Raw genomic sequence first — 115,343 nt, forward strand, 5'->3', positions numbered from 1 at the left:
TCGATTTTGAACGCTGCCGTTTTTTGAAACCGCTATGGCTCAGCAACTGAGAAATAGCTGCCTACTTCAGACCATCCTTAAAGATTGGTCATTGCATGGATCGCACTTGAAGACATGGAAATAACATCACCCTCGCTTCCTGCTTTCAAATCGTTTTTTCGCCTGACACCAGACACGATGCCTCTGATCACGGTGTTCAAAGGCGCTCTAAATTTCAGCAAGCGTCTATCAACATGGGCACCGACTCGAACAGATCCGCGACCAGACCATAATCGGCGACCTGGAAGATCGGCGCTTCTTCATCCTTGTTGATCGCCACGATCACTTTGGAATCCTTCATCCCGGCCAAGTGCTGGATCGCGCCGGAGATACCGACGGCGATGTACAGCTGTGGCGCAACGATCTTGCCAGTCTGACCGACCTGCATGTCGTTGGGGACGAAACCTGCGTCGACGGCCGCGCGGGAAGCGCCAACCGCAGCGCCCAGCTTGTCGGCCAGCGCGTACAGGTGCTTGAAGTTGTCGCCGTTCTGCATGCCGCGACCGCCGGAGACGACGATCTTGGCGGCAGTCAGTTCAGGACGATCGGACTTGGCCAATTCTTCGCTGACGAAGGACGATTTGCCTGCGTCGTGAGCAGCCGAGACCGCTTCAACCGCAGCAGAACCACCTTCGGCGGCAACGGCGTCGAAACCGGTGGCACGTACAGTGATGACCTTGATGGCGGCCGACGACTGCACGGTCGCAATGGCGTTACCGGCGTAGATTGGACGCTTGAAGGTGTCAGCGCTTTCGACCGAGATGATCTCGGAGATCTGGTCGACGTCCAGCTGCGCGGCAACGCGCGGCAGGATGTTCTTGCCGTTGGAAGTCGCGGCGGCCAGCACGTGGCTGTAACCGGAAGCCAGCTCAGCGACTAAAGGAGCAACGTTTTCCGGCAGTTGATGCGCGTAGGCAGCGTTGTCAGCGAGCAGGACTTTGGCCACGCCCGCGATTTTCGCGGCGGCTTCGCCAACGGCGCCCACGCTCTGGCCAGCGACCAGCACGTGAATGTCGCCACCGATCTTGGCGGCAGCGGCAACGGTGTTCAGGGTGGCGGGAGCGATCGCGCCGTTTTCGTGCTCAGCGAGTACCAGGATAGTCATGATCAGATTACCTTCGCTTCGTTTTTCAGTTTCTCGACCAGTTCTGCAACCGACTTGACCTTGATGCCTGCGCTGCGTGCGGCAGGCGCTTCGACTTTCAGAGTCTTGTTGGTGGAAGACGTGGAAACACCCAGCGCGTCTGGGGTCAGCACTTCGAGAGGCTTCTTCTTGGCTTTCATGATGTTCGGCAGCGACGCGTAGCGTGGCTCATTCAGACGCAAGTCGGTGGTGACGATGGCCGGCAGCTTCAACGAAACGGTCTGTGCGCCGGCGTCGATTTCGCGGGTGACATTGACGCTGTCGCCAGAGACTTCGACTTTGGATGCGAAGGTACCTTGCGCATAACCGCTCAACGCAGCCAGCATCTGGCCGGTCTGGTTGTTGTCGCTGTCGATCGCCTGCTTGCCGAGGATGACCAGTTGCGGCTGCTCTTTATCGACAACGGCCTTGAGCAGCTTGGCCACGGCCAGGGAGGTCAGCTCGTCAGCGGATTCAACGAGGATGGCGCGATCGGCACCCAGCGCCAGAGCGGTACGCAGTTGCTCCTGAGCGGTGGTTGGGCCAATGGAAACGACGACGATCTCGGTCGCAACGCGCCCCTCTTTAACAGAGAGTTCTTTCAAGCGTACGGCTTCTTCCACGGCGATTTCGCAGAAGGGGTTCATCGACATTTTTACGTTAGCGAGATCGACGCCGGAGTTGTCCGCTTTGACGCGAACTTTCACGTTGTAGTCGACCACTCGCTTTACTGCTACCAGCACCTTCATCCCGGTTCTCCAGACATTCTCAGCCTTGGAGCTAACCATCACAGTGCCATGGCAGACCAATAGTTTTAACCGTTGAACCCATTCGATAAACCACTGGACACGTGTGCATAACCCCATTGAGACAACCATAACCAGCCACACTCAAGTGATCGTTATTTCATATTGGCCTGGCACCCGGCTCGGCACTATGGTTCAAATCACAACAACACCGCTGCACGTCATTGACGTCATGCAGCTTAAGGTCAGAGAGACTCATCATGCTTAAGGTGTGCATTTTTGGAGGGGGCGCCATTGGCAGTCATATCGCCGGTCATCTGGCCCGCGCCGGTCTGTGTGAGATCAGCCTTGTCGCCCGTGGCGCGAATCTGCAAGCGATGCAAAAAAACGGCTTGCGCGTGATTACCCCTGATAGTGATTTCACCGTTGAGGTCAAAGCCACTGAAGACAGCCGCACCCTGGGCGTGCAGGACTATGTGTTCCTGGCCCTCAAGGCCCACCAGCTAGAGGACGCACTGGCGCAGATTTCACCCCTGATAGGCCCACATACCACCATCATCCCGCCGACAACGGCAATTCCTTATTACTTCTTTCATCGCTGGCCTGGCGTGCTGAACGACCGGCAACTGCCCCTCTTGGACCCTAACGGCAAACAATGGCAGGGCTTGCCCCCTTCCCAGGTAGTCGGTTGCGTTTATTGGATTGGTGCCCATCTGGTCGAGCCAGGCGTGGTTTCCCAGGATGGCGCCAAGGCCGGCTGCCCGGTCGGCGAACTGGACGGCAGCCATTCATCACGGATCGTCGAACTCAGTGAGCTGCTCAGCCGCAGCGGTATTGCCTCGCGGGTCAACGGCAACATTCGCGCAGCCATCTGGGTAAAGTTCGTCAACAGCCTGTGCTGGAACCCGGTCGCCGTGTTGACCTTGGCAACCCTTGGGCAGATGCAGGATGCCGGTGACGTGGTGCCAATAGTGACGGCGCTGATGGGCGAAGTGGACGCTATTGCAGAGCAGATTGGGCTGCAGGTCTCTCCCGGGCCAGAAAAGCGTATCGCCCTGACACTCTCCGCCGGCGCGCACAAGATGTCGATGCTCCAAGACCTGGAGGCCGGCCGCCCGCTGGAGCTGGCGGCGCTAGCGCAATCACTGCGTGCCATACGCGAACTCACCGACCTGCAAACGCCACTGCTCGACTCCGTACTGGCGCTAGCCAGCCTGCGCGCGCAAATGGCCAATTAATCAGGAGATTTGTAAGAGCGAGCTTGCCTGCGATTAACGCGAAGATGAAGCGGCCATTCAGAATGCACGCGTCATCGTTAACGACCTTCGCCAGCAACCGCGCTCCGACAGTGGAGTGGCATCAGCCTCAACCATCCCCTTTCCGCACCAGGAGCTGTACCGATGACATCATCCCCCCTGACTAACCAGACCCACGTTTCGCCCCGCCCGCTGGACGGTATCCGCGTGGTCGAGGCGTGCAGTTATATTTCCGGTCCCTTCTGCGCCCAGATGCTCGGAGATCTGGGCGCGGAAGTGATCAAGGTCGAGCCGCGCACGGGCGACCCCTACCGCAACTTCGGCCACGCCCGTGAAGGCGTTGGCGTGGTTTGGACCAATGCCAACCGTGGCAAGCAAAGCGTCGCGCTTGATCTCAAGGACGCAACGGATCTGGAACACCTCAAAACGCTGATCACAGGAGCCGACCTGTATATCGAAAACTGGCGCCCCCACGTGTCCGCATCCCTGGGGCTGACGTTCGAGCAACTGCGTCTGATCAATCCACGTCTGGTGCAACTGTCCATCACCGGCTATGGCCCTGATGGCCCACTTGCCAGCGAACCGGCGTTCGATGCCCTTATCCAGGGCCGTACCGGTTTGCTCAGCTATGAGGCCGACAGCTCGGCACCACGGACCACCAATACGTTTCTGGCCGACAAGGTGGCGGCGGTGTTTGCCGCGCAAATCGCCCTGTCGGGCCTGATTGAGCGCGACAGAAGCCAACAGGCTGTGCACTTGCAGACGTCGATGCTGGACATCATGACGTACTACAACTTCCCCGACATGCTGCATAACCAGACCTACCTTGACGATGACTCCGCGGTCACCCTCGCGCCGCAGCCGGTGCTGGCGACGGCAGATGGCTATCTGGTGCTGTCGCCGGTGTCCGGTAAGCAGCTGAGCCGCACGCTGGAAGCCGTCGGCCATCCCGAATGGAAAGAAGAGCTGCGCAATATTGCTGATCGCAAGCAAATGACCCATACCTTCTTCCAACGCATCGCAGCCCCGCTTAAGCAACGCAACACCGCGACCTGGTTGGAGATTTTCCGCGAACTGGACGTACCGGCCGGCCCGGTCAATCCGCCTAGCGCCCATTTGCAAGACTCACAGGTGGCCCACAACCAACTTTACTGGCCGCTGGAGACGCCCTTGGGCACCGTCCGGGCGGTTCGTTATCCCGCCAGCTTCAATGGCCATTTGCTGCGACCGCGCGGACCCGCCCCCGCGCTGGGTGAAAGCAACGAAAGCTTGCTGAACCGCTGACTCAAGGAGAACACCCGTGCCCATCATGTTGAGAGGGATAGAAGGGATCAAAGCCCATGTCGGCTTCAATCTCGGCAAGAGCTGCTGGCTGGAGGTCAATCAAGAGATGATTGACAGCTTTGCCCGGGAAACCGACGACCGTCAATGGATTCACGTCGACCAACAGAAGGCACGGTTGGGCCCGTTTGGCACCCCCGTTGCCCAAGGCTACCTGACCCTGAATCTGGTGGTAGCCATGCTGCAAGACATCTACGTGCTGGAAGATATTGGTATTGGCCTGCACTACGGCATCGACAACATGCGGTTCCCGCTGCCGGTACCGGTCAACACCAGTATTCGCCTGCAAGCGATGCTCAAATCGGTGACGGCACTGGAGGAAGGCGGCGAAATGGTCCTGGCTTGTACGGTGGAATGCGACGCTACCCAGGCGCCGGTGATGCACGGCGACATCATCTACCGCTTCTGGCCGGAACACGCCGATGCCCTGCGCTCGCTAATGGACACTCCAGGGATTCGATAGCAGAGCACTTCGTCGGGCAAATACCTTGCCTGTGCGTGCGCGACGCGCTCGTTGTATGGTCGGCACTTAAAGAAATATAAGATCGCAGAAGGAATACCCAGACCATGAACATGCGTCAGCTCCAGTATTTTCTGGCCGTCGCCCATGAACTCAACTTCACCCGTGCGTCCGAGCGGGTGAACATTGCGCAACCAGCCTTGAGCCAGCAGATCATTTCCCTCGAAGAAGAATTGGGCACCCCTCTGTTTACCCGGGAAAAACGCAAAGTCCTACTCACCCCTGCCGGGGAAATCCTGGTGGAGCACGCCCAACGCGTACTCAACACCGCTTCGGCGGCCATGGCCGCCGTGCGCGCCGCCGAACGCGGGGCCCAGGCGCATTTGATGGTTGGGGCCATCTATACCGCCATCTATTCGTTTCTGCCCAACACCCTTCGCCTGTTCAAGACCCTGGCGCCAAGCTCGGATGTCAGCCTGCAAGAAATGACCATTTCCCAGCAGATCACCGGGCTCAAGGAAGGCACCATTGAGGTTGGCCTGGTGCGTGGGCATATCTACGACAGCAACATCATCACCGAGCTGCTGTACCGAGAACTGCTGGTAGTCGCGGTACCTCGCGGCAGTGAGTACGACCAACCGGGTGCCGTGGAACTCGGCGAACTGGCCCGCTGGCCGCTGATTGCCGTGGCCCGGGGCACCGCACGGGGTTATGCCGACCGCATCCTGGATATCTTCGAAGACGAGAACTATAAGCCGACCATCGCCAAGGAGGTTTACGACATGCACACCTCCGCGTGCCTGGTCGCGGCGGGTATGGGCGTAGCGGTCGTGCCGGCGATCATGCAGATCATGCAGCCTATGGGCATTGCCTATCGAGCATTGAAAGCGCAGACACCCGGGGTATCGTTTTCGCTCGCATGGCACAAGGATACCGTCCCCCCCCTGCTGGAGCCCTTCCGCGAGGCGGCCCGCCATAATGCGAACCAATTGATGCAAGCGCATCCGCACCTGTTCCTCGACAACACCGCATAGGGCCGCTACCAGCTCGAATGATCAGCCAGCCAGCTACTCACTTGCTCTGTGTGCTCGCCCAATAACGGCGCCGCGCTCACCGGTTCGGCTTGGGCGCCCGAGAAGCGTACAGGTGAGCGCATTTCCAGGTAGCGTCCTTCGCTGGGATGTTCGCGTTCACGGAAGAACGCCGTGGCCGCGAGGTGCGGATCATTGAACAGGTCCTCAAGGTCATTGACCCGGCACGCCGGAATATCATGCCGCGCCAGCAGCTCAAGCCAGTATTCCGAACTGTGTTCAGCCACCATCCGCGCCATTTTTGCCTGCATCAGGTCCAGCCCGCGAAAGCGCTCGCGGGGACTGGTCAAGCCTTCGCGCTGCAAAAAATCGCGGTGCCCGGTAATTTCGAAGAAACGTACCCAGCGCTCATCGGTATAAGGCGCGATGGATAGGTAACCATCCAGACTCTTGATCGGCTGGCGGTGCGGGTCCAATTGCCGGGGATAACCCACCGACTCCTGGGAAGGCACGAAGGCCCGTCCGTAGAGATGGTCTTGCAGCAGGAAGTGGGTAAAGCATTCGAACATCGGCACTTCCACCGCCTGGCCCCGGCCCGTGCGTTGACGGTGCAGCACAGCGCCCAGCACAGCATATACGGCATGCAGTCCCGACACCTTATCCGCCATTGCCATGGGCAGAAAGCGCGGTTGGGGGTTGCCGTCGGTGCGTGAAAGCAGACTGGCCGCCCCGGAGGCAGCCTGAATGATGTCGTCGTAGGCTGCACGCCCGGCGTAAGGCCCGTCGGAGCCAAACCCGGTGCAGTGGACAACCACCATGTCCTCGCGCACCGCCTTTACCGATTCGTAGTCTAGGCCCAGGCGCGCCAAGGCGTCGCTGCGCAGGTTATGAATAAACACATCACAGCGACTCAACAGTCGTCGCAACCTCTCCTGCCCGTCAGCGCTCTTGAGATCCCAGACCACCGAGCGCTTGCCCCGGTTAAGCGTCATGTGCGCCGGGCCCATACCACGGGTAAAGCGCGGCTTGCCTACGCGGCGGATTTCATCGCCCGTGCCGGGTTCGATCTTGATCACCTCAGCCCCCATCTCGGCCAACGTGGCCGTGCAGTAGGGGCCGAAAATTACGCTGGTCATGTCCAGGACACGAATGCCTTGCAGTATCGCCGTGTTAGTCATGACTGACCTCCAGGTCATGGAACGCTAGTTTTTATGCTTGCAGGGCTGCTGCCGAGGCCAACCAGGTGCGCAGATCGAACCCCGGCTGGCGCGCCTCCTCAAGGGCAGGGCTGAGGCCTCGAAGTAACAGCTTGCGCGCCGCCATGTGGTCCGCGGGACGGTTCAAGGACTCAACCCCGACCAGCCGAGCGTCCCGGTAACGCAATACCGAAAACCCTTCGCTGTGAGCATCGCCACACGGCACTTCCAGATCGTCGCCCGCGGCCACGCCGGCCATTTGCAGACGGCAACCGGCCTGCTCACTCCAGAAAATCGGGACTTGGCGGTACGGCTCCTCGCGTCCCATCAGCCGCCCGGCGATGTAGCGGCCTTGATCGACCGCGTTCTGTACCGACTCAAGACGCCAGCGCGCGCCCTCATCAAACCCATGGGTGAAACAGGCACAGTCGCCAATAGCGGAAACCGAGGCGTCCGCAGTTTGCAAAAAGGCGTCGACCACTACCCCGTTATCGGTCGCCAGATCAGCTTGCACCGCCAGCTCGGCATTAGCCTGGACGCCGATGGCCACCAACACCAGGTCGGCGGCCAACTGTTGGCCGTCGTCCAGCTGTACAGCGCTCGCGCGACCTTGGGCATGGGTGATGCCCACCACGCGTCGGTTGAAGTGAAAACAGATGCCTTGGAGCTGATGCCGTGCGTACAACGCCAGACCCATCTGTTCGCCCAAGGCCCGGGACATCACCCGGCCCGTGGCCTCGACCACCTGGACATCGATGCCCGACGCCCGTATGACCGTAGCGACCTCAAGGCCGAGAAAGCCGGCGCCGACGATCACCACCTGACGCGCTCCGGCCAGTTGGGTCTGGAGCGCGGTGGCATCGGCTAGACTGCGCAGGGACAGTACCCCGGCGATGCCTTCGAGGGCCAGGGGCAAAGGGCGATTGCGCGCTCCGGTAGCCAGGATAAGATGGTCATAACCCAGGGTTTCGCCACCGCCCGTGGTCAACCGGCGCGCAGCGCGATCAAGGCCGACTACCCGCTCGCCGCGCCAGTGGTCGATGTGATTGACCGCGAACCAATCCTCGGTTTCCAGGTGCACATCGCCGTCATTCAGCCCGCCCGCCAGCCAGGCCTTGGACAGCGGCGGCCGCTGATACGGCAACTGCGGCTCCTCGCCGACCAACGTGATTCGGCCGACGTAACCCTCGTCACGCAACGAACTGGCCGCCTGATGCCCGGCCTGCCCGCCACCGACGATGACCACATGTTCAGGCACCACGCTCATGGCGCATCACCGTTTACCTGTTCGACCTTGATCGCCTTGGACGGACATTTGCGCGCAGCACCCAGCACTTTTTCGTAGGATGCCTGATCCGGGTATTCCTGCAGCAGCTTGACCACGCCATCCTCGTCGCGCTGATCGAAAACATCACTGCTAGACAGCACGCATAGGCCGGCGCCTACACAGAGATTCTCATCGACGGTGACACGCAGGATGTAATTATTGTTGGACATGCCTGACTCTCCTCATTCATCAAAACCACTTCCGCACAGTGCTCTACCAAGTCACCGGCAGAGTCTCCAGACCTTGGACGAAATGATCGCCCTTCCCCTCGATTTGCTCCTGGGGCACGGCAAACCGCAAGGTCGGGATACGCTCGAACAGCGTGGCAAATACAACCTGTAACTCAACTCGGGCCAGTGGCTGGCCGAGACACTGGTGAATGCCATAGCTGAAGGCGACGTGGTGGTCAGCCTTGCGAGTAATGTCGAATTTCTGCGGCTGCTCGAAGGCCTCGGGGTCATGATTGGCCCCAGCGATCAGCGCAATCACGCCTTCGCCCTTGCGGATCAATTGCCCGGCCACTTCCACATCCTCAAGCGCTACGCGAAAGGCGTTGTAATGGACGATGGTGTGGTAACGCAGCATTTCCTCAACAGCATTGCGCAGCAGCGACGGGTCGTTGCGCAGCAGGGCCAGTTGGTCCTGGTTGCTGAGGAAACTGTGGACCCCTAGTGCCATCTGGTTAGCAGTGGTTTCGTGGCCGGCCATCAGCAGCAGTTCGGCCATGATCACCAACTCGCGATGGGACAGGTGGCCGGGGCGCACTTGCTCTATGATCAAGCGGCTGATCAAGTCTTCCTTGCCTTCAGGGGCTTTGGCGCGCTCCGTCACCAGTGCATCCAGATAGTTGAGGATGCGCTCGGAGGCGGCCTTGGGAATCGACGGATCGACATCGAGCAAGACCTTGAGCCGGCTTTGCTCCTGGAAAAAACCGTGATCCTTGTTTGGCACATCGAGCAAACCTGCGATCACCTCGGAGGTCAGTGGCAGGAACAGGTCCTCCACCAGGTTTGCTGGCGGGCCTTTGTGCAGCATTTCATCGAGCAATCGATTGAAGATCGATTCGATCCGGGGCCGCATGGCGCCGACCCGCTTGATCATGAATTCCTTAGTAAGCATGCGCCGATGCCGGCCATGGTCCGGCGGGTCCATGCGAATGAACGCCGGCTCCAGGTCCAGCACCGCATTGCGCGCGGCGGAAAGGCTCGGAAAGCCTGGAATGCTCGGGTTGCCACTGAAGCGGTTGTCGCCCAGCACTGCGCGTACATCGTCATAGCGGGTAAACAGCCAGGCGCTCGAACCATCCCACATGCGCACTTGCGCCGCGCCGGGTTGCTGTTGAAATTGCTGATATTCCTGCGGCGGTAAAAAGGGGCATTGCCTGGGCATGGGGAACGAGGCTTTGCTGAAAGGGCATGCAGACATGCTTGTTCTCCGATCAGTTTGAATTTCGACGCAGGGGCCCGCGCCGGTCGGGTGGCGGGCCCCTGAACCCGTTATAGGCCGCCGTTGACGTCCAGGGTCGCGCCGGTCACGTAGCGGGCATCGTCGCTCACCAGAAAGCCAACCACCGAAGCGATCTCTTCCGGCTCCGCGGCGCGTTGCAAACCGGTGCTGGCGATCAGTTTGTCGCGAAGCTCCTTGGGCACCTTCTCGCCCATCGCGGTATTAATGGTCCCAGGCGACACCGCCGCCACCCGTATACCGTGGGGCCCGAGGGGCTTGGCCAGGCTTTTGGTCAGATTGATGATCGCGGCTTTCGAACCGCCGTAGTCGGTCACGCCACTGCCGATAGTGCCGACAATGGAGGCCAGGTTGACGATTACGCCACCGCCGCCGGCCTCGATCAGGCGCTTGGCGACTTCCTGGCTGAGGAAGAACGGCGCTCGGGTATTTACCCCATAGGTAAAGTCATAGTCACTGGGGGCGATATCGAAAAACGTCTTGCCGTGCCATACGCCTGCGTTGTTGACCAGTACGCGGATAGTGCCGTACTCGGTATCGATGGCCTGGACGGATGCCTTGATCTGCTCATAGTCGGTCACGTCGCACTTGCGATAGGCGTAACCGCCCTTGCCCGCGTCGGCGATGTCCAGGCCTACCACGGTATAGCCCCGTTGCTGAAGATTCTGGCAAATGGCTTGCCCGGTCAGGCCGTTGGATCCTGTAACAACTGCCACTTTATCGGTCATACCTACCTCGTCTCACCGTTAGTTATTGAAATTGTTTTGAGCGGTCAATGGTGCCCAGCCAGTGGCTTGGGCCTGGTGCCAGATTCGGGGCAAACAGGCGCCAGGTCCAATAGGATTTAGAGAGGCTCTGAGAGTGGTTTCCTCTTGTTGAAGAGACTCAGAGCTTTAGCGCGGGATGATCAGGCCGGCCGCTTCGCGGTCCCAGCAGTCTGGGGTGACGCCCTCGTCGCGCAGCAGGTATTTTTCCACCCGCTCGCTGGGTGTCTTGGGCAACTGCTGGCGCACGGCGATGTAGCGCGGGATGGCGAAGTAGGCAATGCGGGACTCACACCAGCGAATCAGCTCGACCTCGGTAATGCTGTGTTCGTCCTTGAGCACAATGACCGCCTTCACATCGTCCTCGCCCAACTCCGAAGGCACCCCCACCACGCAGGATTCGAGCACCGCCGGATGGGCATTGAGCACTGCCTCGACCTCGAACGAGGAGATGTTTTCGCCGCGCCTGCGCAAGGCTTGTTTCTTGCGATCCACGTAATAGAAATACTCATCGGCATCGCGGGTCGCCAAGTCGCCGGTATGAATCCACAGGTTCTGGAACAGCTCCAGTGTGGCTTCGGGTTTCTTGTAATAACCATTCGTGCCCAAGTACATGCGCTGCGGCCGCACCACCAACTCACCGACCTGTCCCACGGCCACGTCGTTGCCACGCTCGTCCACCAGCTTGACGTCGTAGCCGCTGATGGCCTTGCCACAAGAGCCGGCTCGCCGCTCGTACATCGGGTTGACCAGGCAGCTGTTGCACTCGGTCATTCCATAGAGTTCCAGCAGGCGGGTATTGAAGCGCTGTTCGAAGCCATGCCACAGATGCTTGGGCGCAGCCGCCCCGACCATCAGGCGCAAAGGATTGTCGGCGTCCTCGGGCCGGGGTTCCTGCTTCATCAGAATCGACAGGATGCCACCGATGTACTTTGCCGAGGTGCACTGCCAGGTACGGCAGTCATCCATCATTCGGCTGGCGGAAAATCGCTCCACCAGCACCGCCTTGGCGCCGGTAAGGATGGCCGGGCCGGTGGTGCCATGGGCACTGGTGTGAAAGAACGGCAAGCCGGTGTACAGCACGTCGTCATCGGTGTATTGCGAGTATTTGACCGCCTGGGCCCATATTTCATACCAGTAATGATGACTGATCATCACACCCTTGGACTGCCCGGTGGTGCCGGAGGTGTAGGAAATCGTCGCCAGGTCGCGGAAGTCCACGACAATAGCGGGCGCCGTCTCGGCCTGGTCGGCTAGCGCTTCGAAGTCCAGGCTCTGCACGCCCGGCCAGGTGCTGTGAACGACAGACAGCCCAGTGGCGACCATGACGCAATGACGCAATTTAGGCAGTTGGTCGGCGATGGCGTCCAGGACTGGCAGATAGGCGTCACTGGCCACCAGAGCGACGCAATCGGCCTGGTCGATCTGATAGGCCAGGCCGGCGCCCTTAAGGGCCACGTTAATCGGCACGCTGACCGCGCCGATACGGTTCAGGCCGAACCAGCTTGTCAGGAATTGCGGACAGTTGGGCAACATCAACGCTACCTTGTCGCCCGGCTTGATTCCCAGGGCGAGCAAGCCGTTGGCCACTCGATTAATCTGTTGATTGAGCTGCTCATAGGTAATGGCGTGGTCACGAAACTGGAACACTTCGCGATACGGATGTTCACGCGCCTTGTCTTCGATGATGCGGCCCAGCACTCGGTCGCTCTGGGCGTATTCGGGGAGTCGAAAGCTCGCCCATTGACGAGCCGCGCGCTCGAACTTGTCATCCCATTGACCCATGGTCTGGCTCACTCACTTTGTTTTGATTGTTGGGCGCAAACACTAACCACTCTGGCTCTCGCGCAACAGGCCTTCCTGCATCGCAGTGGCAACCAGCACCCCGTCCTGATACAGCGATCCGCTCCCCAAGCCCCGGTTGTTCACAGCGCCCGGCCCAGCGAGGTCGTAGTAAAACCAGCGGTCCGGTTGCACGGCGGCATGAAACCACATGGCATGATCGAGACTGGCCGCGTGCGCCGAAGGATCAAGGGCTCCTACCCCCCGTGGGCGCATGGCGGTGTTCATCAGGTCCATGTCACAGACGTACGCCAGCAGCGCCTGACACAGCAGCGGATCGTCGCCACAGGGTTCACGCAACCGGCACCAGATACCGTTGACCGGGTCGCGAGGTCCAGGCCTGACCCACGAACGCCAATGCTCGCTGCGCCGTTCGAAAAGGCTCATCAGCAAGGGCGTGTGAGAGTGACAGCCAGCGAGTAAGGGCAGTTCGTCAGCGTAGTACTCGGCCTCTGAGATCATCCCCAAGGGGGGCGTCACACTAGGCATTGGGCTCAGGCGCCGATGCACGCCCTCCGCATGCTGGAACGATGCGGCGCCGCTGAAAATAGGCCGGCCCTCCTGACATGCCAGCAGCAAGCGCGTGCTGAAATTGCGCCCATCACGTATCGGCTGGACGTTGAAACTGATGGTTTTTTGCACATCACCGGGCTGGAGAAAATAGCCTTGCATGGAATGCAGGTGATGGGCCTCGGGCACGGTTTGGCCCATGGCCATGATCGACTGGCCAAGCATTTGTCCGCCGTATACCCGTTGCGCGCCAGAGGTCAGCGAAGAACCGTTGAACAGCCATTGATCCTGGCGTTCAAGCCGCAGCAGGCACAGCAAGTCACTTACCGTAACCGCCATGCCTCTATCAACCCGGCATCGAGACGATTAGGCCATGTAGCTCCGGGGTGATTTCGATCTGGCAACTGAGCCGGCTATTGCTGCGCACGTCGCTGGCGGCGCTGAGCATGTCTTGCTCGAAATCGCAGGCAGGCCCGACGATCTCCATCCACGCTGGGTCTACGTACACCTGGCAGGTAGCGCAGCTGCAAGCACCGCCGCATTCGGCGACGATACCTTCGACCATGTTGTCCATGGCTCCCTGCATCACCGAACTGCCCAAGGGCACCTCGAATTCGACTGCCTGGCCATTGGGTTGGATGTATTTGATGACGGGCATGATGACTACCTTTTGTTTTTAGTTGAGTGGTAACGCTGCGTCGACAGGGACCAGCAACGATTTGAGCTGGATGTCTTCATCGGCCAACTGTTGGGCGTTGACCTCAATGTTCTCGGTAATCAGGCGCTTGCTGAACATGAATTCCTGCGGGCGATTGACACAGTCGGCGGCAATCAACTTGCCCTGCTTGAGGTAGAACGCACAAAAACTGCGCCCAACCTCACGGTCGCCCCGCACCACCACTTGATCGTAACCCTGATTGAGGCCGGCGATCTGCAGTTTCACGTCGTACTGATCGGACCAGAACCAGGGAAGTGCGGCGTAGGGTTTGTCCTTGCCACACAGGGCGGCGGCTGCGCTTTTTGCCTGTTCGGTTGCGTTAGGGACCGATTCGAGGCGGATGAACCCGTAATAGGGCGATGGGTGCAGGGTGCAGTCGCCCACGGCGACGATATCCGGGTCGGCCGTGCGGGCACAGGCATCCACCAGAATGCCGTTGTCAGTGGCCAACCCAGCCTGGGCGGCCAGTTCCACATTGGGAACCACGCCCACGCCGATGATCACCAGGTCAGCGGCGAACAGTCGGCCATCGGCGCACAATACCCGCTCGACCCGGCCGTCACCGGCAAAACCACTGACAGCCACCGCCGTCTGAATGCTTACCCCTTCCTGCTCGTGCACCCGTTGGAAAAATGCCGAGACCTGTGGCGCAGTCACCCGGGCGAGCACGCGGTCGGCCATTTCCAGCACCGTGACCTGCATGCCCAGTTGATTGAGCACCGCGGCGGTCTCCAGGCCGATGTAGCCACCGCCGACAATCACTGCGCGGCCTTGGGGCCGCACCACCTGACGGATACGGTCGATATCTTCGATATTGCGCAGGTAGTGAACCCCCGCCAGTTCAGAGCCGGGCAAGTTGACGGTCCTCACCCGCGTGCCGGTGCAAATCGCCAATTTGGCGTACGCGAGTTCTTCGCCGCTCGCCAGGGTCAGCGTCTTGGCCTGGCGGTCGATGGACTCGACGCGCACTCCCAAGCGAAATTCGATGCCATGCCGCCCATAAGCGTCGGCGGGGCGAATCAATAGCTCATCGACCGTCTTCTCGCCCAGCAGATAAGCCTTGGACAGCGGCGGGCGATGGTAGGGAATGAAAGATTCGTCGCCGACAACCAGGATTGGGCCGTCCCAGCCCTCTTGACGCAAGCTGGGCGCCAGTTGCGCGGCGGCATGGCTGGCGCCGATGATGATGCAGGGAAGTTGCGGCATGGACGATCCTCTTCTTCGCCTTTGCGGCAGATCCTGACACGCGGCGTTTTTTGTTGGTTTGGGCCGATATTTGCGCGGCCCTGGCTGCCAATATCCGAATTGGCGGGACGCAGGTCCAATAGTTTTTGACTCTGTAGTGAGAGCGAAGCGCTCTGGCTCGCACCCTCAGCGGTCAGAACCGTGTCAGGCAGGTTGCCGCAGGCCTCGCCAGGCCAGCGTCCCGCCATCCACCGGAAACACTGCACCGGTCAGAAACGACGCCTCGTCACTGGCCAGAAAGCACACCAGGTTGGCTACTTCCAAAGCGGTGCCCAGGCGCGGGATCAGGTGCGAACCGGACATGCGTGCCATTGCAGTCGCGCGGTCGGCAAAGCTGGACACACTGGCTTCGAACATCGGCGTGGCGATGCCGCCGGGCGCATAGCCGACGCAGCGGATACCATCTTCGGCCAGGTCCTGCGCAATGGCCTTGGTCAACAGTTTCACCCCGCCTTTGCTGGCGCTATAGGCCGGTCGCCCTGGGTAGGCAACGGTGCTCGCGACTGACGCACCGTTGATGATCACCGGCCCATGGCGAGAACGGCGCAAGTGCGGCGTGGCGAACTTGGCGGCCAACCAGATGGCCTTGAGGTTGATGTCCATGATGGCGTCCCAGGTTTCTTCGCCAAGTTCCTCGATGCGCTGGGGTTTGCCGGTCAGGCTGGTTTCGGTGACCCCGGCGTTATTGATCAACACATCGATACCGCCGGCCTGGCGCGCCGTATCGTCGATCATCCGGCGAATGTCCGCACTGCTACGCAGGTCAACCCTTGCCTCGAGGACTTGTGCCCCCAAATTGCGGATCTGGCTGGCCACTTCGGCGCAGCTCTGGATATCGGCCAATGTGACCCAGGCGGCACCACGGCGCGCCGCTTCAAGGGCAATGGTGCGACCCATGCCCTGTGACGCTCCGGTGACGATTAGGGTTTTTCCGTCGAGTCGACTCATGATGGCTCCTTGGAGGTGTTTATTTCGCGGAAGGGTTCATTGCACTGGACTCAAGCCCTGCGCCAACCGCAGGACACGCCCGTAGTGACGATGGAAGCACTAGAGCATCGCTGGAGTGTCGGGGCCAATAGGATTATCCGCTCAACTCAGAGGGCTTAACGATTAGTAAAAATCCACCAGCCCTTTACCCTCAAGCAGCACCCCGCCCCTGACAAAAAACAGAAGACTCGCCAAACTCATGGATCTCCTAACCTCGCGCTACACGATTATTTTCTTCGCGATGATCATGGCCCTGGCGCCCCTGGCCAGTGCCACTTACATTCCCGCCTTCCCGGCCATTGGCCTGGCACTGAACGCCAGCGCCAGCGACGTGCAACTGACCCTCAGCGCCTACATGCTGGGCATGGCCCTGGCGCAACCGATCTACGGGCCGCTAGCCGACCGCTGGGGACGAAAATCGATGATTGTGCTGGGCACCTCGGTGTTTGCTTTCGCCAGCCTGGGCTGCCTGATCAGCCCCAGCATTGAACTGCTGATTGTCTGCCGCTTCCTCCAGGCCTTTGGTGCCGCCGGCGGGTTGGTGTTGTCCCAGGCCATGGTGCGCGACCTGTTCCAGCCGCTCCAGGCGGCGCGGATGCTGGCCTACATCGGCGGGGTCCAGGCCATGGCACCCGCCGTCGGGCCACTACTGGGCGGGGCTATTTTGCTTGGCCTGGGCTGGCGGGCGATCTTCGCGGTGTTCCTGGTATTGGCCGCCGTCGTGCTGTTCACGGTCATTACCCAACTGCCAGAAACCCTCGACCCTGCACGTCGGCAACGAATGTCGCCAGCTACCATCTTGCGCAATTATCGCAGCGTACTGGGCAATCGACTGTTCCTCGGCCACAGCCTGACCCTGGGCTTCATGACCGGCGGTTTCTACAGTTTCATGTCCGGAGCCCCCTTCGTGCTGATCGAGTTGCGCGGTATGCCAGCCGGCCAGTTTGGTGGTTATTACCTGCTGACGATCCTGGGTTTCATCAGTGGCAGCTTTCTCACGGTGCGCTTGAGCCGCAGCCTTTCCAGCCATGGGGTGGTGATACTCGGTGGGTTACTGCTGGCCGGTGGCGGGGCATTGATGATGGTGCTGGAACTGGCGGGGGTTCGCACTGCATGGGCGGTCCTTGGACCACAGGTGGTTTTCACCCTGGGCTCCGGGATCATGATGGCACACCTCATCAGTGGTGCCCTGCTGCCCTTCCCCGGCATGGCCGCAACAGCGGCGGCAGCCATGGGCTTCATTCAGATGTCGGCCGGCGCGCTGACCAGCGCCCTGGTCTCTAGGGCCTACGACGGCACCGCGCTACCGATGACCTTGCTGAGCGCCGCTTGCGGTGTCTTCGCCCTGCTCGGCTACCTGCTGCTGGTCGGCCAGCAGGCGGCACGAACCCTGCGCTGCACACCTTGAGCATCGGGTGGGAAGCGTTCATTGCGCCTTAAAGCGGATCGGCAATGACTTCAGCCCGCTGATGAAATTGGACTGCAGCAACCGCGGCTCCCCAGCAAGCTCCACTGATCTGAGGCGGGGCAACAAGGCGTCGAACAGGATACCCATGTCAAGCTTGGCCAGGTGCTGGCCAATGCACATGTGCGGGCCATTGCCAAAAGCGAGATGGTTATTGGGCGTACGCATGATGCTGAAATCATCTGGCCGCTCGAATACTCGTGGGTCGCGGTTGGCTGATGGAACCTATTGGCTGGACCTTGCCGCGAGCCTTGCTCATACCCTACTTGTTATTTGGCATAAAAAACCATCAAGCCTCCACTAACAAAAACCGCCTTCTGTTAGCGATCACAACCGCCAACTGGGGAAAAGGGAGACAACAATGAGTACACTTATATTGACGACTCGGACAGGTAATGAGCTGACGATCAACGGTGAAATCGGTATTCGGTGATGGAAGTCATTCGTAATGCTGACGTAGAAGAACTCTCGGCATTGTGCGGCGGAAGTTGCTCATGTGCCACGTGCCATGTGTATGTCGCCAGCGCATTTCATGACCGCCTGCCGGCCATGAATGAATATGAAAATGACCTGTTGGAGACCAGCGAATATCGTACGCAAGAGTCGCGACTGTCCTGCCAGTTACTGTTCGATGTCACGCTGGACGGACTGGCGGTGACTATCGCTCCGCAGGAATGAAGTATTGAAGCCGGCGGCTAATAGCCGCCGTCTCTGTCAGAGGGCAACCTGGCCAGACCGTTCGTGCAGGGCGCAGCCACTCGCCGCATTGCTCGGAGCCTGGGCGCAAAGAATCATTCGAGCGCCTTTCTCACCGATAACCATCGTCGCAGCCGCAGTGTTGGCGGAGGTCAGGTTGGGCATGATCGAGGCATCAATCACCCGCAATCCCTCTAGGCCGTGTACCCGCAAGGTATCGTCGACAACACTGTAGGGATCGGTCGCTGGCCCCATCCGTGCGGTCCCGACCGGGTGGAATACCGTCGAGCCAGTCTTGCAGGCAAAATCCAGCCATTGCTCATCACTGGATATCTCGACGCCGGGTATCATTTCAGCTTCGAAGTAAGGGCGCATAGCTTGGCTGGCCAAGATCGCGCGAACCTTTCTGCAAGCCTCCAGCAGAACCCGGCGGTCGTGCTCGTGAGCCAGGTAATTGGGCTGAACCAGCGGCGCGTCATGCATGCTCGCCGAGACTGCTGCGACAAAGCCACGACTTATGGGCCGGTGCTGCCATACCGCGCAGGTCATCCCGGCACACTGATCGAGCTGGCCGTCGCTGCCGGTCATGTGGCTGGCCGGGGTAAAAATGCCTTGGATGTCCGCATCGCCCTGGCTCAGGCCGGACCTCATAAAGTAGTGCACCAGCGCCACCGGCAATCCCAACAGGCTTGGCTTTTTCAAGCTCCAGCGCAGCCCTTGCCACAGCAGTCCAGGGCCCCTGGCCAACTGGTTGATGGACGTGAAGTTCTTGCCCCGCGCCACGATCTGCACCATGTAGTGGTCTTGCAGGTTCTGGCCAACACCTGGCAGATGATGAACGCGCTTTACACCAATGTTCTCCAGCAAGGCCGTGTCGCCGATGCCGGATACCTGGAGCAGACGTGGGGTATTAATCGCCCCGGCGCTGAGGATCACCTCGCGCCTGGCCATCATGGAAAAACTCCGCACGTCTTGCTGCACGCTGACCCCACGGGCTTTTTTGCCTTCCATCAGTACACGGGTCGCCAGGGTATCGGTCATCACCTGCAGGTTTTTGCGATGCAGCACCGGTTGCAAAAAGGCCGAGGAGGAACTGACCCGGCGTCCGTCCTTGATACTGACCTGGGAAAAACTCACACCCTCCTGGCGCTGGCCATTGGTATCGGAATTACGCGGTGTGCCGCACTCGACCACGCCGTCGATAAATGCGCTGCACAACGTGTCCTCCCAACACACATCGGTAATGGCCAACGGGCCTTTGCTGCCGCGCACCAACGGGTCACCGCCCTGGCGGTTTTCCATGTCCATAAACAAGGGCAGCAAATCCTTATAACCCCAGCCCGCATTGCCGGCGGCGGCCCACTCGTCGAAGTCGTGGGCCTGGCCTCTGTTGTAGGCCATGCCATTGACCGAAGTACCGCCGCCCAAGGTGCGGCCCTGGAGCAGGTTGACCGCTCGATCACCGGTCAGCGCCGTGGGTTGGGTCTGGAAATTCCAGGTGTAGCGCGGGTTGCCGACCATCTTGATAAAGCCGGCCGGCATCTTGATAAACAGGTTGTGGTCCGGCGGACCGGCTTCAATCAGGCAGACGCTGACCGCCGGGTCTTCGCTCAACCGATTGGCGACGACACAACCCGCCGCGCCAGCGCCGACAATAATGTAATCAAACACCGCAATATCTTCATTCAAGGCTTGAGTACCAGGCATGACAACTCCGCATAACTGAGTGATGGAAGAACGTTGCGCATCAGCAATCAAAAAACATGGATGTAACGGAACTTGAGTTCGGCATCGGTCTTGAAGCCGTTTTCCACGACAATATCCCGGCTGATTCCCAGCAGAACTTGATCTTGGGCGGTGAAGAAACTACTGACTTCCATAAATACCGCTGTGGACGATGCGCGATCATCCAAGGCCTGGCCGTCGATATGGCTTTCCCCACCCCAGCGATGAGAAACACCGCCACCGACCAAATTGTTAAGTCGCTGGCCGAACATATAAGAAACCGCCGCGTTAACTTGATACATCGGGTCCTGACTCAAGCTGCCGTTATCCGGGCCAGACTTGTCGTTATTGGTAAAAAAATTCGCTTCGCCCATCAACTCAATGTTGTAGTTACCAACTAATTGCCGCTGATAACCCAGTTGCAGAGCAGTGTGCCACCGATTTTCACCGGTGTTCATACTTTGATCATGGTCGTAGCGCCCTACCGGGAAAAATACGAAAGGTGCTGCTACGAAATATTCGCGATGCTCCGCGTCTAGCGTGAAAAAAAAGGGCACTGTAAAAAACGGATCGGATAAACCGGCGGTGTCATTGAGGCCCGATGGACGATTACTATCGATGCTCGCGGCAATCACGCCAAACTGCGGGTTAGCGACCACACCGTCGGCAACCCGAACGGGATAGGTATAGCGCACCAGCGTCGAAGTAATATTCATCCGAGCCTTGTCATTAACGACTTTATTGTCTTGGTAGGTCTTGTGATTATTGGTCTGCACCACATGCCAAGCGAATATAGGGTGTCCCGGCGAGGGAGAAACCCAATCGCCCAGACTGATACCCAGGGCGTGAGCTGGCATAAGCGGTGAAAACCCGCTGATCGTTAGTAACATGCCGGCAGCATGTTTAAGACTAAGGACCTTTCTGTTCATTCCATTCACCTATTTTTATTGTTATGAAGCGCCATCCAACGAACATGAGGGGAACCGCATCCGGGTTATGGATTACCCGTTTCTATTCAGGCATTTGTAACTTATGTGTTCTGATGTTTCGCGCGTCAATCCGACATTGACGTGTTATGGGAGAAGTCAGGCATTACTGGACTCATCACTAAGGGCAGCAGAATCTAATTTATGGCTGTGATCAAATCTTCACAGTCAAACTGGTTCGTATACAACGGCAAACATCTTGGGATCCAAGGCCTCGCTCATCACCATTGCTTCCCCGCCCACCCGAAGCAGGACTTCATCAAGCACCGCTACTGGGTCAGCGGCATCAATTTCGTACAGCGCCAAATAACGCCACAGTGGCGTTGACACCATAGGGTCGTGCACCATGCGAAAACGGCGTGCGCTGATAAAACCGGGCACTGCAAGCACATCAGGCAGGTGCTGTTGATCGTACCAATGGTTATATTCGTGCTCCTGCCCCTGAACAGGATTGGTCAAAACCACAAAGGTGTAATGGGTCATTGCTGTGCTCCTGGTGAAATGTTCCGCAAACGGGCGCTCAACTCCTGGCTGCGCTCGATCACGTACTGATGAATCAGCTCGATTTGCTCTGGTTGCAGCTTGCGGCTGAAATTGGGCATACCCAGCGGCGCCAAAGCTCCTCCAACGATCGCCGTGAAGAAGTCGTGCTTGTCACTCGTTAAATAACGCAGGTCAGGCACGACGCCGCCGCCAATTGCATTCAGACCGTGGCAGGCCGCGCAGTGAGTTTGATACAAGACGTAGCCCTGCTGCAGTGCAGACGGTTCTGCGGTTAAGGCAGGAGTGGGAGGAGGTGGTCCGGACACGGTTGGCACCTTGTCGGGGAGCTTGGCCTGCCCTCCTATTTTGAAAGCCAACAAACGGCCCTGAGTCGACACGTTGTCACCTGCGGTCATCAAGGCTGTCGTCAAGCGCATTCCCCCACCCGCGCCGGCCATCACGGCAATGTACTGCTCACCGTCCACTTCGTAACTTATCGGCGCTGCCATAACAGCGTTGTCCAGTTGCACCGTCCACAGCGGCTCGCCAGTGCGCGCTTGGTACGCGATGAACTGGCCATCACCCGTTCCCTGGAAAACCAGCCCACCGGCCGTGGCAAGCGTGCCGCCATTCCATATTGAACGGTGATCTTGATGCCAGGCTTCCTGCTGAGTCACCGGATCCCAGGCGACCAAACGTCCCTTCCAGCTGTCACGAAGACGCCTGGCATCCTCATCCTTGGAGGGGTCGGGCATGTCAGTCAGCTTTAACGTTCGCGCTGGTGCCGCCGCATCACGGGTTAACGCAAGCCCAACCATGGGACCAAAGTGAAAGGTCCCTAACTCTTTGGGCATCGGTGTGTCGATGCCGCCTTTGAAATACCAGGCCACCTCCATAGCGGGTATATAAACCAAACGGGTTATTGGGCTGTAAGCCATCGATTGCCAGTTATGGCCACCAAAACCCGATGGGGACACAACCTTTAATTCCCCGCTGCTATAGTCGGCTTGTTCAGGGTTGGGGACCGGCCTTCCGGTCTTTGGGTCGATGCCTTTGGTCCAGTTGACGGGCACGTAATTATTGGCAGATATGAACTGGCCAGTGCGTCGGTCTAGTACGTAAAAGAAACCGTTCTTGGGCGCCTGCATCAGCACTTTGCGTGTTTGGCCCTGGATCATCAGGTCTGCCAAGACCATTTGTTGCGTCGCAGTGTGGTCCCACATCTCGCCCGGCGATGTCTGGTAGTGCCAGACATATTTCCCGGTATCGGCGTTAAGCGCGACGATTGAGGCGATGAACAAATTGTCGCCTTTGCCCTCGCTGCGCAATTTGCGGTCCCAGGTCGATCCGTTACCAACGCCGATATAAAGCAAATTCAATTCGGGATCATAAGACATCGAATCCCAAACGGTACCGCCGCCACCTTGTTCGCCGTATCGATTGCCATACCAAGTCCTGCGGGCCATAGCCATGGCAGCATTTTCTGGCGGCTTTGCAGGGTCGCCTGGCACGGTATAAAAGCGCCATGCGAGTGCACCTGACTCAGAATCGTAGGCTGAGACGTAGCCCCGTACGCCGTACTCGGCCCCCCCGTTGCCTATCAGCACCCGGCCGTTGACCACCCGCGGAGCGCCGGTGATCGTATAGTTACGCGAGTGGTCAATGAAGGTGTCAGTGCTCCAGACCGGTTTGCCAGTTGCAGCGTCGATAGCAATCAGCCGTCCATCGAACGCTCCAACAAATACTTTACCCTTCCAGACCGCAACGCCTCGATTGACCGGCCCGCAACAGCCGCGATCCGCGATACTCCGATCAACTTGAGGATCATATTGCCAAATGAGTTTGCCGGAACGCGCATCCAGCGCATAAACAATGCTGAACGGCCCGGTGGCGTACATCACTCCGTCCACAACAATGGGTGTTGCTTCCAGCCCACGGTCCGGCTCTATCTTGTAAGTCCACGCCAGCCCCAGATCGCTGACGCTATGCTCGTTGATACGGGCGAGCGGACTGAAGCGCTCTTCAGCATAGGTACGGCCATGAGAAACCCAATTGGCACCTTCACGGCCAGCCCCCGTGATTCGGACGGCATCGACATCGGCGGCCCCTTGGGCATGCCCAAGGGAAGCAACCAATAGCAATCCATAGCATGATCGACGTAAATGCTGACTTGCCGCCTGTTTGGTTCGAAAGACTCGAATGTGCATTCCCGCATCCATTTTTATAATTATTAAGGTGCCGACTGCCAGGCGCGTCAGAGATCACGAGCTCATGAATGAATCGGTCGTTTTTAAGGCGAGTAATAAGAGGTTGCCGGGGTGTAACCTCTTTAGTGTTTGGCTCTGTTAATGATCTTTAACTGAGTGAGTTCGGCGAGACCTTCCGCTGCATATTCAACTCCCAAGCCGGACATTTTTGCGCCGCCAAACGGGACATTGGGCCCCACGTCACCGTGCTGATTTATCCAGACCGTGCCGGAATCCAGTTGTTGGGCTACCCCATAAGCACGATCAGCATCGTCGGACCAGACCGAATTTCCGAGGCCGAAAGAGGTGTCATTAGCCCAGGCAACGGCTTGTTCGATCGTGCTGTAGCGAATAATCGGCAGCACTGGGCCGAATTGCTCCTCGTCCACCAACGGCGAACCGTTGCCGATATCGCGGATCAGCGTCGGCCGAACGAAATAGCCAGGACGTTCCAGCGCGTTACCGCCGGCAATAATCTTACCCTGTTGGCTGGCCGAATCTATCAGCGACAGCACCCGCTCGTATTGAGCCTGATTCTGTATTGGCCCCAACTGGCTATCAGGTTCAACGCCTGGGCCCACCACCGTGGCCTCCGCGATTTCGACCATTGCTTCACAGACAGCCTCGTACAACGCATCGGGGACGTACAAGCGCTTAAGCGCCACGCAAATCTGCCCGTTGTTGGTGAATGCTGCCTTGAACAGCTTGGCAGCGACGACCTTGGGATCGCAGTCTTCAAGGACGATGCCCGCATCGTTGCCCCCTAGCTCCAAGGTCAGGCGCTTGAGGGTTGGCACCACCGACCCCATGACCTTAAGACCGGTCTGAGTGGAGCCAGTGAAGCCAATCTTACGTATGCCCGGGTGCGCGGTGATCAGTGGCCCCAGGTCATTGAAATCGGCAATCAGGTTGAGCACCCCAGGTGGTACCAGGTCCTTGATGAGCGCGCCTAGATGCAAGGTTGTCAGAGGGGTGCTGGGTGCGGGTTTGAGTATCAAAGTGTTGCCCGCCAGCAGGGTCGGAGCGATTTTCGCGGCAGCCATAAACAGCGGAAAATTCCACGGCAGGATCGCGCCGACCACACCCAATGGCATCTGATGCTGCTCAACCCGGCGTTGCGGCGAATCTTCCAACACCTGCACGGGAATATCCACGCCCGCGTAATAACGGAAGATATACGCGGCGCCATTGACCTCCCATACGGAGTCGGCTAACGGCTTTCCCTGCTCGCGGGTAAGCAGGTTGGCCAGAGGTTGAACATTGTTTTCAATCACCTCGGCAATCGCCGTTAACAAGGCCTGCCGCGCGGCCAGTGGCTCTTGGCTCCAGCTGGCGAAGGCGCGCGAGGCGGCCGCGACGGCTAAGTCCAGATGTTCTGGCAAGGCCCGCGCGCAGTGTTCGAACACCTCGCCGCTCGCCGGGTCTATCACCTCGATCGACCCCCCGCCAGGGTTCAGTTGCCCATCAATCAACAGTTCATAACGCATGACATGTCTCCCAGATACGTACGTTTATCCAGTGCCAGACCGACTGCTTTACTAGCACGGCCACACGATCCCTTCTGCCGTCAGCACCTCGCTGTCGTGCTGTCCCTTCAAAGGTGGGGAGCGATAGATGGAATTGGGCGTCGCAGAAAAATGCAGCGGGTTATTGATGACCTTGAAGCTACCACCCAGAGGATGTTCAAGGGTCTTGAGCAGGTTTTCCACGGTATGCCGGTCGCTGAAGACTTCCGGCCAGGTCTTGACCGGGCCATAAATCGCCCCGGCCGCTGATAACGCTGCGTCCCACTCTGCCAGAGTGCGAGTGGCGAAAATCTCCGACAGGGTACTGTTGACCGCATCACGGTTGGCCAGGCGTGCCGCCTTGTTGACGAACCTCGGATCAGTCTTCAGTTCGCTGGCATCCAGCGCGTCGCAGAGGATGTGCCAGAATTTTTCGTTGATGGTGATGATCATAATGTCGCGACCATCACTGGTGCGGTAGGTGTTGTTCGGCACAATGTCCCAATGCTCGTTGCCCATGCGGCCCGGGGTCTGGCCGGTCACGTCGAAGTACACGTCGCGCGGCACAAGGCTGAAGATTGTCGCGTCGAGCATCGACAAATCGACCCGCTGGCCGAGCCCGGTGGTCTGGCGCGCCTGCAACGCGGTGAGAATTCCGACATTGGCGAGCAAAGCGGTGACCAGGTCAGCGAACGGAAAACCGGTCTTGATCGGTCCGGACTCCTGAGTCCCGGTGATCTGCATGATCCCGGACATGGCCTGGATGATCATGTCGAGCGCTGGCCGATCGCGGTCCGGGCCGCTCTGGCCGAAACCGGTGATGGAGCAATACACCAGGCGCGGATTGATCTTGCTTAGTGCCTCGTAACCCAATCCGGCCTTTTCGGCGAAACCGGGTCGAAAGTTCTCGACGAACACATCGGCTTCGGCAGCCAGGGCCTGGGCGGCCGCCTGGCCCTCGGTGGTCTTGAGGTCAAGCACGATGCCGCGCTTGTTGCGGTTGATCGCCAGGAAAAATACCCCGTCGTCGTTGATGGTGGTCTCGCCGGACTTGCGAAACGGGTCGCCGTCGGGCTGCTCGACCTTGAGCACGTCGGCGCCTGAGTCCGCCAGCATCATGGTTGCGAAGGGGCCGGTCATCATTTGCGTGAAGTCCAGTACCTTGAGGCCTTTCAATGCAGTCATGAGCCTTACTCCTGTTCTTTCTTGTCGTAGAAGGCTTCGCGGTCATGGTTGGACGAGCGCACGCCCTTGTCCCGACGCTGCTTCATGAAATTGTATTCGTCAGCCTCGTAACGCACGTTGGTCGCCAGGGTGTGCAAGATATGGCCGTAGGCGAACTGACTGGAGATGCCCAGAGAATCCATCGCCAGGTTGGTTGCGGCCTTACCCATGACGATACCGTCACGGGGCAGGCGCACGATACGCTCGGCCCATTCCTCTCCCGCCTCTTGCAGGTCAGCGAGCGGCACCACCTTGTTCACCAGGCCGTTGGCCAAGCACGTTTGCGCATCCCATACTTGCGCCAGCAGCAACAATTCTCGGGCCTTGCGCGGACCCAAAGCCATCATTTCCCAGGCCGCGAAGTACGCCGCGCCGCTGAGGCCGAGCTTTTGCTCGGGATGGCCCATCTTCGCGGTATCGGCGGCGATCACCAGGTCCGATGCCTCTGCCAGATACAGACCGCCGCCCAGGCAGTAACCCTTGACCAGAGAAAGCGTGGGCTTGAGAAATTTGAACACCCGCTCGAAGCGCTCGATATAGCGTTTGTCGTGCAGCAAGCGGGCCCGTTGGCTGGGCTTACGCGGACGGCCTTTGGCGTCCAGGGTAGTTTCGCCATATTCGGTGCCGACTTCAGCCAGGTCGTGTCCGGTGGTGAAATCATCACCGGCGCCCTGCAACACCACTACCCGCACGTCATCGTCGGCTTCGGCGCGATCATAGCCGTCCATCAGCTGATCGAGCATGGCGTTGCTCATCGCATTTTTCTTGTCCGGGCGGTTGATGGTGATGTAGGCCCGACCGTCCCGTGCGAGGTAATCAATACTGCCGTTAGCTGCCATGGTTTTTTGTCCTTCTTCTTGCGGCATTCGGTTCAGGCGCGCGGGCGGATTAGCCTCTGCGCCGTTCAGTGATGGGTGGCTCTACGTCAGTTGAGGTTGACGGCCACGGCCTTGACTTCGGTGTACAGCTTGATCGCGTCGAAACCGCGCTCGCGGCCCCAGCCCGACTGTTTGTAGCCACCGTACGGCAGAGTGGCATCGGGAGAAGACAGTGCGTTGACGTTGACGATCCCGGCTTGCAGCCGCCGCGCCATCTTGTGGGCGATGCTCAAATCGCGGGTCCAGACGCTGGCAGCCAGACCGTACGGCGAGGCGTTGGCGGTGGCGCTGATGCGGTCCAGATCATCGTCGTTGAACGACATGGCGCAGAGCACCGGGCCGAAGATTTCTTCATCGTGCACGGCCATACCAGGCTTGACCCCAGTCAGCACCGTAGGCTGAACGAAAAAGCCCTGCTCGCCGATACGCTCTCCGCCCGCCAACAGGGATGCGCCCTGCTCCTGGCCGCTGCGGATGTAGCCAAGCACGCGGTCCAGTTGACGTTGGGAAACCACCGGGCCCATTTCGGTGCTCTCATCCATGCCGTGGCCGACGCGGATTTCCCGCGCCCGGCGAGCCACCGCGTCGAGTACTTCGTCGAACACTCGTTCATGCACATATAAACGCGAGCCGGCGGCACACACCTGGCCTGCGTGGAAGAAGATCGACGAGCAAACCCCGGCTGCCGCCGCTTGTAGATTGGCGTCCGGGAACACGATCACGGGGGACTTGCCGCCCAGTTCCAGGGAAACCTTTTTCAGGTTGCCGGTGGCCGCCTGGGCGATGCGCCGACCAACCTCGGTGGAACCGGTGAAGGCAACCTTATCGATCCCCGGATGCGCCGCGATTGACGCTCCCACCGGGTTACCGAAACCAGTCACGATGTTCAGCACGCCGGGCGGGATTCCCGCTTCCAGTGCCAGTTCGCCGAGGCGCAAGGCGGTCAGCGGGGTCTGTTCGGACGGTTTGAGCACGATGGTGCAACCGGCGGCAATGGCCGGAGCGATTTTCCACATGGTCATGTTCAGCGGGAAATTCCACGGCACGATCTGCCCCACCACGCCCACAGGCTCAAGCAAGGTATAGGCATGCCATTCGCCGGGCAGCGAAACATTGGGTGTTTCCCCGCCCATCTTGGTGGTCCAACCGGACATGTAGCGAAGCATTTCGACGATGCCGACCACGTCGCCATTGCGGCAGAACATCAGCGGCTTACCACTGTTGATACATTCCAGCTCGGCCAACTCCTCGGCATTGGCTTCGATCAGGCTGGCGAAACGCAGCATCATCTGGGTGCGCTGGGTAGGTGTGGTTTTGCGCCACGGGCCTTCGAAGGCACGTCGCGCCGCCTCGACTGCACGGTCGACATCAGCCGCCGTACCTTGAGCGGCAGTGGCGATGACGCCGCCGGTGGCTGGGTCGATCAGCTCGGTGCGGGCTTCGGAGCTGGCCTCGACCCACTGGCCGTCAATCAGCAGTTGGTGTTGGCGATTGAGAAAAGCCTTGGCGGCGGCGCCGACTGCGGGATGGCAGTTCATCATGGGGTTTTCCTTTAGTTTTTATTGGAAAAATGGCCGTTCACTTGCCCAGCAACTGTCGGGCAATGATCACGTGATGAATCTCGTTGGTACCTTCCAGTATCTGGTTCAGCTTCGCATCGCGCATGAAGCGCTCCACCGGATATTCAGTGGAATAGCCATAAGAGCCGTGAATCTGCACCGCTTCCAGGGCCGCCTCCATGGCGACATCGGTGACGTAGCATTTGACCATCGATGACAGTAGGGTCAGGCGACTGGTGTCACCGCTGTCGATCTCTTGCGCACTGGTGTAGAGCAAGGTGCGCGCCGCTTCGATTTTCATCGCCATATTGGCGATCTTGAACTGGATCGCCTGGAAATCGGCGATCCGCTTGCCGAACTGTCGCCGCTCGCGGGCGTAACTGATCGACTCGTCCAGCGCCGCTTGGGCCAGGCCCAGGGAGGAGGCCGCCACCGAGGGACGGTTCAGGTCGAGGATTTTCATGCAGGCCTTGAATCCGGTGCCCTCCTCGCCCAACAGGCAATCGGCGTCGATGCGCATGTTCTCGAAGAACACCGAATACGACGGCGAGCCATGCCGGCCCATCTTCACTTCCTTGCGCCCGATGGTCAGGCCGGGGGTCTTGGTGTCGACCAGAAACACACTGATGCCATCGTGGCCGCGGCCTTCACTGGTACGGGCAAACAGCAGCATGTAATGAGCCTGGGCGGCCCAGGTGATCCAGCTTTTCTGGCCATTGATCACGTAACTGTCGCCGGCGCGGCGCGCGGTGGTGCGAATGGCCGAGACGTCCGAGCCGGCGTCGGGCTCGGTGATCGCCACGCAGGACAGCGTGCGGCCAAGGGCCGCTAACGGCAGGTAGTGATCTTTCTGCGCCTGAGTGCCGAAGTGCAGCAAAGGCAAGATCAAACCAATGGAGTTGTTCGCGCACAGCGTTGAAGCCGCTAGGGAGACCTTGCCGATTTCTTCCTTGGCGATACACACCGAGGTCAGGTCGCCGCCTGGGCCACCGTACTCTTCAGGCACCCACATCTGCAGCAGGCCCAGGTCACCAAAGACCTCGACCAGGGATTCGGGGAACTCGCGGGTCTCCTCCATTTCTGCAACCAGCGGCCTGACTTGCTCTTCGGCAACCCGGCGGACCATGTCGCGAAGCATTTGTTGTTCTTCGGTGAACTTCACGGTTTTTCCCTCTAAGGATATTCAGAGCCGGGTGACATCGACGAAGCCCAAGGCACGCATCACCGGCTCATCGGTCACCCGGATCAATTGAGCCCAGGCCGAACGCCCCTCGATGGAATAGGCATTCCACGTGGGAACGACGATCACATCCCCACGGCACAGATCTACCACACCCAGCCCTTCGACATTCATCCGAACCTCACCGGCTGTCACTGTATAGATGTTGTTTTCGAGGCGCTTTTCGTAGCTCAGTCGTTCTCCCTGCTTGAGCCCGACCCCGTGTAAGCCAATGGTGTTCAAAGCACTGGATTCGATTGCCAGGCTGCTCTCGGTGCGCAGCTGGGCGCTGATATCCGCGCCTTTGTTGCGCATGGGCGAATCCGGGGCGTGGGCGGTGGGTTGCTCGTTGCGCGAGGGGTGATCCTCGAAAAACATGCAGTCCAGATTCTGCACCAGCGGTACGTCGAGAAAGTCGATCCAGAACGCCGGTTCATTGCCGAAGTTGCTATGTCCGTGCCAGTGCCAGGACGGCGTCAGTACCACATCGCCTTCGGCCACATCAATTTTCACACCGTTGACAATAGTGAACGTCTCGCCGCCAGCATCGAGAATCAGCCGGAGCGCGTTGGGCGAATGACGATGGGAACGCGCAGTTTCACCCGGTAACACCAACTGGTAAGCCGCCACCAGGTTCTGGCAGGTTGGGTACAGGTTGTCCGGTACCGGGTTGACCATGATCAGGTTGCGCCGCTCGGCCTGTTCCGGCGAGACGAACTCGCAGGCCAGGTCGAGTGCCGCGCGAGCATCGGCATAGCGCCACACTGCCGGTACATAACGCGGACGGGGCTGTGGCCACATCTGCGGCTTCTTCTTGGCCCAACCGGGCGACAAACCCTGCTCGGCCAATTGTTCGAAATAGCCCTGAGGAGCGGCGCTTGCAGATAACGGAGTCATAGGTCGCTTCCTTATACCGCCAGATGAGCCTTGGCGGCGTTCCATACCGAGTGTTCGCCCTGGGTGCCGCGCACCACCGGCAGACGCATGGAGCCGATGCCGTCAATGGTGATTTCCACCACATCGCCTTCCTGGACCGGACCGACGCCGGCTGGCGTGCCGGTGGCGATAATATCGCCGGGCTCCAGAGTCATGACCGCCGAGGCCATGGCGATCATTTCCGGGATGTTCACGATCAGGTCGCGGGTGCAGGCCGATTGCCGCTCCTGGCCATTGACGGTCAGGCGCATGTTGATATTGCTGAAGTCCGGAACTTCATCGGCGGTGACGATCCATGGCCCGGTGGGGCAGAAGGTGTCGAAGGACTTACGCATGACCCGCTCTTCAACGCCCCGCACCACCATGTCCAGCAGGCAGGTGAAACCAAACACGTATTCTTGGCTGTCTTGGGCGGTGATGCCACGGCCGCGTTTGCCGATGACAATGCCCAGTTCACATTCGTGATGAATTTCCCGGTCATCCAGAGGCGGCAGCACGATTGCGTCCGCGGGACCACTGAGGCTGGAGTTGGACTTGAGGAAAAAACCCTGGCCACTGGCCTTGAAGGTAGAAATCACGCCGCTGCCACTGCCGCCCTTCATCTCATCGATGTGGGCGTGGTAATTGGCCGGAAACGCGATCACCTTGTTCGGCCAGCGAATCGGCGCGTCCAGCCTTACCTGGGACAGCGGCACTGCGGGGCGCGAATTCAGCGCATCACGCAGACCCGCGCCGAGGGTGTCAAATTGTTCAACCAAGCGCACCATGCCTACGGGTGGCCAGAAGTGCGCGTCGATCCCCGAAAGATCCGTGATGTCGATGACACCCTCAGGCGTTACCACTCCGAGGTGGCCGTTATCGAAGCTGATCAGTTTCATGAGGCGATGACCTCTTCGGTAGCCTGAGGGGAATGGACTTTGGCACGGGCGCCGCGCACCGTGTCGATGATGCTCGCGCCATCCTCCGGCTGACGGTCGTCGCGCCAGGCAACATGACCATCGGGACGCACCAGGACCAGGGCGTTTTCGTATAGCTCGCGAACCTCAGGGCTATCCACGTCCACCACGGTCAGTGGCACCCCTGCCTTTTCGGCTGCGGACACCAGGCGGTCGACCGGCTGGGCAGGGTCGAAACGCAGCAGTACAAAGTCACGACCGAACAAGTCCAGGGTCGACTTGCCCGGCTCAAGCCAGGCATGGGGCGCGCGGTGGCCCGGCCGGGCGGTCTGCACGTAAGTGCTGACGGTGTCTTCGGGTTCGGGCGTGCCATCAGCAACGATCAGCTGCGAACCTTCGTAGCGGAAACCCAGGTGGATGCCAATGGTATACCACTCGCGTTTCATCATTTTGGTGTAGGCGTCACCGAATTCCTGGCGTGCTCGGTCGCCCTCGACACCGGGTTCGAACACGGCCGGGCTTAGGCTGTCCCTCGGGGTGAGCATCAACTTGAGGTTATTGGTGGCCTCGTTGACGTTGCGAATCGCTACTGGGCGCCGCTCGTCTTCATAGGTCTGCATCAAGTGCGGACCACCCCAACCCTGCACCAGTGCCTGGAGCTTCCAGCCCAGATCCACCGCATCCTGGATACCCATGTTCATGCCAAAGCCGCCGGTAGGCGAAGTCAGGTGCGCCGCATCGCCAGCGATTACCACACGCTCGGTGCCGTAGTCGTCGGCAACCAACTGTCGGCGGATCCAGGGCATGACCGAAATTATCTTGAACTCGAAATCATCACGCCCCACCGCGCGCCGGAACGCCTTTGCCACGTCCTCTTCGCTAAGGGTACGCATGGTGCCGTCGCCTACAATGGAGAAGCGCCACCAGTCACGGCCATTAATCGCCACGACGGTGCTCCAGGTCCCCTCGGGGCCAATGAAGATGTAGCGGTAGCCGGGCTTCTTGTCGTGCAGTTGCTCCAGCTGCGCGCACTCGATGATGGCATTGGTGGTGTAGGTGAGTGTCGGGGTCCCGGTCATCTTAATCCCGAGGCATTCCTTCACCCGACTCGCACCGCCATCGCAACCGACCAAGTATTGACATTTCACGGTCTGCACGTCGCCGCTGACGGTGTCGCGCAGCTGCACCGTAACGCCGTCGGCGTGTTCTTCATGGGACAGGTATTCGGTGTTATAGCGGATGTCCGCCAGCCCGCTGCGCTGGGCGAAACGGGTCAGCACCGGGTCGAAAAAATTCTGTGGGCAGCGTTCACGCTTTTGCGGGCTTTGCGCAGGCTTGGGTTCATCACGAACCGTGGGGAATGATTCGCGACCGAATTCATAGCCGCCAGCCAGTTGCGATACCCAGGCGTAGTCCTGAGAATAATCGCGGTTGTATCCGGCGTTCTCGACATCTTCAACGATGCCCCAGCGACGGCAAAACTCCATGGTGCGGATACCGACCATGTCCATCCGCGGTTGAAACACTTGGCCGTCGCTCTTCTCGACCAGAATACATGGGATGCCACGCCACCCCAGATCACCGGCCAAGGCCAGCCCGACCGGGCCTGCGCCGATAATCATGACCGGGGTACGGCCTCCCGCATCGTTTTGCGCCATATTGAAGAACTCCTCACCAGATAAGCACGTTTAATGCCTTGAAATGCGCCGGCTTTTTCTGCCGCCGTCAATCGCTACGTGACTTAACTTAGCCAAGTTAAAAGTTAATTGACCAATACTCTTTAACGATCCATTGAGAGGTAAAGGTTCTTGCTCTACGCAGTTCGCCGCCAATCGCCGGCAATGCTCTGGCGTGATCATTAGAATAAGGTCTAGCCCACGTCCAATAGGCTTTGGCACTGGATTAAGAGGAGAAAAGTCTGGTTTCAGGACAGAAGTTTAAGCTCTCAATGGATTGGTAAATCGTATTGGACGATCGATAAGCCGTTGCCGCTATTAATAGTGGGCGGACGTTGGCAAATGAATGAGGTCCTTCAACTTAAGAACTTCCGCACATTGCCCTTTGCACACAACAATAATAATGAGGCGCCCCATGTGCTTTGTATCCTCAACTTTGGCTCCAGCACACCGCCAATGGCTCAGCCTGTCATGGCTGTGCTGTTCGCTGATAAGTCTGTCGCCCTGCGCATTCGCCGACAGTCAGCAGAACCAGGCCACCGGTCTGATCGACGGTAGCCATCTGAACCTGATCCTGCGCAATTTCTATTTCAACCGCGATTACCGCGACGGTGCCTCCAACAGCCTCGGTACCAACGCATACAAACCCCTGTCGGAACGCAACGGCTATCGCGGCGAGTGGGCGCAGGGCTTCATTGCCAAGTTCAATACCGGATTCACCCAAGGCCCAGTGGGCTTTGGCCTGGAAGGGTATGGCGCGTTGGGCCTGAAACTGGACAGCGGCGGCGGCCGCACTGGCAACAGCCTCTTGCCCTGGAGTGATTCCGGACATCCCGAGGACGATTATTCCAAGGCCGGCATGGCCCTGGCGATACAAGCCTCCAACACCGTGATCAAGTATGGGGAACAGATGCCCCAGGTACCGGTGCTGACCTACTCGGATGTGCGTCTGTTGCCCAGTAGTGCGCGCGGACTGAGCATCAACAGCAACGAGTTCAGCCATATTAATATTCAGGCCGGGCGCTTCACCGCCGTCACCAGCAACGATTCCACCAATGGCGACGGCGAGATCACCACCGACTACGAGGTGCTGCCCGAAGGCCGCAGCCTCAGTTACGCGGGCGGGACTTATAAAGCCGACAACAGCTTTACCGCGACCTTCTACGGTTCGGAATACAAGGACATCTGGCACCAGTATTACGGCGGGGCCAGCTACGTCTTGCCGTTGAACAAGCACCAGGCGCTGTCCTTTGAATTCAACGGTTATGACACCCACGACTACGGCGCCTCCAAGGGCGGCCCGATTGATACGTTTGCCTGGTCGGTGCTGGGGGCCTATCAATTCGACAGCCATAAAATCTCAGTCGCGTACCAGTATATCGATGGCGACGAACCGTTCGATTATATCGCCTTCGATCGCACCCAAAGCGGCATCCCCTACCTCAACAACGTGAGCAGCGTGTTCCCATTCTCGGAACCCCATGAACGCTCTTGGCAACTGCGCTATGACCTTAACTTCGCGGGCTATGGCGTTCCCGGTTTGACCTTCATGACCCGTTATATTCGCGGCCAGGGCATGGATAACAGCCATAGCGAAAACACCTTTTACAAGAAAATCGGCACTTACGACTCCAATCCCGATGACAACAAACATTGGGAGCGCGATATAGACCTGGGTTACGTCGTGCAATCGGGCAAAGCCAAGAACTTGAGCGTTCGCCTGCGCAACGCCAAACACCGCTCAAGCACGGGGACCCGCTGGCCGGACTTCGATGAATTCAGGATCATCATTGAGATGCCGATCAAACTGCTCTGACCGCGGTTTGCATACCGATATATCCAATAAAAAACAGGTACACCACTATGACGATCGAACGCCCCTGGTACCGCTGGTATGTATTGCTTGTACTGACCGTGATCTATGCCTTCAGTTACATTGACCGGCAAATCGTGTCGATACTTGCCCCTTACATCAAGGCCGACCTTGGTATATCCGACGCGCAACTGGGCCTGCTTTATGGCACGTCCTTTGCGCTTTTTTACTGCGTTTTCGGTATTCCTTTGGCGCGCCTGGCCGATGGCTGGAGTCGCGTGCGGACCTTGGCCCTAGGTCTCTCCTTCTGGTCGCTGATGACCACTCTTTCCGGCGCCGCGCGGCATTTCACCGACTTGGGGCTGGCCAGAGTCGGCGTGGGCATCGGCGAGGCGAGCTCTTCACCGGCGGCGATCTCGTTACTGGGTGATTATTTCGAACCGGCCCGACGCGGGACCGTGCTGGCACTGTATTCAGTGGGTGTGTATCTGGGAGCCGGGACCTCGCTGATGATTGGCGGTTCGATCGTTACTGCCTGGCAAAGCGCGTATGGCCAGAGCGGCCTGGCGGCGCCGTTCGGGCTTTCCGGTTGGCAAGCCTCGTTCATTGGGGTCGGGCTGCCAGGGCTGTTGTTTGCCCTGGTAGTGATATTGACTATCCGTGAACCGGTTCGCGGTCGCCTCGACGCCGCCCCCGCCAGACCGACACCACATCCTTTCCGCGATGCCATTCGCGACTTGGCGGCGATGTTCCCGCCATGGAGCTGGATGCGCCTGAGGGCGAACCAGGCCGCACCAATCGAATACGTGCGCAATAGCGTCAACCTAGGGTTGGCCATCGTGATGGTAATCGGCGCGACCTGGGCTACCAACGCCGTATTATCGACGGCTCGCAAGGCTGAACTGGGCTCGGTAGCCGGCTTTTCCATTACCAGCAACCTGGTGCAATGGCTGGCCATGGGCATTGCCTTTTACGCCTGCGCCAACTGGTTTCAATCGGCCCGGTTGGGCGACCCGGTCATCCACCGTTTGATCACCGGGTCGAAAACCTTTCGCATGCTCATGGTGGCGGGTGCCTTTCTGGCGTTCACCATGAACGCGGTCAACGGTTTTGTATTCGTCTATGCGACACGCAGCCTGGGCTTCACTTCCGAGGCAGGCCTGCACCTGGGCGTCATCGCCGTCATTGCCGGCGGACTGGGCATCGCCCTAAGCGGCTGGCTGTGCGACAAGGCCCGGCGCCGGCATCCGTCCGGCCGCCTGTACTTCGTGTGTTTTACGGTATGCAGCTTTACCGCGGCCAGCGTCGTGCAGTACGTGACCGACAGTGTCGCGGTGTTTTACGTGGCCTATTCGATCGCCACATTCTTCGTGCCCATGTGGTTCGGCCCGTTGCAGGCCACGACCCAGGACATGGTGGTGCCACGACTGCGGGGTACGGCGTTCGCCGCTTTCTCCCTGGGCCCGAATATATTTGGTCTTGGCATGGGGCCCTACTGCGTGGGGCTGATCAGCGATGCCACCGGTGACCTGCGCTTCGCGATTCTGTGTTCCCTCGCTGTCCTACCGATTACCCTTACTGCGCTACTTTATGCAGCACGCACATTGAAGCAGGCGGAAGCGCAGGCACATGAAGAAATTGCGAAGGAACCTCAGGCGATGAAAACCGCCCCCGGCACCACGTTCCCTAAGGAACTAGAAGCTCCCGGTTCTCAAGGATAATCATGGAAAGGCCCGCGAAAATAGCTTGGCCAGATTTTTATCGGCAGGTTATCTAAGCGACTTACCGCCACCGTCGGGTAACGCTGATGGATAATGACTCATCCTGCCAATTGAAATTTGGATGTGAGCCCTGTCAGCCTAAGCGCAACTGCGGACAGAGGGTAGCGCTGGCCAGCTGAGCATTTGACCTACGCCGGGCTTATTAGAAAATCCGATGCCAGAGTTCTGTCATCGGATTTAGCCGTCTATTCAACAGAGCCTGCTCGTCCTCGATAATCTTTCAAACTCTGACCTGAGCACCGTCACCCAAAACATCCCCGTCGAATGGATGGCATCTGTACTGGATCTCTACTACCCGGGCCACCATCAGACGACGTTGCTTCGCCATCCAGTTTTCGAGCCAAATCCTATCGTGGCCCACAAGCCGGCTTTTTAATTGCTCGAAATAACCCAGTTACGTTTTTTAGATCTCCTGGTAGCTCAGCATTGCAAGACAGCACACTAGCGCTTTTCAAATACTTCAATTCTTTCCTGCCGCAGCGAAACCCAAAACGCGAGTTGAGCCAGCGTCACCGCACCCAGCAGGACGGTAGCAGCTGATAACGCGGGATCGGAGCCTATGGAAACGAAAGAGGTGCTGATCGCCCCAGCGGTCATCTGCAAAAACCCATATAACCCTGCCGCAGAACCGGTCAAATGTGGATTGACGCTCAGCGATTTGGTCAGCGCGGAAGGACTGGTAAGTCCCAGCCCGCAGGTGAATAAAAACATCAATACCAGCACTGCTGCCAGGTTCAAATGGCCGCTGACGGTGATGGCTACCAGCAGTAACGCGCTGATCACGCTCAGCGTATTGCCCCCCAACATCAGACGATTGATGGGCACGCTGCGAATCAGTCGACCGGTCAGCGCATTACCTAACGACATTCCGGCGATCATCAGCCCCAGATACAGACCAACTTCATGCAGCGGCCGATGAAGTTCGGTAACGAAGATGAACGGAGCAGCGGCGATGAAAGCGTAAATCGACGTGGTTGCCATACCCCCGCCCAAAGCAAAACCGACGAATCGGACAGAGCTGAACAGGCATTTGTAGTCGGTGAGCATGATTCGACCACTGAAGCGTCCGCTGGGCTTACCCGTTTCAGGCAGCAACCACCAGGTGGATATCAACGCGATTGAGCCGAGCCCGGCGAGCACCCAGAAGATCGCCCGCCATCCCAGCGTGGCGGCGATGCCGCTCCCCAGAATGGGTGCAAGCCCTGGGCCGATCATCATCATAAGGTTTAGCAGTGCGAGCCGACTGACCACGGTTTTCGAGTCGGAGGTGTCACGAACGATGGCACGGCCCAGCGCCAATCCTGCACATCCTCCCAAAGCCTGCACCAGCCGCGCTGCTACCAGCATGTGCAGGTTAGTGGTCAACGCCGCCGTGATGCCTCCCAGCAGATAGAGCGTCAATCCCAGCATCAACGCGGGCCTACGCCCCAGGGAGTCGGACAAAGGCCCGTAGATCAACTGCCCCACCGCCAGACCAATGATGTACATGCTGATGGTCATCTGCGTCTGCGCGACTGTCGCGTGCAGTTCTGCTGCTGAGTAAGGCAACGCTGGCACGAACATATGCATGGCCAGCGTGCCGCTCATCGTCACCAACACCAATAGCCACAACGGAGGAGAGGCCTTGCGCTCGACGGCGATATTCATTGAATCATCCAGCATCGTTGGACGAGCCTCCTACTGCTTGCTTTCATTAGGTTCGTAATGCCGGGCCCTATCATCAAAAGATGCTGATGGGGTATTCGACGATCACCCGTACTTCATCATGATCCGGCCAGCGTGTTCCGCTGCTCGCGCGGTGAGTGGATTGCCTGACGCGAAAGCTCAGGTTTTTTGCCTTGCCCGACTGCACAACGTAGCCCACATCAATGTTGCGCTCCCATTCTTTATTGTTCTTGGCGTCAGGGTCGTAGGTACCGATACGCCGGTAATATGGATTGTTGCTGTGGGAGTTATCCATCCCGTCACCGCGAATATAGCGCGTCATGAACGTCAAGCCGGGCACGCCAAAGGGCGCCATGTCCAGATCGTAGCGCAGCTGCCAGGATTGTTCATTAGGTTCGCTGAATGGCACCACGGCTCCCGCGTTGCTCAGGTAAACCGCCCCACTCTGCGTGCCTTCATAGGCGGCCCAGTCGAACGGTTCATCGCCATCGATCTTCTGATACCCCACCGATATTTTGTGCGGACCAAAGCTGTAGCCGGTCATGAACGACCACGAGGTGTTATCGATTTCGCCGCCCCGGGCCTTCCCATAGTCGTGGGTGTCGAAGATGTTGAAGGCGAAGGACAACGAGGTGGTGGCCGTCAATGGCATCAGATAAGTCGCGTTACCGTAATACTGGCGCCAGATGTCTTTGAGTTGGGACCCGTACAGCACGAAACTCAGCTGGTCATTGACCTTGTAATTGCCCCCCAGGTAGTCGATGGCACGCGCCGAAGGCAACACCGTATAGTCCGTGGTGATTTCACCGTCATTGTGGCTGGAATCAGTACTGCTGGCGGCGGTAAAGTGCCCGGCCTGAATGGTCAACTTGTCGACCTCGTTGCTGATCAGGCTGAACCCGGTGGCGGTGCTTGGCAGCAGCCGGAACTGGTTCGACGAGAACACCGGCACGTTAGGAATCTGCTCACCATACTTGAGTACCGTCTTGGAGAACTGCATCTTGATCGCGCCGCCCAACTTGGAAAACTCTCGTTCCGGATGGCCGTCGGCGCCCCATGGTACGAGACTGGTACCGGTAGTACCGCCGCCGCCGTCGAGTTTTACGCCCACCATGGCAAACGCATCGAGACCGAATCCGACGGTGCCCTGCGTAAATCCCGAGCGGTAGTAAGTCATCAAACCCTGCGCCCATTCCGAGCGATAACCGTTGCGGTCCGAGACAGGCTTGCGCGAGTTGGCACCCAGATTGTTCGTCGCCCCATTGCGCATATCGCGATAGAAGTAAAAATTACGGTTGAGCAAATCGAGATGGCTGTCTTCGATAAAGCCTGCCGAGTCACTTTGACTCGCGGCCATGCCCAGGCCACTGGCGCAAACGCCCAGAAGCAACCCACAAACTTGCAAACCCATCACGCGACAAGCGCGCGCGGTTTGGCGAACGTCGATCTTTTGCATGTGCTTATTCACTCTTATTGTTGTTAGAAAAAGCCTTGCACGCGATAAAACGGTTTTGCCTTACGCAGTGACGTTCGCAACTGAAGATGAACGCGGCAGGCACCGCGCGCCGGTCATCCCCAGGACACAGCGCCAGAGCAACGCAATCAGATGCCGTGAGTCGACAGCGCTTTGCTCTGCCTGTACGCACATGTTGATCATTAGCCCGACGAACAATCGGGCAGTGGTAGCAACATCCTCAATAACCATTAGGCCCTTGCGCTGGCCCGCCTGCAGCGGTGCAACCAATTCGCTGCAGTATTCATCCATGAGCATTTCCACGCGCAGACGAGCTGCCGAGTCCAACGAGCGCAAATCCCAATGCAGGATCCGTTGTTCGTCGCGACGTGCCGACTGAAAGTCCACGTACACGTCGATGAACATCTGCAATTGCTTGACCGGCGACCTCATGCCGCGCTTGCGCAATCGCCAGTGCTGCAATAAATCCTCCAGGTATTCCGCCACCACCTCGACCAGCAACTGCTGCTTGCTGCGATAGTGGGTGTAGATCGACCCCGGCTGCAGCCCGCAAGCACTGGCCAGGGCTCTGAGCGACATGCCCTCGAATCCATCGCTGGCGATCATGCGCACCGCATGGGTCCTGATCGTCTCGGTCCGGGACATCAATGGCTCCTTGTTGCGCTGACGATCACGGCCAGGCTCACGGATGTAATCTCAGTAGGCGCGGGGTGCGCGGGCATCGGCCTGGATCACGCTCAGGGACATTTCACCGATGGACTCAATGGCGATCCTGACCCGATCACCGGGCGCAAACGGACCTACTCCTTCAGGTGTGCCGGTGGCGATCACGTCGCCAGGGTTGAGGGTCAATACCGAGGAGATCAATTCGATCAATTCGGGAATGTCGACAATCATGTCCTTGGTGTTGGCGTCCTGTTTAAGCTCGTCGTTGACCCACAGACGGTTACTCAGATTCTGCGGATCAGGAACTTCGTCCGCCGTCACCAGATACGGCCCCAGGGGCGTGAACGTGGCGAACGACTTGCGCATGGAGCGCTCCTCTTCGGCCACGCCAGGCTCGATGCGCATGGTGGCGTCGATCAGGCAGCTGTAACCGAACACGTACTGCATCGCCTCAGCCCTTGGGACGTTGCGCGCGCGCTTGCCAATGATCACGGCCAGTTCCGACTCATGATCGAAGCGACGATCGGAACCATGGGGCAGGATGATGTTGCTCCCCGCCCCTACCAGCGAACCTGGCGCTTTAAGAAAGAACCCCTGCTCGCGAGCCGTACGCCCCTTGCTGACCGAACGCACGCCCAGTTCACCGACATGCTTGCGGTAGTTGGCCGGCGCGGCGAAAACGTGCGACGGATAAGGACTTGGCGGCATCAATTGAACGTCGGCCAACGCCTGTGGCCGGGTGTCGCGTTGCAAGGCCTGAACCTGCTCACGGACCTCCTGCCAATGACGGATCAACCAGTTCATGCGCTGTTCAGGCATGTCGTCCAGCGCAGCAGGCACCACCGCCGTAATGTCGAACACTTGGTCATCCGCGATGACACCCAATCGATACTCACCGAACACTGCCAGCTTCATTATTGTGTCGCTCCCATGATTTGACGGCCTTCGCCCTGCTCCAGCCCTTCTTCTCGGTAATACCCCAGTGCTTTCATGGCCGGCGTATCGTCGACCTCGAACAGCACCGCTTCCTGGGCGGTTTGATTGTTGTGTTGGTGCCAGGACCACGGCGCGATAGCCAGGAAGTCACCCGGTGCCCAGTCATACTGCTGTCCATCAACGATGGTCGTGCCATGTCCGCGCAGCACGCAGTACAGCTTGCTGCCGGTGTGCCGCCGAGGCTGTCCTTGGAATCCGGGACGCAGCTTGAGCAGGCTCATACCCATGGTTTTCATCGCCGAACCACCGTTCACCGGATCCTGGTATTCAAGGACCACGTCCTCGTAAGGATCGGTCTCCAACCCTTCGGCCAGCGTAAGCGCCGCTTGCGCCTGCTGCCGCGGGTACACCAGCAACGGGTTGATGGTCGTAGACCGGGCCGCGCGCGGACTGCGCATGATGCCGCTGCCAAACGCACGCCAGGAGTGCTCAGGGACCGCGCCGACGGGCTGCATCTGTTGGTCATAGGGTTCGAAAAAGGTGGCGTGCAGCGAACGTGAAAGGCTGATGTCCAGCACATCGAGCCAGATCATCGGCTCATCGCCATGATGCACATGGTCGTGCCAGGCCATACTCGGCGTCAGAACCAGATCCCCCTCGTGCATCGAATACATCTCGCCATCCACGGTGGTGGTGCAGCCGCTGCCCTTGAGAATGAAACGAAAAGCGTTGGCCGTGTGGCGATGCGCCTCGGCGACTTCGCCCGGCAGGATGTATTGGATCGATGCCCAGAACGTGTGGGTGGTGCCGAACGGTAATCCGGGGTTGGCCAGGCGCAGCGTCCGGCGCTGTCCGCCTGAGCCAATGGCAATCGCCTGCCCCACGCGCTCCAGCAACGGTTCCAGATCCGTCCAGCGCCAATGCACGGTTCGCATCTCGGAGCGAGGTTCGCGAGTGAACAGCGGCGGGTCGTCAGGCTGGTGAATACGGCAGTCAAAACGCGCCAGGTCCTCTTTCAACGCTTTGCGTGCCTGACCATCGACCATGGAGGATTCAGTAGTGGATCCGGTTGCGGGTGCGCTCATTATTGTTATCCTTTTATTCACTTGTAAAAGGTTGAACCATTATAAAAAGGCCGACAGATCATGCAAGGCCCTTTCAGAAATATTCGAATTTTTTAGCTGCGTAGCCGATACCAGCAGACGCCCTGATCATCGGAATTCACGCTGAGTTCGCCGCGGTGCAGCAAAAGGTTCAGGTGCGAGGTCGCTTCGCCGGTGGCCATGCGGTACTGCGCCGGATTGCTTTGATCAATCGGTCGGTGGAACAGCACTTCGAACAGGTCGATCACCCGCGCGGGAGTTCGCAGGGCCTTGCGCAGGTCGGCAAGCCCCTGCCCCACGGATTCACGCAACGCTTCGATACGCGGATGAAGGCCATGGAAGCATTCGTTGTGCGAGGGCAGCACCATCACCTCATCTGGCACCTGCAAGGCAATACGCCCCAGTGAGCTGTACCAGTCATCCAACGGATTGGCGTCCGGCTCGTAGGGATAGGTCGATACGTTCGAGGAGATCCGTGGCAGCACCTGGTCGCCCGAGATGTACAACTTGAGGTCGGCGCAATAAAGCGAAGCGTGTTCGGGCGAATGGCCGCCCGTCAGCAGAATCTTCCACTGATGCCCACCTATCGCGATGTGTTCACCGTCGCGAAGGCGGCGGTAGCTGCTTGGCAAGGGGTGAAACTTGCGTACATATTTGGCCGCGCCCGCGGCGAAGGCGTCGATGGCCTGGTCATTCCAGCCCGCTCGTACGTAGAACTGCCGCCAGGCGTGTGGCAACGGTTGATTGGCGTCGGCTAGGGTCAACCGCGCCTGCAGATATTCCTGCCGCGCCATCCACAACGAACAGCCGAAACGCTCGCTGAACCAGCCCGCCATGCCGACATGATCGACATGCATGTGGGTGACAATTACGCGCTTTATAGGGCGTGCGTCGGGCCAGTTATCCAGAAGGCTCTGCCAGCTTTCGATGCTGGCACCGGAGTACACGCCGGTGTCCACCAACGTCCAGCCATCATCGTCCTCCAGCGCCCACAAATTGATGTGATCGAGCACGAACGGCAGTGGCATACGAATCCAGTAAACGCCCGGCGCGACTTGCCGCATCTGCCCTGGCACCGGTAACTGAGCAAACGGATAGCTCAGGCCCTGAGCGATGGAGCGCTCACGGTCACGCTGCCATTTTTCAAGCGCGGCGCTCACTGTGAACGCTCCCGAAGCCACTGCGCCAATACGGTTTTCTGCACCTTGAGGGATGCACTGCGTGGAAATTGGTCAAACACGGCAACGCGCTCTGGCCAGGAATAGCGGGCAACTCCTCGGGTTTGCAGCCAATCACAGAGTTCTTCAAGGGATATTTCAAGCTTGTCGTGAGTGATCACGCATGCACAGGCTCGTTCACCCAGGCGTTGATCGGGATAGCCGACCAGCGCCACGTGTTCGATGCGCGGATGACCGACCAGGATGGCCTCAGTGTCACCGGGGTAGATGTTCACCCCTCCTCGGCGGATGACGTCCTTTTCGCGGGCGACATAGGCAATCTCGCCATCAGCGGTCAAACGTCCCAAGTCGCCTGTTCGCAGCCAGCCTTCTCGATCCAGACATTTGCTCGTCAACGAAGGATTGCCGTAGTAGCCGAGGAAGCAGCACGGACCTCGGACCAGGATTTCACCGACATCACCCACGGCCATATCCGCACCCTGCGCATCAACAATACGCACTTCGTTGCCCGGTAAAGGAACGCCGTCGGACTCAAGCTGACTACGCAAGCTGTCCTGTGGGCGGGAACTGGCAAGGCCCAGGCATTCCGACATTCCATAGGCCGCGAATGGCAGCGGACAGAGTCGTTCACGGACCGCCAGCCGCTGAGCCCGCGATAAACCACTCATCGCGCAATGCCGAAACGAGGATACGTCGACGTCACCCAGCAATGGCGAATGCAACAGATCATGCACGTGGGTCGGCATGAGCAGCCCGTACGTGATGCGATGGCGAGCGATCAGCGCCAGTGCGTCGTCACCGTTCCAGCTGCGCATCAGAACCGTGGTCACACCCAACACAGCGCAGGCCAGCAGGCCGAAGACGGCACTGCCGACAAATCCGAACTGTGCCGCTACCAGGCACACATCCTCTGTGCCCACATGTTGCGCCTTGGCGCGCTGTTCGATAGCGAAGCGCAGCGTGTTGGCCGAGTGCATCACACCCTTGGGCGTGCCGGTGGTCCCGGAGGAATACACCAATAGCGCGAGCGCCTCGGCATCCACCGGCGAGTGGGACCACTGTGCGTCGCCTGCCACAAGCTGCGACCATGTGCAGGCAGGGCTGGACGTCGCGTAATCGTCGGGTACGACCAGCGTGGTCGCGGTCCCCGCTAACTGAACACCCTCCATGGCCCGAGTGATTTCCTTGGGTTCACCGAGGGCAATCAGCATTCGCGCATTGGCGTTGCCGCAGATCGCCGCGATTTGTGCCGCCGAGAACATGGGCGGAATGGGTGCCATGACTGCACCGAGGCAGGCGCAGGCGAGCATGCTCAAGGCGGCGTCGATGGAATTGCGCGCTTGAATCAGAACCAGGTCGCCCGCCCTCACCCCGTGCCCCTGCATCCCGGCGGCAACTCGACTGGATAATCCGACCATCTGCTCAAAGGTCAGTGACCGGCTTTCCTCGATTAGCGCAACCTTTTGGGGGTGCCGCGCGGCGGACTCGCACACGCTGGACCAAAGATCCCCGGTACGCCAGAAACCCTGCCGGTAATAACTGTCATGACGCACGCTTTGCTCATCTGAATTGACTTCCAGCAGCCTCTCATCGACCTGTTTCATGGGCTTGTGCCTCAGCCTGCCGAGGTTTCAGCGACGGTCTGCCGGGTGATTCCGAACTCGGCGAAGACTTCTTCAGTGTGCTGTCCCAACACTGGCGGTGGGGTTCGGGTGCTTGGCGGGGTTTCGGACAGCTTGATCGGGTTGGTGATCAACTTGAATTTGCCGGAAAGCGGATGATCGACTTCAACCACCAGCTCACGTTGTACCCGCTCGCTCTCGAACACTTCAGGGAAGGTCAGTACCGGCGAATACATCACGCCCGCCGCCAACAATTTTTTGTCCCAATAGGCCATGGGGCGTTTTGCGAACGCATCAGCAATGCCCTGATCGACGATCTCACGGTGCGCCAATCGCCCGTCCTTGGTGGCCAAACGCTGATCAGCCGCAAGTTCCGGCGCTTCCAGTGCTTCGGCCAGCGCCCGCCAGAACTTATCGGTATGGGCGATGATCATGATGAAGCGGTCGTCGGCGGTCTTGTAGGTGTTGTAAGGCACGATCTGCCAATGCGCGTTGCCGATGCGCCCCGGCGTTTCTCCGGTCGTGAAGTAGTAAGCGTCGCGCGGGATCATGCTGAAGATGGTGGCGTCGAGCATCGAAAGGTCGACCAACTGACCGCGGCCGGTCTTGTTGCGCGACTCAAGTGCTGCCATGACACCGATGGTCGACAGCAGCGGTGTGATCAGGTCGCTGTAGGGCATGCCGGTTTTCAGCGGCCCGGTGTGCTCGTCACCGGTCAATTGCATGATGCCGCTCATGGCCTGAACCACTGGGTCCATCCCAGGGCGTTTGGCATCGGGGCCGTCGCGACCGAAGGCCGAGGTGGAGCAGTAGATCATGCGCGGGTTGAGCGGTTTGAGGGTCTCGTAATCGATACCCAGTTTCTTCGCCACACCTGGACGGAAATTCTCCACCACGATATCGACTTGAGCCGCCAGCTGGTGCGCCATGGACTGGCCTTCAACGGTGGTCAGATCGATCACCACGCTGCGCTTGTTGCGATTGAGGGTCAGGAAATACACCGCATCCTCACCGAGGAAGGTCTCCCCGGTCTTGCGCATGGTGTCGCCTTCCGGTGGCTCGACCTTGATTACGTCTGCACCGAAGTCAGCCAGCAGCATGGTCCCGAATGGACCATTCATCATTTGTGTGAAATCCAGGACTCGCAGCCCTTCCAATGCACCTGCCATAACGTTGTATCTCCTTGGACGTTCGATACTATTTTTATAAATGGATCATTGGATGAACCATTGAATTCAGATTCAAACAACACCCGCCATTTGTCAAGCGACAATCAGCCGCGGACTGGCTTATTTCTAAAGAATGGGAAACAGATCGGTCGCGATGCCGGCCGCATCAGCTACCGGCACAGGCTCATGACCGGGTGCGCTCTGCGGCAGGCCGCGGTCAGCAAGCATCAGGTCCGAGATACGCTCTGCGACCATCATGGTCGGAAAGTTGATATTGCCGCTGGGCAGTGTCGGGAAGATCGAAGCATCGACCACTCGCAGTCCGTCCACCCCGCGTACGCGCCCCGCCGCGTCGGTCACCGCCATCGGGTCATCGGCCCGGCCCATTCGACAGGTACAGCCAGGATGCCAGACGCCCACGCAGGCCTTGGCGATAAAGCTACGCAGCAGTTGCTCATCGGCCAGCACAGCGGACAACGTCGGCCCGCCTGCCACGACTTTGGTCATCAGGTATTTTCGCAGCATCGCGGGCCCATCCAGCAACCACGCAAGCACGCTGGTGATGATTTTGTTGCGGGTACTGAGCATGCCGACCTGGCGCACTTTTTCGCTGTAGCTGGCCGGGAACGGCTCGCAGGTAGCTGTGCGCATCGCCTCGCTGTCCTGGATCGACGCCATGCGCCGAAAGCCATCTGCCAAGCGATCCATGTCGCGCTCATCGGCCAGCAGGTTCAACTCGACCTTAGGCGAGGCCTGCCAGTCGTTCGACTCAAGGGTGACCTGACCTGCGGCAGAATACGGTTTGTTGACGTACATCAGCATGGTCCCGACCCGCTCACCCACCGCGTGCCACGACGTCTTGCTGACGCCTGCGACAAACATGTCGCCAGCAGGCGCATCGTGCATGCCTGATGAATAACGCCACCCCAGCATGATGTGTCGCCGAGTGTGCTGATTGATGCGCGCAGGTTTTCGAATGAACGATGCCAGCGCAATCGCCGGATGCTCCATCAGATGCTGACCGACACCTGGCACGTCTGCCACCAAAGGCACGCCATGGGCCTGGAGATGAGCAGCCGGCCCTACGCCCGAGCGCATCAACAAGGCCGGTGAATGAATGGCCCCGGCACTGACAATGACCTCCCGTCCCAACAGCTGCATCGATTGGTCGTTATCCTGGACTTCAACTCCACGGCAGCGCTTGCCATCGAATAACAGCCGGCTCACCTGCGTATTGGCGCGAATGGTCAGATTGGGACGCAGGCGGGTTTGCTCGTCCAGATACGCCATGGCCGCCGAGACCCGGCGTTCGTTTTCGTTGGAAATAGCGATCGGGAAATAACCGTCCTCAAACACGCCGTTCTGGTCCGGCAGGTATTTGTAGCCGGCCTGCTCCAGCGCTTGAGCCAAGGCCAGCGGATGACCCGGCCAGGCTTTTGGAAGAATCCGCCGCACGGGGATCCGCCCTTCTTTGCCATGCAGTGGCCCATCGAAGTCCAGATCGCGTTCGACCTTCTTGAAATACGGCAATACCTGTTCCCAGCTCCAACCCTCAGCCCCAAGCGCCTGCCATTCGTCATAGTCGCTCGGACCGCCGCGGTTGAAGAACTGGCCGTTGATCGACGACCCGCCGCCCATGATCCGCGCCTGCTCATACTTGCGCAGCGCTACCGGCGGTCCACCACGAAAGATCTGGGTGGTGACGCGCAACTTGTCCCAGAGAAAGCCGGGATTGAGGTATGCCGTGCCGGGATAGCTGTCCAGAATCGCAGCGGGCACCTGACCTTCGGGCGTGTCCATACCTGCCTCGCAGAGCAGTACACTGATCTGCGGGTCGGTGCTGAGGCGGTGGGCCAGGACCGAACCTGCCGAACCGCCGCCGATAATGATGTAGTCATACACAGTCGCGACTCCTGCTTCAGTCGTCATCGTCAATCCTGCCCCAGGTTGATGGCGACGCTTTTGAGTTCCGAATAGAGCTCAAGGGCTTCACGACCGCGCTCGCGCCCCCAACCCGATTGCTTGAAACCTCCGAAGGGCAACGCAGGGTCGTTGACCATGTGCGCATTGACCGACACTGAACCTGCACGAATACGCTTGGCCAGTTTGTGGGCCTTGCCGATGTCCTGGGTCCAGACGCCGGCAAACAGGCCGTACTCGGTGTCATTGGCCAGCGCTGCAACGCTGGCCAGGTCATCGTCGTCAAACGGCATCGCGCACAGCACCGGGCCAAAAATCTCCTCACGTACGACGCTCATCCTCGCGTCGGTATCGGCCAGCACGGTGGGCGCTACAAAATATCCGCCGTCGATTGCGGGACGCTGGCTGGACACCAGGGTCGCGCCGCTTTCACGACCCGCGTCGATGTAATTCTGCACGCGGTCCATCTGCACCTTCGAAATCAGCGGCCCCAGGTCGTTACCCGCTTCCATTCCGTGCCCAAGCTGCAAACGGTCGCCGTAGGCGGCGATGTTTGCGACCACTTGTTCGTAGATCTTCTTGTGGACGTACAGACGGGAACCGGCCGAACACACCTGGCCGCTGTTGAAGAAGATCGCGTTGGCCGCCCCAGGTATAGCAACGCTCAAGTCGGCGTCCGGGAAGATGAACACCGGCGATTTGCCGCCCAGCTCCAGGGTGACTTTTTTCAGGTTGCCCAGGGCTGACTGAACGATGCGCTTACCGGTCGCTGTCGAGCCGGTAAAGGCGACCTTGTCAACGCCGGGATGGGCCGCAAGTGCCGCACCTGCATCGGCGCCAAAACCGGTGATGATGTTCACCACGCCGGGTGGAAAGCCAGCCTCCATGATCAGCTCGCCCAGACGCAGGGCGTTTAGCGGGGTCTGCTCGGCAGGCTTGAGCACCACCGTGCAACCCGCCGCCAGGGCGGGGGCCAGTTTCCAGATTGCCATCGACAAGGGGAAATTCCACGGAATGATCTGTCCCACTACGCCGACCGCTTCGCGCACGGTGTAGGCGTGCCAGTTGCCCGGCATCGACAGCGGCACCGCCTCCCCGGTGAGCTTGGTCACCCACCCCGCCATGTAGCGCACCATCTCGGCGGTGCCAGTGATACCGCGCCGGGCGAACGCCAGAGGTTTGCCGTTATCCATGACTTCCAGTTCGGCCAATTCGTCGCCGTTTTCCTCGATCAGATCGGCCAGACGCAGCAACAACCGAGTCCGATCAGCGGGCGTGCAGCGTGACCACTCACCGCTCTCGAACGCACGACGCGCTGCGTTGACCGCCAGATCGATATCCACGGCCTGACCTTCGGCGACACGGGCGATCAGCAGCCCGGTACCAGGGTCCTCGACGTCGAAGTGTTTGCCTGCGCTTGGGGCGACCCATTGCCCGTCGATCAACAAGCGGTGTTCACGCTGGATGAACCGGGCAGCTGTCTGGCCCAGTCTCGGATGCAGGTTGGACATGAATGCATTCCTTATTCTTGTAAAAAAGGCACTAGAAGGCTTGGCCGAAACTCACACCGGATGCGCCGCCAAAGGCTCGGCCAGCGGCAGAAGGCTTTTCAGATCGACATCCAGGTCCTGTGCCTGCTGCGGCTGGACCTGGACGCCGGCGTTCAGCAATCGTCGGGCGGCCATGTGATCGGCTGGCCTTGCAACCGACTCGACGGCCACCAGACGTCCAGCGCGAAACAAGTACGCGGAAAAACCAAAGCTGTGCGCATCGCCGCGGATCACGCATTGATCAGCGCCGTGGGACAACCCGACGATCTGCAACTTCAAACCACCTTGATCGCTCCAGAACCACGGCGCCGCGTCGTAAGGCGCGCGATTGCCGGTCAATGTGCGGGCAAGGCAACGCGCCTGATCCATCGCGTTCTGTACCGACTCGATGCGGCACAAGCCCAGTGAGAAACGTGACTCGAAGGCCGCGCAGTCACCAATCGCTGAAATTGCCGGGTCATCAGTGCTGAGGAAGGCGTCGACGACAATGCCGTTGTCACAGCGCAACCCGGCTTCCTGAGCCAGTTCCACGTTAGGCAGGACGCCGATGCTGCTGACCAGCAAATCTGCCTCGATGACCTCACCCTCGCTGGTCACCACACGGCAACGCTCGGGTGCGGCTTCATCGAGTGCGGCCACGGTTACCCCCAACAGGAAGCGTACGCCCAAGGCTTCATGATGACGGCGAAACGCAGCCGCCACCGGCGCGCTGATTGCCCGGCCCATCAGCGTTTGTCCCGCCTCGATGACGGTCACCGTCAAACCTTTTTTCGCGGCCACCGCTGCGAACTCCAGTCCCAGAAAGCCGGCACCGATGACAATTACTTCGCGGGCACCACTCAGACGCTCGCGCATGTGGCCAGCGTCATCCAGGCCCCGCAGGTTGACCAGCCAAGGGTACGCCTTGCTCAGTCCAGGAAGATTGCGATTGCGGGCGCCGGTCGCCAATACCAGATGCGCATAAGGCAAGCGCAGCCCGTTAGCCGTTTCGACGTATTTGCCAACGCGATCGATGCGGGTCACTTTCGCGCCCAGATGCAACTCGACTTCGCGCTTTTGAAAATGCTCGCGTGACTGAAAAAACAGGCTGTCGATTTCACAGTCGCCGTTCATGAACGCTTTGGACAACGGTGGTCGCTGATAGGGCAAATGGGTCTCATCGCCCACCAGGCGAATGATTCCGGCGTATCCTTCATCACGAAGAAAGCCCACCAGTTGAAACGCAGCCTGGCCCGTGCCCACCACCAAAATTCCATCATCTGCCATGACATCACTCCCCGGCGCCACGCGTGCGCCTCGATTACTTGTCGACATGGATGCAAAGGGCGGGACACAGCCGTGCGGCCTCACGGATGTTTTCGTGCTCTTCTGGCGGCGGGTTGTCGTCGAGAACGATGACCAGGCCATCGTCTTCGTTCTGCGCGAACACTTTGGGCGCGGCCATGACGCACAGACCACCACCTACACACCGCGAATAATCGACGCTGAAGAACTTTTGCATTTTCGGCTCCCACTTCAATGGCAGGGATTTGATCCCGTAGACAAAGGCATCGCTGTTGAATTTCAGCTCATCGACCGGCACCGCCAGCGCAAGGCTTGGCAGACGCTTGAACAGCGTGGTGAAGACAATGCTCAATTCAAGGCGCGCCAACTGCTGACCCAGGCATTGATGAACGCCGTAGCTGAACGCCACGTGGTGCAGGGCTTCACGGCGAATGTCGAACTTGTCAGGATCAGGGAATTTTTCCGGGTCGCGATTGGCCGCACTGATCATTGCCATGACCCCTTCGCCCTTGCGAATCATGTGCCCGGCGACTTCCACGTCCTCCATGGCCACTCGCGGCCCGTTGTAATGGACGATGGTGTGGTAGCGCAGCATTTCTTCGATGGCGTTCTTGACCAGCGACGGGTCGTTGATCAATGCCTCCTTCTGGTCCGGGTTCATCAGCAGCGACAAGGTGCCCAGGGCAATCATGTTGGCCGTGGTTTCATGCCCGCCCATCAACAGCAACTCGATGGTCGCCAGGGTTTCCTCGCGCGACAGATGACCCGGAATCAACTGATTGCCAATCAAACGGCTGATCAGGTCACTGCGGTTGCCGGGGTTCTGCATCTTTTCAGTGATCAGTTTGTCCAGGTAAGCGCGCATCTCCTCGCCCGCCTTGAGCGGCACCGACGGATCGGCCGTCAGGTCCAGCTTGGCTTGAGCGCGCTCCTGGAAGAAATCGCGGTCCTCGTAAGGCACTCCCAGAAGACTGGCGATTACAGCCGTCGGCAGCGCCAGAGCGAACTCTTCTGCGAAGTCGCAGGTGTCACCCTTGGCAATCATTTCGTCGATCAGCGTATCAACCGTTTCTTGAATGAAGGGACGCATGGCCTCCACTTGGGTGATCATGAATTCCTTGGTCAGCATGCGCCGATGCTTGGTGTGCTCAGGCGGATCGAGGCGAATCAGCGTGGCTGGTTTTTCATACTTGAGCAGTGAGGCGCGTGCCGGAGAAATAAACGGATAACCGTCCGTGGCCGGATCAGTCGAAAAGCGGTTGTCGCCCAGCACCGCCTTGACGTCGTCATAACGCGTCAGCAACCAGGCTTGTGTGCCATCGGGCATGGTGACTTTGGACACCGGCGCTTCAGCGCGGATTTGCGCGTACTCCGGCGGCGGAGAAAACGGGCAGCGCTTCATCGGGAAGGCCGGCGCGTTGGCGTGATCGTGGCTCATGAGGTGTCTCCTTATTTTTATTAGCGAGGCCACGGTCGCCGCCATGGCTTGAATAGGTTGCTTGACTCGGTAGGTAATCAGCCTGCCGCGTGATCGAAATGGATGACCGTGCGCAGCGCCGAGCCATTGGCCAGCTTGGCAAAGCCGTCATTGATGTCCTGCAGCGCGATACGATGTGAAATCAGTGACTCGAATGACAGATCGCCCTCCATGAAGCGGTCGACCAGTCGCGGCAATTGCGTGCGTGTCTTGATGTTGCCCAAGTAAGAACCCATCAACCGACGGCCCTCGAGAATCGCCCGGGGGCGCAACTGGATTTGCTGGCTGCCGGGCAGCACGCCCACCATCACCGTCACGCCCCAACCCTTGCGGGTGCATTCTACGGCGTCGGACAGAACCTTCTGATTGCCCACGCATTCGAAGCTGTAATCGGCGCCGCCATCGGTGAGCTCTCGCAGATGGTCGAGCAGGTTTTCAACCTGGGTCGGGTCGACAAAGTGGGTGACTCCTGCCGCTCGCGCTGCCGTTTCACGCAGCGGATTGGTGTCGACGCCGATGATCTTGACTGCGCCAGCCAGCCGGGCGCCCTGCACGGCGTTCATGCCGATACCGCCCAGGCCGAACACCACCACACTCGCACCGGCCTCGACTTTGGCCGTGAACAACGCTGCACCCAGACCGGTAGCCCCAGCGCATCCCAAGCAGCAGATCACGTCCAGTGGCGCGGCTCGGTCGATAGGTGCAACTTGCATCTCACGCACCACAATGGCATCGGCGAATGTGCCGAGGTCACAGAAACCCCGTAGCGCCTGGTCACCCAACAGAAACGGTCGGCTACCGCTGTCGCGGAAATACTCGTCGCACAGATTGGTTTTGCCACTGACACAGGCAGGGCACACGCCGCACTCGGGAATCCCTAACGGAATCACATGGTCGCCCGGCTTCAGGCTGCTGACCTCGCGACCGCATTCAAGTACCACGCCTGCACCTTCATGACCCAGTACCAACGGATAGCTCGCGCCGGATCGCTCGCCGTTGATAAAACTCATGTCGGAATGGCAGATGCCTGCTGCTTTCATTTGAACCAGCACGTCGCGGGGGCCCAATGGCTTTAGCCGCACAGACTCGACAATCACCGCGCCTTGCTGTCCATGGGCAACAGCTGCACGGACAAACTCGCTCATGACCGTGCCTGCGCTGCAGCGGCAATGAAATCCTCGACGTGCTGGTCATGCTCGCCCACCGAGGGCGGGCCAAAGCGTGGCGTCATCAAGCGCCCATCGAAACTGGCGGGATAACGCGCTGCCCGGATCGTCCCGACCGGTGATTCGATCAGATTGTGAACCTGGTTATTGATGACCTGAGCGTCGTTCAGAAACTGGTCAAGGTCGAACACCGGCGCGGCCGGTACGTCCATCTCCAGAAAGCGCTGCAGCCAGAACTCAGTGGTTTTCTGTTTGACCACTGCACCGACGCGACGGAAAAACTCCTCGGCCATCAGCACCGGGTCGGTCATTTGCTTGAACTCGTCCTTCCACTCCGGCCGCTCGATGGCGCTGAGGGTCTTGGACATCTGCGCGCCATTGGCCGGAGAGATCACCAAGTGACCATCAGCGGTTTCCAGCACCTGCGATTGAGGGGGCTTCCAACCGCTGGTATCGCCATCGAATGTGCGATGTTGGAACATGTCCGGGAAGTTGAAATAGCCCATTACGTCGAGCATCGGAAGTTTCACATGCGCGCCAAGGCCGGTTTTTTCACGCTCGTAGAGCGCGGCAATGATCGCCTGGCTGCCAAAAATTCCCGTTACCTTGTCGACCATGTTGTAAGGCGTTACTGCTGGCGAGCCGTTGTTACGCCCTTCGGCCAGCACGATGCCGGTGCGTCCCTGAATCAAGGAGTCGAACGCCGGTGCGTCGGCGAGCGGCCCGGTATCACCGAAACCTGTGATCGACAGCCGGATCAGGCGCGGGTTAAGCGCCGTCAACACGTCTTGCCCCAACCCCAGTGACGTCGCCACACGTGGCCGCCAGTTTTCGATCAGCACATCGGCTTTTTCCAGCAGGCTCTTGAAACGCGCAAGGCCCTCGGCGGATTTGAGATCAATCACGACGCTGCGCTTGCCGCGGTTAGCGTTGGTCCAGGACGCACCGAAACCGCCTCGCGAATGACCAAAACGCCGAAAGCCGTCGCCACCGGGTGGCTCGACCTTTATCACCTCGGCGCCGAGATCGGACAACATCATCGAGGCGAATGGGCCAGTGAGGAAACTCGAGGTTTCGATGATCACCAGACCTTCGAGTGGTCTGCCGCGTGACGATTCACTGCCGTGGGTCGGCGTTTCAAACGTGCTCATAGCGTCCCTCTTTTTATTGTAGTGAGGCTGGTCGAGTGCAAACGATCCTTGGCCTGGCTATTGATTGGCTCATTGGATGAACCTTTGAATAAAAGTTAGACCTTAGAGGTTCGGGTTGTCAAGCGCCTTTTTCATGAACCGCCAGCGCCAACCGAAGGCGTAAAAGGGGTTGGGATAGAGTCAAGACAGCAAGAAAAAATGGGGCTAATATCGCAATGGATTAACCAATTAGAACAATGCCTGGGCTTGAAACTCAGGGAGCACGAGGAAATCAGCTTGGACAAAGACACACAACGCGCTCGGCCTTCCTATCTGCCGATCCAGACCAAGCGCGCATTCGAAGAAGTCGCGGAGCAGATCCGCGAACAGTTGTCTCAAGGCCTGCTCAAGCCAGGCGATCGTCTACCGCCGGAACGTGACCTGGCCGAGCAATTCAATCTGTCGCGCAACACCGTGCGCGAGGCGCTCAGGGCGCTGGAAATGTCCGGCTTGCTGGAGTTCCGCAAAGGCGCTACCGGCGGCGCATTCGTCCGTGAAGGTCAAAGTGATGCCGTGATTTCGGGCTTTTCGGATTTGTATCGATTGGGCTTCATTCTGCCAGGCGATCTTGCAGAAGCACGATTGCTTATCGGCGTCGAAGTCACTCGATTGGCCTGCCAACGCGCCAACGAAGCTGAATACGCCGAGCTGGAAGCCAACCTGGATGCGAGCGAGAAAGCGGTCGCGGACGGTGACGGCACAAAACGCCTGACGCTTAATCTCGAGTACCACATCATCCTGGCAAGGGCTGCGAAGAATCCGGTACTGATCATCCTCATGGAAGCATTGAACGATCTTATCTACAGAAGTCTGTTCAAAGCCCCTGTCCATGCTGAAAACACTAAGATCGTGGCCTCACGCCGCCGCATCCTCAAGCACATGCGCGCCGGGGACGAGGAGAAAGCTGTAACGGAGATGCACAAGCATCTGACGGCTTTGCGCAAGCATTACAAGGCGCAGGAAGAGCAAGGAGCGCAACAGCGTATAGTCGGGCAAGCTTAAACAAAACCCCTCCTTCTTTTGCCTCACCCCCTCGCCCCTATCTTTATTGCAGCCCGATCTTGGGCTGCCTGCAACCCCCCTCGCTGTCACCGTTGACGCTGCAACAACGACCTGTTTGTGCACCTCACTTGCCCTAGCCTGCTGGCGCAATCAGCTTGACCAATGACAATCGTCGACCTAATCTCACAATGGTTCAACCATAGTGCCTTTAGCGTCAGTATGAGCAGGGCAATGTTCAACATCGCATCATAAAAACAAGAAAGGACCCATCTATGGACTCCCTCGCAGGCAGTTTTCGGCCTCTGGCGATCAACAGTGCCGTGGCCAAGGTAAAACGACACGTACTGCCTCTCTTCGTGCTGATGTTCATCGTCAACTACATTGATCGTGTCAACATCGGCTTTGTGCGCAATCACATGGAAGTCGACCTTGGCATCGGAGTCGCAGCCTATGGCCTCGGTGCGGGGCTGTTTTTTCTCGGCTATGCATTATTCGAAGTCCCGTCCAGCGTGCTGATGCAACGGTTCGGCGCGCGCATCTGGCTGACTCGCATCATGCTGACCTGGGGCATTGCCGCCATGGCCATGGCGTTCGTGCGCAACGAGACCGAGTTCTATGTCTGCCGGTTTCTGCTGGGCGCGGCGGAAGCCGGATTTTTCCCTGGGGTCACCTATTACTTCACGCAATGGTTGCCTTCCACGGAACGAGCCAAGGCCATGGCTATCTTCATAGGTGGCTCAGCAGTCGCCTCGGTCATAGCCGGGCCCGTTTCCGGCGCGCTGTTGTTGATTCAAGGTTTCGGTCTGCATGGCTGGCAGTGGATGTTTCTGATCGAGGGCTTCGCTTCCATCCTGCTCTGCGCTGTGGTCTGGAAAGTCTTACGCTCCCACCCGCGGGAGGCAAAATGGCTGACGGAGGACGAAAAACAGGCACTGGCGCAGGTCATCCTGATCGAACAGCAAGAGCGTGAAGCGACCTATGTGGCCCCGCCCTCCGTGTTCAGACTCCTGATGGATCGACAAATCCTGCTGCATTGTTTTCTGTTTTTTACCATTGCCCAAATGGTCTACGCCGTCACGTTCTGGCTGCCCAGCATGATCCGCGAACTGGGAACGCTCAGTGACGTGCAAGTCGGCCTGCTGAACTCTATCCCCTGGTTGATTGCGATTATTGCCATGTATGGGTTTGCCGTGCTGGCAAGCCGCTGGTTGAGTCAAAGGGCCTGGCTCTCGATTACCTTGACCATTGCCGGCGTGGGACTTTTTGCATCAACCCTGGGCGGACCTCTATTCGGCTTCATCGCTACCTGCTTCGCGGCGATTGGCTTCAAATCGGCGACAGCGATGTTCTGGCCGATTCCCCAGCGCTACCTAGACGCACGGATAGCCGCAGGGGTCCTGGCACTGATCAATTCGGTCGGCACCCTGGGCGGATTTATCGGACCGAGTGTGTTCGGCCTGCTGGAGGCCCATACGGGCACTATCGAAGGAGGACTGTACGCCTTGTCCGCCACCTCGATAATCGCTGCCGTGCTGGTCTGTTTCGCCCGCTCGACGCCCCGTGGCGATGCATTCCAGGATGCGCTGCTGGCCGGCCGCAAACAGGCACGGTAGAGCGCGCTTTCACACGCTTCAGGGTTAGCGCCCCTCACCCCTCTGAACTCTGAACAAGATGGCGAGGCTGCCGCGAGGAGCTGGCTCAAGGCGCCATGTTTTTCTACCCGTCCGGCTACCCCCGGGGCACGCTCGGAGTCGGCGTCGAGCTGCATGCCCTCCTCGGATTGCGTCTGGATGGAGGCGGGAGCCGCACAGGCACCAGCCTCATGCCTTAGCGGCACTTAAGCTGCGTTTGTCCAATACCGAATTGACCTGGGGCGAACAGTTCCCCTTGACCCCGGTGTTTGGATTCAATGATTCTCGCTTACTGCCAGGCTCGGCGACCGGTGTCAGCCTGCGCTCCACCTGACGTTGCGGGTCAAGCATTCGCTGCATCGCTCCAGCAGCGAGGGATGCTATCCCGATCACAACGACATCCGGTTTATCGCCGAATACCCGATCAACATTTTCTAACACCGAAAAAAACAGCGCCCATGACCCGAAAGCCATGGGCACTGCGTAAATCGAGATACAGCCCCTTCAGCTCAGCCGATCATGCACCGCGCAGAATATCGATCACCTGAAGCGGATCATTGGGTAACTCATCGCCTCGCCATCCCACCTGACCATCCGGCCGCACCAGGACAAAACGACGCTCATAAAGCTGCGCGGCTTCCTGATTATTGATGTCCACGACTTTGAACGGCACGGCGCGTTCGTGCGCGGCGGCCTCAAGCTCACGGGTCTCGCCCCCATCGAACCGCAACAGCACGAACTCGCGGCCAAACAGGTCCAGCGTCGATTCGCCGGGCTTGAGCCAGACATGCGGCGCCCTGGAGCCCGGCCGCGCGGTTTGCACATAGGTTGAGACCGAATCTTCAGGACGAGGCGAACCATCCGGCACAAGGATCGGCGATCCCTCGAACACGTAGCCCAAGTGGATACCGATGGAAAACCACTCGCGCTTCATTTGCTCGGTGTAAGCGTCGCCGAAGGCCTTGCGCGCTTCATCGCTGCCGGGGCCGTCCTCGAACACCGCCGGTGACGGCGAACTGACACGCGGCGAGAGCATGCGTTTCAGGTTGCCGGTGGCCTCTGCCACGTTGCGCAGCGCCACCGGACGCATTTCAGTTTCGTAGGAATCGAGCAGCGTGCGCCCGCCCCAACCCTGCAGGTAACCGGCGAGTTTCCAGGACAGGTTGACGGCGTCCTGAATGCCGGTGTTCATGCCAAATCCGCCGGTCGGCGAGGTCAAGTGCGCGGCATCGCCCGCCAGGAATACCCGCTTGGTGCTGTAGGTATCGGCCACCAACTGGCGCCTGATCCACGGCAGCATCGAGAGTATTTCGAAATCGAATTCGCGCCCTACCGCACGTTGGATGGCGGCACGCATGTGCGCTTCGTCATGGGTTGCCTTGTTGTCATCGCCCACCAGTGAGAAGCGCCACTGATCACGACCATTGATGGCCACCAGTGTCGCCCAGGTGCCTTCAGGCCCGATGAAAATGTAGCGATAGGCCTTGGGCTTGTTGTGCAGCGCTTCAAGGTTATCGGTGCGGAAAACCACGTTGGTGGTGTAGGTCAGGGTCGGTTCACCAGCCATCTGGATGCCCAGGCCCTGGCGTACGGCGCTGGCGCCGCCATCGGTGCCCACCAGAAACTGCGCCTCGATCTCCCGGGTTTCGCCGCTGATGACGTCACGAACCGTCGCCGTGACGCCCTCCTCATGTTCAATGAACGACACCAACTCAGTGTTGTACGCCAGGGTCACTTCAGGGTACTGGCTGGCAAAACGTCGCAGCACCGGATCGAAGAAGTTCTGCGGGCAGCGTTCACGCTTTTGCGGACTTTGCGGCGGGTATTTTTCCTCCTTGGGGGAGGCAAACACTTCGCGGCCAAACTCGTGCCCGCTCAAGGTGGTGACCCAGGCGCAATCCTGCGGGTAATCGCGATTGTAGCCAGCACTTTCGACCCACGGCACGATGCCCCAGCGGCGGCAGAATTCCATGGTACGGACGCCAACCATGTCCATCCGCGGTTGCTGAACCTGGCCATCGGTACGTTCCAGCAGGGTGCATTGAGCCCCCCTGAAACCCAGATCCCCCGCCAATGCCAGGCCAACAGGGCCGGCGCCAACAATCAATACAGGCGTTTTCATTTTGTTGTTCTCCATCATGCGCGGACGAAGCGCCATGTGATTTCACTTTTGCCGTCGAGCGGCCGGGTAGTTACCGGATTGCGCCGGCATCGCACAAAGAGCCGTGCCGGCTTAGGCAAGCAAGCGCCGACCGATGATCATTCGGTGAATTTCATTGGTGCCTTCGATGATCTGGTTGACCTTGGCATCACGCATCATGCGTTCCACCGGAAACTCCTTCGAATAGCCATAGGCGCCCAGCACCTGTACCGCTTCGGTGGTCACGGTCATCGCCATGTCGGTGACGAAACACTTGGTCATCGACGACAGAATGGTCATGCGACTGTGATCCCCGGAATCGATTTCCTCGGTGCAGGTGCGCAGCAACGAACGCGCCGCCTCGATCTGGATCGCCATGTCGGCCAGCTTGAATTGCATGCCCTGGAAGTGGCCCACCGGTTTGCCGAACTGCTGGCGTTCCTTGCAATACTCGATGGCGACGTCCAGCGCACCTTGCGCCAGCCCAAGGGAGGTGGCGGCGATGGTCGGGCGATTGAGGTCCAGCACCTTCATGCAGGCCTTGAACCCCTCGCCCTCCTTGCCGAGCAGACAATCGGCGGGGACGCGCATGTTTTCAAAAAACAACTCGTGACTGGGAGAACCGTGGCGACCCATTTTGTGTTCCTGGCGCCCAACGACGAAGCCGGGCGTCTTGGTGTCGACCATGAAAGCGCTGATACCGTCGGACCCCGGCGCATCGCTGGTTCGGGCGAACAGGAGCAAAAAGTGCGCGTTGCCACCCCAGGTGATCCAGCTTTTCTGGCCATTGATCACGTAGCTGTCGCCATCGAGTACCGCACGTGTGCGCAAGGACGACACGTCGGAACCGGTCTGCGGCTCGGTAATGCCGATCGCCGAGACCAGCCGGCCCTCGGCGGCCAGAGGCAACCAGCGTTGTTTTTGCTCTTCGGTGCCGTAATGCAGGATGGGCAGTACAAAGGAGATCGAGTTGTTGCCACACAGGGTGGCGGCGGCCAGGGATACCTTGGCGATCTCTTCCTTGGCGATGCACACAGTGGTCAAATCGCCACCAGGTCCGCCGTATTCCTCGGGCAGCCACAACTGCAGCAATCCCATGTCACCAAAGATGGGTACCAGCTCGTGAGGAAAACGATCGGTGCCCTCCATCGACGGCACCAGCGGTGCGATGTCCCTGGCGACCATGCGCCGTATCGACTCACGGAGCATCTGGTGTTCTTCATTGACGGGCATGGCGTGCCCTCCTCTTATTGTTATTGGATGGCCCGGTTTCAGTAGCTGGGGAATGACAGCCCGCCGTTGATGCTTAAGGTAGAACCGGAGACCTGATCCGAATCCGGGCTTGCAAGAAACAGGATGTACTGCGCAAGGTCCTGGGCGGTGTTGAGACGAAACTTCACCCGCTGCTCGGCCTTGGTGAATGCCTTGACGATCACTTCCTGCGAGCCTTGATCCCGGGCCGTAAGGAACCGGTCGTGGGCCGGGGTTCCGGTGGTCAACGTGGTGGCCACGGCATTGACGCGGATACCCAGACTCGCCAGTTCAGCCGCGAGCGAGCGCGTCAAAAACATGATCGAGGCACCGGCAGCGCCGATCATCGATTCGCTGGGTGTCGGAATGCGCGCCGCATCGGTGGTGACCAATACCACCTTGCCGTAGCCTTGGTCCTTCATGTACTTGACTGCCGCATGCAAGGCGTTGAGCCGTGGCATCAGTCGGCTTTGCAGCGTGGCGATGCCCTCCTCCGGCGTCATGTCAACGAACAGCTTTGGCCTTGGCTCGCTGGGACCGCCGCTGGCAACCACCACATCGACTTTGCCGAAGCGCTCTTTGGCGAATCCCACCGCCTGATCGATTCCTGCATAGGTCAGCAAGTCGCTTTGGACGAACACGCGCTCGCCCGGATAACTCACGCAGTCGTCGATAAGGCTTTGCGCCGCCTCAGCGTCGCGTCCCTGAATGACGACGCAGGCACCGCTCTGAGCCATCTTGCGCACGCTTTCACGACCAATACCCTTGGTGCCGCCCAGCACCACGGCGACCATTCCAGCCATTTCAGCAATCATGGGCCGTCTCCTCAGTTCGATTTGGCAGGAGCGTCGGCAGCGTTCTGCCCTGCGCCTGCGTCGTAGTGACTTTCACGTACATGAGCGGCCTTGGTCGTGCCTTTGTTCTTGCGCTCTTTCATGAAATTGACTTCGTCGGACTCGTAGCGAATGTTGGTCCCCAGCGCGTGGCCGATATAGCCGTGAACGAACTGTGAGGTCATGCCCAGCGAATCCATGGCTAGGTGCGTCGCTGCCTTGCCGATAGCGATGGCGTCACGCGGCAGGCGCACGATCCGCTCGGCCCACTCCTCACCGGCATCAAGCAATTCTTCAGGCGGCACTGCCTTGTTGATCAGGCCGATACGCGCAGCTTCAGTCCCGTCGATAACCTCACCGAGCAACAACATCTCCCGCGCCTTGCGTGGCCCCATGGCCAGAATGTTCCAGCTGGTCATGTAGGCAGCCCCGGCCAAACCCATCTTCTGCTCCGGATGGCCAATTTTGGCGTCGGTGGCGGCAATCGCCAGATCGCTTGCCTCGACGATGTAGAGCCCGGCGCCCACGCACCAGCCCTGCACCAGCGAAATGGTGGGCTTGACGCAGTAGAAGATCTGCCGGAATTGCTCGACGTGACGTTTATCGAAGTGCAGACGCGCTCGCTGGCTCGGCCTACGCGCCCCCGGATCCTTGGAAAACCCGTACTCGGCGCCGCCGACCTGGGCCAGGTCATGACCTGTGGAGAAATCCCGGCCCTCGCTTTTGAAAATAATGACCCGGACGTCGTCGTCCAGCTCGGCGCGATCAAGGTGCTCGATCAAACGGTCGAACATTTCATAGGTCAGGGCATTACGTTTTTCATCACGGCAGAACGTGATGTACGCCCGGCCGTTGCGCGCTTCGTAGCGCACCAGGTCACGAAGATCCTGTTGGTCTTGTTGTGATTCCATGACTGACTCCGTTAAGGCTCATTGGATGAACCATTGAGATAATGGTCAGTGATGTTTTCTTTGTCAAGCGCTGGCGATAGCCACGTCGCGACAAGGTCAACCGTTTGAAATGGTCTCTGACACCCTCGAAAAACGGCTGTCAGAAACCACAGTCGCTCGCGCAATACGCGGCAAACTCGACCACTGCGGGCGTCAGAAGATGTTCAGTGGGTATTCAACGATGACCCGCAGTTCATCGATATCGGGGTGGCGGATACCTGTCGTGGCACGTTGCGAAGCGTGGCGCAGACGCACGGACAAATTCTTCACGGGGCCGCTCTGCACCACGTATGCGGCCTCCAGGTTGCGCTCCCAATGCTTGTTGTCCTTGTTTGGGTCGTAGACGAATCGGCGGGTATAAAACCGGTTGGTGCTGTGGGAGTTGTCCATGTCGTCGCCTCTGGTATAGCTCGCCATGAACGTCAGGCCAGGAACACCAAACGCAACCATGTTGAGCCTGTAACGCAACTGCCATGATCGCTCGTTGGCTTCCGCGAATGTCGAGAACTGCGAGGCATTGGTGAATGTCACGTTGCCGCCCATGGTGCCAAAACCCACCCAGTCCAGCGGCTCGTCGCCAAAGATTTTCTGATAGCCGAGGGTGAAAGTGTGCGCGCCTACCCGATAATCCATAGCCAGCGAAAACGCCTTGTTGTCGATGCTGTCGCCCAACTGTTTGCCATAGTCGCGAGTCCGGTAAGCGTTCAGCGTGAAATCTATGGCTTGGTTGTCGCTCAGCGGTACGCCGTATCTGGCGTAGCCATAGTATTGCCGCCACACGTCCTTGAATTCCGACGCGTACAGACTCAGGCTCAGCCGGTTATTGACCTTGTAAAGCCCGCCCAGGTATTCGATTCTTCTGGAGGTAATGCCCGCCCCGTAATCGGTGGTCAGCTCTGCGTCATGGTTGCTCGAATCCACACCACGAACAGACGTGAAACGGCCGTAGTTGACGGTCAGATTCTCCAACTCGCTAGACGTCAGACTCCATCCCGTCGCCGACGAGGGCAGCAAGCGGACGGTGCTGGTAGAAAAGATCGGCACATTGGGCATTTGCTGGCCATATTTGATAACCGTGTTGGAAACCCGCCCCTTCAACGCGCCGCCTAACGCTGAAAAGTTGTTCTCCGGGTGCCCTTCACCATCAATAGGCATCAGCGCTAGCCCTGTTCTGCCGCCGCCACTGTCTAGTTTTATTCCAAGCAGCGCCTGCGCATCCAGACCTACGCCGAATACCCCTTGGGTGAAACCTGAGGTGTAGGTCGCGATAAAGCCCTGTGCCCATTCCTCGGCATAGCCGTTGCGTCGATCGAGGGGTTTAAAACCGTTGGTGCCTGAGCCCGAGGTACCGCCGTGGCGCAAATCCCGGTTGAAGTAGAAGTTTCGTGCCAACACACCCAAGTGTGAATCCTCCAGCACACCCTTGGCCTCCTCCTGCCCCGCGACAGCGAGGTTAGTCATGCAGCAACCGGCACAGCAGAACAGCGCACAGGCATGCGCGCGAACAGAACACTTAGGCATAGTGAGTTTCTCTTGTTTTTGTTTTATCAAACACGCCGTTGTTTTTTATGTTGCGAATTGCTCTATCGAATTGGGGAGAACACTCCTTGGGTAAAGGTGGGTGAAAGAGCAGGCGATCGCCTGCTCAGGTGAAGGAATAGACACCCAGGTCAATGGTTTCTAAATATTGAGTCAGGCGGACGGACGATCAGCCCAAACCGCTCTCAGACGGGCTTGATCGCGCATGCGTCGATCACGCTTTGCGCTGCGCGCAGGCCGAACACCAACGCCTTGGCAAGCCCGCCAACGTAGCCGCTGCGTGGCCCGCCCTCGATCCCGCCCGTTGCTGCTCCGGCTGCATAGACACCCGCAATGGTCTGCCCTTCGGTGTTCAAGACACGGCACTGTTCATCGATCGCGATGCCGCCCATGGTGTAAGTAATCCCGGCACTCAGGCGCAGTGCCAGATAAGGAGCCTGATCGATCTTGTGCATTGCACTGCCGAGCAACGTGCTGGAATGGCGCCGTGGTGGCTGCAACTGGTCGGCTCGTCCCTGGTCGACGGCCAGGTTGCAGTCGTGGACCGTTTGCACAAGGTTTGTGCCGGGCATTTGCAGCTGCGCCGCCAATGCTTCCAGCGTCGGTGCGCTGTAGAGTCTGGCGCCACGCTCCAGCAGCGTCGGGTTAGGCGGCAGCAGGTACTCGCGACCTACCTGCTCCCAGATTTTGGTGTCCATGACGACCACCGACGACAGCGGCTGATCCAGGGCAGCGATGGCGTTGGCCATTGCTACACCGCCCAATCCTTCCTCGCAAAAACGACGACCTTCGGCGTTGACCACAATGCCCGCCGAGGCCACCACATCCAGAATGGGATACGGCCAAAGACTCGGCTCATTGACCGCTTCGGCGCATTGTACGTGGCCATAAAACTTATCCAGCCCCACCAGCCGGGCGCCTATGGCCTCGGCCATCAACATACCGTCCCCCATTCCGGTGCCGGCACCGCGCACGCAAAGGTCTTGCGGTCGCGGGGAGATGTAGCGACGAACCAGCTCAGCGTTGCCCTGGAAACCACCATCGGCGATCAACACCGCGCGGCCACTGAACGTCTTGAGCGCCTCACCCACCTGTACCTGCAGGCCGCCGAACTCGCCACCCTCAAGCAGAAGTCGCTTTGCCCGGTGGCCGCGCAGAAACGCACCGCCAAACGATAACAACTGCTGCTCAAGGCTATCGAGCAGACGGTCTGCACCCTTGTCCGGCCAGTGGTTTTGAAACCCCGGCTCACGCAGGCTGAAGGGCATCAACATGCTGCTCATGAATGGGAAATCGCCGCCCTTGCCGAATACCGCACCATGCTCGCTCAACCAGGCAATGGCGGACGCGCCCTGATCGGCCAGCACGTCCGCCATGCCCTCAGGACAATAGCCGCCTGTTGCGGCCTCGATAGCTTCGCGTAGTTGGGCGGGCGATGCATGAATGTCCTGAAATGCGAGATGAAACACACCGCCCGTGTAACGGGAGTTGGCCGGGTATTTGGCTGCTTCTCCCGCTTCGAAAACGGCGACCCGCGCGCCGGATTCGGCCGCATGCACAGCAGCGCAAAGGCCACTGAGCCCGCCGCCGATCACTAACAAATCATAAGTATTCATGAGGCCCGTCCGACGATGCTCAAGGGTGCGCTTTCTCCCAGATAGCTCTGGTGCAGCGAAGGGCTGTCGAGCAGTTGCTTGGCAGCGCCATGGGCCGTGATTGACCCCGTGCTCATGACATAACCGTACTGCGCCAGGCGCAATGACTCCTCGGCATGCTGCTCCACCAGCAACATGGTCAGGCCACTGTCGCGCAGCCTGGCGAGCACGTTGAACAACAACTCCACGATCAACGGAGCCAGCCCGATGGATGGCTCATCCAACAACAGGACTTTAGGGTCCGCCATCAGGGCGCGCCCCATCGCCACCATCGATTGCTCGCCACCACTGAGGGTAATGGCTCGCTGATCTGCGCGTTCACGCAGTTTGGGAAACAGCTCATGTACGTAGTCCAGGCGTTGCTTGAACAAAGCCGTACGGTTGGCACTGCGGCGCAGTCGGTGAAACCCCAGACGCAGGTTTTCGTCGACGGTCAACGGCCCGAACAACTGACGCCCTTCCGGGACTTGCACGATGCCCAGTTCGACGATTTCCGGGGCCGACAAGCGTGTGATGTCGACGCCGTCGAAATGAATCGAACCGGCATGGACCTCTGTCAAACCGCAAATACTGTTGATGAGCGTCGATTTGCCCGCACCATTGGGACCAAGAACCGTCACGACTTGTCCGCGCTGCACCGAGAGAGAGACCGACCGAATCGCGTCGGAGCCTTTGTAACCGGCACGTAAATCAACAACCTCAAGCATGGCTGGCCCTCCGGCCCAGATAGGCCTCGATAACGTTTTCATCGACCTGGATCTGCTGTGGCGTGCCTTCGGCGATTTTGCTGCCGTGATCGAGCACGGCCAGTCGATGGCACAGCCCCATCATGAAATCAATGTTGTGCTCCACCAGGACGATGCTCAGCCCCTGCGCGTTAAGTTTGCGCAGTAACTGGCCCAGGTTTCGGGTTTCCTGATCATTCAGGCCAGCCGCCGGCTCATCCAGGAGCAAGAGGTTGGGGCCGCTGGCCAGGGCTCTGGCAATTTCCAGCAGGCGCAACTGGCCGTGCGGCAAATGTTCAACCATCTCTTCGGCGCGCTGCGCGAGCCCAACGAAGGCCAGCAAGGCCATGCCCTCCTCGCGCAACTGGCGTTCGCGACGCAGCACCCGTCCGGCCATGAACATCGACGGCAACAGGCCATCGATCAACGTGTGATGGAAGCCCATCAATACGTTGTCCAGCACGCTCATGCCGTGAAACACCCGCACGATCTGAAACGTTCGCGCCATGCCCAACGCACTGCGCCGATGCAGCGCCAACTTCGACACGTCCTGGCGCGCAAATTCGATGCGCCCCGCCGTCGGTACCAATACGCCGGTTACCAGATTGAACAGGGTCGACTTACCCGCGCCGTTGGGCCCCAGCAACCCATAAACCTGACCTTTGCAAACTTGCAAAGACACGTCGTTGACCGCCACCAGGCCGCCGAAGCGCATCGTTGCCCCTTTGATGTCCAGCATGACGTCGCCTGCTGCCGCAGCCGGTTGTTTGAACGCATTCATGGTTTGATCTCTCCAGCCTTGACCACCCCGGGGGCAGGCGATGCGGCCTTGCGTCGAATTCGGCCAAAGAGTTTGGGTATCAGTCCCGACAGGCCATGGGGCATAAACATGAGGAACAGCAACAGGCATACGCCGTAAATAATGGTTTCGGATTCACCGAACGCAGCCAGTCCTTGAGGGGCGATCACCACCACACAGGCGCCCAGCAATGCACCGTAACGAGTGCCAAGACCGCCCACCACGGCGATCGTCAGGATGCTGACCAGGATCGGAAACTCGCTGAAGCTCGGATTGACCTGTCGATTCACCACCGCTGAGGCGATGCCAGCCAGCCCCGCCAGTACCGACGACAAAATGAATATGCGCAGCTTCCAGGCTGTCACGTTGACGCCGAGCGATTGAGCAGCGGTTTCATCGCCCCGCAGCGACATCAGCGCCCGACCCATGTGCGTGGAAACAATGAAGTTCTGCATGACTAACACCAGCACCATGATCAGCAAAATGGCGTAGTACAGCTCAGTACGGCTGACGATATGGCCGCTGAATTTCACGCTGGGGACCATCATTCCGGCGGTGCCACCGGTGAACTCGATCCAGCGGCTGGCAATCCCGGCGAACACCAGGCCAAAGCACAAGGTGGCCATCGCAAGGTAATGGCTGCGCAACCGCAACAAGGGGATACCGATCAGCAGTGCGACCCCTGCACAGATCAACAGAGCGGCGGGCAATGCAGACCAAAACGACCAGTTGCCCGCCGACATCAGCAGCGTGAACGCATATGCACCCAGCGCGAAGAAACCCTGTTGCCCCATGGATATCTGCCCGGCATAGCCATAGAGCAGATTGAAGCCCGTGCAGAGAATCGTATAGATGCAAATGATGGTGACCAGTCGCAGGTGAAAGCCGCTGGTCAACAGCAGCGGCACCAGCGCGCCGACCAACAGAATCAATGCCGGCCCGGCGAGCATAGAGCGTGCGGTGTTGAGACTTTTCATGTTCAGCGTCTCCCGGCTTCGAAATCGCCCAGCAAGCCGTAAGGCCTGAAGAACAGAATGGCGAGAATGAGTGAGAAAATGATGGGTTCGGCGTAGAGGCTTGAACCGTAACCGGCCACCAGGGCTTCGACGACCGCGATCATCACGCCACCCGCCGCCGCTGCGAATGGGCTACCCAGCCCGCCGAGAATGGCTGCCATGAAACCTTTGACCGTCAGCGTCACCCCCATACCGACCTGCCCGCCGAGCAACGGACCGATTAAGATCCCGACCATGCCGCTGATCAGTGCGCTAAAGACGAAGCCGAAACGCACGACACGGTCGGCACGAATGCCCATCAGTGAAGCGATCCTGGGATTGACGCCGGTAGCACGAATGCACAAGCCGAACGACGTTCGGTACATCAGGTACCAGGTGAGCAGCAGTAAACCGGCGAACACCCCGATGATCGCCAACTGCTGCGCGTTGGTCATCAGCGGGCCCAGGTTGAGCGCCTGAAGCGAGAACACGTTAGGCACCGCCAGTTGCAGCGGCCCCCAGATCAGCAAGGCAATCCCCGTCGCGATGATCGCGGCCGCCAGAGTGCCGATCATGATGGTCAGCGGTGCCGCCCCGCGGCGTACCAGCGGCTGATAGACACCCAGCTCCAGCACGAGTGCAGCCAGAACCACCACCACGAGAATTGCGCCGATGGCCGCCCAGGTGGGCAAATGCAGCGTGACCATGAACAGGATCGCTGACATCACGCCGAGCATGACGAATTCGCCCTGGGCAAAATTGATCACCCGGTTGGTGCCGTAGATCAGTGAGATCGACAGCCCCACCAGCCCGTACACGCTGCCATTGGTCAGCCCGGCCAGAAGAATGACGCCTATCTGTTCCATAGAAATGTTCCTTTCAGGAAGCTGGCTGCGCAGACGCAGCCCATGCAGGCAGGCTCAGGAGCCTGGTTTGAATGTCGCCAGATCGGCAGCCACCAGGTGCTTGCCTTTGTCAGCGACTTGGACGAAGACGAACCAATTCTGATCGGGTGGTCCGTGGTGGCGGTCGGGCCCGAATTGGTAGGTGGCCCCTGCATGACCCTGCAGCCCTTGATAGTTACCGTTGCGGATCAGTGCATCGCGAATCGCCACGCGGGCATCCGCCAGCTCATCCGCTGCCAGGGCCTTTTGCACGGCAGGGTCGGCGATCGCCTGAAGGAACATCTTCGCCGCGTCATACCCCAGTACGGGATACATCGTCGGTTGCGCCTCCCCGAAACGGGTCTTGTAGCTGTCGAAGAACTTCTTTACGTCCGGCCGCTGCATGTCCACCGTGTTCGGCACCAGCACGCCATCGCTGGCATCGCCCGCCAGTTCGCGCAACGTGTTGAGCAGCGCACTGCGGGCAACGATACGGGGCAGGCTAATGCCTTGCTGCTGCAGGGTTCGTAGCACGCGGGCACCATCGGCGGCGTATGGGAACACCACGATGACATCCGGATTGGCACTGCGCAGGCGGCCGATTTGCGGCGAAAGATCGGTGGCGTTGATGTCGTAGGTCTGCTGAATCACCACCGGTACACCACTGGTTTTTAACGCAGCCTCGGTGGCGTGGGCACTGTCGGTGCCGAAGGGCAATGAGTTATTGATCAGCGCAACCCGCTTGAAGCCCTGCCTGGCGATCAGTTCGGCAATCGCAGCGGCATCCTGAGCATTACGTGGGCCGACGCGAAAGTGAAAGGGTGCAGGCATATCGGTGAGATTATCAGTGCCGGCCGAAAGCATCAGATAGGGAATTTCATATTCGGATGCGACGGGAATCATTGCGGCGGCAGGCGCCGAAGGATTACCACCAACGATGGCCAGCGCCCCGTCATCCTCGGCACAGCGGCTGGCGAAGGTTGCGGTGAGTTGCGGGTCGGTCTTGCCGTCGTAGGACACCACTTCGACTTTCTGCCCGTTGATACCGCCGGCATCGTTGATCTCGGAAACAGCGATCTGGAAACCGTTGAAGCTCTGTATTCCGGTGTCAGCCGCGACTCCGCTGCGATCGTCGACATAACACACTCTCAGCGGTGTGCCAGCCCAGGCGGCACTACCCATTGAAGCCAGGACACATAGCAGTATGGCGCGCCAGGACGGCGTAGGATTGCGGACCACGACAGGGTCCTGGTTTGTTGTCTTGTTCATTGTGACTCCATTTATTGTTATTGGATGCTTCACAACAGAATGCAATGGATCAAAGGGTCATTGGATGAACCTTTGAAAAGAATGCGACAGGAGTTTGGGGTTGTCAACCATCAGATAGGTTCACGAAACCGGCAATGCCTTGCGTGCATAGCGATGACTGAACCAACTGCCCAGGCCGCTCAAAGCGATCACGCTCATGCCGATCAAGGCGCCAGCGTCGGGTATGTGATCGAAGAAAAGCGCACCAAAAAGGCCGGCAAAGAGAATCTGCAAGTAGCTGAAAGGCGCGAGAATTATCGGCGACGTGAAACGATAGGCCTGGGTCAGCAACAAGTGGCCAGCGGTGGCGATTGTGCCTTGAGTGAACATGGCCGCCAGGTGCAAAGGGGCGGGTATATCGGTCCAGAAAAAAGGCACCAGCACGCTCATGCTCACCACACCGACGGCACCGGAAATCATGTTGCTGGTTGTGACGTTGTCCCGCGTGCCGATCAGTCGAGTGATCAGTTGATACAGCGTGAAGCACAACGCAGCGCCCATTGGCAGCAACATGCCGGGCGTCAACAGCCCTCCACCTGGGCGAACAATGATCAGTACACCCAGGAAGCCTGCCACCACCGCCAACCACTGCCCCGTCGATGCCCGTTCACCCAGGATATGGCTGGAGAACAACGTTACCAGCAGCGGCGCAATGAACAGTACCGCCGTTGCTTCCCCTAACGGCAGATACCGAGTACCGCTGATAAACAGCAACCCTGCGCCGAGTAACCCGAAGGCCCGAAGCAGCTGCAAACCCGGACAACTGCAATGAAAGATGCGCCAGCCTTCGCGGGGCAACAGCCAGCAACCGAGCAGTATCGTGGTGACGGTAAACCTCGCCCAGATCACCACAATGGCGCTGTGGTAGGGCGTGAGGAACTTGGAAATGCTGTCCAGGGACGCGAAAAGCAGCACCGCTACACAACACAACGCGATGCCTTTGAGGGGTCGGGATTGCGACATATGGTTAGCTCCCGCCGCATTCTGGCGACGACAAGGGAAGACACTTAATGGCTGCCAACGCCAGGCCCTGGCAACGCCGCCGAAGAGACCTGGACAAGTCCTCGCGGCATACATTTTTATATGGTTCAACCATTTAATGGTTGACGCGATAACCGCTGTTGTCAATCGCCCTTTTAATAGCTCTGGTACGAGAGTGCGTAGCTGAACGGTGACCTCTGGTTCACAGCGCCAACCATCGCCCCATACACAACTGAAATTTTCGCGGCTAGAATACAATGGATGAACCAATGGATTATTTATAACCCTATTTTCTGACTGAAAGAGGCATCGGACTTGAACAACAATTCGTCACGCTCACTCCCGGTTTACGTGCCGGTCCAGACCAAGCGCGCCTTTGAAGAGGTGGCCGAGCAAATACGCGAGCAGCTCTCGCTGGGCCTGCTGAAGCCCGGTGACCGTCTGCCCCCTGAACGTGAATTGGCAGAACGGTTCGGGCTGTCGCGCAACACGGTTCGCGAAGCGTTGCGAGCACTGGAGATGTCAGGGCTATTGGAACTGCGCAAGGGCGCCACCGGCGGCGCATTCATCCGCGAAGGTCAGAGTGATGCGGTGATCAGTGGCTTCAACGATCTGTACCGACTGGGTTACATCCTGCCGGACGATCTTGCCGAGGCGCGTCTGATCGTCGGCATCGAAATCGCTCGACTGGCCTGCCAACGGGCCACAGAAGAAGAGATGGCTGCGCTCGATGAAAACCTTGACGCCAGCGACCTCGCCGCCGCGAGAGGTGACGACGCCCTGCGGCTGCAAGTGAACTTGAACTTCCACGCGCTGATGGCGAAGGCCGCACGAAACCCGGTGCTGATTATCCTCATCGACGCACTCAACGACATCCACCAGCAGTTACTTCGGGTCATGATTCCGGCGGAAAACACCCGAATCGTTGCGGCGCGGCGCCGGATCGTGCGGCACCTGCGGGACAGGGATGAAGACGGAGCGGTTCGCGAGTTGCGTGAGCACTTGATCGCCCTGCGCAAGTATTACAAAGCGCAAGAATCGCAAAGCGTCGCTGACGCGGCTGACAATGCCGAAGTTGCAGAGGCCCAGCCCTAAACGGCCTGGTCATGACCATCCAGCGTTTCCAACCTGATAGAGACGCAGCTGTTGGCCACTGGCACTTAAAACAAAAACAAGAATGCCACTTCATGCCTGCAAAAACCGGAATGCCGTAGGACTCCGTCTTCCACTCAGCAGTAAGACGGGTGAAGCCCCCCGTCCTGCCATTATTCGTGGTGATGATCGTCGTCAACCACATCGACCGGGTCAACATCGCCCTTATGCGCAACCACTGGAGATCAACCCAGGTCTCGGCGCGGCGGCTTGCCAGTTCGGTGCAAGCTTATTCTTTCAGAGCGATGCCTTTTTTGAAGTCGTTGCCGCTACGCTCTTGGCGTAGTCAGTCGCGATCTTCGAAGTCACGCATGCCTATGCAGTCCCGCCGCTGGCAAGACGTGCGGCTTCAAATCGGGCGACGCTCTCAAGATAGGCGCTCAACCCGCCAACAAATGCTCAAGAAACAGCCCCGCCGCCATCGACAACCCTTCCCGTGATCTCACGCACACGCTGAGCTCTCGGGTGGCCCACTCTTCGTTGAGCGGCACGGCCTTGGCCCCGCGCAGTTTGTAAATCTCCACACTGCCCTCGGGCATGATGCCGATGCCGACGCCGGCCTGGACCATCAGGCACAGGGCGTCGTAGCTGGAGACCTCCATGCGGATTTTCAGGGAGCGGCCGAGGTCGTTGGCGGCTTTGATGAGCTGGAAGTTGAGGTGGGTGCCGCTGCGCAGGGTGACGTAAGGGTGGTCGAGCGTTTCATTGAAGGTGATGCTTTTGCGCACGGCCAGCGGGTGATCGTCGGGCACCAGCAGTACCAGTCGATCGGTCCGGAAGGGGAAGACTTCGATGTCAGCGCCGTGGGGCAGGCGGGTGAAGATGCCGATGTCGGCGCGATTCTCGGCGACGGCTTTGGTGATAGCCAGACTTTGTTGTTCTTCGAGGCTGATGTTGATCAGCGGATATTGCGCGATGAATGAGGCGATCAGGCCGGGCATGAACTGGGTAATGGCCGAAATGTTCGCCAGAATGTTTACCGAACCGCGACGGCCGTGTGAGTAGTCGCGCATTTGTACGACGATTTCGTTGAGGTTGTTCAACGCACTGCGTGCCATGAACAGCAGCGACAGCCCCGCGTCGGTGGGGGTTATGCCTTTGTTGGTGCGATTGAGCAGTTTGGAGTCGAGCAGTTCTTCCAGTTCGCTGAGCCGCTTGCTCACAGCCGCCGCCGCAATGTGTTCGCGCTTGGCGGCCGCGGCGATGGTGCCTTCTTCGACGACACTGACGAAGAGGCGCAGCGAAACGGGGTCGAGCTTCATGAGAGGTACCGGACGTTGGCCTGCGTGGCCACCATAGTACCTCGTCACGCAGGCACTCAGAATGCGCCGGACAACAGATGACCGGCGTTTGGCACCTGCGCCTTGAGGCCAAGGGTTTTCAGCATCTGGTAGACGGTGGCGACGGAGGCCGACAGCACCGGTTTGTCCAGGCGATCCTGTACAACCTGGATCGCCGGCAGTGAAGGCATTTGCACGCAGCATGACAGCACCACGCCGTCGGCTTGTCCGATATTGAGCTTGTCGGCGTGGGCCACCAGGTTCATCGGGTCCAGACGACCGACTTCAAGGTTGTCGGACACTTCCAGGCTGATGGAGTCGACGACTTCGATACCGGCCGCTTCGATGTAGTCGATGACCTGTTGGGTCAGCGGCTTCATGTACGGGGTGATGATCGAGACCTTCTTGTAGTCGAGCATGTGCAGGCTGTCGATCAGCGCTCCGGCCGAGCTCAGCACCGGCGCGTTGGATTTATTGCCGACGACGGTTTTGCCCAGTCGTTCTTGCGAGACTTTGTGGTAACCCGCGCCCTGACACATGATCGCCACCAGGCAGGCATAGGCCATGACGTCCACCCGCGCATCGCTCAGTTCCAGCGCGCAGCGGTCGCTGTCGATGTCCATCTTTTTCAGCTCCTCGGGGCTGACGTGCATCATGCGCATGCGCGAGGAGTGGAAGGTGAAGTGCTCTTCCGGGAACAGCGAGTAACGCGAGGTCAGCATCGCCGGAATTTCGGTTTCCATGGTGGTGTTGGAGCTGGGGACGATCTGGCCGATTCGAAAGTTTTTCATGGGCTCTCCTTTCATTTCGCAGGTAGCGACGGGGCATGTGCGACCGATGTTAGGAGGGGTAACCGGGGACGTACATCAGGCATTGGCGAGCTTGCCATCGCGGATGGCGATGGCAGCAGACTGAGGCAGATTCAATTTGGATTTCCGTTTTACCTGTGCGAGTGAGCTTGCTCACGAAACGGTAAGCCCCTGCGCCACAACTCCAGCGGCAGAACTCAGCATTCGTGAGCAAGCTCACTCCCACAGGGCAACGCCAGAATGAAGCTATGCGTTGCGTGCCAACTGCGCATTGGCCAGCAGTATCTCGGCAAATTCCGACGCAGCCCCCAGCAACGGCTCACCTTTGCGGGTAAGAATTCCATAATCCTGCGGCGCCAGTTTCAACGGGGTATTGAGCACTTTCAACAGCCCGCTTTCCAGATGAGGCTGGGCCATCGAGGCGGGCAGCATGGCGATCATCGGGCCGGATTGCAGCACTTGCAGGAAGGTCTGCATCGAGATGGTGTCGATGGTGTTTTGTGGCGTGGGGATGCCCGCCTTGGCGAAAGCCTGCTCCATGCGCGCGCGAATCGGGGTGCCGACCGGATAGAGAATCCACGGCCAGTTGCCCAGTTCCTGCAGCGGCGTTTCCGCACGCTCGGTCAGCGGGTGGCGGCTGTTGACCACCATGCAGAACGGCTCCGGCGCCAGCGCTTGAAAATCATAGACCTGCTGTTGGTTTTCGTCGGTGTAGCGGGCCACGGCCAGGTCGAGTTTCTTGTCGTCGAGCATGTCCATCAAGTGGTCGCTGGTCTGCTCGACAATCTCGATAGACAACAACGGCCAGCGCTGCTTCAACTGCACGATCGCGTCCGGCAGTACCACCGCCGTCGCCGCAAAAATCGCCCCCACCTTGAGGAAGCCATGCCCGCCCTCGCGCAGGCTGCTGATCTGGTCGACGAACTTGTTGGCGTCGTTCAGGGCGATCTGCGCATAGCGCACCACATGTTCACCCAGCGCGGTCGGCGGCATGTTGCGCGGCAGACGCTCGAACAGATCGAAACCCAGCAGGCGCTCGATCTCCCGCAGCATTTTGCTGACAGCGGGCTGACTGAGGTTCATGTGCAGCGCGGCGGCGTGCATGTTGCGGGTTCGCGCCAAGGTGTCGATGAGCACCAGATGCTTGAATTTGAGCCAGTTACAGACCGTCGAGAAGGAAATATCGGACATGGGCAGCCTCGAATCGCGATAACCCAGTGTTATCGATAATTGAGCAGATGTCATTGGAGTTTATCGCCCTCGCTGATTAGGGTCGGTACAAAAGCACAAGAACCTTCGAGGATTGCCCCATGCCTATCCAGCTCACCCCCGAAAACACGCTGCCTGCCGATGGCCTGAGCGGCACCTTGATTGGCCGCGCCTGGGTCCCCGGCAAAGTGGGCGGGCCATCAACGGTGGTGCTGCGCGGCGATGGGGTGTTCGACCTTTCAGAGCGTTTTGCGACCTTGAGCGAACTGCTGGAATCCGAATCGCCGCTCAAGGCTGTGCGGGAAACCCAAGGCACATTGATCAGCAGCCTCGAAGCGCTGTTGGCAAACTCGAACGCCAGCCCTGACACCGGCAAAGCCTTCCTGCTGGCGCCTGCCGACTTGCAAGTGATCAAGGCCGCGGGCGTGACCTTCGCGGCGAGCATGATCGAGCGGGTGATCGAGGAACAGGCCGCCGGCGATCCCGCCAAGGCCGAAAGCGTACGCGCCATCGTGCACAACGCCATCGGCGACAACCTGCGCAGCATCAAACCTGGCTCCGAACAGGCGAGCAAGCTCAAGGCCCTGCTGATCGAGCAGAAGATGTGGTCGCAGTACCTGGAAGTCGGCATCGGTCCTGATGCAGAGATCTTCACCAAGGCGCCGGTGCTGGCGGCGGTCGGCAGTGGCAGCCAGATCGGCATTCACCCGAAATCGGAATGGAATAACCCGGAGCCTGAAGTGGTGCTGGCGGTCAACAGCCGCGGGCAGATTCACGGCGCCACCTTGGGCAACGACGTCAACCTGCGTGACTTCGAAGGCCGCAGTGCCCTGCTGTTGAGCAAGGCCAAGGACAACAACGCCTCGTGCGCGATCGGGCCGTTCATTCGGCTGTTCGATGAGACGTTTTCGATGGACGACGTGCGTAATTGTGTCGTCGATCTGCAAGTGAAAGGCAGCGACGGTTACGTGATGAAAGGCTCGAGCTCGATGTCGCAGATCAGTCGAGATCCTGAAGACATTGCCGCGCAGACGCTCAACGAGAATCATCAATACCCGGACGGTTTCCTGCTGTACCTCGGCACCCTCTTCGCCCCCACCGAAGACCGCGATCACGTCGGCGGCGGCTTTACCCACAAGTTGGGGGATGAGGTCAGCATCAGCAGTCGTCTGTTGGGCAGTCTGCATAACGAGGTGACCCATAGCAGTCAGGCGACGCCGTGGACGTTTGGGGTGGGGGCGTTGTTTCGCAATCTGGCGACGCGAGGGCTGATTCAGCGCTGAGCTCACTTTCACATCTAATTACAAGAGAACTCCGACCATGCCCACCACGCCCAAACGCCCCCTGCGCAGCCAGCAATGGTTCGACGATCCCGACCACGCCGACATGACCGCACTCTACGTCGAGCGCTACATGAACTACGGCTTGACCCGCGAGGAGCTGCAATCCGGCCGGCCGATCATCGGCATTGCGCAGACCGGCAGCGACCTGGCTCCGTGCAATCGTCATCACATTGAACTGGCGCAACGGGTCAAGGCCGGGATTCGTGATGCTGGCGGGATTCCGATGGAGTTTCCGGTGCACCCGATGGCCGAGCAGACCCGTCGTCCGACGGCGGCCCTGGATCGCAATCTCGCTTATCTGGGGCTGGTGGAAATCCTCCACGGCTACCCGCTCGACGGCGTGGTGCTGACCACTGGCTGCGACAAGACCACTCCCGCGTGCCTGATGGCCGCAGCCACCACTGACCTGCCTGCGATTGTGCTGTCCGGTGGGCCGATGCTCGATGGTCGTCACAAGGGCGAACTGATCGGCTCCGGCACCGTGCTCTGGCATGCGCGCAACTTGTTGTCGGCGGGCGAGATCAATTACGAAGGCTTCATGGAAATGACCACCGCCGCCTCGCCTTCGGTGGGTCATTGCAACACCATGGGCACGGCGCTTTCGATGAATGCGCTGGCCGAAGCGCTGGGTATGTCGTTGCCGGGTTGCGCAAGCATTCCAGCGGCCTATCGCGAGCGCGGCCAGATGGCTTACATCACCGGCAAGCGTATTTGCGATCTGGTGCGTGAAGACGTGCGCCCGTCGCAGATCATGACCCGCGAAGCCTTCGAGAACGCCATTGCCGTCGCGTCTGCGCTGGGGGCGTCGAGCAACTGTCCGCCGCACCTGATCGCCATCGCACGGCACATGGGCGTCGAGTTGAGTCTGGAGGACTGGCAGCGCATCGGCGAGGACGTACCGTTACTCGTCAATTGCATGCCGGCCGGCAAATACCTCGGCGAAGGCTTTCATCGTGCGGGCGGCGTACCAGCGGTAATGCACGAACTGCAAAAGGCCGGAAAGCTGCATGAGGAATGCGGCTCGGTGTCCGGAAAAACCATTGGCGAGATCGTGCGCAATGCCGTGGTGCACGACGCCGATGTGATTCGTCCTTACGAAGACCCGCTCAAGCACCGCGCCGGTTTCATCGTGCTCAGCGGCAATTTTTTCGACAGCGCGATCATGAAGATGTCAGTGGTCGGCGAGGCCTTTCGCAGGACCTATTTGTCCGAACCTGGCGCGCAGAACAGCTTCGAAGCGCGGGCGATCGTCTTCGAGGGCCCGGAGGACTATCACGCGCGCATCAACGACCCCACGCTGGAAATCGACGAGCGCTGCATTCTGGTGATTCGCGGCGCAGGCACCGTGGGTTATCCCGGCAGCGCCGAGGTGGTGAACATGGCGCCACCTACCGAGCTGATCAAACGCGGCATCGACTCGCTGCCCTGTCTGGGGGATGGTCGCCAGAGCGGGACATCGGCCAGCCCATCGATTCTCAACATGTCACCAGAAGCGGCTGTTGGTGGCGGTCTGGCGCTGTTGAAAACCAACGACCGTCTACGCGTGGACCTGAATAATCGCAGCGTGAATGTGTTGGTCAGCGACGAAGAAATGGCCGAACGCCGCGCACACTTCGAACCGAAGATGCCGGCTTCGCAAACGCCTTGGCAGGAGCTGTATCGGCAGTTGGTGGGGCAGCTGTCCACCGGTGGGTGCCTGGAACCGGCGACACTGCATTTGCGGGTGATTGCCAGGAGCGGCGAGCCGCGGCATTCGCATTGAGGAGCGCTGAAACGTCTGTAGCACGAGCCATTGAGGGAGTGAGCTTGCTCCGAAGGCGGATAAACAAGCGAGGAAGATGGATGACCGTACCGCTCTCTCCGTGAGCAGGCTCACTCCCACAGGGACCGTGTCTGCTGCGCTATCGGCGGCACGACCCCACAGCAATTTGCATTCAGCGTCACAACAACCTCGGCAGCCCCTCCTCCATCACCACGAACCGGCTCTTGAGCATCGAATGCAACTGCTGCACCGCAGGCGAAAACTGTTTGCGGTGCGGGTACACCAGATTCAGCGGCGCGGGCTCACCGGGGTAATCCGGCAGCAATAATTCCAGGCGCCCGGCGAGCACGTCGTCCCGCACGTCGACCCACGATTTATAGGCGATGCCTTCGCCCGCCACAGCCCAGCGCCTTACCAGATCGGCGTCATCGGTCAGCAGCGGGCCGGACACCGTGAACACCCGCCCACCCACCGGCCATTTGTCATAGATCCGGCCGTGGAGGATGTACAGCAGACAGTCGTGGCGCAGCAGATCGTCCGACTTCATCGGCCGCCCTTTGCGCGCCAGATAGTCCGGCGATGCCACCAGCACCCGACGATTCCACGGTGCCAGCGGCATGGCGATGTAGTTGGCGTCTTCGATTACCCCGTTGCGAATCGCCACATCCACCGGGTCGCGAAACATGTCGGCGAGCTGGTCGGAGACGAACAGGCGCAAATTCAGCGCCGGGTGCTGCCGACGAAACCCGGTCAGCCACTTCAGCATCACGTTGCGCCCCAGGTCCGAAGGCATTGCCACCTGCAGCGTGCCTTGCAGCTCGGCGCTTTCGCGGTGCAGTTTCTCGCGGCCGTCCCTCAGCGCATCGAGCACGGTTTGCGCCGTCGGCAAGTATTGCTCACCTTCGGCAGTCAGGCGCAGGCTGCGGGTCGAACGGGCGAACAGGCGGATGTCCAGGTCGCGCTCCAGACGCTTGATCGCCGCGGCCACTTGCCCCGGCAGTAGATCAGCTTCACGTGCGGCATTGGAAAAACTGCCCAGTGCTGCTGTCCGAACGAATAGCGCCAGATCGTCGATGCGGATCATTTTCACTCCAGTTGTGAAAGTGTTGGCGCATTGTGCGGGTTTTTCTTGTTGATGGAGAAGACCAAGATAGGCCCACCTTTCAGCGAGCAGACTTTTCAGCTCACTCGCCCTCAACCATTAAGAGAGAACGCCATGAAAGCCATCGCCTTCACCCAACACGGCCTGCCCATTGATGATCCCAAATCGCTGATGGACATGGACCTGCCCAAGCCAGCACCCGGCCCGCGTGACCTGCTGGTGGAGGTGCGCGCCATTTCCGTCAACCCCGTGGACACCAAAATCCGTGCTGGCTCAGCGGCGACCGCCCCCAAAGTGGTGGGCTGGGATGCCGTCGGCGTCGTGCGCGAAGCCGGCAGCGAGGTCACGCTGTTCAAGGCCGGTGACGAGGTGTTCTACGCGGGCTCCATCGCTCGTCCGGGGAACTACAGCGAATTTCACCTGGTGGACGAGCGCATTGTCGGGCGCAAACCCAAATCCATCGATAACGCCCACGCCGCTGCGCTGCCATTGACGTCGATTACCGCATGGGAACTGCTGTTCGACCGCCTGGGCGTACAGGAAGGTGCTGGCAAAGGCGACAGCCTGCTGATCATTGGTGCGGGCGGCGGCGTGGGTTCGATCCTCGTCCAACTGGCACGTCGATTGACCAGGTTGACCGTCATCGGCACGGCATCGCGCCCGCAAACACAAGCGTGGGTCAAAGACCTGGGCGCGCACCATGTGATCGATCACAGCCAGCCGCTGGTGGCACAACTGGAGAAAATCGGCGTCGGCCAGGTCAGTCATGTTGCGAGCCTCACTCACACCGACAGCTACTTCACACAACTGATCGAGGCGCTGCGCCCACAAGGCAAACTGGCATTAATCGACGACCCGAAAACCCTCGACGTGGTGCCGATGAAGCGCAAGGCGCTGTCGCTGCACTGGGAGCTGATGTTCACCCGATCGCTTTTCGAAACGCCGGACATGATTGCCCAGCATGAACTGCTCAACCGCGTGTCGAGCCTGATCGACCAGGGCGTGCTGAAGACCACGCTGGGCGAGCATTTCGGGGCGATCAATGCCGAGAACCTGCGCCGCGCCCACGCCGTGATCGAAAGCGGCAAGGCCAAGGGCAAGATCGTGCTCGAAGGCTTCTAAACCAACCGTTCAACCGACTGGCTGCATGTGAAGATCGGCGCTACGTCGGCGCCGACTCACTGCTGCGTTACATCCGCCCGCCGGCACCTCTCATTTGCCCCAATGCCGTCGCTCTGCTAGTGTCGCGCCGGTTTACCGTCTACCGGGATAGCCGCCATGGCCCGCAAGAAAGCTGCACTGGATTTCGAACAGTCCCTCACCGATCTGCAAACGCTGGTCGAGCGTCTGGAGAACGGCGAGCTGTCGCTGGAAGATTCATTGACCGCCTTCGAACAAGGCATCCGCCTGACGCGTGAGTGCCAGAGCGCGCTGGCGCAGGCCGAACAGAAGGTCCAGGTGTTACTGGAGCGCGATGGCGAGCTGGCCGAGGAACCCTTCGACGCGGAACAGCCAGAATGATCGCCGAGTATCAGGCCCTCAGTCAGGCGCGCGTCAATGCAGCGCTTGAAAACCTGTTCAATGCCCCTTCCGCCGAACTCACCCGCCTCTATCAGGCCATGCGCTACAGCGTCACCAACGGCGGCAAGCGCGTACGCCCACTGCTGGTTTACGCCGCCTGTGAAGCGCTGGGCGGCGATGCAGAGCGGGGCAACGGTGCAGCCTGTGCGGTCGAGCTGATCCACGCGTACTCGTTGGTCCACGACGATCTGCCGGCCATGGACGACGACGATCTGCGTCGCGGCCTGCCCACCACACACAAGGCGTTTGATGAAGCCTGCGCGATCCTCGCTGGCGACGGTCTGCAAAGCCTGGCGTTCGGCGTGCTGAGCGACGGCAAGCTCAACCCACAAGATGCCGAGACACGCCTGAAAATGGTCGCCGTCCTGGCTCACGCCGCTGGCCCTGCCGGCATGGTCGGCGGACAAGCGATCGATCTCGGTTCGGTGGGCCTGAAGCTCGACCAGACCGCGCTGGAGTTCATGCACCGGCACAAAACGGGCGCTCTGATCGAGGCCAGCGTCAGGCTTGGCGCTCTGGCCAGCGGCCACGCCAGCCAGGTTCAGCTCGACTCGCTGCAGATCTACGCACGCGCCGTCGGTCTGGCATTTCAGGTGCAGGACGACATTCTCGATGTCGAAAGCGACACCGCGACCCTCGGCAAACGCCAGGGTGCCGACATCGCCCGCGACAAGCCGACCTACCCGGCTTTGCTGGGCCTGGAAGAAGCCAAGCATTATGCGATTGAGCTGCGAGATCAGGCCCTGGTGGCGCTGCGACCTTTCGACGCGGCCGCCGAGCCTTTGCGTGCATTGGCGCGTTATATCGTCGAACGCCGCAACTGATCGTCCGCCCGCGCTCTTGTCTGTGGCAGCGCGCTTGCGCCCGATTCATGGGTACATCAAACATATTTTCGTAGCCAGATGGATTTATCGCGGGCAAGCGCGCTCCTACAAAGGGTCAGGCCGTTGCATCCGGTCTCGCTGCCTGGATTTGAACATCCATCGGATTCAGTTCATGGGCAGCTCGCGATGCATCAGGTAAACTGCCGCCTCTTTCACTATAACGATTCGCCTGATGCCCACGACGTTCAAAGAGATTCCCCGCGAGCGCCCGTCCACGCCACTGCTTGACAAGGCAGCGACGCCGGAAGGCCTGCGCCGGTTAGGTGAAGCCGAGCTCGAAGCCCTGGCTGACGAACTGCGCCTGGAGCTGCTCTATACCGTTGGCCAGACCGGTGGGCACTTCGGTGCCGGCCTTGGCGTCATCGAGCTGACCGTGGCCCTGCATTACGTTTTCGATACCCCCGACGACCGGCTGGTCTGGGACGTCGGCCATCAGGCGTATCCGCACAAGATTCTCACCGGCCGTCGTGAGCGGATGTCGACCCTGCGCCAGAAAGGCGGCGTAGCGGCCTTTCCGCGTCGCGGCGAGAGCGAGTACGACACCTTTGGCGTCGGTCACTCCAGCACCTCCATCAGCGCCGCGCTGGGCATGGCGATTGCCTCCCGCCTCCAAGGCAGCGAGCGCAAGTCCATCGCTGTCATCGGCGACGGCGCCCTGACTGCCGGCATGGCATTCGAGGCGTTGAACCACGCCCCCGAGGTCAACGCCGACATGCTGGTGATCCTCAACGACAACGACATGTCGATCTCGCGCAACGTCGGCGGCCTGTCGAACTACTTGGCGAAGATCCTTTCCAGCCGCACTTACGCCAGCATGCGCGAAGGCAGCAAGAAGGTGCTTTCGCGCTTGCCCGGCGCATGGGAAATCGCCCGCCGCACCGAGGAATACGCCAAAGGCATGCTAGTGCCGGGCACCTTGTTCGAAGAGTTGGGCTGGAACTACATCGGCCCTATCGACGGCCATGACCTGCCGACGCTTATCGCCACCTTGCGCAACATGCGTGACTTGAAAGGTCCGCAGTTCCTGCACGTCGTCACCAAAAAGGGCAAGGGTTTCGCCCCGGCCGAGGTCGACCCGATCGGCTACCATGCGATCACCAAGCTCGACCCCCTGGACGCGCCCGCCGAGCCAAAAAAGGCCAGTGGACCGAAATATTCCGGTGTCTTTGGCCAGTGGCTGTGCGACATGGCGGACGCCGACGAGCGCCTCGTCGGCATTACCCCGGCGATGAAAGAAGGCTCCGATCTGGTCGCGTTCAGCGAGCGTTTCCCTGAGCGGTATTTCGATGTCGCGATTGCCGAGCAGCACGCGGTGACGCTGGCAGCGGGCATGGCTTGCGAGGGCGCAAAACCTGTGGTGGCGATCTACTCGACCTTCCTGCAGCGCGGTTACGACCAATTGATCCACGACGTCGCGGTGCAGAATCTGGACGTACTGTTCGCCATCGACCGTGCAGGTCTGGTCGGTGAAGACGGCCCGACTCACGCGGGCAGCTTCGACTTGTCGTTCCTTCGGTGCGTCCCCAACATGCTGGTGATGACCCCGAGTGACGAGAACGAACTGCGCAGGATGCTCAGCACCGGCCACTTGTTCAACGGCCCGGCCGCCGTGCGTTACCCGCGTGGCACTGGCCCGAACGCCGTAATCGACAGCGGGCTGGAACCATTGGAGATCGGCAAGGGCATCGTCCGTCGTGAAGGCAACAAGGTCGCGATGCTGGTGTTTGGTGTGCAACTGGCCGATGCGTTGAAAGTCGCCGAGAAGATCGACGCAACGGTGGTCGACATGCGCTTCGTCAAGCCACTGGACGAGGCTTTGGTCCGCGACATCGCCGCCCGCCACGATCTGCTGGTGACCATCGAAGAAAACGCCATCATGGGCGGCGCCGGTGCGGCGGTCAGCGAGTTTCTGGCGCGGGAAAACATTCTCAAGTCCGTGCTGCATCTGGGCTTGCCGGATGTTTACGTCGAACACGCCAAACCCGCGCAGATGCTCGCAGAATGCGGGCTGGATGCGGACGGGATTGAAGCGTCGATCAACAAGCGTCTGCAAAAGACTTGATCGCTGCACGCGCCTGCGATCATCTGCCCCCTTCGCTACTTAACGGATGTTGGATGACCTGTGGAGTGATCTTGCTCGCGAAGACTGACGTTCAGACGCTGAATATGCTGTAAATGTTCAGCCGCTTTCGTGAGCAAGCTCACTCCCCCAGTGTCCGCGTCGACCAAACTCTTTGCCGAACCTCATGAATTTTTCCCGCCTCGCGCTCGCCCTGTCCTTGCTGCCAATCCCCCAGGCCTTCGCCGACCTTCCGGATCGAGAAGATGCCTTGAAGCTGTCCGATGTCCTCATCAGCGCCAACCGTCAGGTCGAACAGCGCGATGCCAGCACAGCGGCAAACACGGTTTTCACCCGGACCGATATCGAGCGTCTGCAACCGACCGGCGTCACTGACCTGCTCAATCGCGTGCCGGGCGTGCAGGTGGCGCCGAGCGGCGGGCGCGGCAGTCTGCCGGGCATTTACATTCGCGGGACGAAGGCGGCGCAAAGCCTGGTGCTGGTCGACGGTCAGCGCATCGCCAACGCCACGTCCGCCGACAGCGCCCTGCAGTACCTCAATGTCGAGCAGATCGAGCGGGTCGAAGTGCTGCGTGGGTCGCGTTCGGTGGTTTACGGGGCCGATGCCATTGGCGGCGTTATCCAGATCTTCACCCGACGCGGCGCAGAACAAGGCCTGCAAGCGCGCCTGCACAGCGGCTTCGGCAACCGCGATACTTGGCAGAACAGTCTTGGCCTCTCGGGCGGCGACGAGCAGACCCGTTTCGACCTGAGCACCAGCCTGGACGAAACCGCAGGCATCGATCGCACCGGCCCCTCTTTCGCCAGCGATGCCGATCACGATGCCTACCGCAACAAATCCTACAGTCTGAACCTGAGTCATTGGCTGACCGATGACGTGGAAGTCGGCTTCAATGCCCTGGATAACAAGGGCAAGACTGAGTTCGACAACCCGTTCGGCCTGTTCGACCCGATCACCTTTAACAGCGTCGGCCAGCAGCAGTACAGCGATTTCGACCTCAGCAGTCTCGGCGCTTACATGGACGCCCGAATCAACGACCGCTGGAAAACCCGCCTTGAAGTGGGTCACAGCGAAAACCGCGAGAAGACGTACGACAAGCTCAGCGATGACCGCTACGTGTTCAACACCTATCGCGATTCGGTGAACTGGCAGAACGACCTGACGCTGAACGAGCGCAACAGTTTGATGCTCGGCGGCGACTGGTATGAGGATCGGGTCAACAGCAGCACGCCCTTCGACGAAGACAGCCGCTGGAACCGCGCGGCATTCATTCAACATCGTTTCAAGGGTGAAGGTTTTTCCACTGAACTGGGCCTGCGTCATGATCAGAACCAGCAATTCGGCAGCCAGAACACCTGGAGCGGCACACTGACCGTGCCTGTCAACGAGGCCAATGATGTGCTGCTTTCCTACAGCGAAGGCTTCCGCGCGCCGACATTCAATGATCTGTATTACCCCGGCTTCAGCAACCCGAATCTCAAGCCCGAGCACTCCAAAAGCTACGAACTGCAATGGCGCAGTCGCTTGAGCGACACCAGCAAACTCGAGGCGTCGCTGTACCGCACCGACCTGGAAGACGCAATTGCACTCGATAGCGACTTCCGGCCGAAGAACATCGGTTCGGCAAGGATCAACGGTTTCGAAGCGTCGCTTGAGCAACGACTGTTCGGCTGGACCGGCAGACTCGGCGGCTCGATCATCGATCCCCGCGACCGCGACACCGGACATACGCTCAACCGACGTGCACGCCGCACCGTGAATCTCGACCTCGACCGCCAGTTCGATCGCCTCGGCGTCGGCGCAAGTTGGCAGGCGGTGAGCAGCAGTTACAACGACGAGGCGAACACCCAGAGCATCGGTGGTTACGCGTTGTTTGGCCTGCGCAGCAGTTGGAAGGTCAGTGATGAAGTGAAGCTGGAATTCAAGCTGGATAACGCGCTGGACAAGCGCTACAGCCGCACGCTGTACAGCTTTGACGGGAACAATTATGGGTATCGCGAAGAGGGCCGGACCTGGATGTTGGGGATGACCTGGACACCAAGCCTGTGACGCAGGGTTCCCTGTAGAAGCGAGCTTGCCCGCGATTCAGTCCGTCAATTGGCACAGCGTCTTCAGAAAGACCGCAATCGCACGCAAGCGCGCTCCTGCAGCCGGATATTCATCGATCCGGCGATAACACTGCACATAACTTCGCCACCGCACCCAACATCTGCCCACTCGGCCGCTCGATGCCGTTATCCGGCACCACCAGCAACCGGGCTTTAAGCGACGCCCAGGTTTTCCAGATGTTCAGTTGCGACGTCGAACCGGCAACGACCACCTCGGGATTTCGCTGCAGAACGGCTTCAAGGCTGACCTGAGGCGCGGTCTGACTCACATCGGCAAAGACGTTACGCGCCCCGCAGACACTCAGTGCATCACTGATGATCTGCCCGCCGCCCACGGTGTAGAGCGGTTGATCCCACACCTGATAGAACACGCTCAGGGGCGTGTCCCGGTGATAGCGCGTTCTCAGCTCGGCCAATCGCTGACGAAACTCACCCGCCACCTGCCTCCCTTGCCCTGCACGACCCAGCCGCGCACCAATCTGCTCGATCTGATCGGCCAGCTGCTCCAGCGTGTGCGGCTCTGCGGTGAAAGTGGGAATGTTCAGGCGCTGCAACTGATCACGCTGAGCGGCACTGACGCTGCCAGGCCACAGCAGCAGAAGATCGGGCCGCAGGCTGAGCAATCGCTCCATTTCCAGCTGCCCGTACCGACCCACCGAAGGCAAAGCCGCGACAGACGCCGGACGATCGCCGCCATCCAGCACCCCGACCAACAGGTCGGCAGCATCCAGTTCAATGACGATTTCAGTCAGCGAAGGCGCAAGGCTCACGACTCGCTCGGCTGCGCTGACGTGCCAGGCCGCCAGCAACAGCAGACAGAAGATGGAGGGGCGCATCAGGCTAACTGATGCGCGATGCAGCAGCGTACGAACGCGCCAAGCCTGACAGACGCCAAACATTGCCAAATGTCACGCCGGATCGACTTCACTCTGATGCTCGTTGCCCATCATGTGGCCAAGTTTGCCGGCTTTGGTCGCCAGATAGAGCTTGTTGTGCGGGTTATGGCCGGTATGCAGCGGGACGCGTTCGGCGACGGCAATGCCCATGTCGGTCAAGGCTTTGACCTTACGCGGATTGTTGGTCATCAGACGCAGCGACTTCACGCCCAGGTGCTCCAGCATCGGCAGGCAGATCGCGTAATCGCGCTGGTCGGCGGCAAAGCCCAGGCGTTCGTTGGCCTCGACAGTATCAGCACCGCCATCCTGCAGCTCGTAGGCGCGGATCTTGTTCATCAAACCAATGCCGCGTCCTTCCTGGCGCAGGTACAGCAAAACACCACGGCCTTCGGACGCAATCGCGCGTAAGGCGGCTTCCAGCTGGGAACCGCAGTCGCAGCGCTGGCTGAACAGCGCATCGCCCGTCAGGCATTCGGAATGCACCCGACCGAGAACCGGAGCGCCGTCGGATACATCGCCAAGGCTGAGGACTACATGTTCACGACCGGTTTCCTGCTCGAGGAAGCCGTTCATTTTGAAAGTGGCAAAAGGGGTAGGCAGCTTGGAAGCCGCGACAAATACGACGGGCACCGTGTGCTCCTGATCAGTATGGGGGCTGGAAATTCGCAAGGCGGCATTGTAACAGCAGGTTCCGACAGGCGCTTAGGCTGAATTGTCGGCTATTCAGATCAACAAGTTTGATCATTGTCCAACTTGCTCCTTATCACGATGATCAACTGCATCGAACGGATAAGGCTGCTTCCAGTGCGCGAAGATGGGCCGCAGCTTGCCGGAATGCACCAGTTGCGCCATACGCCGATCGAACAGATCGCGCAAAAAGCGACCCCGCGCGTTATCGGCAAAGCTCAGATACAAGGGGATCGTCGTCAGGTACGTGGTGCGAAAACGCTGCGGCAGCTTGGTCTGCCGGAGGATGAAGTCGATTTCCGGCTTCGCATCGATGTACAGGTCAGCACGGCTGTGGTCGAGCATCGGGAGAATATGGTCGCGCCGGGCGACTTCATTGAAGTGCATCGCGTTGGGCAGGTAATGCTGATACTCATACCCGCGAACCCACGCCAAGCGAAAACTGCCAAGGGTTTGCAAGGTCGGAGCCGGCTCGGACGCCAGGCTCAGCGCATAGATTTGGTCAACGTCGTAATGCCATTTCGTGTACAGCGTGCCCTCAACTTCGTTCTCGTAGGCGCCAACCCAGGCGTCGGCTTGGCCGCGCTGCACCAGGCCGACCGCGCGGGTGTAGGGCTCGATGCGCGCCTGGACCTTGATCCCGGCCGGTTCGAAGAGCTCGCGCATCAGATCCCAACCCAGCCCGGTGCCGTCGGCCTCGGTGTAATCGTTCCAGTGTTCGCTGACCAGCACGATATCGTCAGGCTGGTCGGACAGGGAATCGGCCCGGGCCGGGCTTATAGCCACCGCGAAGCCCATCGTCAGCAACGACACGCCCAGCAACCATTTCATCCCGGCGCGCCCCATGAGTCGGTCCCTATATGACGCTCCATATCCAAACTAGACCCTGCATCGCCAACCAGGCGAAAACCCCGGCCAGAACGTCGTCGAGCATGATGCCGACACCGCCGTGCACGTGTTTGTCGATCCAGTGGATGGGCCATGGCTTGAGGATGTCGAAGAAACGGAACACCAGGAAACCCACCAGCAACCACACCCAGCCTTCGGGCACCAGCCACAGGGTGATCCACATGCCGACCATTTCGTCCCAGACGATGCCTTCGTGGTCATGCACGCGCAGGTCGTCAGCCACCTTGCCGCACAGCCAGAAGCCGAACAGCATGGTGATGCCCAGCATCAGCCAGTAGCCCCAGTCCGGCAGCATCTGCCACAGCGGAACGAACGGCAGGGCGACTAGCGAACCCCAGGTGCCCGGCGCCTTGGGCAAGGTGCCGGAGCCGAAACCAAAGGCCAGGAAATGCCAGGGGTTGGTCCACACCGACGGTGGAACGTTTTCCGCCGGGACCTGATTAGGATGATCTGTCACCGTGTCTCCCGAAAATGTTGATAACCCCGAGTCAACGGAGTGACGTCCTGCCCTTGATCGTCGATAAGCGCCACGCCCTGCCCTTCGACCACCCGACCGATCACGAAAATCGGCCAGCCAGCGGCAACGAGATCAGCCAGCAATGATGCCGGGAGCGTGAACGCGAGTCTGTAGTCATCGCCGCCACTGAGCGCGGCATTGAGCGCTTCGTCCGCGTCGAAAAATGCCAGCAGCGCGTCAGACATCGGCACTTTCGCGCGCTCCACCAGCAAGCGTACGCCCGATGCCATCGCGATGTGTCCGCAATCGGCAAGCAGCCCGTCGGAGATATCCAGCGCCGATGTCGCCTTGCCGCGCAATGCCTGACCCAAGGCCATTTGCGGCTGCGGCGACCAGTAGCGCTCGAGCAAAGCCTGTGTGGTAGACGCCCCGGTGGCGCGCTGGTTCAACACCAGCGGCAGCGCTCCGGCGCCATCGCCCAAAGGCCCGCCAACGCACAGCAAGTCCCCCGGCTTCGCACCGCTGCGGGTCAACGCCTGCCCTGCTGGTATTGAGCCGAACACCGTCACCGTCAGGCTCAAGGGCCCACGCGTGGTGTCGCCGCCAATCAGGCGCATCGAGCAGCCTTGGGCCATCTGGTTCAGACCACGGGCGAAGGCTTCCAGCCAGGCGGCGGAAACTTCCGGCAAGGTCAGGGCAAGGGTGAATGCGAGGGGTGTGGCGCCCATCGCTGCCAGGTCGCTGGCAGAGACGCCAAGGGCGCGCTGGCCCAGCAGGAAAGGATCGCAGACGTCGGGAAAATGCACTCCGGCGACCAGCGTGTCAGTGGAAATCGCCAGTTGCTCGCCCGGACTCACCGACAACAGGGCGCAGTCGTCACCGATCCCCAATGCGACACCTTCACCCGGCTGCGCACAGGGCGCAGCGGCAAAGTAGTTGCGGATCAGCTCGAACTCGCCCATGGCGTCGAACGCTAGAGGTTCTGGAGATCCAGACGCCTCAGCGCTTGTGAGCCTTCACTTCGGCTTCGCGCAGACGCGGAGCCAGCTTGTCGAGCACGCCGTTGACGAACTTGTGGCCGTCGGTCGAACCGTAGACTTTCGCCAGTTCGATCCCTTCATTAATGACCACGCGGTACGGCACGTCGATGCGCTCGATCAGCTCCCACGTCGAAAGGCGCAGTACAGCCAGCTCCACTGGGTCCAGCTCTTCGATGGTGATGTCCAGGCAAGGCGTCAGGGCCGCCTCGATCTCTGCCTTCTTACCCGGAACGCCGTGCAGGATTTCACGGAAGTAAGTCGCGTCGACGTCGGTGAAATCGTTATCGACGCGAAACTGCGCTTCGATCTCGTTCAACGACTGCTTGGCCATGTGCCACTGGTAGAGCGCTTGCATGGCGAGCTTGCGGGCAGCGCGGCGTTTTTCGCTCTTCGAGGGTTTGCCAGCGTCGGCCGGGCGAGGGTCGCGCGGGTTGAACTGATCGCTATCGTCGTTAATCACTTGGCCTCCAACTGCGCCAACAGGCTGACCATCTCGATGGCGGACAGGGCAGCTTCTGCGCCTTTGTTACCAGCCTTGGTGCCGGAACGTTCGATGGCTTGTTCGATGGAATCAACGGTCAGCACGCCAAAGGCCACCGGCACGCCAAACTCCATGGAGACCTGGGCCAGGCCCTTGGTGCATTCGCCGGCCACGTATTCGAAGTGCGGGGTGCCGCCACGAATGACCGCGCCCAGCGCGATGATCGCGGAGTACTCGCTGCGTTGAGCGACTTTCTGCACGACCAGCGGGATTTCGAACGCGCCCGGTGCGCGGATGATGGTGATGTCGTTTTCGCTCACACCATGGCGAACCAGGGCATCAACGGCACCGCTCACCAGGCTTTCCACGACGAAGCTGTTGAAGCGGCCAACCACCAGGGCATAGCGACCTTGGGGGGCGATGAAGGTACCTTCGATGGTCTTCAGGGTCATTCGGCTGAGTCTCGTGTTTCGTATTAAAGAGCAAGCAAGCGCGCATAAGGGCGCGCTTGCAGGGATTTTAGGCCACGAATCGGCGACCGCAGGAACAAAAACCGTGAAAACATCGACGCTTCCACGGTTCATCAACTGCCGGTCTTTATTCGGAGGGCACGTATTCTACAACTTCCAGATCGAAACCGGATATCGCGTTGAACTTCATTGGCGAACTCATCAGGCGCATTTTGCGTACGCCCAGGTCGCGAAGGATCTGCGAACCGGCGCCCACAGTGCTGTAGGTGGTCGGCGTCTTGACCGGCGCGGCACCTGCGGTTTCCCGAACATGAGCCAGCACGGCGTCACCATCGAGGGGATGACCGAGCAGCAGCACCACGCCGCTGCCCGCCTCTGCCACGGCGGTCATGGCGGCACGCAGGCTCCAGCGGCCGGGCTGTTTGACCAACAGCAGATCGCGCAGCGGGTCCATATTGTGAACCCGAACCAGGGTTGGCTCTTCCGCGCAGATATTGCCCAGGGTCAGCGCTAGGTGAACGTCGCCTTCGACCGAATCGCGGTAGGTCACCAGGTTGAACTGGCCCTGTTCGGTGTCCAGCGGCTGCTCGGCAATCCGCTGAACCGTACGTTCGTGGATCATCCGGTAATGAATCAGGTCGGCGATGGTGCCGATCTTGATGTTGTGTTCGGCGGCAAATGCTTCGAGTTCGACGCGACGAGACATGGTGCCGTCGTCGTTCATCACTTCACAGATCACGCCGGTCGGCTCGAAACCGGCCATGCGCGCCAGATCGCACGCGGCTTCGGTATGGCCGGCGCGGGACAGGGTGCCACCGGCCTGGGCCATCAGCGGGAAGATGTGGCCGGGGCTGACGATGTCGTCGGCCTTGGCGTCCTTGGCGGCAGCGGCCTGCACGGTGCGCGCGCGATCGGCAGCGGAGATGCCGGTGGTCACGCCTTCAGCGGCTTCGATGGAAACAGTGAACTTGGTGCCGAAACCCGAACCGTTGCGCGGCGCCATCAGAGGCAGTTTCAGGGCTTCGCAACGTTCGCGGGTCATCGGCATGCAGATCAGGCCACGGGCATAACGCGCCATGAAGTTGATGTGCTCGGCCTTGACGCACTCGGAAGCCATGATCAGGTCGCCTTCGTTCTCGCGATCTTCGTCATCCATGAGGATGACCATCTTGCCTTGGCGAATGTCTTCAACCAGTTCTTCGATGCTATTGAGCGCCACGCGGCACCCCCCTTCGATTCAGGATTTGAGGTAGCCGTTGGCGGCCAGAAAGCTTTCGGTGATGTTGCCGCCCTGGGCCGGGGTCGGGTCGGCGGCTTTGTCACCGAGCAGCAAGCGCTCCAGGTAACGCGCCAGCAGATCCACTTCCAGATTGATCTTACGGCCAGGGCGATAGTCGCCCATGATGGTCTCGGCCAGCGTGTGCGGCACGATGGTCAGCTCGAACTCGGCGCCATTGACGGCGTTCACGGTCAGGCTGGTGCCGTCGACGGTGATCGAGCCTTTGTGCGAGATGTACTTGGCCAGCTCGCGGGGCGCACGCATGCGGAACAGGATCGCACGGGCGTTTTCTTCGCGGGACAGCACTTCGCCGACGCCATCGACGTGGCCGCTGACCAGATGGCCGCCCAGCCGGGTGGTCGGGGTCAGGGCTTTTTCCAGGTTGACGCGGCTGCCGGTCTTCAGATCGACGAACGCGGTGACATCCAGGGTTTCGCGGCTGACGTCAGCCCAGAAACCGTCGCCCGGCAGCTCGACGGCTGTCAGACATACGCCGTTCACAGCGATGCTGTCGCCGAGTTTGACGTCGGAAAGGTCGAGTTTGCCGGTCTCTACATAAACGCGGACGTCGCCGCCTTTAGGGGTCAGGGCGCGGATGCTGCCAATGGATTCGATAATGCCGGTAAACATGGGTCCTCCGGGAGAACAAGGGCCAGCGCTAGAAGCGAAAGGCGGAATTATACGCTCGGGTTCGGCGTCGGTATTGCGATCACGCGCCAATCACTTCCGACTGCACGCATTTCGACGATTTTCAGCTCCAGCGCCTCACTCATTTGCGCCAGCGGCAGGTCCAGCAACGGGCGCGCCGACGAACCCATGAACTTGCCCGCGACGAAAATCTGGAACTCATCGACCAGACCCATACGCGTGAAGGCACCGGCGAGTCTAGGCCCGGCTTCGACGAGTACGTCGTTTACGCCACGCGCTGCCAGCTCGACCAACAATTTGCGCAGGTCGACATGGCCGCCACTGCTCGGCAGCGCCAACAATTCGTGACCCTGTTCCTGATAACGCTCTCGGGCCGATGCCGCAGCGCAGGTGGCGACCAACGCGTTGTCGGCCTTGAAGAACGGCGCATCCAGCGACACACGCAGGCGACCATCGACCAGCACGCGCAACGGCGGACGGGTCACGGCCAGCGCAGTCAGCTCGGCGTTCAGGCCCAGTTCATCGGGCCGAACGGTGAGTCGGGCGTCGTCGGCCAAAATGGTATCGGCGCCTGTCAGCACCACACTCGATTGAGCGCGCAGACGCTGTACCGCCGAACGCGCCTCAGGCCCAGTGATCCATTTGCTCTCGCCGCTGGCCATCGCCGTACGACCGTCAAGGCTCATCGCCAGCTTGACCCGCACATAGGGCAGCCCATGCTCCATGCGCTTGAGAAAACCCTTGTTGATCGCCCGGGCTTCGCTTTCCAGTACGCCGCTCTGCACCGCGATACCGGCGCTCATCAGGCGCAGCAGGCCGCGTCCGGCGACGTCGGGATTGGGATCTTGCATCGCCGCGACCACACGACCGACACCGGCATTGACCAGTGCGTCCGCACACGGCGGCGTGCGCCCGTGGTGGCTGCAGGGTTCGAGGGTCACGTACGCCGTGGCGCCTCTGGCTTTTTCGCCCGCCTGGCGCAACGCATGGACTTCAGCGTGGGGTTCGCCTGCGCGCACGTGCCAGCCTTCGCCGACCACCTCGCCATCGCGCACGATCACGCAGCCGACACGAGGGTTGGGGTGTGTCGAATAAACGCCCTTGCGCGCCAGCTCGAGCGCTCGCGCCATATAAAAAGCGTCGAGTACGCTTTGCTCTGTGGAGGACATGCTCACTCTTTAACCGGCTCGCGGGCCAGTCGGTCGATTTCTTCGCGGAATTCGTTGAGGTCCTGGAACCGCCGATACACCGAAGCGAAGCGGATATAGGCCACTTCGTCGAGTTTCTGCAGCTCGCCCATCACCAGTTCGCCGACGATCAACGACTTGACCTCGCGCTCACCGGTCGCTCGCAGCTTGCTCTTGATGTGGGCCAGGGCCGCTTCCAGGCGCTCGACGCTGACCGGGCGCTTCTCCAGCGCACGCTGCATACCGGCGCGAAGCTTTTCTTCATCGAACGGCTGGCGGCTGCCGTCCTGCTTGATCAGCCGGGGCAGGACCAATTCGGCGGTTTCGAACGTGGTGAAACGCTCGCCGCAGGCAACGCATTCACGACGGCGGCGAACTTGATCGCCTTCGGCGACGAGGCGCGAGTCAATGACTTTGGTGTCGTTGGCACCGCAAAAGGGACAGTGCATGGTGGCAGGCAACAAAAAAAGGGAGGGCCATGGTAGCGCATCCCGCCCGCAAGACAAGTCTCGGCCTTTGAGGTATATAGACGCGCATTCGGTGCAGCCAAATCTGTCCCCCTCGGCGAGACTGCGTCATCCCACCCGTATTTCTGTTTGCTGGAGCTGTTCATGTCGCTACGTTCGCTTGCTGTCATCAGCCTGCTCGGTTTGCTCGCTGCCTGTAGCTCCACAGAGCCATCCAAGCCTGCGGCCCCTGCCAAACCCGCACCCAACGCGATCAAACTGCCTGAAGGGCCTGGCCCGCTGCTGCCTTATCAACGCGAGGTAAGCGGTCAATTGCTGGGCGTGCCGGCTGGCGCCGAGGTCGAACTGGCGCTGTTGGTCATCGACGATCGCAATCGCCCGCAGAAGCTTTTAAGCAGCACCAAGCTGATGGGCAACAATCAGTCCCTGCCGTTTCAGTTGCGCTTCAACCCCGAAGCCTTTCCTGAAGGGGCACGAGTCGAGTTGCGCGGGCGCGCCAGTCAGTCCGGTCAGTTGATTCTGCATCTGCAATCGGTGTTGATCGCCAAACCTGAAACCCAGTCACTGGGCCAACTGCAATTTTTCAAGATGCCATGACGCCACCGCCCCAACTGCAAGCAGCCTTGAGCCAATTGCTGGGCGACGCGCGACTGATCGCCGAGCCGCTGCCGGGTACTGAGCTTAAGTTGTGGCTGATCGACGCTTTGAACATGGACCGCGCGTTCAGCCCGGAAGAAACCCGACGCATTCTGGAGGAGCCGCCGTACTGGAGTTTCTGCTGGGCCAGTGGCCTGGCGTTGGCGCGTTTTCTCGCCGAGCATCCACATTGGGTCGAAGGCAAGCGGGTGCTGGATTTCGGCGCAGGCTCGGGCGTGGCGGGCATCGCGGCGATGAAGGCCGGGGCGCTGGAGGTGGTGGCGTGTGATCTTGATCCGGTCGCGATCGCGTCCTGCAAGGCGAACGCGGAACTCAATGGGGTAACGCTCAGCTATTCGGCGGATTTCTTCGCCGAGGCAGATCGCTTCGATCTGATTCTGGTCGCCGACGTGCTGTACGACCGCGCCAACCTGCCACTGCTCGATCAGTTCCTGAGTCGCGGCAAAGAAGCGCTGGTGGCGGATTCGCGGGTGCGAGATTTTCAGCATCCGGCGTATGAGCGGTTGGGGATTCTCGAAGCGCTAACCTTGCCGGATCTGGCCGAGCCGTGGGAGTTCCGGCGTGTGAGCCTGTATCACGCGATCAGATGACCACCGACGTCATTGTAGGAGCGCGCTTGCCCGCGAAAGCAGCGTGTCAGGCTACATTTCGCTACAGACACACCGCGTTCGCGGGCAAGCGCGCTCCTGCGATCCAGAGTCGTGACTTCCGACAATCCCCCCAGCCCTTTATAGTTGCCGTCATTGAGCCTTTTTTCGAGAGTTACGATGAGCCAGGAAACGCCGTACATCTTCGATGCGACCACCGCCACTTTCGATCAGTTGGTCATCGAGAATTCCTTTCACAAACCCGTGCTGGTGGATTTCTGGGCCGAGTGGTGCGCGCCGTGCAAGGTGCTGATGCCGCTGCTGCAACAGATCGCCGAAAGCTATCAGGGCGAGTTGCTGCTGGCCAAGGTCGATTGCGACGCCGAGCAGGACATCGTCGGCCGCTTCGGCATTCGTAGCCTGCCGACCGTGGTGCTGTTCAAGGATGGTCAGCCGGTCGATGGTTTCGCCGGCGCGCAGCCTGAGTCCGAGATCCGCAAGCTGCTCGAACCCCATGTAAAGCTGCCGCCTCCTGCCGCAGCCGATCCATTGCAGACAGCGCAAGCGATGTTTGCCGAGAGCCATTTCGCGGAAGCCGAAGCCGTTCTGCAGACCATTCTCAGCGAGGACAACTCCAACGCCGCGGCACTGATTCTGTACGCGCGCTGCCTGGCCGAGCGTGGCGAGCTGACTGAGGCCCGTACCGTGCTGGACGCGGTCAAGGGCGACGAGCACAAGGCGGCATTGGCTGGCGCTAAGGCCCAGTTGACGTTCCTTGGCCAGGCAGCCGCCTTGCCGGACGTCGCCGACCTCAAGTCCCGTATCGCGCAAAATCCGCAGGACGACGAAGCGGCGTATCAACTCGCGATTCAACAATTGTCCCGCCAGCAATACGACGCGGCGCTGGAGGGTCTGCTCACGCTGTTCATCCGCAACCGCAGCTACAGCGAAGGTCAGCCGCACAAGACCCTGCTTCAGGTGTTCGACCTGCTTGGCAACGATCACCCGCTGGTCACGACCTATCGTCGCAAGTTGTTCGCTGCGCTTTACTGATCCACCCAGTGATACTCCGGCGCATCGCCATGGCTTTCGACTCTGACGTTGGAGCTGTGGCGCATGCGCACCATCAGGCGCTTTCCTGCCGCCGTACTCCCCGCCAGCCCTTCCAGTTGCCCGAGCAAATCCGGCCCGCTCATGTGCCCGGACTTGCGCAGCAGGTCCTGAGCGATGTTCCAGACTGCGTCGTTGTGGCTGGCCTTTGGTTTGGCCTGCGCAGGGCTATCAGACATGCTCACCAGCGAATGCGCGCCCAACTGGATCCCCAGCTTCGCCCAATCGCCGTCGTCCATTTCCACGGTCAGATCCACCGGCAGGTCGCCGACGGTTCCACGAATTCGCAGCATATGTGTGTCCTCTGATTGGCGATGCGGCATGGTCCCACAGCACGACATTGCCGGACAAAAAAGTTAAGAACTCGCACAACATATTGTTATAAGATCACATAACAATTTCGAACCTCTCCCGGAGCTCTTTCCATGCGTCGTCTGCTATTGGCCCTTCCGTTCGCGCTGCTTCCCCTCGCCATCGCTCACGCCGCTGACGAACATGATCACGGCAGTCTCGGCGCGCATGTGCACGGCGTGGCGCGGCTGGACATGGCGCTGGATGGCCGCACGCTGGAAATCGAACTGGATACACCGGCCATGAACATCGTCGGTTTCGAACACCCCGCCACCACCGATGCCGACAAAATGAAGCTGGCGCTCGCACGGGAAACCCTGCTCAAGCCCCACGGCCTGTTCAGCATCCCGGAGGCCGCCGGTTGCACGGTGAGCAAACAGAAGCTGGAAAGCCCGCTGTTCGGCCACGAGGGGGATGACCACAACGACGGCGATACCGACGAGCATGAACACGAGCACAGCGAAATCCACGGCCATTACCAGTTCACCTGCAGCGTTGCGGCGGTGCTGAACAAACTGGACCTGACGCAACTGTTCAAAAGCTTCCCCGCCACCCAAACCATTCAGGTACAACTGGTCACGCCGAAACGTCAGATGGGTGCCGAAGTGCGTCCGAGTAACCCCGTCGTCAAGTTCTAATGATCGCGGCTGCGCACATACGGCCGAGATTTTCCGGTCGTTCACTTTCCCGATATGACTCAGGCCATGACTCAAGCACTTATCGAGCTGTCCGACCTCGGCTTCACCTGGCCAGGCCACTCGCCGTTGCTGGACATCCCGGCATTCCGTCTGGAGCCCGGCGAAACCCTGTTCCTCAAGGGCCCGAGCGGCAGCGGCAAAACCACGTTGCTGGGACTGCTCGGCGGCGTACAGAAACCCAATAGAGGCAGCATCCGGTTACTTGGTCAAGAGCTGACCCAGCTCTCGGCCGGCGCCCGTGATCGCTTTCGCGTCGATCACACCGGTTACATTTTTCAACAGTTCAACCTGCTGCCGTTTCTTTCGGTGCGGGAGAACGTCGAACTGCCCTGCCATTTTTCAAAACTGCGCGCGCAGCGGGCGACACAGCGCCATGGCAGCGTCGATCAGGCCGCTGCCACTTTGCTTGCCCATTTAGGTTTGAAGGATGCGCAATTGCTCGACCGCCGCGCCGATTCGCTGTCCATCGGCCAGCAACAACGGGTTGCGGCCGCTCGGGCGCTGATCGGTCAACCGGAACTGGTGATCGCCGATGAACCGACGTCGGCTCTGGATGCCGACGCCCGTGAAGCCTTCATTCAGCTGCTGTTCGCCGAATGTCGCGAGGCCGGGGCCAGCCTGTTGTTCGTCAGCCATGATCAAAGCCTGGCGCCGCTGTTCGACCGCAATCTGTCGCTGGCCGAACTCAATCGCGCCGCCGTCGCCGCCGAGGTTTGAGATGTATCTTCTTCGCCTGGCGCTGGCCAGTCTCGCCAACCGTCGCTTTACCGCGTTTCTCACCGCCTTCGCCATCGCACTGTCAGTGTGTCTGCTGTTGGCCGTGGAACGCGTGCGCACCGAAGCCCGCGCCAGTTTTGCCAGCACCATCAGCGGCACGGACCTGATCGTCGGCGCTCGTTCCGGCTCGGTCAATCTGCTGCTGTATTCGGTGTTCCGCATCGGCAACGCCACCAACAACATCCGCTGGGACAGCTTCGAGCACTTCGCAGGCAGCAAGCAGGTGAAGTGGGCGATCCCTGTTTCCCTTGGCGACAGCCATCGCGGCTATCGGGTGATGGGCACCACCGAAGCGTATTTCGAGCACTACCAGTACGGCCGCCAGCGACATCTGGAACTGGTCGATGGACGACCGTTCGACACCGATCCGTTTGAAGTGGTACTCGGTGCCGAAGTCGCCGAGGCGCTGCATTACAAGCTCGGCGACAAGCTGGTGCTGGCCCATGGCGTGGCCGTGGTGAGCCTGGTCAAGCACGACGACATGCCGTTCACCGTCGTCGGCATCCTCAAGCGAACCGGCACGCCGGTGGACCGCACGCTGCACATCAGCCTGGGCGGCATGGAGGCGATCCACATCGATTGGCACAACGGCGCGCCGGCTCAGGGCGCAGGACGTATCACCGCCGATCAGGCGCGCAACATGGACCTGACGCCGACCGCCATCACCGCATTCATGCTCGGGCTGAACAGCAAGATTTCCACCTTCGCCCTGCAACGGGAAATCAATGAATTCCGTGGTGAGCCGATGCTGGCGATCCTGCCGGGCGTGGCCTTGCAGGAACTGTGGAGCCTGATGGGCACGGCTGAGAAGGCGCTTTTCGTGATTTCGCTGTTCGTGGTGCTGACCGGATTGATCGGCATGCTGACAGCCATCCTCACCAGCCTCAACGAGCGGCGGCGGGAGATGGCCATCCTGCGTTCGGTCGGCGCTCGGCCCTGGCATGTCGCAACCCTGCTGATTCTCGAAGCGTTTGCCCTGGCACTGGCGGGTGCGGTCAGCGGTCTGGCGCTGCTGTACATCGGCATTGCGGCCGCGCAGGGTTACGTGCAGGCGAATTACGGCCTGTACTTGCCGCTCTCGCTGCCCAGCGCTTATGAATGGACGCTGCTCGGCGGCATTCTCGGAGCAGCGCTGCTGATGGGCGTCGTGCCTGCGTGGCGTGCTTATCGCCAGTCGCTGGCGGATGGTTTGTCGATTCGTTTATGAGGACGTGGTAATGCGCAGGTCGTGGGTGCTGTTGTGGTTGTTGGTCGCATCGAGCGCATGGGCGCAGGACTTGCGGGTGCTGACGTGGCAGGAAATGATCCCGCCCGACGCACCACCGGTGAAACTGATCACCGCGCCCATCCATGACCTGTCGAAAATGGCTGATGCCTTGTCGGTGGAATCAGCGCCAGCGGCCCATCAACTGGCGCCGAACGCCCCGGTGGTGAAATCGCTGGACGGCCAACAGGTGCGCCTGCCGGGTTACATCGTGCCGCTGGAAGTCAGCGAAGAAGGCCGCGTCACCGAGTTTCTGCTGGTGCCGTACTTCGGCGCCTGCATACACGTGCCGCCACCGCCGCCGAACCAGATCGTCCACGTCACCAGTGAGCTTGGGGTGAAGGTCGACGAGCTGTACCAGCCGTACTGGATCGAAGGGCCGATGCAGGTCAAATCCAGCACCAGCGAACTGGCCGATGCGGGGTATCAGATGGAGGCGGACAAGATTCTGGTTTATGAATTGCCGGATGACAGCAGCGGCCAGTGATCGGGTACCAGCTGCAAGACAGATCCAGCAAGCCGCAACACCGCGAACCTATTTGAAACTCGCAGCTGTTCTTCATTTCATTGAGCTGTGTCAAAACCCGCGCATCAGACACTTCGTAACATAGGGCATCACTTCTAAACGCCCTTTCGGAGCCCCCATGAACAAGTCCCTGCTCGGCGCATCTCTGGTTGCGCTTGCCCTCTGCACACCGATCGCCGCCGAGGCCCACCAGGCCGGTGATTTCATCGTGCGCGCGGGCGCGGCGCGGGTGAATCCCAACGAGGACAGCGGCAACCTGAAGCTCGACGGGACCAAAGTCTCGGGCACCAAAGCCACCGCCGACAACTCGACACAACTGGGCCTGACCTTCGCCTACATGCTGACCGACCACGTGGGCCTGGAACTGCTGGCCGCGACCCCGTTCAGCCACACCATCGGCGTGAAAGGCCTGGGTCCTGGACTGGACGGCAAGCTGGCAGACGTCAAACAGCTGCCACCCACACTGTCGCTGCAGTACTACCCGATGGACGCCGCGTCGAAATTCCAACCCTATGCCGGTATCGGCCTGAACTACACCAAGTTCTTCGACACTGACCTCAGCGGCGAGCGCAAGGATCAGGGTTTCAGCAACCTCAAGCTCAAGGATTCGGTAGGCTTGGCCGGGCAGGTCGGTATGGATTACATGCTGACCGACAACATCATGCTCAACGCCTCGGTGTGGTACGTCGACATCGACACCAAGGCCAGCGTTGACGGCCCATCTGCGCTGAGCGTTGGCAAAACCAAGGTGGATGTTGACATCGACCCTTGGGTCTACATGGTTGGTGTTGGTTACAAGTTCTGAAACGCCGCTGACCTGTAGGAACGCGCTTGCCCGCGAAGAGTCTTCCATCCGATGAATCTCGGTCGGTCACATGGGCCTCTCGCGGGCAAGCGCGCTCCGATAAAGAATGATTGCGTAAAAAAGGCACCCCATGGGTGCCTTTTGCGTTGCAGGGATTAGCTTACGAGGCACAGCGCCCCATCAGGCGCGCCAAACCTATAGCGAGAGGCGTCGGCTCCGGTACCCTGAAGCGTGCGAGCAAACGCTGGTTGTCAGCGCGGGAATGCTTGATGTCTCCCGAACGCGGCGGCAGATACGTCACCGGGGGCAAACTCCCGACCACTTGACCAAATGCCGCCAACAGCTCGTTCAACGACGTAGTGGCATTCAGGCCGACGTTGACTGCGCCCTCTTCGGCCACCGGCAACTCAAAACCCTGCACCACGAGATCGACCAGGTCTTCGACATAAAAGAAGTCCCGAGTCTGCTCGCCATCACCAAAAACCGAGATCGGCAGGCCCTTCTCGGCGCGCTCGGCAAAAATGCTGATCACCCCGGAATACGGTGAAGACGGATCCTGACGCGGCCCGAAGATGTTGAAGAAGCGAAACACCACCGGCTCCAGACCGTGTTGACGACGATAAAAGTCGAGATAGTGCTCGCTCGCCAGCTTGTCCGAGGCATACGGTGTCAGCGGCGCTTTGGGCGTGTCTTCGTTGATGGCCTGGCCTTCGCCGTTGTTGCCGTACACCGCCGCGCTGGAGGCGAACACCACGCGTTTGATGCCGGCCTGACGCATGGCTTCGCAGACGTTCAACGTGCCGATGAAGTTGCTTTGGTGGGTCTTGACCGGATCGTCTACCGAGGCCTGCACCGAAGCCACCGCCGCCAGATGCGCGACTGCCTGGCAACCCATCGCCGCCCGCGCCACCAGCGCCGCATCGGCTACATCGCCCACGATCAGCTCGACCCGAGGATTGTCCAGCGGCAGGTTGCTGCGCTTGCCGGCGGACAGGTCGTCGAGCACGCGCACGGCATAGCCTTTGGCGAGCAAAGCGTCGACCAGGTGCGAACCGATGAAACCGGCGCCGCCGGTAATAAGGACAGGAGCATCAGACATGACGGTAATAGCGGTCCAATAGGCTGGGCAAACCGGCACGCCATGCGCGGGGCTTGATACCAAAGGTGTGAAGGATTTTCTTGCAGGCCAGCACCGCGTTCTGCGGCTCTTCGGCGGCATCGGGGCTGGCGGCGTGGGCTTGGGCGGTTGGCGCTTCGATGGCCAGCGTGCGCATCAGGCGCGCCTCGGTGAGAATCGCCTGCCCCAACGCCAGCGGAGTGGTGGCCTCATGACCGGCGTAGTGATAGGTGCCCCACAGCGGCGCGGCGCAATCGAGCTGTTTGAGCACCGAAATGATTACCCGCGCGGCGTCATCGACAGGCGTTGGGTTGCCGCGACGGTCATCGGCCAGCAGCAGTTCGTCCGTGGTTTCGGCGCGGGTCAGGAAACGCCCGAGCACACCATCGGCGCTGTCATCGAGCAACCAGCCAAAACGTAACAGCACATGTTGCGGGCAAGTGGCGCGCACGCTTTGTTCAATGCGCCACAGCGCCTGACCACGGGAGCCCAGCGGGACCGGTTCGTCCTTCTCGCTATAGGCAGTAGCGCGCGAGCCATCGAATACCCGATAGCTGGAAGGTTGAACCAGAACGATGTTGTGATGCTGGCACAGCTGCGCCAGACGCTCGACGGAGCGTTCCTGGGTGTCCAGCCTTTCCGCGCTCACACTCTGCGCCTGAAACCAGTCGTAGTAGTAAGCAAGGTTGATCAAGGCGTCCGGGCGGGTGTCATCGAGCAGTTGCGTCAGGCTTGCCGCATCCCACCCGTCTTGTGGCGGACGCGGTGCGAGGAAGCCAATGTCCTCCTCGGCACCCAGACGAATCAACGCCTGCCCAAGGGCATTCCCGCCGCCCAACAGCATAAGGCGCATTCGCATAGAGTCAGCAGGCTCGGTCTTGGAATTCAATTGGAAACAATAGGTGAAAAACGGTCGCAAACATAACACGTCGCGCGGATAAGTCCCAACAGGTGGGCTGGGCGCGGTGTTTCGCCGGGCATTTTATCGGTGGGAGTGAGCTTGCTCACGAAGACTGGCGATCATGGGCTGGATATCTGGGCTCTTCGAACTCCCCTTTCGTGAGCAGGCCCCCTCCCACAGTTGCCCTATGCCATACATCACACGGACCAAGCCCGATCACCGGCCCTTGCATCCCTTAACGTTCACCCTCATAAACAGAGGCATGAACCTTCTCCAGACTCTCGCTCCGGTGCTCGACGACTTTCATCCGGCCGTCAGCGCCTGGTTCACCCGGACCTTCCCGGCCGTTACCGCTGCCCAGGCCCAGGCGTGGCCGCTGATCAAGCGCCGCCAATCGACGTTGATCGCCGCGCCTACCGGCTCCGGCAAGACGTTGACTGCGTTTCTGGCGGTGATCGACGACCTGGTCCATCAGGGCCTTGAGCTAGGCGGTCAGTTGCCAGATCAGACCTTCGTGGTCTACGTCTCGCCCCTCAAGGCGCTGTCCAACGACATTCAGATTAATCTGCAGAACCCGCTCGCTGGCATCACCGAACAGCTTGAGCAGCGGGGCTTGCCGGGGCTGCGCATCAGCACCGCCGTGCGCACCGGCGACACCCAGCAAAAAGAGCGCAACGCGATGCGCAAGACAGCGCCGCACATTCTGGTCACCACCCCGGAATCGCTATATGTGTTGCTGGGCTCGGACTCCGGCCGACGCATGCTATCGAGCACACAGACGGTGATCGTCGACGAAATCCACGCCATCGCCGCCAGCAAACGCGGCAGTCATCTGGCGCTGAGTCTGGAGCGGCTGCAGGCGTTGTGTGACAAACCCTTGCTGCGCATTGGCCTCTCGGCGACGCAAAAACCCATCGAGCGGGTGTCGCGCTTTCTGGTCGGCAGCGATCCGGTCAGTCGGCCTTGCGCCATTGTCGACATCGGCCATGCCCGGCCTAGAGACCTGGCAATCGAAGTGCCGCCCGTGCCGCTGACGGCGGTAATGGCCAATGATGTCTGGCAACTGGTGTACGACCGCCTCGCAGAGCTGGCGCGCGAACACCGGACCACGCTGATCTTCGTCAATACCCGGCGTCTGGCCGAACGTATGGCACGCTTTCTCAGTGAGCGCCTGGGCAAGGAGGCCGTGGCCGCGCACCACGGCAGTCTGGCCAAGGAACAACGGCTGGACGCCGAGCAACGACTCAAGCGCGGCGACCTGCAAGTGCTGATCGCCACTGCCTCGTTGGAGTTGGGCATCGATATCGGCGATGTCGATCTGGTCTGTCAGATCAGTTCCCCGCGCTCCATTGCTTCTTTCCTGCAGCGTGTCGGACGCTCCGGGCACCACGTGGGCGGCACGCCAAAGGGGCGGCTGTTCGCCATTTCCCGCGATGACCTTATCGAGTGCGCAGCCTTACTGGACTGCGTGCGCCGCGGCGAACTCGACACGTTGCTGATTCCCAAGGCGCCGCTCGACGTAGTAGCGCAGCAGATCATTGCCGAGGTCAGCTGCCAGGAGTGGGAAGAACAGGCACTACTGGAAATGTTTCGCAAGGCGTCGCCCTACGCCGAGTTCGACGAGCAGCATTATCAGGCGCTGTTGGGCATGCTCGCCGAAGGCTACAGCGGGCGGCAGGGCGTGCGTGCGGCTTACCTGCATCGCGATGCCGTGACTCGAACGTTGCGCGGCCGACGCGGCAGCAAACTCACGGCGGTGACCAGCGGCGGCACGATTCCGGACAACGCCGACTACAGCGTGATCCTCGAACCGCAGGCGCTGAACATCGGCACGGTCAACGAAGACTTTGCGGTGGAAAGCCTTGCGGGCGACATCTTTCAGCTGGGCAACACGTCTTACCGCATCCTGCGCATCGAATCGGGCCGAGTACGAGTGGAAGACGCACAAGGCGTGCCGCCGAACATCCCCTTCTGGATGGGTGAAGCACCGGGGCGCAGCGATGAATTGTCGTTCGCCGTGGCCCGATTGCAAGCCGACATCGATCAGCGACTCAGCGACCATCCGGGCAATCTGCAGCCTTGCACCGACTGGTTGATGACCACATTGGGCCTGGGCCTGGACAGCGCCGAGCAATTGGTGGAGTACCTGGCGCGGGCGCGCTCTACCCTCGGCGCCTTGCCATCGCAGGACACGCTGGTGATGGAGCGCTTCTTCGACGAATCCGGGGGCACGCAACTGGTCATCCACACGCCCTTTGGCAGTCGCATCAATCGCGCATGGGGCCTGGCGTTGCGCAAACGTTTCTGTCGCACCTTCAATTTCGAACTGCAGGCTGCCGCCAGCGAAGACGCCATTGTGTTGTCGCTGTCCACCAGCCACAGCTTTGCACTGGATGAGGTCTGGCGTTATCTACATTCCAACAGCGCCGAACACATCTTGATTCAGGCGGTACTGGATGCGCCCTTGTTCAATGTGCGCTGGCGCTGGAACGCCGGAGTCGCGCTGGCTCTGCCGCGTTATGCGGGCGGTCGAAAAGTCGCGCCCCAACTGCAACGTATGAAGAGTGAGGACCTGATCGCTACGGTGTTCCCGGACCAGATCGCCTGCCTGGAAAACCTCGTCGGCGAACGCGAAGTGCCCGAGCATCCGCTGGTGGAGCAGACACTGGACGACTGCCTGCACGAAGCCATGGACGCTGACGGCTGGCTGGCGTTGTTGCGGCGCATGGAAAAAGGCGATGTGCGCCTGATCGCCCGCGATCTGCCCGCGCCCTCTCCGCTGGCGGCCGAGATTCTCAACGCTAAACCCTACACCTTCCTCGACGACGCGCCGCTGGAAGAGCGTCGCACTCAAGCGGTCCTCAACCGTCGGTGGAGCGATCCGGAATCGGCCGACGATCTGGGCGCGCTGGACGCTGAGGCTATCGTTGCGGTGGCCGAGGAAGCCTGGCCGCAACCGCAGAATATCGACGAAATGCACGAAGCGCTGATGAGCCTGGGGTGTGTCAGTGGCGCCGAAGCGCGGGAGCAAAGCGACTGGATGAAGTGGCTGGAGAACCTGGCCCGATCTGGCCGCGCCATGCGTTTGCAGGTCTCGCCTGAGCAGGCGCTGTGGATTGCCCTTGAGCGTCTTACCTGCCTGCGGGCGGTTTATCCTGCGGCTGAAATGCATCCACCGCTGGCAGTGCTGCCCGGCTTCGATGAAGTCTGGAATGAAGACGACGCCAAGGTTGAAATCGTTCGCGCGCGCCTGAGCGGTTTCGGGCCGTTAACCGTGCCAGACATCGCCGCGCCGTTGGCGCTACAGCCAAGCGATGTCGCTCAGGCGCTGGCCCAGCTGGAAAACGAAGGCTATGTGCTGCGTGGCCGTTTCAGCCCCGGCGCCAGCGAAGAACAATGGTGCGAGCGGCATCTGCTGTCGCGCATTCATCGCTACACGGTCAAACGCCTGCGTCGGGAAATCGAGCCTGTTTCGTTGCAGGACTTCATGCGCTTTCTGTTCGATTGGCAGCATCTCTCTACATCGACTCAGAGCCAGGGCAAAGCGGCTTTGCCCGAAGTGGTCGATCAACTGGAGGGCTTTTCTGCCGCCGCTGGCGCGTGGGACAGCGATATTCTTCCGGCGCGACTGAAGGATTATTCCCAGAGCTGGCTGGATGACCTGTGCCGGTCCGGCAAGGTGATGTGGATGCGTCTGACAAGCCGCACCAAGGTTGGCAGCGCGGCATTGCGCAGTACGCCGATTGTGTTGCTGCCGCGCCCGCAGGTGCGGCTATGGAGCGGCCTGACTGAACAGCCTGCGCCCACCGAGCTTTCATTGCGCGCCCAGCGGGTGCATGAGGTGCTGTCGACTCAGGGCGCGATGTTCTTCGACGAACTGACGACTGAAGCGCATTTACTGCGCACCGAGCTGGAAAACGCGCTGCAGGAACTGGTCGGCGCAGGCCTGGTTAACGCCGACAGCTTTGCCGGCCTGCGCGCACTGATTACCCCCGCCAGCAAACGCGCGACCCACACCAGTCGGCGCAATCGCGGGGCATTCATCGGTGGCATGGACGATGCCGGGCGCTGGGCCCTGTTGCGTCGAGCGCCAGCCCCTGAAACCACATCGCCACAACGGCTGGACAGCGACACGCTGGAGCACATCGCCATGACCTTGCTGCGCCGCTACGGCGTGGTGTTCTGGCGGCTGCTTGAGCGTGAAGCCGACTGGCTGCCGAGCTGGCGAGAGCTGCTGCGTACGTTCCATCGTCTGGAAGCGCGGGGTGACATTCGCGGCGGACGCTTCATTGCGGGGCTAGCTGGTGAGCAGTTTGCGTTGCCAGAGGCCATCCCTGTGCTTCGGGAGGTCCGCAAACGTCCGCTGGATGGCAGCCTGATCGGCGTCAGTGGCGTCGATCCGCTGAATCTGGCGGGCACCTTGCTGCCGGGCGCGAAGGTTGCAGCAGTGGTCGGCAATCGCTTGGTGTATCGCGACGGAGTACCCATCGCGGCCATAGTCGCGGGCAAACCACAGTATTGGGGCGAGCTGGATGCCGGGATGATGTTGCAGGTGCGGGATCGGTTGTTCAGATAGCTCTGCAAGCGTAGGAGCGCGCTTGCCCGCAATGGCTGTGCGCCAGTCAACCATTCGGCAACAAGCACATCGCCATCGCGGGCCAGCGCGCCCCTAGGATAGATCGGCTCAAACCGGACTCTCCGAGCCATCCTTGTTCACCACCGTCGCCTTGCCCGGCACCGGCTGCGGTTGCCCATCTTCATCCTCGACCGGCGCCATCTGCCCGTTGTGCGGACTCATGATCAGCTGTGGGTAAGTCTGCGCGAATCGCACGTCGGGGGACTTATCCACAAGACGCTTGAGCTTGTCGTTGAACGAGCGGCTCACCGCGTACTGCCCGCCCGACGAAGTACGGAATTGAGCGGTGATCACGATCCCGTTCATGTCCATGCGATCGAGCCCGAACACCTCCAACGGCCCTTGCAGCTTGCTCGCCAGCAGAAAGTCGTCACTGATCGCCTGCCCTGCTTCGCGGATCAGCGAAGTCGCTGAGTCCACATCCGAGTCGTAGGTGAACTGGAACGAAAAAAACGCATAGGCGAATTGCCGGGACTGGTTGGTCACCGCCTTGATCTGGCCGAACGGCACCGAATGCACGAAGCCCTTGCCATCGCGCAACCGCAGCGTGCGAATGGTCAGGCTTTCCACCGTGCCGGCATGACCTGAATCCAGCACCACCCAATCGCCGATGGAAATCGTGTCCTCAATGATGATGAACAGGCCGGTGATCACATCCTGAACCAGTTGCTGCGAACCGAAACCGATGGCCAGACCGACGACCCCCGCACCGGCCAGCAGCGGCCCGACATTGATCCCGAGATTGGCCATGGTGGTGATCGTGCAGATCACCACCAGAATGATTTTTATCGCATTACGCAGCAGTGGCAGGATGGTCTTGACACGCGTACTGGGCTGGCGCGTGGAGCGATTATTGGTCGGCGGCTTGAGGGCCTCCTGGATCGCCGTGTCCATCACTACCCACAGCAGCCAGGTCACCAGGAAGATCATCCCGATACTGCTCAATGAGTCGCTGATCACCTTGCCAAGCGCGTTGCGTTGCGCGAATTCGAACAGCGAAAAGCCCCATATCCTGCCCAATATCTCGATGAACCCTATCGCCAGAGCAATACGCAGTACTGCATGCAGCAGGCTCAGCAGACGTTCCTTATAGACGCTGCTAATGCGCGCTTCGGCGGGTTTGAACATATGCTGAAACAGGGTGCTTAGGAACACCGTCCCGATCAATAACACTGTCGTTAGCAACGCGCATCGCAGGGCTTCCTGACTGTCCTCTCCCGCGCCGATCAGACTGACCGCCGACACCAGGATCATCAGCAAAATCGGCAGATGCCAAAGGCTCGAGAAAATCTTCAATGTCTGCTGCAACGCTGGTCTCGTCAGGCGAGCGGCCAACGGACGGTTGCGAATCAGATGCGCCACTGGCCTACGCATACGAATGACGACGATGCAGAACATCACCGAGGCCATCAGACCGGTGAACGCTGCGACGCTGGTGGTCACGTTGCCGCCCAACTGACGGGCAATCTGAGGACTGGTCAGTGCATCGCTCAAGGCCGCGAAGAAGCCGATGATGAACAGCGGATGTGGCGTGTAATCACGAATGATGCGAACCGCTGGGCGCTTGTGCCCCGAGTTGAACAGTACGATCACCGACAGCAACACCGAGGTCGAGAAAATACCGCTGCTGGTGGAGTACGCCAGGCACAGCGCCAGCGCCCTGCCCACCGACGTCGGGATGAAATGACTGACATACAACGTCAGCGGCAGGCAGATCAGCGCCGGAATCGTGAACGGCAAAATGTACCCCAATACGCCCTGCACTCGCCCGTACCGTTGCAGCAGGCGATGCCGGGATATACGGCTCGCGATGAACGCACCAACGCGATTGAGGATCAGGAATGCGCCGATCCAGACGACCGACAAAATCAGGAAATCTCCGGCAATGGCCCACGGCGAGCGGGACGATGGCTTGTTGACCAAGGCCCCCAGCTCATCAGCAGCGCGGTCAGCACGCAAGCGCCAGGAGTCGAACAGATGGCCGTCCAGATCCAGCTTGTTCTGCACGCTGTCGATACTTGAGCTGATGGCCCCGAGCAATCCTCCCTTGACCAGAATTTCCGGCTTTTCGGGCTCGGCAGCAGGCGTGTCAGCCGGGGCGCTTGATTGTGCGGTACTGGCCGCAGGGGCATCGGCCGCTTGAATGTTGAGGCTGCCGAGGCAGAGGATTACACACAGCAACAGGACGGATTTGAAGTTCGACAAAACGCAGGTCACTCCTTTCAGTCATGAGGGACGGAGAAATCAATGCCCACAGAAACTGATCGATATTCGCCCCGCAAGTTCGCCTGCGTCGCAAAGCTTCATGCGTACCGGTTCGTCCCGACCAACGGAAACAACCATTTTTCATGCGTCGCTTGACCGGGGAGAACGATCGTTCTACCTTGCAAACCCATGAGCACACAGACAAACGATACCCGCGAAAAAATCCTCGCGACCGCCGAACGACTCATCTACCAGAACGGGATTCACGCCACCGGCATGGACCTTCTGGTGAAGACTTCCGGCGTTGCCAGAAAGAGCATCTACCGCTACTTCGCCACTAAGGACGAAGTGGCCGCTGCCGCGCTGAACGCTCGAGACGTGCGCTGGATGCAGTGGTTCAGGACCGAGTCCAACAAGGCTGAAACGCCGCGAGGGCGAATCCTGAACATGTTTGTCGTACTTAATGACTGGTTTGAGTCCGAAGGTTTTCATGGCTGTGCGTTCATCAACACGGCCGGTGAGATTGGGGATTCGAATGACCCAATCCGGCTGATCGCCAAATCGCACAAACAGAAGTTGCTCGACTACGCGCTTGAACTCGCCGAGCAACTGAACATCGAGCAACCGTCAGTACTGGCCAGACAGTTGCTCATTCTGATGGAAGGCGCCATCACCACCGCTCGCGTCATGGGTGACTACAGTGCCGCCGACAGCGCAAGGGATGTTGCGCAGTTGTTGCTGAAACAGGCCTCGCCCTAGAGGCCCGAGCTTGAAGAACGCTTCACTCACCGATCTATCCAACTTGCCTGGAGGCTTCGCCATGTCCAACGCTCAGACTCGCCCGCCACTACCTCCCTTCACCCGCGAATCGGCCATTGAAAAGATCCGCTTGGCCGAAGACGGCTGGAACAGCCGGGACCCGGAAAAAGTGTCCCTGGCCTACACACTCGACACCCAATGGCGTAACCGCGCCGAGTTCGCTACCAACCGCGAAGAAGCCAAAGGCTTTCTGACCCGCAAGTGGAAAAAAGAACTCGACTACCGGCTGATCAAAGAGTTGTGGGCCTTCACCGACAACCGCATCGCCGTGCGCTACGCCTACGAATGGCACGACGATTCGGGGAACTGGTTTCGCTCCTACGGAAACGAAAACTGGGAATTCGCCGAAGACGGCCTGATGCATCGTCGATTCGCTTGCATCAACGACATGCCGATCAAGGAATCGGAGCGCAAATTCCACTGGCCGCTGGGACGCCGCCCCGATGACCATCCGGGATTGAGCGACTTGGGGCTTTAAACGCAACTTGTCGCTCCCAAGACAAAGCCCCCGGCAGCAGAGCTGTGCGGGGGCCTGTTTGTTCAACGCGTTACTGCGTTCGATTTCGGAGAATTAAAACGGAATATCGTCATCGAAACTGTCGAAATCAGGTGCGGGCTGCGGCGCCTGTTGTGGAGCGGGACGCGACTCGCGCTGCGGCTGAGGAGCGGCCTGCGGGCGTGGTTGCTGTTGTGGACGAGGTGCGGAATTCTGATAACCGCCGCCACCCTGACCTTGTTGCGCGTCGCCTTGTGGACGGCCGCCCAGCAGTTGCATGGTGCCCTGCATGTCGACAACGATTTCAGTGGTGTAACGCTTGATGCCGTCTTTTTCCCACTCGCGGGTCTGCAGCTTGCCTTCGATGTAGACCTGCGAACCTTTACGCAGGTACTCGCCGGCGATCTCTGCGACCTTGCCGAACATCGACACGCGGTGCCATTCGGTCTTTTCGACTTTCTGACCGGTTTGCTTGTCGGTCCATTGCTCGCTTGTCGCCAGACTCAGGTTGGTCACGGCGTTACCGTTAGGCAAGTAGCGAACTTCGGGATCCTGGCCACATGTGCCGACCAATATGACTTTGTTAACCCCACGGGCCATAACGTTCTCCTAGGCTTCACACGTTTCCGACGCTGGATTGACCACTTCGTCGAAAGACGCCCGATCCAACAGTTCTTTGTCAAATTTGATATAGATGGCGGCCTCGTCGGCCACCACTACTGCATCTGTTACTCCACGTACGGCCAACACGCGATCGGCAAGACCTGTGTCGCGTTGAGCCTCGGGCGACAACGGCAGGCGAAGGCTGGTCACGTACGGAGGTTCGCGCATGGTAACAGCAAACGCGAGCCAAATGGCGGCCAGACCAGCGCCGCCGAGGAACACAACACCAAGCCCGCCGTGCTGAAACAGCCAGCCACCGAGGATGCCGCCAGCGGCGGAACCGAGGAACTGGCTGGTGGAGTAAATCCCCATCGCCGTGCCCTTGCCACCCGCCGGAGAGACCTTGCTGATCAACGAAGGCAGCGAGGCCTCCAGCAGGTTGAACGCGGTAAAGAACACCACGGTGCCGATCACCAACGCCCGAAGCGTGTCGCCGAACTCCCAGAAGAATAGCTCAGTGACCATCAGCACCAAGACTGCACCCAGCAAAATCCGCTTCATCTGGCGTTTCTTCTCGCCGTAAATGATGAACGGGATCATGGCGAAGAACGAGATCAGCAGTGCGGTCAGGTAGACCCACCAATGTTGTTCCTTGGGCAAGCCGGCTTTTTCGACCAGCGCCAACGGCAATGCGACGAAACTGGACATCAGCATGGCGTGCAACGCGAAGATACCCAAATCCAGACGCAGCAGATCCGGATGGCGCAGCGTTGCCCCAAGCGCTTGACGCGCCAGGCCCGACTCGCGGTGTTGCAGCGTGACCGTCGACTTGGGCACAACGAACGCAACGATCACGATGCCGATCAGAGCCATTGCCCCGGTAGCCAGGAAAAGTCCGGACAGGCCGAACGCGCTGGTCAGGATAGGTCCGACCACCATGGCGACGGCGAACGAAACACCGATGGTCATGCCGATCATCGCCATGGCTTTGGTGCGGTGCTGCTCGCGGGTGAGGTCAGACAGCAATGCCATCACTGCCGCCGAGATAGCGCCGGCACCTTGGAGAATCCGGCCGGCAATCACGCCCCAGATCGATGTCGATTGCGCTGCCAGTACGCTGCCCAGGGCAAAGACCACCAATCCCAGATAAATGACCGGCCGCCGGCCGATACGATCGGAAATGATCCCGAATGGAATTTGCAGCACCGCTTGGGTCAGGCCGTATGCGCCAATCGCCAGGCCAATGAGCGCGGGGCTTGCGCCAGCCAGGTCCATGCCGTAGGTCGCCAGGACCGGCAAAACCATGAACATGCCAAGCATACGGAACGCGAACACCAGCGCCAGACCGCCCGCTGCGCGGGTTTCGCTGCCACTCATGCGCTCGCTGTGAGAATCGTGCATGGAAGAACCTCATGTGAACCGGCGGCGATTCTACCAGTCCCATCGATGTACAGCACATACGACGCTTTGCCGCGCATCGCCGGAAACTTCTTTTTCACAGATATGGCCTGGCGCTTTTCGATAGTGTGCATCCATCCAGTATTTGGCCGTATACTCCTGCGTTTTGACGCCCGCCGTGCGAGGCCACCTTGGACAAGATCCTGATTCGTGGGGCTCGAACCCACAACCTGAAAAACATCGACCTTACCCTGCCACGGGACAAGCTGATCGTCATAACCGGGCTCTCCGGTTCCGGCAAATCATCGCTGGCATTCGATACGCTCTACGC

Annotated in this window: 102 protein-coding genes and 1 pseudogene (1 of these 103 running past the window's edge); 31 read left to right on the plus strand and 72 right to left on the minus strand. The window is 59.9% G+C overall.

The window, feature by feature from the left end; all coding sequences use genetic code 11:
* Nucleotides 1-214: 214 nt before the first annotated feature.
* Complete coding sequence (locus CE491_RS13345; RefSeq protein WP_110948823.1) at nt 215-1,144, minus strand: electron transfer flavoprotein subunit alpha/FixB family protein; 930 nt, start codon at nt 1,142-1,144, stop codon at nt 215-217.
* A gap of 2 nt (nt 1,145-1,146) precedes the next feature.
* Complete coding sequence (locus CE491_RS13350; protein ID WP_110948824.1) at nt 1,147-1,911, minus strand: electron transfer flavoprotein subunit beta/FixA family protein; 765 nt, start codon at nt 1,909-1,911, stop codon at nt 1,147-1,149.
* Nucleotides 1,912-2,168: 257 nt separating this feature from the next.
* Here CE491_RS13350 and CE491_RS13355 point away from each other — a divergent pair, with 257 nt between their 5' ends.
* From CE491_RS13355 to CE491_RS13370, 4 genes are all read left to right on the plus strand, one after another.
* Nucleotides 2,169-3,146, plus strand: a complete 978-nt coding sequence (locus tag CE491_RS13355; protein ID WP_110948825.1) for a ketopantoate reductase family protein — start codon at nt 2,169-2,171, stop codon at nt 3,144-3,146.
* Nucleotides 3,147-3,308: 162 nt separating this feature from the next.
* Complete coding sequence (locus tag CE491_RS13360) at nt 3,309-4,448, plus strand: CaiB/BaiF CoA transferase family protein (protein WP_110948826.1); 1,140 nt, start codon at nt 3,309-3,311, stop codon at nt 4,446-4,448.
* Nucleotides 4,449-4,473: 25 nt separating this feature from the next.
* A complete protein-coding gene (locus CE491_RS13365; protein WP_234407595.1) occupies nt 4,474-4,968 on the plus strand; it encodes a MaoC family dehydratase in 495 nt (164 codons plus the stop codon).
* A gap of 104 nt (nt 4,969-5,072) precedes the next feature.
* Nucleotides 5,073-5,999 carry a LysR substrate-binding domain-containing protein gene (locus CE491_RS13370; RefSeq protein WP_110948828.1) on the plus strand — a complete coding sequence of 309 codons (927 nt, stop codon included), beginning with the start codon at nt 5,073-5,075 and terminating at the stop codon, nt 5,997-5,999.
* A 5-nt stretch (nt 6,000-6,004) separates the two neighbouring features.
* On the opposite strand, the gene CE491_RS13375 is transcribed toward CE491_RS13370, so the two are convergent.
* The 10 genes from CE491_RS13375 to CE491_RS13420 form a co-directional block, all read right to left on the minus strand.
* Entirely contained in the window at nt 6,005-7,174 is a 1,170-nt protein-coding gene (locus CE491_RS13375) for a CaiB/BaiF CoA transferase family protein (RefSeq protein WP_110948829.1), read from the minus strand.
* Nucleotides 7,175-7,205: 31 nt separating this feature from the next.
* Nucleotides 7,206-8,459 (minus strand): NAD(P)/FAD-dependent oxidoreductase, encoded by a 1,254-nt coding sequence (locus tag CE491_RS13380; RefSeq protein WP_110948830.1) that lies wholly within the window; start codon nt 8,457-8,459, stop codon nt 7,206-7,208.
* A complete protein-coding gene (locus CE491_RS13385) occupies nt 8,456-8,689 on the minus strand; it encodes a ferredoxin (RefSeq protein ID WP_110948831.1) in 234 nt (77 codons plus the stop codon). The genes CE491_RS13380 and CE491_RS13385 overlap by 4 nt, the downstream gene beginning before the upstream one ends.
* Before the next feature lie 43 nt (nt 8,690-8,732).
* On the minus strand, nt 8,733-9,944 hold the full coding sequence (locus tag CE491_RS13390; protein ID WP_110948832.1) for a cytochrome P450: 1,212 nt from the start codon (nt 9,942-9,944) through the stop codon (nt 8,733-8,735).
* Between the two features lie 71 nt (nt 9,945-10,015).
* Nucleotides 10,016-10,711, minus strand: coding sequence for an SDR family NAD(P)-dependent oxidoreductase (locus CE491_RS13395; protein ID WP_110948833.1), 696 nt, complete (start codon nt 10,709-10,711; stop codon nt 10,016-10,018).
* 165 nt (nt 10,712-10,876) lie between these two features.
* Complete coding sequence (locus CE491_RS13400) at nt 10,877-12,532, minus strand: ATP-dependent acyl-CoA ligase (protein WP_110948834.1); 1,656 nt, start codon at nt 12,530-12,532, stop codon at nt 10,877-10,879.
* A gap of 42 nt (nt 12,533-12,574) precedes the next feature.
* Nucleotides 12,575-13,438, minus strand: coding sequence for an acyl-CoA thioesterase (locus tag CE491_RS13405; RefSeq protein WP_110948835.1), 864 nt, complete (start codon nt 13,436-13,438; stop codon nt 12,575-12,577).
* 7 nt (nt 13,439-13,445) lie between these two features.
* Nucleotides 13,446-13,757, minus strand: a complete 312-nt coding sequence (locus CE491_RS13410) for a 2Fe-2S iron-sulfur cluster-binding protein (RefSeq protein WP_110948836.1) — start codon at nt 13,755-13,757, stop codon at nt 13,446-13,448.
* Nucleotides 13,758-13,775: 18 nt separating this feature from the next.
* Entirely contained in the window at nt 13,776-15,023 is a 1,248-nt protein-coding gene (locus CE491_RS13415; RefSeq protein ID WP_110948837.1) for an NAD(P)/FAD-dependent oxidoreductase, read from the minus strand.
* Nucleotides 15,024-15,206: 183 nt separating this feature from the next.
* Complete coding sequence (locus tag CE491_RS13420) at nt 15,207-16,010, minus strand: SDR family NAD(P)-dependent oxidoreductase (protein ID WP_110948838.1); 804 nt, start codon at nt 16,008-16,010, stop codon at nt 15,207-15,209.
* A 238-nt stretch (nt 16,011-16,248) separates the two neighbouring features.
* Between CE491_RS13420 and CE491_RS13425 the strand changes: the two genes are divergently transcribed.
* A complete protein-coding gene (locus CE491_RS13425; protein ID WP_110948839.1) occupies nt 16,249-17,457 on the plus strand; it encodes a multidrug effflux MFS transporter in 1,209 nt (402 codons plus the stop codon).
* Nucleotides 17,458-17,475: 18 nt separating this feature from the next.
* Here CE491_RS13425 and CE491_RS13430 read toward each other — a convergent pair.
* Nucleotides 17,476-17,721 (minus strand): annotated as a pseudogene (locus tag CE491_RS13430) (cytochrome P450); the annotation flags it as partial.
* Nucleotides 17,722-17,946: 225 nt separating this feature from the next.
* On the opposite strand from CE491_RS13430, the gene CE491_RS13435 reads away from it, so the two are divergent.
* Nucleotides 17,947-18,192, plus strand: a complete 246-nt coding sequence (locus tag CE491_RS13435) for a 2Fe-2S iron-sulfur cluster-binding family protein (RefSeq protein ID WP_199885096.1) — start codon at nt 17,947-17,949, stop codon at nt 18,190-18,192.
* A gap of 36 nt (nt 18,193-18,228) precedes the next feature.
* On the opposite strand, the gene CE491_RS13440 is transcribed toward CE491_RS13435, so the two are convergent.
* The 12 genes from CE491_RS13440 to CE491_RS13495 all read right to left on the minus strand — a co-directional run bounded on the left by CE491_RS13440 (nt 18,229) and on the right by CE491_RS13495 (nt 33,525).
* Nucleotides 18,229-19,917 (minus strand): GMC family oxidoreductase, encoded by a 1,689-nt coding sequence (locus tag CE491_RS13440; protein ID WP_110948841.1) that lies wholly within the window; start codon nt 19,915-19,917, stop codon nt 18,229-18,231.
* A 47-nt stretch (nt 19,918-19,964) separates the two neighbouring features.
* Entirely contained in the window at nt 19,965-20,864 is a 900-nt protein-coding gene (locus CE491_RS13445; protein ID WP_110948842.1) for a transporter, read from the minus strand.
* A 225-nt stretch (nt 20,865-21,089) separates the two neighbouring features.
* Nucleotides 21,090-21,404: a DUF4286 family protein gene (locus CE491_RS13450; protein ID WP_110948843.1), complete on the minus strand. Its 315-nt coding sequence runs from the start codon at nt 21,402-21,404 to the stop codon at nt 21,090-21,092.
* The gene (locus tag CE491_RS13455) at nt 21,401-23,611 is read right to left on the minus strand and encodes a PQQ-dependent dehydrogenase, methanol/ethanol family (RefSeq protein WP_199885097.1); all 2,211 of its coding nucleotides are present in this window, start codon (nt 23,609-23,611) and stop codon (nt 21,401-21,403) included. The genes CE491_RS13450 and CE491_RS13455 overlap by 4 nt, the downstream gene beginning before the upstream one ends.
* A gap of 122 nt (nt 23,612-23,733) precedes the next feature.
* Nucleotides 23,734-25,137, minus strand: coding sequence for an aldehyde dehydrogenase family protein (locus CE491_RS13460; protein WP_110948845.1), 1,404 nt, complete (start codon nt 25,135-25,137; stop codon nt 23,734-23,736).
* Nucleotides 25,138-25,188: 51 nt separating this feature from the next.
* On the minus strand, nt 25,189-26,340 hold the full coding sequence (locus CE491_RS13465) for a CaiB/BaiF CoA transferase family protein (RefSeq protein WP_110948846.1): 1,152 nt from the start codon (nt 26,338-26,340) through the stop codon (nt 25,189-25,191).
* A gap of 5 nt (nt 26,341-26,345) precedes the next feature.
* Nucleotides 26,346-27,218 (minus strand): enoyl-CoA hydratase-related protein, encoded by an 873-nt coding sequence (locus tag CE491_RS13470; protein WP_110948923.1) that lies wholly within the window; start codon nt 27,216-27,218, stop codon nt 26,346-26,348.
* Between the two features lie 86 nt (nt 27,219-27,304).
* The gene (locus CE491_RS13475; protein WP_110948847.1) at nt 27,305-28,798 is read right to left on the minus strand and encodes an aldehyde dehydrogenase family protein; all 1,494 of its coding nucleotides are present in this window, start codon (nt 28,796-28,798) and stop codon (nt 27,305-27,307) included.
* 37 nt (nt 28,799-28,835) lie between these two features.
* Nucleotides 28,836-29,978, minus strand: coding sequence for an acyl-CoA dehydrogenase family protein (locus CE491_RS13480; protein WP_110948848.1), 1,143 nt, complete (start codon nt 29,976-29,978; stop codon nt 28,836-28,838).
* A gap of 21 nt (nt 29,979-29,999) precedes the next feature.
* Nucleotides 30,000-30,932, minus strand: a complete 933-nt coding sequence (locus CE491_RS13485) for a cupin domain-containing protein (protein ID WP_110948849.1) — start codon at nt 30,930-30,932, stop codon at nt 30,000-30,002.
* Between the two features lie 11 nt (nt 30,933-30,943).
* Nucleotides 30,944-31,849, minus strand: a complete 906-nt coding sequence (locus CE491_RS13490; protein WP_110948850.1) for a fumarylacetoacetate hydrolase family protein — start codon at nt 31,847-31,849, stop codon at nt 30,944-30,946.
* Complete coding sequence (locus CE491_RS13495; protein ID WP_110948851.1) at nt 31,846-33,525, minus strand: FAD-dependent oxidoreductase; 1,680 nt, start codon at nt 33,523-33,525, stop codon at nt 31,846-31,848. Before CE491_RS13495 ends, CE491_RS13490 begins: the two co-directional genes overlap by 4 nt.
* 433 nt (nt 33,526-33,958) lie before the next feature.
* Here CE491_RS13495 and CE491_RS13500 point away from each other — a divergent pair, with 433 nt between their 5' ends.
* Both CE491_RS13500 and CE491_RS13505 read left to right on the plus strand, forming a co-directional pair.
* Nucleotides 33,959-35,359 carry an OprD family porin gene (locus CE491_RS13500; RefSeq protein WP_199885098.1) on the plus strand — a complete coding sequence of 467 codons (1,401 nt, stop codon included), beginning with the start codon at nt 33,959-33,961 and terminating at the stop codon, nt 35,357-35,359.
* A gap of 47 nt (nt 35,360-35,406) precedes the next feature.
* Nucleotides 35,407-37,077 carry a spinster family MFS transporter gene (locus tag CE491_RS13505; RefSeq protein ID WP_110948853.1) on the plus strand — a complete coding sequence of 557 codons (1,671 nt, stop codon included), beginning with the start codon at nt 35,407-35,409 and terminating at the stop codon, nt 37,075-37,077.
* 501 nt (nt 37,078-37,578) lie between these two features.
* Here CE491_RS13505 and CE491_RS13510 read toward each other — a convergent pair.
* From CE491_RS13510 to CE491_RS13575, 14 genes are all read right to left on the minus strand, one after another.
* Nucleotides 37,579-38,784: a multidrug effflux MFS transporter gene (locus CE491_RS13510; protein WP_110948924.1), complete on the minus strand. Its 1,206-nt coding sequence runs from the start codon at nt 38,782-38,784 to the stop codon at nt 37,579-37,581.
* 73 nt (nt 38,785-38,857) lie between these two features.
* Nucleotides 38,858-40,213, minus strand: a complete 1,356-nt coding sequence (locus CE491_RS13515; protein WP_110948925.1) for an OprD family porin — start codon at nt 40,211-40,213, stop codon at nt 38,858-38,860.
* A 105-nt stretch (nt 40,214-40,318) separates the two neighbouring features.
* Nucleotides 40,319-40,921 (minus strand): TetR/AcrR family transcriptional regulator, encoded by a 603-nt coding sequence (locus CE491_RS13520; protein WP_110948854.1) that lies wholly within the window; start codon nt 40,919-40,921, stop codon nt 40,319-40,321.
* 51 nt (nt 40,922-40,972) lie between these two features.
* Complete coding sequence (locus tag CE491_RS13525) at nt 40,973-41,857, minus strand: fumarylacetoacetate hydrolase family protein (RefSeq protein ID WP_110948855.1); 885 nt, start codon at nt 41,855-41,857, stop codon at nt 40,973-40,975.
* On the minus strand, nt 41,857-42,963 hold the full coding sequence (locus CE491_RS13530; protein ID WP_199885099.1) for a cupin domain-containing protein: 1,107 nt from the start codon (nt 42,961-42,963) through the stop codon (nt 41,857-41,859). The genes CE491_RS13525 and CE491_RS13530 overlap by 1 nt, the downstream gene beginning before the upstream one ends.
* Before the next feature lie 92 nt (nt 42,964-43,055).
* On the minus strand, nt 43,056-44,141 hold the full coding sequence (locus tag CE491_RS13535) for an MBL fold metallo-hydrolase (protein WP_234407592.1): 1,086 nt from the start codon (nt 44,139-44,141) through the stop codon (nt 43,056-43,058).
* Nucleotides 44,138-45,763, minus strand: a complete 1,626-nt coding sequence (locus tag CE491_RS13540; RefSeq protein WP_110948857.1) for a class I adenylate-forming enzyme family protein — start codon at nt 45,761-45,763, stop codon at nt 44,138-44,140. The genes CE491_RS13535 and CE491_RS13540 overlap by 4 nt, the downstream gene beginning before the upstream one ends.
* 11 nt (nt 45,764-45,774) lie before the next feature.
* A complete protein-coding gene (locus CE491_RS13545) occupies nt 45,775-46,950 on the minus strand; it encodes a CaiB/BaiF CoA transferase family protein (RefSeq protein ID WP_110948858.1) in 1,176 nt (391 codons plus the stop codon).
* Between the two features lie 126 nt (nt 46,951-47,076).
* On the minus strand, nt 47,077-48,879 hold the full coding sequence (locus CE491_RS13550) for a GMC family oxidoreductase (protein WP_199885100.1): 1,803 nt from the start codon (nt 48,877-48,879) through the stop codon (nt 47,077-47,079).
* 2 nt (nt 48,880-48,881) lie between these two features.
* A complete protein-coding gene (locus CE491_RS13555; protein ID WP_110948859.1) occupies nt 48,882-50,381 on the minus strand; it encodes an aldehyde dehydrogenase family protein in 1,500 nt (499 codons plus the stop codon).
* A 51-nt stretch (nt 50,382-50,432) separates the two neighbouring features.
* Nucleotides 50,433-51,686: an NAD(P)/FAD-dependent oxidoreductase gene (locus tag CE491_RS13560; RefSeq protein ID WP_110948860.1), complete on the minus strand. Its 1,254-nt coding sequence runs from the start codon at nt 51,684-51,686 to the stop codon at nt 50,433-50,435.
* 34 nt (nt 51,687-51,720) lie between these two features.
* Complete coding sequence (locus CE491_RS13565; RefSeq protein WP_110948861.1) at nt 51,721-53,142, minus strand: cytochrome P450; 1,422 nt, start codon at nt 53,140-53,142, stop codon at nt 51,721-51,723.
* Nucleotides 53,143-53,219: 77 nt separating this feature from the next.
* Entirely contained in the window at nt 53,220-54,326 is a 1,107-nt protein-coding gene (locus tag CE491_RS13570) for a zinc-binding dehydrogenase (RefSeq protein ID WP_110948862.1), read from the minus strand.
* Nucleotides 54,323-55,498: a CaiB/BaiF CoA transferase family protein gene (locus CE491_RS13575; protein WP_110948863.1), complete on the minus strand. Its 1,176-nt coding sequence runs from the start codon at nt 55,496-55,498 to the stop codon at nt 54,323-54,325. Before CE491_RS13575 ends, CE491_RS13570 begins: the two co-directional genes overlap by 4 nt.
* Before the next feature lie 276 nt (nt 55,499-55,774).
* Between CE491_RS13575 and CE491_RS13580 the strand changes: the two genes are divergently transcribed.
* The 3 genes from CE491_RS13580 (at nt 55,775) to CE491_RS31245 (ending at nt 58,504) form a co-directional block, all read left to right on the plus strand.
* A complete protein-coding gene (locus tag CE491_RS13580; RefSeq protein WP_199885101.1) occupies nt 55,775-56,539 on the plus strand; it encodes a FadR/GntR family transcriptional regulator in 765 nt (254 codons plus the stop codon).
* Nucleotides 56,540-56,811: 272 nt separating this feature from the next.
* A complete protein-coding gene (locus tag CE491_RS13585) occupies nt 56,812-58,152 on the plus strand; it encodes an MFS transporter (RefSeq protein ID WP_110948865.1) in 1,341 nt (446 codons plus the stop codon).
* Between the two features lie 58 nt (nt 58,153-58,210).
* Nucleotides 58,211-58,504 (plus strand): OprD family outer membrane porin, encoded by a 294-nt coding sequence (locus CE491_RS31245; RefSeq protein ID WP_407681343.1) that lies wholly within the window; start codon nt 58,211-58,213, stop codon nt 58,502-58,504.
* Nucleotides 58,505-58,687: 183 nt separating this feature from the next.
* Here the strand turns inward: CE491_RS31245 and CE491_RS13595 are convergent, their stop codons facing one another.
* The 12 genes from CE491_RS13595 to CE491_RS13650 form a co-directional block, all read right to left on the minus strand.
* Entirely contained in the window at nt 58,688-60,328 is a 1,641-nt protein-coding gene (locus tag CE491_RS13595) for an FAD-dependent oxidoreductase (RefSeq protein WP_324880855.1), read from the minus strand.
* Between the two features lie 75 nt (nt 60,329-60,403).
* The gene (locus tag CE491_RS13600; protein ID WP_110948866.1) at nt 60,404-61,543 is read right to left on the minus strand and encodes an acyl-CoA dehydrogenase family protein; all 1,140 of its coding nucleotides are present in this window, start codon (nt 61,541-61,543) and stop codon (nt 60,404-60,406) included.
* Nucleotides 61,544-61,581: 38 nt separating this feature from the next.
* Complete coding sequence (locus CE491_RS13605) at nt 61,582-62,376, minus strand: SDR family NAD(P)-dependent oxidoreductase (protein ID WP_110948867.1); 795 nt, start codon at nt 62,374-62,376, stop codon at nt 61,582-61,584.
* Nucleotides 62,377-62,387: 11 nt separating this feature from the next.
* Nucleotides 62,388-63,305 carry an enoyl-CoA hydratase/isomerase family protein gene (locus CE491_RS13610; protein ID WP_110948868.1) on the minus strand — a complete coding sequence of 306 codons (918 nt, stop codon included), beginning with the start codon at nt 63,303-63,305 and terminating at the stop codon, nt 62,388-62,390.
* Between the two features lie 192 nt (nt 63,306-63,497).
* On the minus strand, nt 63,498-64,805 hold the full coding sequence (locus tag CE491_RS13615; protein ID WP_110948869.1) for an OprD family porin: 1,308 nt from the start codon (nt 64,803-64,805) through the stop codon (nt 63,498-63,500).
* Nucleotides 64,806-65,068: 263 nt separating this feature from the next.
* Complete coding sequence (locus CE491_RS13620; RefSeq protein WP_110948870.1) at nt 65,069-66,499, minus strand: FAD-dependent oxidoreductase; 1,431 nt, start codon at nt 66,497-66,499, stop codon at nt 65,069-65,071.
* Nucleotides 66,496-67,245, minus strand: coding sequence for an ABC transporter ATP-binding protein (locus CE491_RS13625; protein WP_110948871.1), 750 nt, complete (start codon nt 67,243-67,245; stop codon nt 66,496-66,498). Before CE491_RS13625 ends, CE491_RS13620 begins: the two co-directional genes overlap by 4 nt.
* Nucleotides 67,238-68,044, minus strand: coding sequence for an ABC transporter ATP-binding protein (locus CE491_RS13630; protein ID WP_199885102.1), 807 nt, complete (start codon nt 68,042-68,044; stop codon nt 67,238-67,240). The genes CE491_RS13625 and CE491_RS13630 overlap by 8 nt, the downstream gene beginning before the upstream one ends.
* Entirely contained in the window at nt 68,041-69,039 is a 999-nt protein-coding gene (locus CE491_RS13635) for a branched-chain amino acid ABC transporter permease (RefSeq protein WP_110948872.1), read from the minus strand. The genes CE491_RS13630 and CE491_RS13635 overlap by 4 nt, the downstream gene beginning before the upstream one ends.
* A 2-nt stretch (nt 69,040-69,041) precedes the next feature.
* Complete coding sequence (locus CE491_RS13640; RefSeq protein ID WP_110948873.1) at nt 69,042-69,923, minus strand: branched-chain amino acid ABC transporter permease; 882 nt, start codon at nt 69,921-69,923, stop codon at nt 69,042-69,044.
* 54 nt (nt 69,924-69,977) lie between these two features.
* Complete coding sequence (locus CE491_RS13645; protein ID WP_199885103.1) at nt 69,978-71,210, minus strand: ABC transporter substrate-binding protein; 1,233 nt, start codon at nt 71,208-71,210, stop codon at nt 69,978-69,980.
* 120 nt (nt 71,211-71,330) lie between these two features.
* Nucleotides 71,331-72,212, minus strand: a complete 882-nt coding sequence (locus CE491_RS13650) for a DMT family transporter (RefSeq protein WP_110948875.1) — start codon at nt 72,210-72,212, stop codon at nt 71,331-71,333.
* A 333-nt stretch (nt 72,213-72,545) separates the two neighbouring features.
* On the opposite strand from CE491_RS13650, the gene CE491_RS13655 reads away from it, so the two are divergent.
* Nucleotides 72,546-73,325: a FadR/GntR family transcriptional regulator gene (locus tag CE491_RS13655; RefSeq protein WP_110948876.1), complete on the plus strand. Its 780-nt coding sequence runs from the start codon at nt 72,546-72,548 to the stop codon at nt 73,323-73,325.
* Nucleotides 73,326-73,762: 437 nt separating this feature from the next.
* Here CE491_RS13655 and CE491_RS13660 read toward each other — a convergent pair whose 3' ends face one another.
* The 3 genes from CE491_RS13660 to CE491_RS13670 all read right to left on the minus strand — a co-directional run bounded on the left by CE491_RS13660 (nt 73,763) and on the right by CE491_RS13670 (nt 76,662).
* Entirely contained in the window at nt 73,763-74,644 is an 882-nt protein-coding gene (locus tag CE491_RS13660) for a LysR family transcriptional regulator (RefSeq protein ID WP_110948877.1), read from the minus strand.
* A 56-nt stretch (nt 74,645-74,700) separates the two neighbouring features.
* Nucleotides 74,701-75,453, minus strand: coding sequence for a maleate cis-trans isomerase family protein (locus CE491_RS13665; RefSeq protein ID WP_110948878.1), 753 nt, complete (start codon nt 75,451-75,453; stop codon nt 74,701-74,703).
* Nucleotides 75,454-75,717: 264 nt separating this feature from the next.
* Complete coding sequence (locus CE491_RS13670; protein ID WP_110948879.1) at nt 75,718-76,662, minus strand: LysR family transcriptional regulator; 945 nt, start codon at nt 76,660-76,662, stop codon at nt 75,718-75,720.
* 119 nt (nt 76,663-76,781) lie between these two features.
* Here CE491_RS13670 and CE491_RS13675 point away from each other — a divergent pair, with 119 nt between their 5' ends.
* Both CE491_RS13675 and CE491_RS13680 read left to right on the plus strand, forming a co-directional pair.
* On the plus strand, nt 76,782-77,963 hold the full coding sequence (locus CE491_RS13675) for a fumarylacetoacetate hydrolase family protein (RefSeq protein WP_110948880.1): 1,182 nt from the start codon (nt 76,782-76,784) through the stop codon (nt 77,961-77,963).
* 37 nt (nt 77,964-78,000) lie between these two features.
* Complete coding sequence (locus CE491_RS13680; RefSeq protein ID WP_110948881.1) at nt 78,001-79,785, plus strand: IlvD/Edd family dehydratase; 1,785 nt, start codon at nt 78,001-78,003, stop codon at nt 79,783-79,785.
* Nucleotides 79,786-79,963: 178 nt separating this feature from the next.
* Here CE491_RS13680 and CE491_RS13685 read toward each other — a convergent pair whose 3' ends face one another.
* Nucleotides 79,964-80,869, minus strand: a complete 906-nt coding sequence (locus CE491_RS13685; protein WP_110948882.1) for a LysR family transcriptional regulator — start codon at nt 80,867-80,869, stop codon at nt 79,964-79,966.
* Nucleotides 80,870-81,001: 132 nt separating this feature from the next.
* Here CE491_RS13685 and CE491_RS13690 point away from each other — a divergent pair, with 132 nt between their 5' ends.
* The 5 genes from CE491_RS13690 (at nt 81,002) to CE491_RS13710 (ending at nt 87,482) form a co-directional block, all read left to right on the plus strand.
* Nucleotides 81,002-82,009: a zinc-binding alcohol dehydrogenase family protein gene (locus CE491_RS13690; RefSeq protein WP_110948883.1), complete on the plus strand. Its 1,008-nt coding sequence runs from the start codon at nt 81,002-81,004 to the stop codon at nt 82,007-82,009.
* A gap of 156 nt (nt 82,010-82,165) precedes the next feature.
* A complete protein-coding gene (locus tag CE491_RS13695; RefSeq protein ID WP_062384761.1) occupies nt 82,166-82,408 on the plus strand; it encodes an exodeoxyribonuclease VII small subunit in 243 nt (80 codons plus the stop codon).
* A complete protein-coding gene (ispA, locus tag CE491_RS13700) occupies nt 82,405-83,292 on the plus strand; it encodes a (2E,6E)-farnesyl diphosphate synthase (protein WP_110948884.1) in 888 nt (295 codons plus the stop codon). Before CE491_RS13695 ends, ispA begins: the two co-directional genes overlap by 4 nt.
* Nucleotides 83,293-83,524: 232 nt before the next feature.
* Entirely contained in the window at nt 83,525-85,414 is a 1,890-nt protein-coding gene (gene dxs, locus CE491_RS13705; protein WP_110948885.1) for a 1-deoxy-D-xylulose-5-phosphate synthase, read from the plus strand.
* 184 nt (nt 85,415-85,598) lie between these two features.
* Nucleotides 85,599-87,482: a TonB-dependent receptor domain-containing protein gene (locus CE491_RS13710; RefSeq protein ID WP_110948886.1), complete on the plus strand. Its 1,884-nt coding sequence runs from the start codon at nt 85,599-85,601 to the stop codon at nt 87,480-87,482.
* A 109-nt stretch (nt 87,483-87,591) separates the two neighbouring features.
* Here the strand turns inward: CE491_RS13710 and CE491_RS13715 are convergent, their stop codons facing one another.
* The 11 genes from CE491_RS13715 to nrdR form a co-directional block, all read right to left on the minus strand.
* Nucleotides 87,592-88,377, minus strand: a complete 786-nt coding sequence (locus CE491_RS13715) for a cobalamin-binding protein (RefSeq protein WP_110948930.1) — start codon at nt 88,375-88,377, stop codon at nt 87,592-87,594.
* 72 nt (nt 88,378-88,449) lie between these two features.
* Nucleotides 88,450-89,067 carry a GTP cyclohydrolase II gene (gene ribA, locus CE491_RS13720; protein ID WP_110948887.1) on the minus strand — a complete coding sequence of 206 codons (618 nt, stop codon included), beginning with the start codon at nt 89,065-89,067 and terminating at the stop codon, nt 88,450-88,452.
* A 111-nt stretch (nt 89,068-89,178) separates the two neighbouring features.
* Entirely contained in the window at nt 89,179-89,955 is a 777-nt protein-coding gene (locus tag CE491_RS13725) for a type 2 periplasmic-binding domain-containing protein (protein ID WP_234407594.1), read from the minus strand.
* A 25-nt stretch (nt 89,956-89,980) separates the two neighbouring features.
* The gene (locus tag CE491_RS13730) at nt 89,981-90,490 is read right to left on the minus strand and encodes a phosphatidylglycerophosphatase A family protein (RefSeq protein WP_110948888.1); all 510 of its coding nucleotides are present in this window, start codon (nt 90,488-90,490) and stop codon (nt 89,981-89,983) included.
* Complete coding sequence (gene thiL / locus CE491_RS13735) at nt 90,487-91,452, minus strand: thiamine-phosphate kinase (RefSeq protein ID WP_110948889.1); 966 nt, start codon at nt 91,450-91,452, stop codon at nt 90,487-90,489. Before thiL ends, CE491_RS13730 begins: the two co-directional genes overlap by 4 nt.
* Nucleotides 91,453-91,489: 37 nt before the next feature.
* On the minus strand, nt 91,490-91,990 hold the full coding sequence (nusB, locus tag CE491_RS13740; RefSeq protein WP_110948890.1) for a transcription antitermination factor NusB: 501 nt from the start codon (nt 91,988-91,990) through the stop codon (nt 91,490-91,492).
* On the minus strand, nt 91,987-92,463 hold the full coding sequence (ribH, locus tag CE491_RS13745; protein ID WP_110948891.1) for a 6,7-dimethyl-8-ribityllumazine synthase: 477 nt from the start codon (nt 92,461-92,463) through the stop codon (nt 91,987-91,989). The genes nusB and ribH overlap by 4 nt, the downstream gene beginning before the upstream one ends.
* A 145-nt stretch (nt 92,464-92,608) precedes the next feature.
* Nucleotides 92,609-93,700: a bifunctional 3,4-dihydroxy-2-butanone-4-phosphate synthase/GTP cyclohydrolase II gene (ribBA, locus tag CE491_RS13750; protein WP_110948892.1), complete on the minus strand. Its 1,092-nt coding sequence runs from the start codon at nt 93,698-93,700 to the stop codon at nt 92,609-92,611.
* Between the two features lie 18 nt (nt 93,701-93,718).
* A complete protein-coding gene (locus tag CE491_RS13755; protein ID WP_110948893.1) occupies nt 93,719-94,390 on the minus strand; it encodes a riboflavin synthase in 672 nt (223 codons plus the stop codon).
* Between the two features lie 47 nt (nt 94,391-94,437).
* On the minus strand, nt 94,438-95,577 hold the full coding sequence (gene ribD / locus CE491_RS13760; RefSeq protein WP_199885104.1) for a bifunctional diaminohydroxyphosphoribosylaminopyrimidine deaminase/5-amino-6-(5-phosphoribosylamino)uracil reductase RibD: 1,140 nt from the start codon (nt 95,575-95,577) through the stop codon (nt 94,438-94,440).
* Between the two features lie 2 nt (nt 95,578-95,579).
* Nucleotides 95,580-96,044: a transcriptional regulator NrdR gene (gene nrdR / locus CE491_RS13765; protein WP_165869747.1), complete on the minus strand. Its 465-nt coding sequence runs from the start codon at nt 96,042-96,044 to the stop codon at nt 95,580-95,582.
* Between the two features lie 162 nt (nt 96,045-96,206).
* Between nrdR and CE491_RS13770 the strand changes: the two genes are divergently transcribed.
* The 3 genes from CE491_RS13770 to trxA all read left to right on the plus strand — a co-directional run bounded on the left by CE491_RS13770 (nt 96,207) and on the right by trxA (nt 98,359).
* Nucleotides 96,207-96,659, plus strand: a complete 453-nt coding sequence (locus tag CE491_RS13770) for a YbaY family lipoprotein (RefSeq protein ID WP_110948895.1) — start codon at nt 96,207-96,209, stop codon at nt 96,657-96,659.
* Nucleotides 96,656-97,309 (plus strand): class I SAM-dependent methyltransferase, encoded by a 654-nt coding sequence (locus CE491_RS13775; RefSeq protein WP_110948896.1) that lies wholly within the window; start codon nt 96,656-96,658, stop codon nt 97,307-97,309. The genes CE491_RS13770 and CE491_RS13775 overlap by 4 nt, the downstream gene beginning before the upstream one ends.
* 177 nt (nt 97,310-97,486) lie before the next feature.
* On the plus strand, nt 97,487-98,359 hold the full coding sequence (gene trxA / locus CE491_RS13780; RefSeq protein ID WP_110948897.1) for a thioredoxin: 873 nt from the start codon (nt 97,487-97,489) through the stop codon (nt 98,357-98,359).
* Here the strand turns inward: trxA and CE491_RS13785 are convergent.
* A complete protein-coding gene (locus CE491_RS13785) occupies nt 98,353-98,709 on the minus strand; it encodes a hypothetical protein (RefSeq protein ID WP_110948898.1) in 357 nt (118 codons plus the stop codon). The genes trxA and CE491_RS13785 overlap by 7 nt on opposite strands.
* A 132-nt stretch (nt 98,710-98,841) precedes the next feature.
* Here CE491_RS13785 and CE491_RS13790 point away from each other — a divergent pair, with 132 nt between their 5' ends.
* The 5 genes from CE491_RS13790 to CE491_RS13810 all read left to right on the plus strand — a co-directional run bounded on the left by CE491_RS13790 (nt 98,842) and on the right by CE491_RS13810 (nt 102,837).
* Entirely contained in the window at nt 98,842-99,405 is a 564-nt protein-coding gene (locus tag CE491_RS13790) for a DUF2796 domain-containing protein (RefSeq protein WP_110948899.1), read from the plus strand.
* A 66-nt stretch (nt 99,406-99,471) separates the two neighbouring features.
* Nucleotides 99,472-100,182 carry an ABC transporter ATP-binding protein gene (locus CE491_RS13795; RefSeq protein WP_110948900.1) on the plus strand — a complete coding sequence of 237 codons (711 nt, stop codon included), beginning with the start codon at nt 99,472-99,474 and terminating at the stop codon, nt 100,180-100,182.
* A gap of 1 nt (nt 100,183) precedes the next feature.
* Complete coding sequence (locus tag CE491_RS13800) at nt 100,184-101,449, plus strand: ABC transporter permease (RefSeq protein WP_110948901.1); 1,266 nt, start codon at nt 100,184-100,186, stop codon at nt 101,447-101,449.
* A 10-nt stretch (nt 101,450-101,459) separates the two neighbouring features.
* The gene (locus tag CE491_RS13805; protein WP_110948902.1) at nt 101,460-101,993 is read left to right on the plus strand and encodes a DUF3299 domain-containing protein; all 534 of its coding nucleotides are present in this window, start codon (nt 101,460-101,462) and stop codon (nt 101,991-101,993) included.
* A 157-nt stretch (nt 101,994-102,150) separates the two neighbouring features.
* Nucleotides 102,151-102,837 (plus strand): OmpW/AlkL family protein, encoded by a 687-nt coding sequence (locus CE491_RS13810; RefSeq protein WP_110948903.1) that lies wholly within the window; start codon nt 102,151-102,153, stop codon nt 102,835-102,837.
* A gap of 160 nt (nt 102,838-102,997) precedes the next feature.
* On the opposite strand, the gene CE491_RS13815 is transcribed toward CE491_RS13810, so the two are convergent.
* Both CE491_RS13815 and CE491_RS13820 read right to left on the minus strand, forming a co-directional pair.
* On the minus strand, nt 102,998-103,936 hold the full coding sequence (locus CE491_RS13815) for an NAD-dependent epimerase/dehydratase family protein (RefSeq protein WP_110948904.1): 939 nt from the start codon (nt 103,934-103,936) through the stop codon (nt 102,998-103,000).
* Nucleotides 103,929-104,813 (minus strand): sugar nucleotide-binding protein, encoded by an 885-nt coding sequence (locus tag CE491_RS13820; protein ID WP_110948905.1) that lies wholly within the window; start codon nt 104,811-104,813, stop codon nt 103,929-103,931. The genes CE491_RS13815 and CE491_RS13820 overlap by 8 nt, the downstream gene beginning before the upstream one ends.
* Before the next feature lie 304 nt (nt 104,814-105,117).
* On the opposite strand from CE491_RS13820, the gene CE491_RS13825 reads away from it, so the two are divergent.
* A complete protein-coding gene (locus tag CE491_RS13825; RefSeq protein WP_110948906.1) occupies nt 105,118-109,431 on the plus strand; it encodes a DEAD/DEAH box helicase in 4,314 nt (1,437 codons plus the stop codon).
* A gap of 108 nt (nt 109,432-109,539) precedes the next feature.
* Here the strand turns inward: CE491_RS13825 and CE491_RS13830 are convergent, their stop codons facing one another.
* Entirely contained in the window at nt 109,540-111,696 is a 2,157-nt protein-coding gene (locus CE491_RS13830; RefSeq protein WP_110948907.1) for a mechanosensitive ion channel family protein, read from the minus strand.
* A 189-nt stretch (nt 111,697-111,885) separates the two neighbouring features.
* Between CE491_RS13830 and CE491_RS13835 the strand changes: the two genes are divergently transcribed.
* Both CE491_RS13835 and CE491_RS13840 read left to right on the plus strand, forming a co-directional pair.
* The gene (locus tag CE491_RS13835; protein WP_110948908.1) at nt 111,886-112,455 is read left to right on the plus strand and encodes a TetR/AcrR family transcriptional regulator; all 570 of its coding nucleotides are present in this window, start codon (nt 111,886-111,888) and stop codon (nt 112,453-112,455) included.
* Nucleotides 112,456-112,516: 61 nt separating this feature from the next.
* Entirely contained in the window at nt 112,517-112,993 is a 477-nt protein-coding gene (locus CE491_RS13840; protein ID WP_110948909.1) for a nuclear transport factor 2 family protein, read from the plus strand.
* 93 nt (nt 112,994-113,086) lie between these two features.
* Here the strand turns inward: CE491_RS13840 and CE491_RS13845 are convergent, their stop codons facing one another.
* Complete coding sequence (locus CE491_RS13845) at nt 113,087-113,611, minus strand: single-stranded DNA-binding protein (RefSeq protein ID WP_110948910.1); 525 nt, start codon at nt 113,609-113,611, stop codon at nt 113,087-113,089.
* 9 nt (nt 113,612-113,620) lie between these two features.
* Nucleotides 113,621-115,015 (minus strand): MFS transporter, encoded by a 1,395-nt coding sequence (locus tag CE491_RS13850; RefSeq protein WP_110948911.1) that lies wholly within the window; start codon nt 115,013-115,015, stop codon nt 113,621-113,623.
* Nucleotides 115,016-115,203: 188 nt separating this feature from the next.
* Between CE491_RS13850 and uvrA the strand changes: the two genes are divergently transcribed.
* On the plus strand, nt 115,204-115,343 hold the start of the coding sequence (uvrA, locus tag CE491_RS13855; RefSeq protein ID WP_110948912.1) for an excinuclease ABC subunit UvrA. The gene runs 2,695 nt beyond the window's last position; 140 of the gene's 2,835 nt are visible here — the first part of the coding sequence; it begins with the start codon at nt 115,204-115,206; the stop codon falls past the right edge of the window.

This window comes from Pseudomonas bohemica, assembly GCF_002934685.1.
Taxonomy (GTDB): domain Bacteria; phylum Pseudomonadota; class Gammaproteobacteria; order Pseudomonadales; family Pseudomonadaceae; genus Aquipseudomonas; species Aquipseudomonas bohemica.

Coding starts and splice junctions, on each gene's coding strand:
- CE491_RS13465 (WP_110948846.1), bottom strand. CDS start 26,340: ATGACTGCATTGAAAGGCCTCAAGGTACTGGACTTCACGCAAATGATG.
- CE491_RS13385 (WP_110948831.1), bottom strand. CDS start 8,689: ATGTCCAACAATAATTACATCCTGCGTGTCACCGTCGATGAGAATCTC.
- CE491_RS13825 (WP_110948906.1), top strand. CDS start 105,118: ATGAACCTTCTCCAGACTCTCGCTCCGGTGCTCGACGACTTTCATCCG.
- CE491_RS13605 (WP_110948867.1), bottom strand. CDS start 62,376: ATGATTGCTGAAATGGCTGGAATGGTCGCCGTGGTGCTGGGCGGCACC.
- CE491_RS13370 (WP_110948828.1), top strand. CDS start 5,073: ATGAACATGCGTCAGCTCCAGTATTTTCTGGCCGTCGCCCATGAACTC.
- CE491_RS13540 (WP_110948857.1), bottom strand. CDS start 45,763: ATGAAACAGGTCGATGAGAGGCTGCTGGAAGTCAATTCAGATGAGCAA.
- CE491_RS13755 (WP_110948893.1), bottom strand. CDS start 94,390: ATGTTTACCGGCATTATCGAATCCATTGGCAGCATCCGCGCCCTGACC.
- CE491_RS13785 (WP_110948898.1), bottom strand. CDS start 98,709: ATGCTGCGAATTCGTGGAACCGTCGGCGACCTGCCGGTGGATCTGACC.
- ribD (WP_199885104.1), bottom strand. CDS start 95,577: ATGTCCTCCACAGAGCAAAGCGTACTCGACGCTTTTTATATGGCGCGA.
- CE491_RS13615 (WP_110948869.1), bottom strand. CDS start 64,805: ATGACTAACCTCGCTGTCGCGGGGCAGGAGGAGGCCAAGGGTGTGCTG.
- CE491_RS13680 (WP_110948881.1), top strand. CDS start 78,001: ATGCCCACCACGCCCAAACGCCCCCTGCGCAGCCAGCAATGGTTCGAC.
- CE491_RS13490 (WP_110948850.1), bottom strand. CDS start 31,849: ATGAAACTGATCAGCTTCGATAACGGCCACCTCGGAGTGGTAACGCCT.
- CE491_RS13675 (WP_110948880.1), top strand. CDS start 76,782: ATGCCTATCCAGCTCACCCCCGAAAACACGCTGCCTGCCGATGGCCTG.
- CE491_RS13520 (WP_110948854.1), bottom strand. CDS start 40,921: ATGTCCCGGACCGAGACGATCAGGACCCATGCGGTGCGCATGATCGCC.
- CE491_RS13610 (WP_110948868.1), bottom strand. CDS start 63,305: ATGGAATCACAACAAGACCAACAGGATCTTCGTGACCTGGTGCGCTAC.
- CE491_RS13510 (WP_110948924.1), bottom strand. CDS start 38,784: ATGAATATCGCCGTCGAGCGCAAGGCCTCTCCTCCGTTGTGGCTATTG.
- CE491_RS13500 (WP_199885098.1), top strand. CDS start 33,959: ATGTGCTTTGTATCCTCAACTTTGGCTCCAGCACACCGCCAATGGCTC.
- CE491_RS13380 (WP_110948830.1), bottom strand. CDS start 8,459: ATGAGCGTGGTGCCTGAACATGTGGTCATCGTCGGTGGCGGGCAGGCC.
- CE491_RS13585 (WP_110948865.1), top strand. CDS start 56,812: ATGGACTCCCTCGCAGGCAGTTTTCGGCCTCTGGCGATCAACAGTGCC.
- CE491_RS13600 (WP_110948866.1), bottom strand. CDS start 61,543: ATGCCCGTCAATGAAGAACACCAGATGCTCCGTGAGTCGATACGGCGC.
- CE491_RS13630 (WP_199885102.1), bottom strand. CDS start 68,044: ATGAATGCGTTCAAACAACCGGCTGCGGCAGCAGGCGACGTCATGCTG.
- CE491_RS13410 (WP_110948836.1), bottom strand. CDS start 13,757: ATGCCCGTCATCAAATACATCCAACCCAATGGCCAGGCAGTCGAATTC.
- CE491_RS13555 (WP_110948859.1), bottom strand. CDS start 50,381: ATGTCCAACCTGCATCCGAGACTGGGCCAGACAGCTGCCCGGTTCATC.
- CE491_RS13815 (WP_110948904.1), bottom strand. CDS start 103,936: ATGTCTGATGCTCCTGTCCTTATTACCGGCGGCGCCGGTTTCATCGGT.
- CE491_RS13710 (WP_110948886.1), top strand. CDS start 85,599: ATGAATTTTTCCCGCCTCGCGCTCGCCCTGTCCTTGCTGCCAATCCCC.
- CE491_RS13810 (WP_110948903.1), top strand. CDS start 102,151: ATGAACAAGTCCCTGCTCGGCGCATCTCTGGTTGCGCTTGCCCTCTGC.
- CE491_RS13770 (WP_110948895.1), top strand. CDS start 96,207: ATGTCGCTACGTTCGCTTGCTGTCATCAGCCTGCTCGGTTTGCTCGCT.
- CE491_RS13800 (WP_110948901.1), top strand. CDS start 100,184: ATGTATCTTCTTCGCCTGGCGCTGGCCAGTCTCGCCAACCGTCGCTTT.
- CE491_RS13525 (WP_110948855.1), bottom strand. CDS start 41,857: ATGAAGCTGGCAGTGTTCGGTGAGTATCGATTGGGTGTCATCGCGGAT.
- CE491_RS13345 (WP_110948823.1), bottom strand. CDS start 1,144: ATGACTATCCTGGTACTCGCTGAGCACGAAAACGGCGCGATCGCTCCC.
- CE491_RS13805 (WP_110948902.1), top strand. CDS start 101,460: ATGCGCAGGTCGTGGGTGCTGTTGTGGTTGTTGGTCGCATCGAGCGCA.
- CE491_RS13360 (WP_110948826.1), top strand. CDS start 3,309: ATGACATCATCCCCCCTGACTAACCAGACCCACGTTTCGCCCCGCCCG.
- nrdR (WP_165869747.1), bottom strand. CDS start 96,044: ATGCACTGTCCCTTTTGCGGTGCCAACGACACCAAAGTCATTGACTCG.
- CE491_RS13450 (WP_110948843.1), bottom strand. CDS start 21,404: ATGACCCATTACACCTTTGTGGTTTTGACCAATCCTGTTCAGGGGCAG.
- ribH (WP_110948891.1), bottom strand. CDS start 92,463: ATGACCCTGAAGACCATCGAAGGTACCTTCATCGCCCCCCAAGGTCGC.
- CE491_RS13515 (WP_110948925.1), bottom strand. CDS start 40,213: ATGGGTTTGCAAGTTTGTGGGTTGCTTCTGGGCGTTTGCGCCAGTGGC.
- CE491_RS13470 (WP_110948923.1), bottom strand. CDS start 27,218: ATGGCAGCTAACGGCAGTATTGATTACCTCGCACGGGACGGTCGGGCC.
- CE491_RS13485 (WP_110948849.1), bottom strand. CDS start 30,932: ATGACTCCGTTATCTGCAAGCGCCGCTCCTCAGGGCTATTTCGAACAA.
- CE491_RS13850 (WP_110948911.1), bottom strand. CDS start 115,015: ATGCACGATTCTCACAGCGAGCGCATGAGTGGCAGCGAAACCCGCGCA.
- CE491_RS13640 (WP_110948873.1), bottom strand. CDS start 69,923: ATGGAACAGATAGGCGTCATTCTTCTGGCCGGGCTGACCAATGGCAGC.
- CE491_RS13670 (WP_110948879.1), bottom strand. CDS start 76,662: ATGTCCGATATTTCCTTCTCGACGGTCTGTAACTGGCTCAAATTCAAG.
- CE491_RS13395 (WP_110948833.1), bottom strand. CDS start 10,711: ATGACCGATAAAGTGGCAGTTGTTACAGGATCCAACGGCCTGACCGGG.
- CE491_RS13390 (WP_110948832.1), bottom strand. CDS start 9,944: ATGTCTGCATGCCCTTTCAGCAAAGCCTCGTTCCCCATGCCCAGGCAA.
- CE491_RS13375 (WP_110948829.1), bottom strand. CDS start 7,174: ATGACTAACACGGCGATACTGCAAGGCATTCGTGTCCTGGACATGACC.
- CE491_RS13550 (WP_199885100.1), bottom strand. CDS start 48,879: ATGACGACTGAAGCAGGAGTCGCGACTGTGTATGACTACATCATTATC.
- CE491_RS13400 (WP_110948834.1), bottom strand. CDS start 12,532: ATGGGTCAATGGGATGACAAGTTCGAGCGCGCGGCTCGTCAATGGGCG.
- CE491_RS13820 (WP_110948905.1), bottom strand. CDS start 104,813: ATGCGAATGCGCCTTATGCTGTTGGGCGGCGGGAATGCCCTTGGGCAG.
- CE491_RS13690 (WP_110948883.1), top strand. CDS start 81,002: ATGAAAGCCATCGCCTTCACCCAACACGGCCTGCCCATTGATGATCCC.
- CE491_RS13575 (WP_110948863.1), bottom strand. CDS start 55,498: ATGAGCACGTTTGAAACGCCGACCCACGGCAGTGAATCGTCACGCGGC.
- thiL (WP_110948889.1), bottom strand. CDS start 91,452: ATGGGCGAGTTCGAGCTGATCCGCAACTACTTTGCCGCTGCGCCCTGT.
- trxA (WP_110948897.1), top strand. CDS start 97,487: ATGAGCCAGGAAACGCCGTACATCTTCGATGCGACCACCGCCACTTTC.
- CE491_RS13355 (WP_110948825.1), top strand. CDS start 2,169: ATGCTTAAGGTGTGCATTTTTGGAGGGGGCGCCATTGGCAGTCATATC.
- CE491_RS13595 (WP_324880855.1), bottom strand. CDS start 60,328: ATGGCGCTTCGTCCGCGCATGATGGAGAACAACAAAATGAAAACGCCT.
- CE491_RS13715 (WP_110948930.1), bottom strand. CDS start 88,377: ATGCGCCCCTCCATCTTCTGTCTGCTGTTGCTGGCGGCCTGGCACGTC.
- CE491_RS13790 (WP_110948899.1), top strand. CDS start 98,842: ATGCGTCGTCTGCTATTGGCCCTTCCGTTCGCGCTGCTTCCCCTCGCC.
- CE491_RS13445 (WP_110948842.1), bottom strand. CDS start 20,864: ATGAACAGAAAGGTCCTTAGTCTTAAACATGCTGCCGGCATGTTACTA.
- CE491_RS13435 (WP_199885096.1), top strand. CDS start 17,947: ATGGAAGTCATTCGTAATGCTGACGTAGAAGAACTCTCGGCATTGTGC.
- CE491_RS13425 (WP_110948839.1), top strand. CDS start 16,249: ATGGATCTCCTAACCTCGCGCTACACGATTATTTTCTTCGCGATGATC.
- CE491_RS13420 (WP_110948838.1), bottom strand. CDS start 16,010: ATGAGTCGACTCGACGGAAAAACCCTAATCGTCACCGGAGCGTCACAG.
- CE491_RS13620 (WP_110948870.1), bottom strand. CDS start 66,499: ATGAATACTTATGATTTGTTAGTGATCGGCGGCGGGCTCAGTGGCCTT.
- CE491_RS31245 (WP_407681343.1), top strand. CDS start 58,211: ATGGCGAGGCTGCCGCGAGGAGCTGGCTCAAGGCGCCATGTTTTTCTA.
- CE491_RS13440 (WP_110948841.1), bottom strand. CDS start 19,917: ATGCCTGGTACTCAAGCCTTGAATGAAGATATTGCGGTGTTTGATTAC.
- CE491_RS13695 (WP_062384761.1), top strand. CDS start 82,166: ATGGCCCGCAAGAAAGCTGCACTGGATTTCGAACAGTCCCTCACCGAT.
- CE491_RS13625 (WP_110948871.1), bottom strand. CDS start 67,245: ATGCTTGAGGTTGTTGATTTACGTGCCGGTTACAAAGGCTCCGACGCG.
- CE491_RS13835 (WP_110948908.1), top strand. CDS start 111,886: ATGAGCACACAGACAAACGATACCCGCGAAAAAATCCTCGCGACCGCC.
- CE491_RS13545 (WP_110948858.1), bottom strand. CDS start 46,950: ATGGCAGGTGCATTGGAAGGGCTGCGAGTCCTGGATTTCACACAAATG.
- CE491_RS13460 (WP_110948845.1), bottom strand. CDS start 25,137: ATGCGTTATGAACTGTTGATTGATGGGCAACTGAACCCTGGCGGGGGG.
- CE491_RS13840 (WP_110948909.1), top strand. CDS start 112,517: ATGTCCAACGCTCAGACTCGCCCGCCACTACCTCCCTTCACCCGCGAA.
- CE491_RS13570 (WP_110948862.1), bottom strand. CDS start 54,326: ATGAGCGAGTTTGTCCGTGCAGCTGTTGCCCATGGACAGCAAGGCGCG.
- CE491_RS13845 (WP_110948910.1), bottom strand. CDS start 113,611: ATGGCCCGTGGGGTTAACAAAGTCATATTGGTCGGCACATGTGGCCAG.
- CE491_RS13530 (WP_199885099.1), bottom strand. CDS start 42,963: ATGAGCGCACCCGCAACCGGATCCACTACTGAATCCTCCATGGTCGAT.
- CE491_RS13560 (WP_110948860.1), bottom strand. CDS start 51,686: ATGGCAGATGATGGAATTTTGGTGGTGGGCACGGGCCAGGCTGCGTTT.
- CE491_RS13795 (WP_110948900.1), top strand. CDS start 99,472: ATGACTCAAGCACTTATCGAGCTGTCCGACCTCGGCTTCACCTGGCCA.
- CE491_RS13365 (WP_234407595.1), top strand. CDS start 4,474: ATGTTGAGAGGGATAGAAGGGATCAAAGCCCATGTCGGCTTCAATCTC.
- CE491_RS13455 (WP_199885097.1), bottom strand. CDS start 23,611: ATGCACATTCGAGTCTTTCGAACCAAACAGGCGGCAAGTCAGCATTTA.
- dxs (WP_110948885.1), top strand. CDS start 83,525: ATGCCCACGACGTTCAAAGAGATTCCCCGCGAGCGCCCGTCCACGCCA.
- CE491_RS13405 (WP_110948835.1), bottom strand. CDS start 13,438: ATGGCGGTTACGGTAAGTGACTTGCTGTGCCTGCTGCGGCTTGAACGC.
- CE491_RS13660 (WP_110948877.1), bottom strand. CDS start 74,644: ATGAAGCTCGACCCCGTTTCGCTGCGCCTCTTCGTCAGTGTCGTCGAA.
- CE491_RS13685 (WP_110948882.1), bottom strand. CDS start 80,869: ATGATCCGCATCGACGATCTGGCGCTATTCGTTCGGACAGCAGCACTG.
- CE491_RS13650 (WP_110948875.1), bottom strand. CDS start 72,212: ATGTCGCAATCCCGACCCCTCAAAGGCATCGCGTTGTGTTGTGTAGCG.
- CE491_RS13495 (WP_110948851.1), bottom strand. CDS start 33,525: ATGGCGCAAAACGATGCGGGAGGCCGTACCCCGGTCATGATTATCGGC.
- CE491_RS13725 (WP_234407594.1), bottom strand. CDS start 89,955: ATGAAATGGTTGCTGGGCGTGTCGTTGCTGACGATGGGCTTCGCGGTG.
- ispA (WP_110948884.1), top strand. CDS start 82,405: ATGATCGCCGAGTATCAGGCCCTCAGTCAGGCGCGCGTCAATGCAGCG.
- CE491_RS13475 (WP_110948847.1), bottom strand. CDS start 28,798: ATGATGAACTGCCATCCCGCAGTCGGCGCCGCCGCCAAGGCTTTTCTC.
- CE491_RS13635 (WP_110948872.1), bottom strand. CDS start 69,039: ATGAAAAGTCTCAACACCGCACGCTCTATGCTCGCCGGGCCGGCATTG.
- CE491_RS13505 (WP_110948853.1), top strand. CDS start 35,407: ATGACGATCGAACGCCCCTGGTACCGCTGGTATGTATTGCTTGTACTG.
- CE491_RS13665 (WP_110948878.1), bottom strand. CDS start 75,453: ATGAAAAACTTTCGAATCGGCCAGATCGTCCCCAGCTCCAACACCACC.
- CE491_RS13350 (WP_110948824.1), bottom strand. CDS start 1,911: ATGAAGGTGCTGGTAGCAGTAAAGCGAGTGGTCGACTACAACGTGAAA.
- CE491_RS13415 (WP_110948837.1), bottom strand. CDS start 15,023: ATGCCGCAACTTCCCTGCATCATCATCGGCGCCAGCCATGCCGCCGCG.
- CE491_RS13565 (WP_110948861.1), bottom strand. CDS start 53,142: ATGAGCCACGATCACGCCAACGCGCCGGCCTTCCCGATGAAGCGCTGC.
- CE491_RS13645 (WP_199885103.1), bottom strand. CDS start 71,210: ATGAACAAGACAACAAACCAGGACCCTGTCGTGGTCCGCAATCCTACG.
- CE491_RS13775 (WP_110948896.1), top strand. CDS start 96,656: ATGACGCCACCGCCCCAACTGCAAGCAGCCTTGAGCCAATTGCTGGGC.